Origin of the sequence: Mycobacteroides sp. H003 (assembly GCF_001440135.1) — a bacterium.
Classification (GTDB): Bacteria; Actinomycetota; Actinomycetes; order Mycobacteriales; family Mycobacteriaceae; genus Mycobacterium; species Mycobacterium gwanakae.
In genome coordinates this window covers 1-115,343 of record NZ_LJYL01000023.1, presented here as the reverse complement: position 1 = coordinate 115,343, position 115,343 = coordinate 1, and the positions used below count along the sequence as shown (strand labels likewise).

110 protein-coding genes and 2 tRNA genes (1 of these 112 running past the window's edge) are annotated in these 115,343 nt (G+C 64.5%); 75 read left to right on the top strand and 37 right to left on the bottom strand.

Annotation, left to right across the window (positions count from 1 at the left end; genetic code table 11):
• Together AOT87_RS16815 and mnmA are read left to right on the top strand one after the other, a co-directional pair.
• Positions 1-1,039 carry the 3' portion of a cysteine desulfurase family protein gene (locus AOT87_RS16815; RefSeq protein ID WP_057966948.1) on the top strand. Its footprint begins 173 nt before the window's first position, so 1,039 of the gene's 1,212 nt are visible here — the last part of the coding sequence; the start codon falls outside the window, past its left edge; its stop codon occupies positions 1,037-1,039.
• On the top strand, positions 1,036-2,103 hold the full coding sequence (gene mnmA / locus AOT87_RS16810) for a tRNA 2-thiouridine(34) synthase MnmA (protein ID WP_057966949.1): 1,068 nt from the start codon (positions 1,036-1,038) through the stop codon (positions 2,101-2,103). The genes AOT87_RS16815 and mnmA overlap by 4 nt, the downstream gene beginning before the upstream one ends.
• Before the next feature lies 1 nt (position 2,104).
• On the opposite strand, the gene AOT87_RS16805 is transcribed toward mnmA, so the two are convergent.
• Complete coding sequence (locus tag AOT87_RS16805) at positions 2,105-2,962, bottom strand: helix-turn-helix domain-containing protein (RefSeq protein ID WP_046254284.1); 858 nt, start codon at positions 2,960-2,962, stop codon at positions 2,105-2,107.
• A gap of 64 nt (positions 2,963-3,026) precedes the next feature.
• On the opposite strand from AOT87_RS16805, the gene AOT87_RS16800 reads away from it, so the two are divergent.
• Entirely contained in the window at positions 3,027-4,175 is a 1,149-nt protein-coding gene (locus AOT87_RS16800; RefSeq protein WP_198528416.1) for a dihydrodipicolinate reductase, read from the top strand.
• Positions 4,172-4,552 carry a limonene-1,2-epoxide hydrolase family protein gene (locus tag AOT87_RS16795; protein ID WP_057966950.1) on the top strand — a complete coding sequence of 127 codons (381 nt, stop codon included), beginning with the start codon at positions 4,172-4,174 and terminating at the stop codon, positions 4,550-4,552. The genes AOT87_RS16800 and AOT87_RS16795 overlap by 4 nt, the downstream gene beginning before the upstream one ends.
• Before the next feature lie 4 nt (positions 4,553-4,556).
• On the opposite strand, the gene AOT87_RS16790 is transcribed toward AOT87_RS16795, so the two are convergent.
• A complete protein-coding gene (locus AOT87_RS16790) occupies positions 4,557-5,420 on the bottom strand; it encodes an SGNH/GDSL hydrolase family protein (protein WP_057966951.1) in 864 nt (287 codons plus the stop codon).
• Between the two features lie 92 nt (positions 5,421-5,512).
• A complete protein-coding gene (locus tag AOT87_RS16785) occupies positions 5,513-6,499 on the bottom strand; it encodes an acyl-ACP desaturase (protein WP_057963737.1) in 987 nt (328 codons plus the stop codon).
• 232 nt (positions 6,500-6,731) lie between these two features.
• Between AOT87_RS16785 and AOT87_RS16780 the strand changes: the two genes are divergently transcribed.
• The 3 genes from AOT87_RS16780 to bluB are packed head-to-tail and all read left to right on the top strand — an operon-like array spanning position 6,732 to position 9,824.
• On the top strand, positions 6,732-8,180 hold the full coding sequence (locus tag AOT87_RS16780) for an NCS2 family permease (RefSeq protein WP_057966952.1): 1,449 nt from the start codon (positions 6,732-6,734) through the stop codon (positions 8,178-8,180).
• A 16-nt stretch (positions 8,181-8,196) separates the two neighbouring features.
• A complete protein-coding gene (locus AOT87_RS16775) occupies positions 8,197-9,201 on the top strand; it encodes a methionine synthase (protein WP_057966968.1) in 1,005 nt (334 codons plus the stop codon).
• Positions 9,201-9,824: a 5,6-dimethylbenzimidazole synthase gene (bluB, locus tag AOT87_RS16770; RefSeq protein ID WP_030094144.1), complete on the top strand. Its 624-nt coding sequence runs from the start codon at positions 9,201-9,203 to the stop codon at positions 9,822-9,824. Before AOT87_RS16775 ends, bluB begins: the two co-directional genes overlap by 1 nt.
• Here bluB and AOT87_RS16765 read toward each other — a convergent pair.
• The 5 genes from AOT87_RS16765 to AOT87_RS16745 form a co-directional block, all read right to left on the bottom strand.
• A complete protein-coding gene (locus AOT87_RS16765) occupies positions 9,821-10,642 on the bottom strand; it encodes a crotonase/enoyl-CoA hydratase family protein (RefSeq protein WP_030094143.1) in 822 nt (273 codons plus the stop codon). The two genes, bluB and AOT87_RS16765, sit on opposite strands and share 4 nt — an antisense overlap.
• 18 nt (positions 10,643-10,660) lie before the next feature.
• Positions 10,661-11,341, bottom strand: coding sequence for a hypothetical protein (locus tag AOT87_RS16760; RefSeq protein ID WP_057966953.1), 681 nt, complete (start codon positions 11,339-11,341; stop codon positions 10,661-10,663).
• Positions 11,342-11,346: 5 nt separating this feature from the next.
• Entirely contained in the window at positions 11,347-12,204 is an 858-nt protein-coding gene (locus AOT87_RS16755) for a hypothetical protein (RefSeq protein WP_057966954.1), read from the bottom strand.
• Positions 12,205-12,296: 92 nt separating this feature from the next.
• Positions 12,297-13,049, bottom strand: coding sequence for a hypothetical protein (locus tag AOT87_RS16750; RefSeq protein ID WP_057966955.1), 753 nt, complete (start codon positions 13,047-13,049; stop codon positions 12,297-12,299).
• A 70-nt stretch (positions 13,050-13,119) separates the two neighbouring features.
• Positions 13,120-13,527, bottom strand: coding sequence for an MmcQ/YjbR family DNA-binding protein (locus tag AOT87_RS16745; RefSeq protein ID WP_057966956.1), 408 nt, complete (start codon positions 13,525-13,527; stop codon positions 13,120-13,122).
• A gap of 51 nt (positions 13,528-13,578) precedes the next feature.
• Here AOT87_RS16745 and ligA point away from each other — a divergent pair, with 51 nt between their 5' ends.
• A complete protein-coding gene (gene ligA, locus AOT87_RS16740; RefSeq protein WP_057966957.1) occupies positions 13,579-15,633 on the top strand; it encodes an NAD-dependent DNA ligase LigA in 2,055 nt (684 codons plus the stop codon).
• Positions 15,634-15,641: 8 nt separating this feature from the next.
• Here the strand turns inward: ligA and AOT87_RS16735 are convergent, their stop codons facing one another.
• Positions 15,642-17,519 carry a glycosyltransferase family 39 protein gene (locus AOT87_RS16735; RefSeq protein ID WP_057966958.1) on the bottom strand — a complete coding sequence of 626 codons (1,878 nt, stop codon included), beginning with the start codon at positions 17,517-17,519 and terminating at the stop codon, positions 15,642-15,644.
• A gap of 80 nt (positions 17,520-17,599) precedes the next feature.
• A complete protein-coding gene (locus tag AOT87_RS16730) occupies positions 17,600-18,256 on the bottom strand; it encodes an amino acid-binding protein (RefSeq protein ID WP_101312511.1) in 657 nt (218 codons plus the stop codon).
• Between the two features lie 52 nt (positions 18,257-18,308).
• Between AOT87_RS16730 and gatC the strand changes: the two genes are divergently transcribed.
• The 7 genes from gatC to gatB all read left to right on the top strand — a co-directional run bounded on the left by gatC (position 18,309) and on the right by gatB (position 24,926).
• Positions 18,309-18,617 (top strand): Asp-tRNA(Asn)/Glu-tRNA(Gln) amidotransferase subunit GatC, encoded by a 309-nt coding sequence (gene gatC / locus AOT87_RS16725; RefSeq protein WP_030094135.1) that lies wholly within the window; start codon positions 18,309-18,311, stop codon positions 18,615-18,617.
• Positions 18,614-20,095 (top strand): Asp-tRNA(Asn)/Glu-tRNA(Gln) amidotransferase subunit GatA, encoded by a 1,482-nt coding sequence (gene gatA / locus AOT87_RS16720; protein ID WP_057966959.1) that lies wholly within the window; start codon positions 18,614-18,616, stop codon positions 20,093-20,095. Before gatC ends, gatA begins: the two co-directional genes overlap by 4 nt.
• A 96-nt stretch (positions 20,096-20,191) precedes the next feature.
• A complete protein-coding gene (locus AOT87_RS16715) occupies positions 20,192-20,419 on the top strand; it encodes a hypothetical protein (RefSeq protein WP_225421945.1) in 228 nt (75 codons plus the stop codon).
• A gap of 14 nt (positions 20,420-20,433) precedes the next feature.
• Positions 20,434-20,688 (top strand): hypothetical protein, encoded by a 255-nt coding sequence (locus tag AOT87_RS16710; RefSeq protein ID WP_131727285.1) that lies wholly within the window; start codon positions 20,434-20,436, stop codon positions 20,686-20,688.
• Between the two features lie 30 nt (positions 20,689-20,718).
• The gene (locus AOT87_RS16705) at positions 20,719-22,215 is read left to right on the top strand and encodes a carboxylesterase/lipase family protein (RefSeq protein ID WP_057966960.1); all 1,497 of its coding nucleotides are present in this window, start codon (positions 20,719-20,721) and stop codon (positions 22,213-22,215) included.
• A 38-nt stretch (positions 22,216-22,253) separates the two neighbouring features.
• Positions 22,254-23,285 carry an ATP-dependent 6-phosphofructokinase gene (locus tag AOT87_RS16700; RefSeq protein ID WP_030094131.1) on the top strand — a complete coding sequence of 344 codons (1,032 nt, stop codon included), beginning with the start codon at positions 22,254-22,256 and terminating at the stop codon, positions 23,283-23,285.
• A 141-nt stretch (positions 23,286-23,426) separates the two neighbouring features.
• Positions 23,427-24,926 (top strand): Asp-tRNA(Asn)/Glu-tRNA(Gln) amidotransferase subunit GatB, encoded by a 1,500-nt coding sequence (gene gatB / locus AOT87_RS16695; RefSeq protein WP_057963711.1) that lies wholly within the window; start codon positions 23,427-23,429, stop codon positions 24,924-24,926.
• A 73-nt stretch (positions 24,927-24,999) separates the two neighbouring features.
• Here the strand turns inward: gatB and AOT87_RS16690 are convergent, their stop codons facing one another.
• A complete protein-coding gene (locus AOT87_RS16690) occupies positions 25,000-26,193 on the bottom strand; it encodes a PQQ-dependent sugar dehydrogenase (protein WP_078322792.1) in 1,194 nt (397 codons plus the stop codon).
• Between the two features lie 70 nt (positions 26,194-26,263).
• On the opposite strand from AOT87_RS16690, the gene AOT87_RS16685 reads away from it, so the two are divergent.
• Together AOT87_RS16685 and AOT87_RS16680 are read left to right on the top strand one after the other, a co-directional pair.
• On the top strand, positions 26,264-27,070 hold the full coding sequence (locus tag AOT87_RS16685; protein WP_030094128.1) for a DoxX family protein: 807 nt from the start codon (positions 26,264-26,266) through the stop codon (positions 27,068-27,070).
• 215 nt (positions 27,071-27,285) lie between these two features.
• Positions 27,286-28,980 (top strand): APC family permease, encoded by a 1,695-nt coding sequence (locus tag AOT87_RS16680; RefSeq protein ID WP_057966961.1) that lies wholly within the window; start codon positions 27,286-27,288, stop codon positions 28,978-28,980.
• Here the strand turns inward: AOT87_RS16680 and AOT87_RS16675 are convergent.
• Positions 28,977-30,149 carry an FAD-dependent monooxygenase gene (locus AOT87_RS16675; RefSeq protein WP_057966962.1) on the bottom strand — a complete coding sequence of 391 codons (1,173 nt, stop codon included), beginning with the start codon at positions 30,147-30,149 and terminating at the stop codon, positions 28,977-28,979. The genes AOT87_RS16680 and AOT87_RS16675 overlap by 4 nt on opposite strands.
• Positions 30,150-30,225: 76 nt before the next feature.
• On the opposite strand from AOT87_RS16675, the gene AOT87_RS16670 reads away from it, so the two are divergent.
• Positions 30,226-30,696, top strand: a complete 471-nt coding sequence (locus AOT87_RS16670) for a MarR family transcriptional regulator (protein WP_070940320.1) — start codon at positions 30,226-30,228, stop codon at positions 30,694-30,696.
• Here the strand turns inward: AOT87_RS16670 and AOT87_RS16665 are convergent.
• Positions 30,693-32,168 (bottom strand): gamma-aminobutyraldehyde dehydrogenase, encoded by a 1,476-nt coding sequence (locus AOT87_RS16665; protein WP_057966963.1) that lies wholly within the window; start codon positions 32,166-32,168, stop codon positions 30,693-30,695. The two genes, AOT87_RS16670 and AOT87_RS16665, sit on opposite strands and share 4 nt — an antisense overlap.
• A 122-nt stretch (positions 32,169-32,290) precedes the next feature.
• On the opposite strand from AOT87_RS16665, the gene AOT87_RS16660 reads away from it, so the two are divergent.
• From AOT87_RS16660 to AOT87_RS16650, 3 genes are read left to right on the top strand one after another with little or no spacing between them, the layout of a single operon-like run.
• Positions 32,291-32,797 (top strand): Lrp/AsnC family transcriptional regulator, encoded by a 507-nt coding sequence (locus AOT87_RS16660; protein WP_030094123.1) that lies wholly within the window; start codon positions 32,291-32,293, stop codon positions 32,795-32,797.
• Complete coding sequence (locus tag AOT87_RS16655; protein WP_057966964.1) at positions 32,794-34,179, top strand: aspartate aminotransferase family protein; 1,386 nt, start codon at positions 32,794-32,796, stop codon at positions 34,177-34,179. Before AOT87_RS16660 ends, AOT87_RS16655 begins: the two co-directional genes overlap by 4 nt.
• Positions 34,180-34,181: 2 nt before the next feature.
• A complete protein-coding gene (locus AOT87_RS16650; RefSeq protein WP_046254265.1) occupies positions 34,182-35,408 on the top strand; it encodes a saccharopine dehydrogenase C-terminal domain-containing protein in 1,227 nt (408 codons plus the stop codon).
• Here the strand turns inward: AOT87_RS16650 and AOT87_RS16645 are convergent.
• Positions 35,405-35,794: a PH domain-containing protein gene (locus tag AOT87_RS16645; RefSeq protein WP_057966965.1), complete on the bottom strand. Its 390-nt coding sequence runs from the start codon at positions 35,792-35,794 to the stop codon at positions 35,405-35,407. The genes AOT87_RS16650 and AOT87_RS16645 overlap by 4 nt on opposite strands.
• 297 nt (positions 35,795-36,091) lie before the next feature.
• On the opposite strand from AOT87_RS16645, the gene AOT87_RS16640 reads away from it, so the two are divergent.
• From AOT87_RS16640 to AOT87_RS16620, 5 genes are all read left to right on the top strand, one after another.
• The gene (locus AOT87_RS16640) at positions 36,092-37,942 is read left to right on the top strand and encodes an acetolactate synthase large subunit (protein WP_057966966.1); all 1,851 of its coding nucleotides are present in this window, start codon (positions 36,092-36,094) and stop codon (positions 37,940-37,942) included.
• The gene (ilvN, locus tag AOT87_RS16635) at positions 37,939-38,442 is read left to right on the top strand and encodes an acetolactate synthase small subunit (RefSeq protein WP_030094118.1); all 504 of its coding nucleotides are present in this window, start codon (positions 37,939-37,941) and stop codon (positions 38,440-38,442) included. Before AOT87_RS16640 ends, ilvN begins: the two co-directional genes overlap by 4 nt.
• A 57-nt stretch (positions 38,443-38,499) precedes the next feature.
• Positions 38,500-39,501 (top strand): ketol-acid reductoisomerase, encoded by a 1,002-nt coding sequence (gene ilvC / locus AOT87_RS16630; protein WP_030094117.1) that lies wholly within the window; start codon positions 38,500-38,502, stop codon positions 39,499-39,501.
• Between the two features lie 178 nt (positions 39,502-39,679).
• Entirely contained in the window at positions 39,680-40,372 is a 693-nt protein-coding gene (locus AOT87_RS16625) for a hypothetical protein (RefSeq protein WP_057970150.1), read from the top strand.
• A gap of 1,232 nt (positions 40,373-41,604) precedes the next feature.
• A complete protein-coding gene (locus AOT87_RS16620) occupies positions 41,605-42,036 on the top strand; it encodes a DUF2752 domain-containing protein (protein WP_057967684.1) in 432 nt (143 codons plus the stop codon).
• A 4-nt stretch (positions 42,037-42,040) separates the two neighbouring features.
• Here AOT87_RS16620 and AOT87_RS16615 read toward each other — a convergent pair whose 3' ends face one another.
• The 4 genes from AOT87_RS16615 to AOT87_RS16600 form a co-directional block, all read right to left on the bottom strand.
• Positions 42,041-43,087: an oxygenase MpaB family protein gene (locus AOT87_RS16615; protein WP_057967683.1), complete on the bottom strand. Its 1,047-nt coding sequence runs from the start codon at positions 43,085-43,087 to the stop codon at positions 42,041-42,043.
• Positions 43,088-43,216: 129 nt separating this feature from the next.
• Complete coding sequence (locus tag AOT87_RS16610; RefSeq protein ID WP_046254261.1) at positions 43,217-44,182, bottom strand: ArsR family transcriptional regulator; 966 nt, start codon at positions 44,180-44,182, stop codon at positions 43,217-43,219.
• Between the two features lie 109 nt (positions 44,183-44,291).
• The gene (locus AOT87_RS16605; RefSeq protein ID WP_057967682.1) at positions 44,292-45,476 is read right to left on the bottom strand and encodes a cytochrome P450; all 1,185 of its coding nucleotides are present in this window, start codon (positions 45,474-45,476) and stop codon (positions 44,292-44,294) included.
• A complete protein-coding gene (locus AOT87_RS16600; RefSeq protein ID WP_057967681.1) occupies positions 45,463-46,866 on the bottom strand; it encodes an AarF/ABC1/UbiB kinase family protein in 1,404 nt (467 codons plus the stop codon). The genes AOT87_RS16605 and AOT87_RS16600 overlap by 14 nt, the downstream gene beginning before the upstream one ends.
• A 79-nt stretch (positions 46,867-46,945) precedes the next feature.
• Between AOT87_RS16600 and AOT87_RS16595 the strand changes: the two genes are divergently transcribed.
• Positions 46,946-47,542, top strand: coding sequence for a TetR/AcrR family transcriptional regulator (locus tag AOT87_RS16595; protein ID WP_057967680.1), 597 nt, complete (start codon positions 46,946-46,948; stop codon positions 47,540-47,542).
• 15 nt (positions 47,543-47,557) lie between these two features.
• Positions 47,558-48,910 (top strand): MFS transporter, encoded by a 1,353-nt coding sequence (locus AOT87_RS16590; protein ID WP_057967679.1) that lies wholly within the window; start codon positions 47,558-47,560, stop codon positions 48,908-48,910.
• A gap of 1 nt (position 48,911) precedes the next feature.
• Here the strand turns inward: AOT87_RS16590 and AOT87_RS16585 are convergent, their stop codons facing one another.
• The gene (locus tag AOT87_RS16585; protein WP_234795761.1) at positions 48,912-49,595 is read right to left on the bottom strand and encodes a LysM peptidoglycan-binding domain-containing protein; all 684 of its coding nucleotides are present in this window, start codon (positions 49,593-49,595) and stop codon (positions 48,912-48,914) included.
• A gap of 147 nt (positions 49,596-49,742) precedes the next feature.
• Between AOT87_RS16585 and serA the strand changes: the two genes are divergently transcribed.
• A complete protein-coding gene (serA, locus tag AOT87_RS16580; protein WP_234795763.1) occupies positions 49,743-51,314 on the top strand; it encodes a phosphoglycerate dehydrogenase in 1,572 nt (523 codons plus the stop codon).
• Positions 51,311-52,324 (top strand): 3-isopropylmalate dehydrogenase, encoded by a 1,014-nt coding sequence (locus AOT87_RS16575; RefSeq protein WP_057967677.1) that lies wholly within the window; start codon positions 51,311-51,313, stop codon positions 52,322-52,324. Before serA ends, AOT87_RS16575 begins: the two co-directional genes overlap by 4 nt.
• Positions 52,325-52,390: 66 nt before the next feature.
• Here the strand turns inward: AOT87_RS16575 and AOT87_RS16570 are convergent, their stop codons facing one another.
• Both AOT87_RS16570 and AOT87_RS16565 read right to left on the bottom strand, forming a co-directional pair.
• The gene (locus AOT87_RS16570; protein WP_057967676.1) at positions 52,391-53,593 is read right to left on the bottom strand and encodes an MFS transporter; all 1,203 of its coding nucleotides are present in this window, start codon (positions 53,591-53,593) and stop codon (positions 52,391-52,393) included.
• Positions 53,594-53,646: 53 nt separating this feature from the next.
• Positions 53,647-54,864, bottom strand: coding sequence for an oxygenase MpaB family protein (locus tag AOT87_RS16565; protein WP_046254251.1), 1,218 nt, complete (start codon positions 54,862-54,864; stop codon positions 53,647-53,649).
• Positions 54,865-54,978: 114 nt separating this feature from the next.
• On the opposite strand from AOT87_RS16565, the gene AOT87_RS16560 reads away from it, so the two are divergent.
• From AOT87_RS16560 to AOT87_RS16540, 5 genes are all read left to right on the top strand, one after another.
• Entirely contained in the window at positions 54,979-55,638 is a 660-nt protein-coding gene (locus AOT87_RS16560) for a TetR/AcrR family transcriptional regulator (protein ID WP_030094103.1), read from the top strand.
• A gap of 10 nt (positions 55,639-55,648) precedes the next feature.
• Positions 55,649-56,425: a fumarylacetoacetate hydrolase family protein gene (locus tag AOT87_RS16555; RefSeq protein WP_030094102.1), complete on the top strand. Its 777-nt coding sequence runs from the start codon at positions 55,649-55,651 to the stop codon at positions 56,423-56,425.
• Between the two features lie 2 nt (positions 56,426-56,427).
• Positions 56,428-57,930, top strand: coding sequence for a glutamate--tRNA ligase (gene gltX / locus AOT87_RS16550; protein ID WP_057967675.1), 1,503 nt, complete (start codon positions 56,428-56,430; stop codon positions 57,928-57,930).
• Positions 57,931-58,008: 78 nt separating this feature from the next.
• Positions 58,009-58,080, top strand: a tRNA-Gln gene (locus AOT87_RS16545).
• 97 nt (positions 58,081-58,177) lie between these two features.
• Positions 58,178-58,253: transfer RNA gene (locus AOT87_RS16540), tRNA-Glu, on the top strand.
• Positions 58,254-58,267: 14 nt separating this feature from the next.
• On the opposite strand, the gene AOT87_RS16535 is transcribed toward AOT87_RS16540, so the two are convergent.
• The 3 genes from AOT87_RS16535 to AOT87_RS16525 are packed head-to-tail and all read right to left on the bottom strand — an operon-like array spanning position 58,268 to position 59,787.
• Positions 58,268-58,570 (bottom strand): hypothetical protein, encoded by a 303-nt coding sequence (locus AOT87_RS16535; RefSeq protein WP_057967674.1) that lies wholly within the window; start codon positions 58,568-58,570, stop codon positions 58,268-58,270.
• An 8-nt stretch (positions 58,571-58,578) separates the two neighbouring features.
• A complete protein-coding gene (locus AOT87_RS16530) occupies positions 58,579-59,076 on the bottom strand; it encodes a PPOX class F420-dependent oxidoreductase (protein ID WP_030094099.1) in 498 nt (165 codons plus the stop codon).
• 9 nt (positions 59,077-59,085) lie between these two features.
• Positions 59,086-59,787 (bottom strand): IclR family transcriptional regulator, encoded by a 702-nt coding sequence (locus AOT87_RS16525; RefSeq protein ID WP_057967673.1) that lies wholly within the window; start codon positions 59,785-59,787, stop codon positions 59,086-59,088.
• A gap of 49 nt (positions 59,788-59,836) precedes the next feature.
• On the opposite strand from AOT87_RS16525, the gene leuC reads away from it, so the two are divergent.
• The 3 genes from leuC (at position 59,837) to AOT87_RS16510 (ending at position 62,699) form a co-directional block, all read left to right on the top strand.
• Positions 59,837-61,282, top strand: coding sequence for a 3-isopropylmalate dehydratase large subunit (gene leuC / locus AOT87_RS16520; RefSeq protein ID WP_030094097.1), 1,446 nt, complete (start codon positions 59,837-59,839; stop codon positions 61,280-61,282).
• Positions 61,283-61,302: 20 nt separating this feature from the next.
• Positions 61,303-61,902 carry a 3-isopropylmalate dehydratase small subunit gene (gene leuD, locus AOT87_RS16515; protein ID WP_046254246.1) on the top strand — a complete coding sequence of 200 codons (600 nt, stop codon included), beginning with the start codon at positions 61,303-61,305 and terminating at the stop codon, positions 61,900-61,902.
• Positions 61,903-62,063: 161 nt separating this feature from the next.
• On the top strand, positions 62,064-62,699 hold the full coding sequence (locus AOT87_RS16510) for an HU family DNA-binding protein (RefSeq protein ID WP_057967672.1): 636 nt from the start codon (positions 62,064-62,066) through the stop codon (positions 62,697-62,699).
• A gap of 68 nt (positions 62,700-62,767) precedes the next feature.
• Here the strand turns inward: AOT87_RS16510 and AOT87_RS16505 are convergent, their stop codons facing one another.
• The 3 genes from AOT87_RS16505 to cofC are packed head-to-tail and all read right to left on the bottom strand — an operon-like array spanning position 62,768 to position 66,514.
• Positions 62,768-63,688, bottom strand: a complete 921-nt coding sequence (locus AOT87_RS16505; protein WP_057967671.1) for an NUDIX hydrolase — start codon at positions 63,686-63,688, stop codon at positions 62,768-62,770.
• Positions 63,689-63,737: 49 nt separating this feature from the next.
• Complete coding sequence (locus tag AOT87_RS16500) at positions 63,738-65,894, bottom strand: RNA degradosome polyphosphate kinase (RefSeq protein WP_256364554.1); 2,157 nt, start codon at positions 65,892-65,894, stop codon at positions 63,738-63,740.
• Entirely contained in the window at positions 65,891-66,514 is a 624-nt protein-coding gene (gene cofC / locus AOT87_RS16495; RefSeq protein ID WP_057967691.1) for a 2-phospho-L-lactate guanylyltransferase, read from the bottom strand. Before cofC ends, AOT87_RS16500 begins: the two co-directional genes overlap by 4 nt.
• Before the next feature lie 46 nt (positions 66,515-66,560).
• Between cofC and AOT87_RS16490 the strand changes: the two genes are divergently transcribed.
• The 3 genes from AOT87_RS16490 to AOT87_RS16480 are packed head-to-tail and all read left to right on the top strand — an operon-like array spanning position 66,561 to position 69,772.
• Positions 66,561-67,541 (top strand): NAD(P)H-dependent glycerol-3-phosphate dehydrogenase, encoded by a 981-nt coding sequence (locus AOT87_RS16490; RefSeq protein WP_030094091.1) that lies wholly within the window; start codon positions 66,561-66,563, stop codon positions 67,539-67,541.
• Between the two features lie 4 nt (positions 67,542-67,545).
• The gene (locus AOT87_RS16485) at positions 67,546-68,658 is read left to right on the top strand and encodes a cystathionine gamma-lyase (protein ID WP_057967670.1); all 1,113 of its coding nucleotides are present in this window, start codon (positions 67,546-67,548) and stop codon (positions 68,656-68,658) included.
• Positions 68,659-68,662: 4 nt separating this feature from the next.
• Positions 68,663-69,772 carry a D-alanine--D-alanine ligase family protein gene (locus tag AOT87_RS16480; RefSeq protein ID WP_057963696.1) on the top strand — a complete coding sequence of 370 codons (1,110 nt, stop codon included), beginning with the start codon at positions 68,663-68,665 and terminating at the stop codon, positions 69,770-69,772.
• A gap of 1 nt (position 69,773) precedes the next feature.
• On the opposite strand, the gene AOT87_RS16475 is transcribed toward AOT87_RS16480, so the two are convergent.
• A complete protein-coding gene (locus AOT87_RS16475) occupies positions 69,774-70,316 on the bottom strand; it encodes a DUF3515 domain-containing protein (protein WP_057967669.1) in 543 nt (180 codons plus the stop codon).
• Positions 70,317-70,333: 17 nt separating this feature from the next.
• Here AOT87_RS16475 and AOT87_RS16470 point away from each other — a divergent pair, with 17 nt between their 5' ends.
• The 3 genes from AOT87_RS16470 to AOT87_RS16460 are packed head-to-tail and all read left to right on the top strand — an operon-like array spanning position 70,334 to position 73,218.
• On the top strand, positions 70,334-71,281 hold the full coding sequence (locus AOT87_RS16470; protein WP_057967668.1) for a thiamine-phosphate kinase: 948 nt from the start codon (positions 70,334-70,336) through the stop codon (positions 71,279-71,281).
• A 6-nt stretch (positions 71,282-71,287) separates the two neighbouring features.
• Positions 71,288-71,968: a uracil-DNA glycosylase gene (locus AOT87_RS16465; RefSeq protein WP_030094086.1), complete on the top strand. Its 681-nt coding sequence runs from the start codon at positions 71,288-71,290 to the stop codon at positions 71,966-71,968.
• Positions 71,968-73,218, top strand: a complete 1,251-nt coding sequence (locus AOT87_RS16460; protein WP_057967667.1) for a lipase family protein — start codon at positions 71,968-71,970, stop codon at positions 73,216-73,218. Before AOT87_RS16465 ends, AOT87_RS16460 begins: the two co-directional genes overlap by 1 nt.
• 90 nt (positions 73,219-73,308) lie before the next feature.
• Here the strand turns inward: AOT87_RS16460 and AOT87_RS16455 are convergent, their stop codons facing one another.
• Positions 73,309-74,076 (bottom strand): enoyl-CoA hydratase-related protein, encoded by a 768-nt coding sequence (locus AOT87_RS16455; RefSeq protein ID WP_057967666.1) that lies wholly within the window; start codon positions 74,074-74,076, stop codon positions 73,309-73,311.
• An 18-nt stretch (positions 74,077-74,094) separates the two neighbouring features.
• A complete protein-coding gene (gene rpmB / locus AOT87_RS16450) occupies positions 74,095-74,292 on the bottom strand; it encodes a 50S ribosomal protein L28 (RefSeq protein WP_005056915.1) in 198 nt (65 codons plus the stop codon).
• A gap of 169 nt (positions 74,293-74,461) precedes the next feature.
• Here rpmB and AOT87_RS16445 point away from each other — a divergent pair, with 169 nt between their 5' ends.
• From AOT87_RS16445 to AOT87_RS16425, 5 genes are all read left to right on the top strand, one after another.
• Positions 74,462-76,120 carry a DAK2 domain-containing protein gene (locus AOT87_RS16445; protein ID WP_057967665.1) on the top strand — a complete coding sequence of 553 codons (1,659 nt, stop codon included), beginning with the start codon at positions 74,462-74,464 and terminating at the stop codon, positions 76,118-76,120.
• A gap of 10 nt (positions 76,121-76,130) precedes the next feature.
• Positions 76,131-78,374, top strand: a complete 2,244-nt coding sequence (gene recG / locus AOT87_RS16440; protein ID WP_057967664.1) for an ATP-dependent DNA helicase RecG — start codon at positions 76,131-76,133, stop codon at positions 78,372-78,374.
• Positions 78,371-79,096 (top strand): HNH endonuclease family protein, encoded by a 726-nt coding sequence (locus AOT87_RS16435; RefSeq protein WP_057967663.1) that lies wholly within the window; start codon positions 78,371-78,373, stop codon positions 79,094-79,096. The genes recG and AOT87_RS16435 overlap by 4 nt, the downstream gene beginning before the upstream one ends.
• 35 nt (positions 79,097-79,131) lie before the next feature.
• On the top strand, positions 79,132-79,845 hold the full coding sequence (locus AOT87_RS16430; protein WP_057967662.1) for a cutinase family protein: 714 nt from the start codon (positions 79,132-79,134) through the stop codon (positions 79,843-79,845).
• 193 nt (positions 79,846-80,038) lie between these two features.
• Positions 80,039-80,581: a TetR/AcrR family transcriptional regulator gene (locus tag AOT87_RS16425; protein ID WP_057967661.1), complete on the top strand. Its 543-nt coding sequence runs from the start codon at positions 80,039-80,041 to the stop codon at positions 80,579-80,581.
• Between the two features lie 30 nt (positions 80,582-80,611).
• Here AOT87_RS16425 and AOT87_RS16420 read toward each other — a convergent pair whose 3' ends face one another.
• Both AOT87_RS16420 and AOT87_RS16415 read right to left on the bottom strand, forming a co-directional pair.
• A complete protein-coding gene (locus tag AOT87_RS16420) occupies positions 80,612-81,745 on the bottom strand; it encodes an alpha/beta hydrolase (RefSeq protein WP_057967660.1) in 1,134 nt (377 codons plus the stop codon).
• A gap of 327 nt (positions 81,746-82,072) precedes the next feature.
• Positions 82,073-82,957 carry an LLM class flavin-dependent oxidoreductase gene (locus AOT87_RS16415; RefSeq protein ID WP_057967659.1) on the bottom strand — a complete coding sequence of 295 codons (885 nt, stop codon included), beginning with the start codon at positions 82,955-82,957 and terminating at the stop codon, positions 82,073-82,075.
• Between the two features lie 35 nt (positions 82,958-82,992).
• On the opposite strand from AOT87_RS16415, the gene AOT87_RS16410 reads away from it, so the two are divergent.
• The 22 genes from AOT87_RS16410 to AOT87_RS16310 all read left to right on the top strand — a co-directional run bounded on the left by AOT87_RS16410 (position 82,993) and on the right by AOT87_RS16310 (position 105,578).
• Positions 82,993-84,039, top strand: a complete 1,047-nt coding sequence (locus AOT87_RS16410; protein WP_057967658.1) for an alpha/beta hydrolase — start codon at positions 82,993-82,995, stop codon at positions 84,037-84,039.
• 22 nt (positions 84,040-84,061) lie between these two features.
• On the top strand, positions 84,062-84,835 hold the full coding sequence (locus AOT87_RS16405) for a thioredoxin domain-containing protein (protein WP_057967657.1): 774 nt from the start codon (positions 84,062-84,064) through the stop codon (positions 84,833-84,835).
• Positions 84,832-85,401: a vitamin K epoxide reductase family protein gene (locus AOT87_RS16400; protein WP_057967656.1), complete on the top strand. Its 570-nt coding sequence runs from the start codon at positions 84,832-84,834 to the stop codon at positions 85,399-85,401. The genes AOT87_RS16405 and AOT87_RS16400 overlap by 4 nt, the downstream gene beginning before the upstream one ends.
• 61 nt (positions 85,402-85,462) lie before the next feature.
• Positions 85,463-88,849: a pyruvate carboxylase gene (locus AOT87_RS16395; RefSeq protein WP_057967655.1), complete on the top strand. Its 3,387-nt coding sequence runs from the start codon at positions 85,463-85,465 to the stop codon at positions 88,847-88,849.
• The gene (rsmD, locus tag AOT87_RS16390) at positions 88,846-89,391 is read left to right on the top strand and encodes a 16S rRNA (guanine(966)-N(2))-methyltransferase RsmD (protein WP_057967690.1); all 546 of its coding nucleotides are present in this window, start codon (positions 88,846-88,848) and stop codon (positions 89,389-89,391) included. Before AOT87_RS16395 ends, rsmD begins: the two co-directional genes overlap by 4 nt.
• Positions 89,392-89,444: 53 nt before the next feature.
• The gene (locus tag AOT87_RS16385) at positions 89,445-90,347 is read left to right on the top strand and encodes a dienelactone hydrolase family protein (protein ID WP_057967654.1); all 903 of its coding nucleotides are present in this window, start codon (positions 89,445-89,447) and stop codon (positions 90,345-90,347) included.
• A gap of 40 nt (positions 90,348-90,387) precedes the next feature.
• Positions 90,388-90,921 carry a hypothetical protein gene (locus AOT87_RS16380; protein WP_030094072.1) on the top strand — a complete coding sequence of 178 codons (534 nt, stop codon included), beginning with the start codon at positions 90,388-90,390 and terminating at the stop codon, positions 90,919-90,921.
• Positions 90,922-91,136: 215 nt separating this feature from the next.
• Complete coding sequence (locus tag AOT87_RS16375) at positions 91,137-92,210, top strand: oxygenase MpaB family protein (RefSeq protein ID WP_109398803.1); 1,074 nt, start codon at positions 91,137-91,139, stop codon at positions 92,208-92,210.
• A 61-nt stretch (positions 92,211-92,271) separates the two neighbouring features.
• On the top strand, positions 92,272-93,171 hold the full coding sequence (locus tag AOT87_RS16370; RefSeq protein WP_057967689.1) for a DUF4253 domain-containing protein: 900 nt from the start codon (positions 92,272-92,274) through the stop codon (positions 93,169-93,171).
• A 56-nt stretch (positions 93,172-93,227) separates the two neighbouring features.
• A complete protein-coding gene (locus AOT87_RS29610) occupies positions 93,228-93,698 on the top strand; it encodes a lipoprotein LpqH (protein WP_057967652.1) in 471 nt (156 codons plus the stop codon).
• 74 nt (positions 93,699-93,772) lie between these two features.
• The gene (locus tag AOT87_RS16360) at positions 93,773-94,333 is read left to right on the top strand and encodes an HdeD family acid-resistance protein (protein WP_030094068.1); all 561 of its coding nucleotides are present in this window, start codon (positions 93,773-93,775) and stop codon (positions 94,331-94,333) included.
• On the top strand, positions 94,330-94,815 hold the full coding sequence (gene coaD / locus AOT87_RS16355) for a pantetheine-phosphate adenylyltransferase (RefSeq protein ID WP_030094067.1): 486 nt from the start codon (positions 94,330-94,332) through the stop codon (positions 94,813-94,815). The genes AOT87_RS16360 and coaD overlap by 4 nt, the downstream gene beginning before the upstream one ends.
• Positions 94,816-94,921: 106 nt before the next feature.
• Positions 94,922-95,659: a cell division protein SepIVA gene (gene sepIVA / locus AOT87_RS16350; protein WP_030094066.1), complete on the top strand. Its 738-nt coding sequence runs from the start codon at positions 94,922-94,924 to the stop codon at positions 95,657-95,659.
• Positions 95,660-95,669: 10 nt separating this feature from the next.
• Positions 95,670-96,206, top strand: coding sequence for a YceD family protein (locus tag AOT87_RS16345; RefSeq protein WP_101312515.1), 537 nt, complete (start codon positions 95,670-95,672; stop codon positions 96,204-96,206).
• Positions 96,203-96,913: a ribonuclease III gene (rnc, locus tag AOT87_RS16340; protein WP_057967651.1), complete on the top strand. Its 711-nt coding sequence runs from the start codon at positions 96,203-96,205 to the stop codon at positions 96,911-96,913. The genes AOT87_RS16345 and rnc overlap by 4 nt, the downstream gene beginning before the upstream one ends.
• Positions 96,906-97,757 (top strand): bifunctional DNA-formamidopyrimidine glycosylase/DNA-(apurinic or apyrimidinic site) lyase, encoded by an 852-nt coding sequence (gene mutM, locus AOT87_RS16335; protein WP_057967650.1) that lies wholly within the window; start codon positions 96,906-96,908, stop codon positions 97,755-97,757. The genes rnc and mutM overlap by 8 nt, the downstream gene beginning before the upstream one ends.
• A gap of 163 nt (positions 97,758-97,920) precedes the next feature.
• Entirely contained in the window at positions 97,921-98,019 is a 99-nt protein-coding gene (gene kdpF, locus AOT87_RS27925; protein WP_070933331.1) for a K(+)-transporting ATPase subunit F, read from the top strand.
• Between the two features lie 2 nt (positions 98,020-98,021).
• Positions 98,022-99,740 (top strand): potassium-transporting ATPase subunit KdpA, encoded by a 1,719-nt coding sequence (gene kdpA, locus AOT87_RS16330; protein ID WP_057967649.1) that lies wholly within the window; start codon positions 98,022-98,024, stop codon positions 99,738-99,740.
• Positions 99,737-101,812 (top strand): potassium-transporting ATPase subunit KdpB, encoded by a 2,076-nt coding sequence (gene kdpB / locus AOT87_RS16325; RefSeq protein ID WP_078322833.1) that lies wholly within the window; start codon positions 99,737-99,739, stop codon positions 101,810-101,812. Before kdpA ends, kdpB begins: the two co-directional genes overlap by 4 nt.
• Before the next feature lie 7 nt (positions 101,813-101,819).
• Positions 101,820-102,413 (top strand): potassium-transporting ATPase subunit C, encoded by a 594-nt coding sequence (locus AOT87_RS16320; protein WP_057967648.1) that lies wholly within the window; start codon positions 101,820-101,822, stop codon positions 102,411-102,413.
• A gap of 13 nt (positions 102,414-102,426) precedes the next feature.
• The gene (locus tag AOT87_RS16315; RefSeq protein ID WP_078322835.1) at positions 102,427-104,907 is read left to right on the top strand and encodes a sensor histidine kinase KdpD; all 2,481 of its coding nucleotides are present in this window, start codon (positions 102,427-102,429) and stop codon (positions 104,905-104,907) included.
• Complete coding sequence (locus tag AOT87_RS16310; protein ID WP_030094058.1) at positions 104,904-105,578, top strand: response regulator; 675 nt, start codon at positions 104,904-104,906, stop codon at positions 105,576-105,578. Before AOT87_RS16315 ends, AOT87_RS16310 begins: the two co-directional genes overlap by 4 nt.
• Positions 105,579-105,582: 4 nt before the next feature.
• Here AOT87_RS16310 and AOT87_RS16305 read toward each other — a convergent pair whose 3' ends face one another.
• The gene (locus AOT87_RS16305) at positions 105,583-106,026 is read right to left on the bottom strand and encodes a hypothetical protein (protein ID WP_030094057.1); all 444 of its coding nucleotides are present in this window, start codon (positions 106,024-106,026) and stop codon (positions 105,583-105,585) included.
• On the opposite strand from AOT87_RS16305, the gene AOT87_RS16300 reads away from it, so the two are divergent.
• Genes AOT87_RS16300 through smc form a run of 3 tightly spaced genes read left to right on the top strand, consistent with a single transcriptional unit; the run spans position 106,017 to position 110,315 of the window.
• Complete coding sequence (locus AOT87_RS16300) at positions 106,017-106,421, top strand: OsmC family protein (RefSeq protein WP_044103998.1); 405 nt, start codon at positions 106,017-106,019, stop codon at positions 106,419-106,421. The genes AOT87_RS16305 and AOT87_RS16300 overlap by 10 nt on opposite strands.
• Positions 106,411-106,689, top strand: a complete 279-nt coding sequence (locus AOT87_RS27920) for an acylphosphatase (protein ID WP_081343369.1) — start codon at positions 106,411-106,413, stop codon at positions 106,687-106,689. The genes AOT87_RS16300 and AOT87_RS27920 overlap by 11 nt, the downstream gene beginning before the upstream one ends.
• Before the next feature lie 26 nt (positions 106,690-106,715).
• A complete protein-coding gene (smc, locus tag AOT87_RS16290) occupies positions 106,716-110,315 on the top strand; it encodes a chromosome segregation protein SMC (protein ID WP_057967646.1) in 3,600 nt (1,199 codons plus the stop codon).
• On the opposite strand, the gene AOT87_RS16285 is transcribed toward smc, so the two are convergent.
• The 4 genes from AOT87_RS16285 to fni all read right to left on the bottom strand — a co-directional run bounded on the left by AOT87_RS16285 (position 110,283) and on the right by fni (position 113,697).
• Positions 110,283-111,119, bottom strand: coding sequence for a TIGR03620 family F420-dependent LLM class oxidoreductase (locus AOT87_RS16285; protein WP_057967645.1), 837 nt, complete (start codon positions 111,117-111,119; stop codon positions 110,283-110,285). The genes smc and AOT87_RS16285 overlap by 33 nt on opposite strands.
• 180 nt (positions 111,120-111,299) lie before the next feature.
• Positions 111,300-112,136 (bottom strand): cytochrome c biogenesis CcdA family protein, encoded by an 837-nt coding sequence (locus AOT87_RS16280; protein ID WP_227457877.1) that lies wholly within the window; start codon positions 112,134-112,136, stop codon positions 111,300-111,302.
• Positions 112,133-112,654, bottom strand: coding sequence for a protein disulfide oxidoreductase (locus tag AOT87_RS16275; protein WP_030094051.1), 522 nt, complete (start codon positions 112,652-112,654; stop codon positions 112,133-112,135). The genes AOT87_RS16280 and AOT87_RS16275 overlap by 4 nt, the downstream gene beginning before the upstream one ends.
• A gap of 74 nt (positions 112,655-112,728) precedes the next feature.
• The gene (gene fni, locus AOT87_RS16270) at positions 112,729-113,697 is read right to left on the bottom strand and encodes a type 2 isopentenyl-diphosphate Delta-isomerase (RefSeq protein WP_057967644.1); all 969 of its coding nucleotides are present in this window, start codon (positions 113,695-113,697) and stop codon (positions 112,729-112,731) included.
• A gap of 22 nt (positions 113,698-113,719) precedes the next feature.
• Here fni and ftsY point away from each other — a divergent pair, with 22 nt between their 5' ends.
• Complete coding sequence (gene ftsY / locus AOT87_RS16265) at positions 113,720-115,123, top strand: signal recognition particle-docking protein FtsY (protein ID WP_078322841.1); 1,404 nt, start codon at positions 113,720-113,722, stop codon at positions 115,121-115,123.
• Positions 115,124-115,343 lie beyond the last annotated feature (220 nt).

The following is a 115,343-nucleotide window of genomic DNA, read 5'->3' as shown; positions in this document are numbered from 1 at the left end:
GGAGTCGATCGCCGCGGCCCTGGGCGCCCGACCGTCCGAGGTGATCTTCACCGCCGGCGGTACCGAAAGCGACAATCTCGCCATCAAGGGCATCTACTGGGCACGTCGCGATGCCGATGCGCGACGAACTCGCGTCATCGCCGGCGCCGTCGAGCATCATGCGGTCCTCGATGCGGTGCAGTGGCTCGCCGACCACGAGGGAGCTGACGTGACGTGGCTGCCGGTGGATGATGCCGGCACCGTCACGGCCGCGGCACTGCGCGCGGCCCTCGCCGACCACGACGACGTCGCACTCATCACGGTGATGTGGGCCAACAACGAGGTCGGCACCATCAACCCCATTTGCGAGTTGGCTTCCATCGCTGCCGAGTTCGATATTCCGATGCACAGCGATGCCATCGGTGCGGTCGGCCAGCTCGATATCGATTTCGCCCTCAGCGGACTGTCGGCAATGAGTGTGGCCGCACACAAGTTCGGCGGCCCGATGGGGGTCGGTGCACTGCTCCTGCGGCGTGAAACCGCTTGTGTTCCATTGCTTCACGGTGGTGGCCACGAACGTGACATCCGTTCGGGCACGCCCGACACGGCGGCGATCGTGGCGATGTCGACCGCGCTTGTCGAGGCCGTCTCCGAACGGTGTGAGGGTTCCGCGACACTGAAAAAGCTTCGGGACGAGCTGATCGATCAGGTGCTGACCCAGATCGAGGGTTCCGTGCTCAACGGTGCTGTCGGAAACGGCAGATTGCCCGGGAACGCGCATTTCACCTTTGCCGGATGCGAGGGCGATTCGCTGCTGATGTTGCTGGACGCCAACGGCATCGAGTGTTCCACCGGCTCGGCGTGCACGGCGGGCGTCGCGCGGCCTTCGCATGTGCTCATCGAGATGGGTATCGACCCCGAAGCCGCGCGTGGATCGCTGCGATTCAGCTTCGGCCACACCTCCGTGGCCTCGGATGTGACCCGTGCTGTCGAGGCGCTGCAGGTCGCTGTTCCGCGCGCCCGGGCCGCTGCCCTGGCCAGCGCCGGAGGCCGGTCATGAGGGTGCTGGCCGCCATGAGCGGGGGAGTGGACTCCTCGGTTGCGGCTGCGCGCATGGTGGATGCCGGACACGATGTTGTCGGCGTGCACCTGGCGCTGTCGGCGGCACCCGGCACACTGCGCACCGGATCGCGGGGATGCTGCTCGAAAGAGGACGCCGCCGATGCCCGCCGCGTTGCCGACATGCTCGGAATCCCCTTCTATGTATGGGATTTCGCCGATCGATTCAAAGAAGACGTCATCGACGACTTCGTCGAGGCCTACGCCGAGGGGCGCACCCCCAATCCGTGTGTGAAGTGCAACGAGAAGATCAAGTTCGCGGCGCTGGCCGACCGCGCCATCGCGCTGGGCTTCGATGCCGTGGCCACCGGTCACTACGCGCGGTTGCAGGACGGCAGGCTGCGCCGTGCGGTCGACGCGGACAAGGACCAGTCCTATGTGCTCGGGGTGCTCACGCCGCAGCAGCTGAGCCGCGCGCTGTTCCCCGTGGGCGATAGTCCCAAGCCCGATATCCGTGCCGAGGCCGAGCAGCGCGGACTGCTTGTCGCGAACAAGCCGGACAGCCATGACATCTGCTTCATTCCTTCCGGAGACACCCAGGCTTTCCTCGGTGCGCGCATCGGCGTGCGTCGCGGGAATGTGGTGGACGCCGACGGCAGCGTGTTGGCCACCCATGCGGGGGTACACGAGTTCACCATCGGGCAGCGCAAGGGGCTCGGGCTGGTAGGCCCTGCCGCCGACGGCCGTCCCCGATACGTCACATCGATCGATGCCGACACGGCCACCGTTCGAGTGGGAACCGTTGAGGATCTCGAGATTTGGGAATTCGGGGGAGAGCCGGTGGTGTGGACCTCGGGGCAGGTGCCCGCCGGGCCCATCGAGTGCCAGGTTCAGGTTCGGGCGCACGGTTCGGTGGTCGACGCGGTTGTCGAACCGGGAGCCGAGCGTATTCATGTCCGGCTGCGTACCGCCCTGCGCGGTGTGGCGCCCGGGCAGACGGTGGTGCTGTACCGGCCGGACGCCGAGGGTGACGAGGTGCTCGGCAGCGCGATCATCGCGCGGTGATTCACAGTGCGGGCACTAGTCGGGCCTGCACGCGCTCAAGTGTCTCGTTCAGGTGCTGGAGCGAGAGTGCATTGTTTTGCCCGAGATGGATCTGAATCTGATATTCAGGCTGGCGATCTCGCCCGAATATCGGCAGCACTACGAATTCCGTTGTCGAAAGCTCACTTTCAAGGGTCGCGGTTACCGACTGTAGGCTGACGATGGTCATGAGGGTGGTGAGCTGTCGAGCGAGCCGAGACGTTGAGTCGACGGACTCGAGCATCGCTGTCAACCGTTCATGCAGGCCGGGATGATTGTTGTCGAAGCGCCACGCGCCGTAGCCGCGCTCTCGGATGTCGGCGAGTACGTGCACGTGCTGGTCGATGTCCGCGCGTGTCAGCCGCGGTTCGACCTCGCGCAGCCACTGGTCTACGGCCGGTTGGTCGCGCCATGCCATGGCCACCAATCCGAATGGAGGGTCGATGGGAAAGCGCTGCCCGAGGTCGAGTTCGGCATCGCTGGGGTGCCCCACCGCATCGATCACTGAGATGTTCCGTGAACCGATCTTCGACAACGAACATGCCGCGCCGAGCATCTCGTGGAGGAACAGCAATGCGTCGCGGCCCTTGTCTAGCAGCGGGTGCTGCCGCCGTAGGCCGTGAACCACCGGGAGTAGTCCACTCCCTAGGGCGTAACGCCGGTCCTCGCGTCTATGCACCCACCCGCGCTGTTCCAGATCATGCAGTAGCAAAGAGCACGTCGACGTCGTGATCGCACAGGCGCGTGCCAATTCGGTCAGCGTACTAGCCGATGGTGAATCAGCCAGTGCGGTAATGACATCCACGACTCGTTGTGTGGGTGGCGATTTGACCGTTGACATCGTTTGGTCTCCTCCCTACGATCCCTCCGATTATTTCGAACCTACTCTAAATATTAGGAGGATCGTGATCAAGGTAGGCGTATGGGGGCCGGGATCGATGGGTGTCGTCGCGCTCCGGGCGGTGATTGACCATCGCGACCTGGATCTGGTTGGTGTGGTGGTGCACAGCAATGCGAAGGTCGGCCGGGATGCGGGGGAGCTGTGCGGGGCTGAGGTTGTCGGTGTCGTCGCCACAGCTGACCCGGATTCGCTGGTGAAGAGCGATGCGGATGTGGTGATCTATGCGGCGGCCGCCAATGTCCGCCCGCTGGAGGCCATCGCCGACATGGTCTCGCTTCTGCGTGCGGGCAAGAATGTGGTCTCATGCTCGGTGGTGCCTTTGGTCTATCCCGACGCTGTAGATGACGCACTGACCCAGCCTCTGGCTGACGCTGCGCTGGAAGGTGGATCGTCGTTCTTCACGACAGGAATTGACACAGGGTTCGCGAATGATGTTCTGCCCCTGTCGCTGTCTGGAATTTCGCGATCTATCAGCTCGGTTCGTGTGACCGAGATGTTCAACTACGCCACCTATCCCGATGAGGGCGCGGTCTACGAGATTCTCGGATTTGGAAAACCTCCCGAGTTTGAGGCCTTCGCGGCGGCGCCGGGCATCTTTACGTTCGGGTGGGGCCCGACGGTGCACCAGATTGCTCATGGACTCGGCTGCGAGATCGACAGAATCGAAGAAAGCGTGGAACGGCTCGTGGCCGAAGAATCGTTCGAAACGCCAACCGGCCGTGTAGAAGCGGGAACCGTAGGCGCGATGAGGTCGATCCTCACCGGCCATGTCGAGGGTGGCCGAACTATCGTCGTCGACCATGTCACCCGAATGCATGATGACTTGGCGCCGCATTGGCCGCAGCCACGGATATCCATGGCGCCAAGGGACCTCGGTTTCGGTGGTGCCAGTGGCCGCGGCGTCTATCGTGTCGAGATCACGGGGTCGCCAGACATTCTCTGCGAGCTCGAGCTGGCCGAAGACCACGACCATGACCTCGGTGCGCGTATTGCCGGTGCCGCGCGTATGGTCAATGCGATTCCGGCCGTCTATGCCGCGAAGCCAGGATTGTTGTCGGCCTTGGACCTTCCGATCATTACCGGTGTCGGGCTGATGGGTGTCGACCCCGGGCTTTCTCCGGACAGCCGTTGCGTGGGAAGTGAAACGAAATGACAACCAATGACGAGATCGTTCGTGAGTTCTGTGGCCTATGGGCATCGATGGACGTAGAGCAGATGATTGCGTTCTTTACCGATGACGCTGTCTACCACAATATTCCGATGGAGCCGGCGGTCGGTAGAGAAGCAATCGCGACCCTCCTGAATGGATGGGCCGCGGTGCTCGATGGCATAGATTTTCAGATCCATCAGCAGGTCTCTGTGGGGAAGGTGGTGATGAACGAACGTACCGACACGATGCGTGTCAACGGTGCGTCGGTGCCGCTACCGGTGATGGGAATCTTCGAGCTCGTCGACGGAAAGATCCGGGTATGGCGTGACTACTTCGACATGGGTGAGATGACGAAGGCGTTCCAGGCGGCGTCCGCCTGACGTCTCAGGAAGCCGACGGAATTCCCGCTGAACGCATGACGATCGCGATGCGTTCGGCAACATACTGCCGGCCCGGGGCGGTCGGGTGCATCGGAATTCCCTCATCGCCTACGCCGGTACCCGTCATCGACACGTAGCGCTGGAAATCGGATGCGCACACGCTGTGGTCGCTACTGGTCGCCGGGATGACAGGGGTGAACCCCGCCTTCGAGGATTCGGAGACGATCGTGTCGTTGAGCTGACGTTGCAGACCATTGAGGAAGGTGATGGTCTCTTGCGTGTTGATCAGGCCGACCAGACATCCCTTGGCGTCCGGCGGAAGGATGGGCAGGTAGCCCACAGTGAACACACGCGCGTTCGGGGCCGCCTGACGGATGGCGGCGTACGCGCCCGTGAGTTTCGGAGCCACCGAGGCGACGTTGGCGCTGAATTGCGCCTTCTTCTCCGGCGGGCAGCTCAGCGCGAACAGGCAGTCGGTGGCGATCTGCTCGAATCCGGCGTCGTTGCCGCCAATGGAGACGATCGCGACCTTGGTGGCCGGGGACAGTCCCGTGTTCTGCGGGCCGCGTGTGGAGGGTGTGTAGACGTCGGTGGAGAGCGCGCCGACACAGGAGTAGTCGGCGAATGTCATCTGCGGGAATGACGTGGCGACCAGATGCGCGACATTGTCGGTCGCCTGGTTGCAGGCGGTGCCGACCGGGCCGGTGATACCGGCGGCGTTAGAACCCGCCGCCAGGAACGAATCTCCGATCGCGACCAATTGGGCGCCTGCCACCGGTTCGGCCGACGCGATCGCAGGGCCGGTGACAGTCGCCGCGAACATCGTGGCGATGCCGAACACCGTCGAGAGCGTCTTGACCGCGCGCATGTATCCCTCTCATCCCCGTCGGCCGACAGACGGCCCCGTCCAATCGTACTGAACGGGATATCGCCGTTTGCCCATGTCGACGTTACCGAGGGTTACACCTTGGCGGCCATCCGCTCGGCGCGCCTTGCCTGACGCTCCAGGTACTTGGTCTTGACCTCTTCGAAATCGCTGGCGGTCTTCTTGAGGCCGGTGATGATGCGGTGCAGGTCTTCGCGGTACCACTCGCCCTCGCCGTTGATGTCGTCACGCTCGAAGATGCGCCACTTGCGCAGCACCGGCTGGACGACCTCGGCAAGGTGTGATTGCGGGTCGTACACGCCGCCGGTGGCGATGGTGACCGCGTTACGGCGGAAGCCGGGGATCGTGTAGCCGGGCATCGTGAAGTTGTCGAGAACCTTGTGAATCGATTTCACCGCCTGGTTGGGTGCGATCTCAAGACCGGCCTCGACCATGTTGCGGTAGAAGATCATGTGCAGGTTCTCGTCATTGGAGATGTGTTTGAGGAGTTCCTGCGCGATGGGTTCGGCACAGGCGACGCCGGTGTTGCGGTGCGAAACACGGGTGGCCAGCTCCTGAAATGACACATAGGCCACCGAGTCGAACAGGCTGTCGGCGAACATGTGGTCGCCGCCCTGGCGGTTCTGTCCGGGGGAGAACCCGCGGGTCATCTGCTCGACACGCAGCTTCTCCAGTTCCACCGGATCGACGGACCGCGTGACGACGAGATAGTCACGAATCGCGATGCTGTGACGCTGTTCTTCTGCCGTCCACCGGTTTACCCAGGTGCCCCACGGTCCGTCCATGGTGAAGTTCATGGCGATCTCGCGGTGATATGCGGGCAGGTTGTCCTCGGTGAGCAGGTTGGTGATCATGGCAACCTTGGCGAGCTCGGAGAGTTTGCATTGCTCGGGATCCCAGTCCTGCCCGCCCAATGCCTTGTAGTTCTTGCCCTCGGACCACGGGATGTAGTCGTGCGGGTTCCACTCTTTGAACACTCCGAGGTGGCGATGAGTGTTCTCCTCCACCACGGGTTCGAGCTCGTGGAGGAGCTCGAGGTCGGTGTATTCCTTCTGCGGCACGGTGCGTCCTCGGATTCGTCGAGTTATCTGTGTCTGAAAGTGACACTTATATTCGACCGGATGGCCGCGCACCGTCCTAGTGACGAAGGTCCTCTACCTGGGGTTGGAAAGTCCCTCCTGCCACTGGTTCCCGAACCGGACGCCGAGTGCGGCCCGACGCGGAAATCGCCGCGAAATCCCGCGTTCGATTGCGGCGGGCGACCGGCAACCGGGACCTGTACTTTCAACGGCTATGAATGGCCTAGTCGACCGGTTCTTCCGGATCTCCGAGCGGCAGTCGACGCTGGGGCGGGAAGTTCGCGGTGGGATCGTCACCTTTTTCGCGATGGCGTACATCGTGGTGCTCAACCCGCTCATCATCGGTGGCGAGCCGGGACGCGCGCACAACGCTGACGTGCTGGGCCATGTGCTGCCGGTGGGTCAGGTGGCGGCGGTGACGGCCCTGGCCGCCGGGGTGATGTCCATACTGTTCGGGTTCATCGCCAACTACCCGTTCGCGCTTGCCGCGGGGCTGGGCATCAACAGTCTGCTCGCGGTGTCCTTTGCGTCGCAGATGAGCTGGCCCGAGGCCATGGGGTTGGTGATTGTCGACGGCCTGGTCATTGTGGCGCTGGGTATCTCAGGTTTCCGCACCGCGGTGTTCCATGCCATTCCCGATGAGCTGAAGGCGGCGATCGCCGCCGGAATCGGATGCTTCATCGCATTCATCGGCTTCGTTGACGCCGGGTTTGTGCGACGCATCCCCGACGCGGCGAACACCACCGTGCCGGTTGGTTTGGGAATCGACAACTCGGTGGCCACCATCCCGACCCTGATCTTCGCCGCCGGCGTGCTGTTGATGGGAATTCTGGTGGTGCGCAAGGTTCGTGGCGGACTGCTCATCGGCATCGTCGTGATGACGGGGATCTCGATGCTCGCGCAGGCGCTGACCGAGCGCGGTGCGCAGCCCGCCGATACCAAGGGATGGAACCTCACCGTGCCCGCGTGGCCGTCCTCGGCGGGTGGCATGCCGGACCTGAGTCTGCTCGGTCAGGTGGACATGTTCGGCGCATTCACCCGGGTGGGTGTGCTGTCGGCGACGGTGCTGGTGTTCGCGCTGGTGCTCTCGAACTTCTTCGACGCGATGGGAACCATGACCGGTCTGGGTAAGGAGGCCGCTCTGACCGACGAGCACGGCACCCTGCCGGGAATCGGACGCGCGTTATCGGTGGAGGGTGTTGGTGCGGTTGTTGGAGGCGTCTCCTCCTCGTCCTCGAACACCGTGTTCGTGGAGTCTGCCTCCGGTATCGCCGAGGGCGCCCGGACCGGGCTGGCCAATGTGGTGACCGGCTTGCTGTTCCTGGCGGCGATGTTCTTCACCCCGCTGTATTCGGTGGTGCCGCTGGAGGCTGCGGCGCCGGCCCTGGTGGTGGTGGGCGCCATGATGATCGGCCAGCTGCGCAGCATCGACCTCACCCGCTTCGAGTACGCGTTGCCCTGTTTTCTGACCGTCGTGACCATGCCGTTTACCTATTCGATCGCCAATGGCATCGGTGTGGGGTTCATCAGCTGGGTGGTGCTGGCCGTCGTGTCAGGGGAGCGCGGGGCCCGGCTTCGGGCAGTGCATCCGCTGCTGTACATGGTGGCGGGATTGTTCGTCGTCTACTTCGCCAAGGGTCCGATCGAATCGATCATCACCTAACGTTCTCGGGGTGAACATGTGGGCGAAGGGAACTGGCCTCGGCTCGTGGCCGGGGTTACAGGTGCGAGCCGCGACGGAGATTGTGGTGGCCGAGCTTACGCTGCCTCACCTTGTGGAGCTGCCCGCGCGCGGTGTGGGCGCCGATCTGATCGGCCGGGCCGCGGCACTGCTGGTCGATATCGCCCTCGACGTCTCACCTACCGGTTACCGGACGACCGCCCGGCCCGGCGTGGTGGTCCGGCGCGCGCGCGGATTCCTGGACGAGGACATGGACGCACTCGAAGAGGAGTGGGAGCGTGGCGGGCATCGGGGGAGCGAACGCGCGGTGAAGGTGCAGGGTCCGGGGCCGGTGACGCTCGCCGCACAATTAGAACTCGCCAACGGCCATCGCGCGATCACCGACCCCGGAGCGGTGCGAGACCTGGCGGCATCTCTGGCGGAAGGGCTTGCGCAGCATCAAGCCACGCTTTCTCGTCGACTTGGTGTTCCCGTACTGGTACAGGTCGACGAACCCTCGCTGCCCGCCGCACTGGATGGCAGACTGTCGGGAACGAGCATGTTCTCACCGGTACATCCCGTCGACACGGCGACGGCGACGGCTCTGTTGGACCAGTGCGCTGCCGCGGTGGGTGGTGAACTGGTGGTGCATTGCTGTGCGGCCGACCCTCCTTGGGAACTCTTGCGGGGCGCAGATATTCGTGGGGTCGCGGTGGATGCCGCGTACTTGGCGGATGCGCAGGCACTCGATGGGCTGGCTTCGGTGCTGGACACGGGCAAGGTGGCGCTACTCGGTGTGATTCCCTCCCTTTCGCCGGCCGTGCCCATCTCATCGGACGTGCTGGCGACCAGTACCGCGGCGCTCGCCGACAAACTGGGCTTCGGGCGCGCGGTGCTGCGGGATCGCATCGGCATCAGTGCCGGGTGTGGCCTTGCCGGAGCCGATCTCCCATGGGCGCGCAAGGCAACCGAATTGACGCGCAAGGTCAGCGATCTGATCGATGCCGACCCGGACGCGCTGTGATGGACGTCTACCAGGCCATCGCTACCCGCCGGGACGTACGCGCGGAGTTCACCGGAGAGGTCATCGACGATACGACGTTGCTGAAGCTGCTGCAGGCCGCGCATCGCGCGCCCAGCGTGGGGAACAGCCAGCCATGGGATTTCGTGGTGGTGCGCGAGGTGGAGGTTCTGGAGAACTTCGCGGCCCATGTTGCCGAGCAGCGTGAGCGATTCGCGGACAGCCTCCCCTCGGAGCGGCGAAAGACCTTCGATCCCATCAAAATTGAGGGAATCTGCGAAAGCGGTACCGGGGTGGTGGTCACCTACGATCACGGCCGTGGTGGTCCGCATGTCTTGGGGCGGCACACCATTGCCGATGCGGGCCTGTTTTCGGCGGTGCTCGCGATCCAGAACCTGTGGCTCGCCGCGGTCACCGAAGGTATCGGCGTCGGCTGGGTGTCGTTCTATGAAGAACAGTTCCTGGCCGAATTAATCGGCGCGCCAACGCACATCAGACCGATCGCCTGGTTGTGCGTCGGGCCGGTGTGTGAGTTCGCCGAGCGGCCTGATCTGGAACGATTCGGCTGGCGCAGCGGGCGTCCGTTGGATGACGCCGTGCACTGGGGCCGGTACCGGGAGACCTAGCGTCCCTTGAAGTCGGGTTCCCGCTTCTCGAAGACCGCACCGATGGCTTCCTGCAAGTCCTCCGACGGCAAGAAGGCGGCGTTCCAGGTCGACACGTACTTGAGGCCGTCGGCAACCACACTTTCGCGCTCGCGGCCCAGCACGTCCTTGACGCCCTGCACCACCAGCGGGGGGTTGGCCGCGATCTCGGCAGCGGTGGCATGCGCGGCCGCCAGCGTTGCCTCGGGGGTGTCGAACACATCGTTGACGAGACCGATCTTCTCGGCCCGAGCGGCATCGATGTCCTTGCCGGTGAACGCCAGTTCACGCAGGTGGCCATCACCGATGATCGGTGGAAGACGATGCAGCGAGCCAATATCGGCGACAATCGCGACCTTGGCCTCGCGCACACTGAACTTCGCCTCGGCACTTGCATACCGGATATCGGCGGCCGCGATGAGGTCGACGCCGCCACCGATGCACCAGCCCTGCACCGCGGCGATCACGGGCTTGCGGCAGGCCGCGACGGCGGTCACCGAGGCCTGCAGCCTCCGAATCTCGTCGAGGAACTCGGTGCGCGGCTTGGCCAGCGCCTTATCGGCCAGCAGCGGCATGAAGGTGCCCGCCATCGCGGCCAGGTCCAGCCCATAACTGAAATGGGAGCCGGCGGCCGCGAGCACGATTGCCCGTATCTCCGGGTCGGCGTCGAGTTCGGTGAAGATCAGCGGCAGTTCCCGCCAGAAATCCGGTCCCATCGCATTGCCCTTACCGGGCCCGATGAGGGTGACCTGGGCGATGTGCCCTGTGGTCTCGACGGTGAAGGCTTTCCAGTCGCTCATGTGCGTGAGCCTACGGGTTCAGGCGGGCAGCAGGCCCTTGCGGTCCTCGCGGAGCTGCTTGATCACCGACTGCCAGGACATTGCCCAGGACTGCACGTCGTCTCCGGACTGGCTTGTCATGAAACCGCGAATGATGCCGACGAGCACGGTGCGGTCGCCAACATGGGTGTACACCGGGCCTCCCGAATCGCCCTTGGCGATCACCGGACCGTTAAACCTGAACCAGCCGTTGCCAAGTCGGGTTACCGATCCACACGCATCGCCCGTGGTGAAGCCGGTGCGGCAGACCGGCATTCCAATATCGGGAGTAACCGTGTCATCGCGTTCGAGCCGTTGACCGTTGGCCATGACATCGTTGACGGGCAATCCGTCATCGATCGAGATCGCCTCGTAGTCGATGGTGTACTCGTTCTCGTAGACCGGGCCCTCAGGGGGACGGTTGTCGTGGGCGAGGATCTTGTGTCCTATCGCAGCGAAGTCTCCATTGCGAACGATGCCGTCGCCGTTGACGCAATGCCCGGCCGTGATGCCCACCCGAAGCCCGGGGTCGACGAACCCGAGCGTGCAGCTCAGCGAGCCCTGGTAGATGAGCATGCCGGGATACACCAGCGGCGGGTCAGCATGAGCCGACGCGGGGTTGGCTACGGGAAGCGCGCACAACACGGCGACGATGGTCGTAATCCAGAAAAACGGGCGCATGAGGGCTAGGGGACAACCATTCTCGCGGGGCCGGACGGGCGGTCATCGGAGGGCGCGGGAGGCAGGACCATCGGCGGCGCCTGCGGATTGGGCGGTGCCTGCGGATTGATGGCCACGGGGCTCGCGATCTCGGGGCGGCTCGCGGCCGCCGCAATGTCATTTCGGATCTGCTGTTGCACCGTGGGCCAGGACAACGCCACGGTGGACTCCCGGCGGGTCTGATTGGCGGTGAAGCGCGCGCTCACGATGCCCACGATGGCGGCGTTGCCGGGAGAGGTGACGGTGTACACGGCACTACCGGAGTCGCCGTGGTCGGCGGGCAGGCCGTCGACGAGGAACCAGCCATTACCGAAACCGGCGATGGCGCCGCACGCCTCGCCGGTGGTGATTCCCACCCGGCACACCGCCAGGCCATCGCGGGGAACGACCGCCGGGTCGACCCCGAGCCGCAGTCCGTTGGGCAGCACGTTGTTAATCGGCACGCCCTCGTCGAAGGCGATGCCCTCGTAGTCGATTCGGTAGTCGTCGCGGGACAACGGTCCTTCGGGCTTGATGTTGGACTGGGCCACGGCGAGCTGACCGATGCGCACGCCGTCGCTAGTGAACACCGGTCCATTGCCGCCACAGTGACCCGCGGTGACGCCCACGCGCGCAGCAGGATCCACGAAGCCAAGGGTGCAGCTCAGTGATTCCTTACCGGGTGGGCGCTGGATGATCTCCATGCCTGGATAAATCAGCGGGTCCGCATGTGCGGCAGCCGGGTTCGCGAGGCCAAGGCCGCACAACACGATGACGGCCGCGGCCCACACCGTGAACCGTCCCCGCGGTTCGGTCCGTCGACCGTTGTCGCCGACACTGGTCACGCCGTAGCTCTCTGTCTGCCACGTTCACCGTCAATAAAGCCCCGACCAGTGTTAGGAGAGCACGCGGCACGACTCTCCGTGTCGCTACGAGCCTATGCGAACGTGGCGTCCTCTGGTGCAGGAAGCGTGGTGGGAGCAGGTGAATGCCCAGGTGGTGGGGGAGCGTCGGGTGCTTTTTCCAGGTCTTCTCGTAGTTGATTGACGACGGTCGACCAGGAAATCGCGGTGGTTTGCACCACACCGGTCTCGACGCTGCGGGTAGTTCCGCGGGCGATTCCGACAATGGCGCCGTGTCCCGGTGAGGTGATTGCGTACACCGGGCTGCCCGAGTCGCCGTGATCGGCGGGTAACCCGTCGATCTCGAACCAGCCGTTGTTGACCGTGGTGACGGTGCCGCAGGACTCACCGGTGGTGACGCCGTTACGGCAGACCGGCAGCCCGGTGTGCGGCTGGATCCCGCTGCCGCGCTCAAGCCGAATCCCGTTGGGCAGTATGTCGTTGATCGCTACGTCATTGCGGAATTTGATGGCCTCGTAGTCGATTACGTACTTGGTGCCATCGATCCGGTCGCCGTCACGCAGATTGGAACCGGCGATGACGAGGACGCCGATCACATTGCCGGCCGAGTCGTACACCGGGCCATCGGTATCCATGGCGCAATGACCCGCGGTGAGGCCGAAACGCGCGTCGGGATCCACGAACCCGAGCGTGCAGCTCTGAGTCCCCTGGATGATCTCCATCCCGGGAAACACCAGGGGGCCATCCGCCAGGGCCGAAGGGGCCAACGTCACCGCGGCCAACGCAGCCATGCCGAGGCCGCCGCACAATCTGCTAGCAACAGACAATTCGTACCCCAGCCTGTCTCTCCGAGTAATAGGCAAAGCTTTGAAACACAGTGTAGGGATAGGTGAGGGATCAGTCGCGCTGATCGAGCAACTTGATCAGCCGCTTGGTGGCGATCAGTCGGTAGGAAGCATCGAGCAGCTCGGCGACCTCATCCCAGTCCACATCGGCGGTGCTGAAGTCGAGCCCCAGCCAGCCGTAGGGCCCCATGTACGCCGGGTAGTAGAAGCGCTCGTCCTGGAGGAGTGCGGGGCGCTCGGAATCATCCACCTTGACCAGCACGGAATACGGGTAGGCGATCATCTCGCCCTTGGCGTCTCCCTTGGCATTACCGCCGAACATCGCGAAGATCTTGCCCGCTTTGAAGACGGGCCGGCCCCAGGAGATCTGTTCGGCAGCCTCGGGTAGGGCGAGTGCCAGCTGGCGAAGTTCTGCCAGGCCGGGATCGTCCTCGGTGAACATGATGGGATGCGTGCCCATGGGCCCATCGTAGGTTCGGGGACTGTCGGGCGGGTGGGTTAGCCTGCCGATGTGGATCCTGACGTGCAGCGCCAGTGGCGTGAGCTTGCCGACGAGGTGCGTGGGCACCAGTTCCGCTACTACGTCAAGGATGCCCCGGTCGTCTCCGACGGCGAGTTCGATCGCCTCTTGAAGGAGCTCGAGGCGCTGGAAGCGCAGTATCCCGAGTTGCAGACCCCGGACTCACCCACGCAGTTGGTGGGTGGAGCAGGGTTTGTCACCGAATTCGGATCGGCTGACCACCTGGAGCGAATGCTCAGTCTGGACAACGCATTCAGTTCAGAGGAGTTGACGGCCTGGGATGCCCGCGTGCGCGGCGATATCGGGGAAGAACCGGAATACCTGTGCGAGCTGAAGATCGACGGGGTCGCACTTTCGTTGGTGTATGAGAACGGCGTGCTGGTGCGCGGCGCGACGCGCGGAGATGGCCGCAGCGGCGAGGATGTCACCCTGAACGCCAGGACCATCGAGGATGTACCGGAAAGGCTCACGGCCTCAAAGGAATACCCGATACCCGCACTCCTGGAGGTACGTGGCGAGGTCTTCTTCCGGCTGGAGGATTTCGAGGCGTTGAATGCCTCGCTGGTGGAGGAGAGTAAGCCGCCGTTCGCCAATCCGCGCAACAGTGCCGCGGGCAGTCTGCGGCAGAAGAACCCGGCCATCACGGCCAGGCGGCGGCTGCGGATGATCTGCCACGGGCTTGGCCGCGCCGAGGGCTTCGCTCCGGAGAGCCTGCACGAGGCTTATTTGGCGTTGGGGCAGTGGGGTTTACCCGTCTCTACCCACACCACCAAGGTGCGGGGCATCGCGCAGGTTCAGGAACGCGTCAACCATTGGGCAGAGCATCGCCACGATGTGGAACACGAGATCGACGGTCTTGTCGTGAAGGTCGACACGGTGGCGCTGCAACGCCGCCTGGGCAGCACCTCGCGCGCACCGCGCTGGGCCATCGCCTACAAGTACCCGCCCGAGGAGGCGACCACCGAACTGCTCGACATCCGGGTGAGCGTGGGCCGAACGGGGCGGGTTACCCCCTTCGCCTACATGACCCCCGTCAAGGTGGCCGGATCCACGGTGTCGTTGGCGACCCTGCACAACGCATCCGAGGTCAAACGCAAGGGCGTGTTGATCGGCGACACGGTGGTGATCCGTAAGGCCGGGGACGTCATCCCGGAAGTTCTGGGTCCGGTTGCCGATCTGCGGAACGGGTCCGAACGCGAATTCGTCATGCCCACAAACTGTCCCGAATGCGGCACCGTACTGGCTCACGAGAAGGAGGGCGACGCCGATATTCGCTGCCCGAATTCGCGAAGCTGCCCGGCCCAGCTGCGTGAGCGGGTATTCCACGTGGCAGGGCGTGGTGCCTTCGATATCGAGGCACTCGGTTATGAGGCGGCCATTGCCCTGCTTTCGGCAGGGGTCATCGAGGATGAGGGAGATCTGTTCAGCCTCACCGCCGAGGACCTGCTGCGCACCGACCTGTTCAAGACCAAGAATGGGTCATTGTCCGCCAACGGAAGTCGGCTGCTGGAGAACCTGGACAAGGCGAAACAGCAACAGCTGTGGCGTGTCTTGGTGGCGCTGTCGATCCGCCACGTCGGTCCGACGGCGGCGCGCGCGCTGGCCACCGAGTTCGGTGAATTGGAAGCCATCGAGGGAGCCTCTGTCGAACAGCTGGCCGCCGTCGAGGGGGTGGGTGCCACGATTGCCGCGGCGGTGGTGGATTGGTTCACCGTCGACTGGCATCGCGCCATCGTCGACAAATGGCGCGCCGCGGGTGTTCGGATGGCCGATGAACGTGATGAGTCGATACCGCGCAATCTCGAAGGCTTGTCGATCGTCGTAACCGGTTCACTCCCAGGGTTTTCGCGTGATGAGGCGAAGGAGGCCATCATTGCCCGGGGCGGCAAGTCCGCGAGTTCGGTGTCCAAGAAGACGGCGTTCGTCGTCGTCGGTGATGCGCCGGGATCCAAGTACGACAAGGCCGTTGAGCTGGGCGTGACAATCCTCGACGAGGACGGCTTCCGGGCGTTGCTGGCCGACGGGCCTCCCGCCGACTCAGCGTGAAACTGCCCCTAAGGTTTCGGCGGAACCGACAGATCGAATACTCGTAGGTCGCCGTAATCCTTTGAGGAGAAGTGGGTTTCGACCCACTTCTGGACGTCATCGGCCACCCGCTTGGTGTCGCCGTCCTTCTGTGGTTGCGGTTTGTCCTGCTCCTTGTCTTTGTCCTTATCCTTGACGGATTCGGCATAGAACTGGACGGTGCCATCCTGCGTGTAATCGATGAACTGCTGCAGGGTGATGGGGTTGTCGCGGCCGGAGAATCCGCCGATCGCCATCACGGGTGCGTTGGTCTCCAACTGAATGGGAGCGGCGGTGCGGGTGTTGGTCGTCGCCACCGGCCATCTGGCGCCGGAATCCTTAATCAACGCCGCCAGTGCCGGATCCAGCGGCGTGGGTGCCTGGCCGCCGAACTTCTCCTCGTTGGCGATCGCCGGGCCGGACGTCGAGAGCCCCCCGACCTTCGGGGTGGTCACATTGGCGATGGTGAACGCGAGCGAGCCTCCCAATGAAACTGCAAGGGCCAGTGCGGCAATGGCATAGCGCAGGCGCGCGTTACGTTCGAGTGCGCCCAGGGCGAGGGCAACGGCCGCGACGATCCCGCCGATCAGCAGAAGCCAGCGCAGCCAGGGCAGCCAGGTCGGTATGCGCCGCAGTAGTACGAAGGCCGTGACGGTGGCACTGAGCGTGAGCGCGCTCAGCCCGAACTTGCCGATGCGCTCGGACCGATGCCGCCACAACAGCACCGTGCCGATGGCCAGCGAACCGGCGATAGCAGGGGCCATGGCCGAGGTGTAATAGGGGTGGAACTGTTTGGCCATGTAACTGAGGATCACGTAGTTGGACACCATCCAGGTGCCCCACAAAACCAGGCCTGCTCCCGCGGGATGGGTGGTGATGGTGCGCAGGCGGCCCAACAAGCCCGCGGTCTGCGGCGTCCTGCTGACGATGACAAGTCCGAGGATCAGCGCGATGAACGCAGTGGGAAGCAGCCATGCGATGTGATCGGCCTGGGTGTCCTGGAACAGTCGGAAGATGCCCGGGGTACCCGAGAACGAAGGACCACTTCCCCGGCCGCCGCCCATCCCGTTCGAGTTGTCACCGAGCAGGCGGTCCAGGCCGTTGTAACCCACCGCCAGCGTCCACTCACTGTTGTCGGTGGAGTTGTCGACGTAGGGGCGACTAGCTGCCGGGGTCAGCGCGACGGCGGCCATCCACCAACCCGATGCGGCCAAGAGGGCGCCGGCCGCACCCAGCAGGTGCATAAGCGTTGTCTTCCAAGACCATTTCGCGGATACCAGATAGGCCAGGAGCAGTGCCGGAGCCACGAGTAGACCTTCGAGTGTCTTGCACAGGAACGCGAACCCGATACCGACTCCGGCGAGCGCCAGCCAGCCGGCGGCACTGCGTGAGCGCTCGGAATCGATTGCACGCGTGGTGAAGTATGCGGCCACCACCATGCCAAACACCATGGGTGCGTCGGGATTGGAATGCCGGAACATCACCGAGACCACCGGGATGAGAGCGAACAGGGCCGCCGCGAGCAGGCCGGCACTCGGTCCGGCCTGCCGCCGTACCGTTGCGCGAATCAGTGCGGCGCTGACGATCGCGAGGATGGCCTGCGGGATCAGCATGCTGGCGCTGGAAAAGCCAAAGATCCTGGCGGACAATCCCATCAACCACAAACCGCCGGCGGGCTTGTCGACCGTCACGTAGTTCTGCGGATCGAAGCTGCCGAAGAACCAAGCCTTCCAGCTTTCACTGCCTGATTGCACGGCCGCCGCATAGAAGGTGTTGGACCACCCGTTGTGGCTGATGTCCCAGAGGTACACCACGGTGATCGTCAACAGAATGGCAGCGAAGATGAGCCGTTCACGAGTCTGGCTCATGGACGCGTCGATGTCAGTCACGCCAGTGAGTGTGCAGGGCGACTCAGGGAATTGGCTGTGCCGTTCCTGTGAACGGGCCGCTATCGCACCAAGGTGGCGACGATCCCCGCCAGATAGCCGAGGCGGGCCACCTCCGAGGGCCGAAACTCCGGACCGCCGGGACGCCCGAGGACCACGGCGGTGTCGCTGGACCCCAGTGGCGCGGCGGCAAGCGTGGTGTCCATGTCCTTCCACAGCTGCGGCACCCATTCGGCAGCGGTTTCCAGGACCTGAGCCCGGCTCAGCGGTAGCCACGGGGCGGCGGTGGCCTGTGTTTCCGGGGCACCGGCGCTGCCCGCCACCCGAATGAAGCCACTGCCTTCCTGCCGCACCACGGTGCACCAGTTCGCGCGCAGCACGTGTGGGGCCTCCTGGGCGAGCACTTCCAGGCGGGCGGATGACGCGGCGGCGGCCACTCTGTCGATCAGTTCCAGTTCGCGGTGTGCCTCCAGCAGCCCGGTGTGCGGGCGGATGGAATGCACATGCACCCCGTTCAAGGCCTCGGCGGCGGTGATCAACGAGTCGGGCATGGAACCGGGTGGCAGGTCGATGACCAGGTCATCGATGGCGTACCCGGGACCGCGCTCGACGACGTCGAGGGACAGGATGTCCGCACCCACCGTGCCGAGCGCGACGGCGACCGATCCCAGACTTCCGGGTCGGTCGGCAAGTTGTAAGCGCAGCAGATAGGACGGCACGTCCAACACTGTGGCACAGGTCAGGTACGGCCGCCCTCTAGGCTATCTAGCCGTGAGCGCCATATCCCGTGACGAGGTCGCGCACCTGGCCAGATTGGCCCGGCTTGCGCTGACCGACGCTGAGCTGGATGGATACGCGGGGCAACTCGACGCGATCCTCGGCCACGTCAGCCAGATCAGTGCCGTGTCCACCGATGAGCTCGACGAGGTCGATGCGACGAGTTCTCCGCTTGATGCGGTAAATGTCACACGCCCGGATGTGATCGCCGACTGCCTGACCCCTGATGAGGCGCTGGCGCAGGCTCCTCGGGTGGCCGAGGGACGTTTCGCGGTTCCGCAGATCCTGGGAGAAGAAGAGTGACCGACCTGATCAGGCAGGATGCAGCATCGCTGGCGACGCTGATTCATTCCGGCGAAGTGTCATCCGTTGAGGTGACGCGTGCGCATCTGGATCAGATCGCCAGTACCGACGAGACCTACCGCGCATTCCTGCACGTGGCGGGGGAGCAGGCCCTCGCCGCGGCCAAGGATGCCGACGACGCCATCGCGCGTGGCGATCAGCCCGCATCGGCCCTGGCCGGTGTTCCCCTGGCGCTCAAGGACGTCTTCACCACTCGGGACATGCCGACCACGTGTGGGTCGAAGATTCTGGAGAACTGGGTTCCGCCCTACGACGCGACGGTGACCGCTCGGCTGCGTGAGGCCGGGATACCGATCCTGGGCAAGACGAATATGGACGAGTTCGCGATGGGCTCCTCCACTGAGAACTCCGCCTACGGCCCCACCCGCAATCCGTGGGACACCGAGCGCGTGCCGGGTGGCTCGGGCGGCGGTAGCGCGGCCGCGCTGGCCGCCTTCCAGGCACCGCTGGCCATCGGTACCGACACCGGCGGCTCCATCCGTCAGCCCGCGGCTCTCACCGCCACCGTCGGGGTAAAGCCCACCTATGGCACCGTGTCGCGGTACGGCCTGGTGGCCTGCGCGTCATCGCTGGATCAGGGTGGACCTTGTGCACGTACGGTTTTGGATACCGCACTGCTGCACCAGGTGATCGCCGGACATGACCCGCGCGACTCCACCTCAGTCGACGAGCCGGTCCCCGATGTGGTGGCCGCTGCTCGTGCCGGGGCTGCCGGTGACCTCAAGGGCGTACGCGTCGGTGTCGTCTCACAGTTGCGTGGTGACGGGTACCAGCCGGGTGTGATGGCGTCTTTCGATGCGGCCGTCGAGCAGCTCACCGCGTTGGGTGCCGACGTGGTGGAGGTGTCCTGTCCGCACTTCGAATACGCACTTCCGGCGTACTACCTGATCCTGCCGTCGGAGGTGTCCTCCAATCTGGCTCGGTTCGATGCCATGCGGTACGGGATGCGCGTCGGCGACGACGGAACGCACAGCGCCGAGGAAGTCATGGCGCTCACCCGGGCCGCGGGCTTTGGCCCAGAGGTCAAGCGGCGCATCATGATCGGCACCTATGCGCTATCGGCCGGGTACTACGACGCCTATTACGGCCGGGCACAGAAGGTGCGCACCCTGATCAAGCGCGACCTGGAGCAGGCCTACGAACAGGTGGATGTGCTGGTCACCCCGGCGACGCCCACGACCGCGTTCCGGTTGGGGGAGAAGGTCGATGACCCGCTGGCCATGTACCAGTTCGACTTGTGCACCCTGCCGCTGAATTTGGCCGGGCATTGCGGAATGTCGGTGCCCTCGGGACTATCGGCCGACGACGGGCTGCCGGTGGGCCTGCAGATCATGGCGCCCGCCCTTGCCGACGACCGGCTGTATCGGGTCGGGGCGGCGTATGAGACGGCGCGTGGGCCGCTGCCGTCCGCGCTCTAGAGATTCACAGGCAATTAGTAGGCATCCGGCCCTTCCGAGGCAGCAAGAGCTGTCATATTTGCATATATGCATATGATGGCCAGGTGCAGTGGTGCAGTGATCGCCGTCAGCGTGGTGGCAGCGGTGCCGGCGGCGTTGGTGATTTCGCAATCGGTTCCCGCGACGCCGCAGACGAAGATCCAGTGCTCGGTGCAGACCGATACCACCTGCGATCACTCCGGCGATCCTCATCTGACGGCGCGACCGAACCCCGGCAACATGGTGCCGCGGGCGACCATCCCGCAGACAAAGACACGCCCCAGCACAGTCTTGCCGCGAGCGTGACCAGCATGACGAGGATGTCGATACGTCGGATGGCCGCGGCCGGTGCATGCGCGGCAATTCTGACTGGAGTGGTGGTGACGAGCCGCATCGAGGCCCCGCAGGCGGTAGTGCAGGTGAAACCGGCCGCGTGCAGCGGATCCACGGAGCCCGACTGTCTCGCTCCCGGCGACAATCACTTGTCGTCGGCGCCTGATCCGGGGAACGCGCCACCGCAGGCCACCATCGTGACAACCAGGCCAGGCCCCACGGCAGTGCGCCCGGGGCGGTGACCACCCGCGGCGGGAGCTAGGTTGGCATCCGTGGCAGCGGCGCCGAAGCGAGTGCAAGTCAACAGCGGCATTGTTGAAGGCTTTGTGCGGCGTGGAATGCGCCGTTTCCGGGGAATCCCCTATGCCGAACCGCCGGTAGGGCCGCTGCGGCTTAAGGCGCCGCGTCCCGTGCAGCCCTGGGAGGGCGTCCGGCGCTGCACGAGATTCGGTGCGGTGCCCTACCAGCCCAAGGTGTTCACCCCGCAGAAACGTCGCAGCGAGAACTGTCTGACACTCAACGTGGTGACGCCGGAGGAACTACCCGACGGTCCGTTACCGGTGATGTTCTACATCTACGGCGGTGGGTATTTCCTCGGTGCCAGTGCCTCGCCTCCCTACGAGGGATCGATACTGGCGCGTCGCGGATGCGTCTATGTATCGGCCAACTATCGCGTGGGGGCGCTGGGCGCCTTCGATCTGTCCTCGCTGTCTGATGCCGAGCACGTCATCGAAAGCAACGTGTACCTGCGTGATCTCGTGCTGGCCCTGCAGTGGGTTCGCGACAATGTCCGGGCCTTCGGCGGAGATCCGGACAATGTGACCATCTTCGGCGAGAGTGCCGGCGCCAGCGCCGTCGAGACGCTGATGACCACCCCCGCCGCCGCGGGGTTGTTCCACCGCGCGATCATCCAAAGCACCGCCAGTGGCCTGGCCGCCGGCGCCGATACGATCGCGCATGAGGCCCGGCGATTCGCTGAACTGCTTGGGGCTGGCCCTGATAACGCTGCCGAGACGGTCATGAACGCCTCGCCCCGGCGGCTCCTGCGTGCACAGCGCAAGTTGATCGCCGAGGGTGGATTTCCATTCGGGCCTTCGGTCGATGGCGACTACTTGCCAAGCGCTCCCGTCGATGCCATCGAACGCGGTGATGCGCAACGAGTTCCGCTGATCATCGGAAGTAACGCCGATGAAGCCAGGCTTTTCACCAAGGCCATCAAGGTGATGCCGCTATCTGAAGCCGAACAGCTGGAGATTCTTGCGCGTGGAGGCCCTGGGTATCTCGAGCGGATTGTTGGCGCTTACCCGGGATATCCATCGAAGGAAGCCCGGTTGCGGCTGGCTGGAGACATGTTCTTTACCTCTTCGGTGTGGCGGATCGCCCGGGCGCATCAGCAATTCGCACCGGTTTACGTGTACCAGTTCGACTATGCGCCCTGGCCCGTGCGGGCCGCCGGCCTGAACGGCTCGCATGCCACCGAGTTGCTCGCGGTCTTCGGCAATTACCGTGGTCCGGCCGGACCGCTCTTGGCGGGGAGCTTTACTCATCGTGATGCCTCGCGGGTGGTCGACGATGTGCAAGAGCGCTGGGTGGCGTTCGCGCGCAACGGTGTTCCGAGCGAGGACTGGCCGGCATACCGAGGACCGGACTGGCCGGTGATGGTCTTCGACCGTGTGACATGCGTCGAGAAGAACCTCGGCGTCGACCGCCGTGATGTGTGGGCGGGGTTCACGCTGAGCGCCCCGCAGCGTCCACCGAAGGCGTCGTAGCGCTGCCGCCCGGCCATGTCACGGGCATGATGGGGCCTATGCGTATCGGAGTGCTTACCGGTGGCGGCGACTGTCCCGGGCTGAACGCCGTCATCAGGGCGGTCGTACGGACCTGTGCCAACCGCTACGACTCGCAGGTCGTGGGATTTCAGGACGGCTGGCGGGGTCTGTTGGAGAACCGGCGCATCCAGCTGGCCAACGATGACCGCAACGATCGGCTGCTGACCAAGGGCGGCACGGTGCTGGGCACCGCCCGCACCAATCCCGACAAGCTGCGTGCCGGGCTGGACCAGATCAAGCAGACCCTCGACGACAACGGGATCGATGTGCTGATCCCGATCGGTGGGGAGGGCACGCTCACCGCGGCGAGCTGGCTCGCCGACGAGAATGTCCCCGTGGTCGGGGTGCCCAAGACGATCGACAACGACATCGATTGCACCGATGTCACTTTCGGGTTCGATACCGCGCTGACCATCGCCACCGACGCCATCGATCGGTTGCACAGCACGGCCGAATCGCATCAGCGCGTCATGCTGGTGGAAGTGATGGGCAGGCACGCGGGCTGGATCGCCCTGCACTCCGGACTGGCTTCCGGTGCGCACATGACATTGATCCCCGAAGTGCCGTACGACGTGGAAGAGGTGTGTCGACTCATCAAAGGCCGCTTCCAGCGTGGGGATTCGCATTTCATCTGTGTGGTGGCAGAGGGCGCCAAGCCGGCCGAGGGCTCAATGGAGTTACGCGACGGCGGAATTGACGAGTTCGGGCATCAGCGGTTTACCGGAGTGGCGCAGCAGCTGGGTGTGGAAATCGAGAAGCGCATCAACAAGGAGGTGCGCACCACCGTGCTGGGCCATGTGCAGCGCGGCGGCACCCCGACACCGTTCGACAGGGTGCTCGCCACCCGATTCGGAGTGAACGCCGCGGACGCCGCCCATGCCGGTGAGTATGGGGTGATGGTGTCGTTGCGGGGCCAGGACATCGGACGGGTGCCCTTGTCCGAGGCCACCCGTCATCTCAAGCTGGTCCCCAAGAACCGCTACGAGGACGCTGCGGCCTTCTTCGGCTGATCGGGCAGGTTCGCCGAGCGCATACCTGGTGTGGATGATGCACGCGATTCACCTCCGTGCGGTATGCGCTCGAGGGAGGGGCCTGTTGGGTAGGGCCAGCTCAGCCCTCGGGCGGCAAAGCCGACCTATTAGGATCGCGGCATGACAGAACTGCTGGACTACGACGATGTGCTGACCCGATACGAGCCGGTGCTCGGCATGGAGGTCCACGTCGAACTGTCCACGGCCACCAAGATGTTCTGCGGCTGCCCCACCACATTCGGCGCGGAGCCGAACACCCAGATCTGCCCCGTCTGTCTGGGGCTGCCGGGCTCGTTGCCGGTGGTCAACGAGAAGGCCGTCGAATCGGCCATCCGTATCGGGCTGGCGCTGAACTGTGAGATCGCCCCGTGGGGCCGGTTCGCCCGCAAGAACTACTTCTACCCGGACCAGCCGAAGAACTACCAGATCTCTCAATACGACGAGCCGATCGCGTTCAACGGGTACCTGGACGTCCCGCTCGAAGACGGCACCACCTGGCGGGTGCAGATCGAGCGCGCCCACATGGAGGAAGACACCGGCAAGCTGACGCATATCGGCAGCGAGACCGGCCGCATTTCCGGGGCCACCGAATCCCTGCTCGACTACAACCGGGCGGGTGTGCCGCTTGTCGAGATCGTCACCAAGCCCATCGAGGGCACCGGGGAGCGCGCTCCGGAGATCGCCCGCGCCTACGTCACGGCGCTGCGGGACCTGTTGCGCGCGTTGGACGTTTCCGATGTACGCATGGATCACGGGTCCATGCGCTGCGATGCGAATGTGTCGCTGATGCCCACCGGCGCCGACCAGTTCGGCACCCGCACCGAGACCAAGAACGTCAACTCACTCAAGAGCGTCGAAGTGGCGGTGCGCTACGAGATGCGCCGCCAGGCAGCTGTTCTGGATGCGGGCGAGGACGTCATTCAGGAAACCCGGCACTTCCTGGAGCAGGACGGCTCTACCAGTGCGGGGCGTCGCAAGGAGACGGCCGAGGACTACCGCTACTTCCCGGAGCCCGACCTGGAACCCGTCGCGCCCAGCGGCGAGCTGATCGAGCGGCTACGCGGCACCCTGCCCGAGCTGCCCTGGCTGCGGTTGGGGCGCATTCAGCAGGAATGGGGCGTCTCCGATGAGGTGATGCGCGACCTGGTGAACAACGGCGCCGTCGAACTCGTACAGGCCACCGTCGTCGAGGGGGCCAGCAGCGAGGAGGCGCGTTCGTGGTGGGGCAACTACCTCGTCCAGCAAGCCAATTCGCGCGAGGTCGAGCTGGCTGAGCTTCCCATTACGCCAAAGCAGGTGGCCGCTGTCGCCGCGTTGATCAACGACGGCAAGCTGTCCAACAAGTTGGCGCGCCAGGTGGTCGACGGCGTGCTGGCCGGAGAGGGTGAGCCCGAGCAGGTGATGACCGCCCGCGGGTTGACCGTGGTGCGCGACGATTCGGTGATCCAGGCCGCCGTCGATGAGGCATTGGCGGCCAACCCCGATGTCGCGCAGAAGATCCGCGACGGCAAGGTGGCGGCCGCGGGCGCCATCGTCGGTGCGGTGATGAAGGCCACCCGGGGGCAAGCGGATGCCGCGCTGGTCAAGGATCTGGTGCTGAAGGCCTGCGGCCAGGCGTAATCACACGCTGACTGGCGACTTCTCGCGACAAAGTGCGAGTGAGCACCGCGAGAAGTCGACAGTCGGCGAGGAATTAGTCCAGGTCGTCGTTGGCGCGGGGGAATCCGCCGCCCTTCGGGAACAGCGGGAACACCACGTCCTCGGTGGGGGTGGCGGTGCCGAAGTCCTTGTTGATGGAACCGCCCCAGACGTTCCCGTCGGCCGAGAGCTTGAGCGCGCGTACGTGACCGTGCTGCTCTTTCTGGCGGAGCACTTCGGGATCGCCGGTGACCGCGCCGGTCTCCGGGTTCTGGCGCACCACGACGGTGGTCTGGTTGAAGACCAGGTTGACCATCACCGAGCTGTCCAACGCGGCGCAGCCCGCCACCCCGGGTTTGTCGGGCCAGGTCCAGACTGTCGTGATCTTGCCGTCCTTGGTCAGCTTTTGTAGCCGGTCGCCGACGGGGGAGCGGTCGGTGACGTATAGCGCACCGTTGGCGGCGTCCACGCACATCGCTCCGCCGTCGCCGAGGCCGCTGATGGCGGTGGTCGGTGCGGCCTGGTCGATGGTGGTCGGCTGTTCGATGCGGATCACCTTGCCGGCCAGCGAGTTCGGATCATTGGCTGCGGCTGGATTACCGCCGGTGCCGGTCTGGACCACCAGCGTGGTGGGGCTGATGAACGCCAGCGATCCGGCATTACCGTTGGGGCCCTTTGGAATTCCAGTGAGAATGTCCTTGGGCACATCGCCGTCGGCGATGCGGATCACCCGGTTGTCGGTGGGGGTACTGATGTAGGCGTACATCAGCCGGTCCTGCTGGTACGAGGGGGAGAGCACGATATCGGACAATCCGCCGTCCCCGGAGGGGTCGACGGGGATGGTGGTCTTCACCTTCGGTTCGGCGCTCGTCGCGATCTCTTTGACGGCACCCGTTGCCCGCTCGGCGACCAAAGCGGTCTTGCCATCGCTGCCCATGATGAGGCCGCTGGTGGCTTCCAGGCATCCCTGCATCACGCCGTCGGCGGCGCACTGCTTGGGAAACGGTTTACCCGGCAACGGTGGCGGCGGGGTGGTCGTGGTCTGGGCAATCCCGCGGCTGGGGACCTCGGTGAACGGCTGATCCTGGGTGGGATCGAACCGCACGCAACCCGAGAGCAGGGTCACCGTCCCGGCCAACGCCGCCACCGAACCGACAATCAGTCTTCTCCCCGATGGCTCATTGGTCGGTCCCGTCGTGGGATTTGGCCGGATGTCGCCGGCCCTGCGGCTCCGGCAGCGAATGAGCATGCCCGCAAGATTACGGACCTTACGGCGTTGCTCGCCACATTCAGGCCTCCAATGGACTTACTCTTGGGCCGTGACCGGTCATTCGGACGATCCGCAGGTGTGGCGTAAGCCGCCCGAACTGGTCGACCCTGAAGACGATGTGCCGTCGGCCACCTATGGCGGCGATTTCGAGACCACGGCAATCCCGCATTACCAGGGGGAAAAGCTGACGAGCTCCCACGACGTGAAAGAGGTTGGACCGTTGTACGATCCAGCGCCGCTGCCCTATGCCGAACCTGCCACCACCCAGATATCTTCCGAGGCGGTGCAGGCGCGACATGCCGCGCCGTGGGGCACCCAAGACCCGACGGGCGACCGTCGCGGCACCCAAGATCTTGGACTGTTGTTGCTGCGTGTCGGCGTGGGCGCGGTGCTCATCGCGCACGGATTGCGCAAGGTTTTCGGCTGGTGGGGCGGCACCGGCCTCAATGGTTTCGAATCGACGCTGACTGATCGCGGCTTCAAGTACGCCGACATCCTTACTTATGTCGGTGTCACCGCAGAGCTCGGCGCCGGGGTACTGCTGATTCTCGGTCTGCTGACGCCGCTGGCGGGGGCGGCCGGGCTGGCCTTCATGGTCAATGTGCTGCTGTCTGACATGGTGTCCGACAAGGCGAACCGGTACGCGATCTTTTGGCCCGACGGGCACGAGTTCGAGCTGTTGATGATCGTCGCGCTCATCGCGGTGATCCTCGTAGGCCCTGGTCGGTACGGGTTTGACGCCGGAAGGGGCTGGGCCCGCAGGCCGTTTGTGGGCTCCTTCGCCGCGCTGCTGCTGGGCCTGGGTGCCGCGGCTGCCATCTGGGTGTTCCTCAACGGAACGAACCCACTCGCTTAGATCACCCACTCTCGCCGACACGTGATATTTGGTGTCGGCGACAGAAGTGCGGCGTAACCCCTGGTTTCGGCGGCGGTTCGGTGCGCCGATGAGGCGACGACATTGTTGCCGAATCCGGTGCGAAACCGATATTTCATGACGAATTCCGCTCTTGATGGGCGAAATGTCAACGGAAAACGTATTCTGCTCGCAGTCCGCCAAGCGAGGAGACGCGTATGAGCTCAGATAACCCCGTCGAGAGCAAGGGACTCAGGGGCGGCGCGATGGGGCTGCTGTCCAGCGTTGTCGTCGGGCTGGCGTCCACGGCACCGGCCTACAGCCTGGCCGCCACCCTGGGGCTGATCGTCGCCAGCGGCGGCGCCCTGCTCGCCGGCGTCAAGGCGCCCGCCATCGTGCTGATCTCGTTCATCCCGATCTATCTGATCGCGGTGGCCTATCAGGAACTGAACAAGGCCGAACCGGACTGCGGGACCACGTTCACCTGGGCGTCGCGCACCTTCGGGCCGATCGTCGGATGGCTGGGCGGCTGGGGGATCATCGCCGCGGACGTCATCGTGATGGCCAACCTGGCCCAGATCGCGGGCGCCTATTCGTTCACCTTCGTCGGCGACCTGGGCTGGTCGGCGGCAGCCAGTCTGGCTGACAGCACCCTGTGGTCCACAGTGGCGGGCGTTCTGTGGATCGTGATCATGACGTATATCTGCTACCGCGGTATCGAAGTCTCGGTGCGCTTGCAGTACGGACTCTTGCTGGTCGAGATGGTTGTTCTGGTCGTCGTCTCGATCATCGCGTTGATCAAGGTCTACACCCATAACGCCGAGGCCTACTCGCTGCTGCCGTCCTTGTCCTGGTTCTGGCCCGGGGGCTTGGACTTCGGCACCGTGATCGCACCGGCAGTACTGACGACGATCTTCATCTACTGGGGCTGGGATACCGCAGTGGCCTGCAATGAGGAGTCCGATGACCCCGGACGTACGCCCGGGCGCGCCGCGGTGCTGTCCACCTTCCTGTTGCTGGCCACCTACGCGCTGGTCAGTGTGGCCGCGGTGGCCTTCGCGGGAGTCGGCACGGAGGGGATAGGCCTGGGTAATCAGGAGAATGCGGCGGATGTGTTCGCGGCTATCGGTCCCGAACTGTTCGGTGACAGCTTCCTTGGACATGTGGGGATGCTCTTGCTCTCCGCCTCCATCCTGACGTCGGCCTCGGCCTGCACCCAGACCACGATCCTGCCGACGGCCCGCACGACCCTGTCGATGGGTGTCTACAAGGCCCTACCGGAATCGTTCGCCTCGATCCACCGCACGTACCTGACGCCGACCACCTCCACCGTGGCGATGGGTGCGGTCTCGATCGCGTGCTACGTGCTCTTTACGATCATCAGCACCAACCTGCTGACCGCGCTGATCGGATCGGTCGGCCTGATGATTGCTTTCTACTACGGGCTCACCGGCTTCGCGTGTGTGTGGTTTTACCGTCGGACACTCACACAGAGTGCTCGCAATTTCATGATGCGAGGTGCGATCCCGTTGCTCGGTGGCATCGCGCTGACGGTCATCTTCGCTTACGGACTGATTCAGTACGCCAAGCCCGACTGGCTCATCGATGACGCCGGTAACAACGTCACCGTCTTCGGATACGGAGCTGTGGCGGTGGTCGGTATCGGCGCGCTGGTGCTCGGCGTGGTTGTGATGCTGCTGTGGCGGGTGGCCGCACCGCCCTTCTTCCTGGGGGAGACGTTGCCGCGGCGCAGCGCCGATCTGGTGCTGGCTCCGGCCGGGGCCACCGCCCACTTCGGAGTGCCCGATGCGGTCGAGGCGCAACAGACCGTCATCGCCGGCGATCTGTCCAACCTCCCCGAGGGTGAGGTCGCGGTGAATCCGCAGACGGGTGAGGAGTTCACCAAGGATTAAAGCGAGGCCAATGCCGCCTCGGCTGCCGCGGCGGCGTCGTAGTCGGGTATCCAATCACCGGCCAGGATCGCGGTGAGTCCGGCGGCTTGCTCCTGGGCGCTGAGATCGGTGGCGCGGTAGATCGCGCCCGCTTGGCGTGCGTTCTGCTGAATACGGCTTGTGCGGTCGCGCCGCAGGGACTCGTACAAGGCCAGCCGCTGGGGGACATCGGCCACCGAAGCGCCCGCGAGAACGGTGGCGAGCACGACCGCGTCCTCGATCGCCATGTTCGCACCCTGGCCCAGATGCGGGGTTACCGGGTGCGCGGCGTCGCCGAGAAGGGTGATGCGGTCAGTTGACCATCGGCCCAACGACTTTCGATCGTAAAGTCCCCACCGGAAGGTTTCTGGAAGTGCGTCGATAATGGCCGGAACGGGGTGTGCCCAATCCGCGAACTCCGCCGCGAGGGCCCGCACATCACCCGGTGCCGTCCACGATTCCTCGGCATCGAGATCGGTGGCCGTGAAGGCCACGATGTTCAGCAACCGTCCTCGGGAGACCGGATAGATGAGGAAACTGCGCCCGGGGCCGAGCCACATCTGCATCCGCAGGAGGTCGACGGAGTCATCGAGGCGTTCGACGGGAATCAAACCGCGGTAGGCCATGATGCCCTCGCTGGACAGCTCGACGGGGCCCGCGACCACCTGCTGCACCGCCGAGTGGATGCCGTCGGCACCGACGACGATGTCGGCGTGCTCCACGGAGCCGTCGGCGAAGACGATGCGGGCTCCTTCGGCGGTTTCGATCACGTCCTGGCAGGGGCGCCCGAGGTGGACGGTCCCGGCGGGTAGTGCGCCCAGCAGCGCCTGCTGTAGTTCGCCGCGGTGTACGGGCAGAGAGGTCACCGGGCGTCCCGGGGTGACCGACGGCCACGCAGGCGGCACCGGGACATCTTCTCCGTGCCAGGTGCTCCACACGGTGCGTTCGATTCGCGTGCCGACCTCCCGTACCCGATCGCCAAGGCCCACGGCATCGAGTGCGCGCTGGCCGTTGTTCGCGACGACGACGCCCGCGCCCACCTCACGCAGTTCGTGCGCCTTCTCATAGACGATGACGTCGATACCGTTGGCGCGCAATGCCGCCGCTGCGGTGAGCCCACCGATTCCGGCGCCGATGACCGCTACACGCATGTTCGTGTCCTTCCGTTGGCTTCGACAATAACGTTAGCATGCTAACTATTATCAAGCTAACCATTAGACTGTCGGGGTGCCAGGACAACCGAGCGGAAACAGTGCCCGTGAGATCGAAGAGCTGGTGGCGGCTACGGACGCGCTGTACTTCGCGATGCGCCGGGGCCGAACGTCGCCCGCGGGGACGCAGGCCGGTATGAGTCGCTCGCAGCTCGAGCTGCTGGCGCCGCTACTGGACCGGGATTCGATGTCGGTGAGTCAGCTGGCCGGGACGGCGGGAGTGGCGGTGCCGACGGCCACGCGCGCGCTCAAGCAGTTAGAAGAACGGGGTGTGGTCGAACGCACCCGCTCGGCATCGGATGACCGGTTGGTCCTCGTGGGCTTGACCACCGCCGGGCGCACTCGGGTGGTCAACGCGCAGGTGGCCTTTCGGACACGGCAGCATGCGGTCTTCGCCGAATTGGCGGGTGCCGACCGCCGTGCGATGACCACGAGCCTTACCCGGCTCGCGGCGCTCATCAACGACAACTTGGACGCGCGGCCCTAACGTTTCGCGAAAATAGTTCGGTGCCAGTCCTTTTCGGCGGTACCGGTGATGTCGCTCATCACGTGCTTGATGGTCAGATACTCCTCAAGGGAGTAGGCGGACATGTCCTTGCCGAAGCCGGACGCGCCGAATCCGCCGTGCGGCATCTCGCTGACGATGGGGATGTGGTCGTTGATCCATACGCAACCCGCCTTGATCTGCCGCGAGGCCCGCTGCGCGCGGTAGACATCGCGCGTCCACGCCGAGGCCGCAAGGCCATAGGCGGTGTCGTTCGCCTGCCGTAGTGCGTCGTCGTCATCGGAGAATGCGCGCACGGTGAGCACCGGGCCGAAGATCTCGTCGCGGTAGGCCTCGGATGTCTCCGCGACGTCGGCGATTAGGGTGGGCCGGTAGAAGAATCCCGGCAGATCGGGTGAGCTTGCGCCGCTGACGATTCGGCCGCCCTGAGCGGGGGCGCGGTCCACGATGCTCGCCACCCTGGCGCGATGGGGGGCCGAAATCAGCGGTCCGATATCGGTGTTCGGATCCAAGGGATCGCCGACGACGATCTTGTTCATCACCTCGCCGACTCCGGCGACGAAGTCGTCGTACAGATCGCGGGCGACGATCGCCCGGGTCGCGGCCGTGCAGTCCTGGCCGGAGTTGATGATCGCGCCGGCGACCGCGCCCTGAATGGCGGCGTCCAGGTCGGCGTCGTCGAACACGACGAAGGGTGCCTTGCCGCCGAGCTCCAGCTGTGTTCGATGCCCATGAACGGCGGCCGCGGCCATCACCTTTCGGCCGACAGCGGTGGACCCGGTGAAGGTCACCAAATCCACATCGGGGTGGCCCGCGAGGGTGCTGCCCACGTCATCGCCGCGTCCGGTGACAACGTTGAGCACACCATCGGGCAGCCCGGCCTCGGTGGCCAGGCGTGCCAGCGTCAGTGTGGTCAGCGGTGTCAGCTCGCTGGGCTTGATCACCACTGTGCACCCCGCCGCCAGTGCGGGCAGCACCTTCCACACCGCCATCTGCAGCGGGTAGTTCCACGGGGTGATGGTGGCGACCACCCCGGCGGCCTCGCGCCGGATGCTGGAGGTGTGGTCGGGCGAGTATTCGGCCGTGGCCTTACCGTCCAGATGTCTTGCGGCACCAGCGAAAAAGTCGACATTGTCGATGCTGCCGGGCACATCGAACTCCGATGCCAGGCGCACCGGTTTACCCGTCTGGGAGACCTCCTCGGCCACCAGCGTGTCGGCGTTGGCCGCCATGGCGGCGGCCAGTTTGGCCAGGACAGCGGCACGGTCGGCGGGGGTTGAGCAGGCCCAGCCGGGCCCCGCGGCCCTGGCTGCCGCCACTGCCGCATCGGCGTCGTCGGGGGTCGCCAGGCTTAGTTCGGCGACGGTTGTCCCGGTCGCGGGGTTGATCACGCGATGCGTATCGCCGCGGGTTGTGACGAGGCGGCCATTGATCCAGCTGCTTGGTGCGCTCACCTGGCCACGGTATCGAAAATCGGTGCTTTAAGCCACGGATTCCATCGTCAATAGTCCGCTCTTAACGGTAATTCGTCGTAAAACATTGCAATGGATGACGGAATCCGTGCACAATCGAGCTCGTGACCAACACGAAACGGCGTCTGTTGCGGGTCGCCGATCCGGGTAACGGCTCGGCAGCATTCCAGCTCGATGAGGCTTCCAAAGCGATTGTCGAGGAGCTTCAGCAGGATGGGCGGCGCCCATACGCGACCATCGGTAAGTCGGTGGGCCTCTCGGAGGCGGCGGTGCGTCAACGAGTGCAACGCATGATCGACGCCGGTGTCATGCAGATCGTGGCGGTCACCGATCCCATGCAGCTGGGGTTCGCGCGCCAGGCCATGATCGGCATCAAATGCTCCGGTGACACCACCGAGGTGGCCGACCGGCTCGCAGAGCTGGAGGCGGTCGACTACGTGGTGCTCACTGCCGGAACCTTCGACGCGATCGTCGAGGTGGTCTGCGAGGACGACGACGACCTGTTGGTTCTGCTGAACAAGCAGATTCGTGCCGTGCCCGGGGTGACCTCCACGGAAACCCTGGTTTATCTGAAACTAGTGAAACAACAATACAATTGGGGTACACGGTGACAACCGTCGATGTAGCACACGAGATCTCCGCCGACCTGCAGGAAAAGGCGTCCCGCCATCTGTGGGGCCACTTCGCCCGCCACGGTGAGGGCATATCCCCGCCCATCATCACGCGCGGTGAGGGCGTGCGGATCTGGGATGACCGCGGTAAGAGTTATCTCGACGGTCTTTCGGGATTGTTCGTCGTGCAGGCCGGGCACGGCCGCACCGAACTGGCGGAGGCCGCCGCCCGGCAAGCCGAGAAGCTCGCGTTCTTCCCGCTGTGGTCCTACGCCACCCCGACCGCGATCGAGCTGGCCGATCGGATCGCCGGGTACGCCCCGGGCGACCTGAACCGCGTCTTCTTCACCACGGGCGGGGGAGAAGCGGTGGAAAGCGCGTGGAAGCTGGCCAAACAGTTCTTCAAGCTGACCGGTAAACCTGGTAAGCACAAGGTGATTTCGCGCGCCATCGCGTATCACGGAACCCCGCAGGGCGCTCTTGCCATCACCGGTCTGCCGGCGTTCAAGGCACCCTTCGAACCGCTGACCCCGGGCGGGTTCCGCGCACCGAACACCAACTTCTATCGGGCCCCGGAGGCATACGCCCACGATCCCAAGGCGTTCGGGCGCTACTGTGCCGACCGGATCGCCGAGGCGATCGAATTCGAGGGACCCGACACGGTCGCGGCGGTCTTCCTCGAACCTGTGCAGAACGCGGGCGGTTGCTTCCCGCCCCCGCCCGGCTACTTCGAGCGGGTGCGGGAAATCTGCGACGAGTACGACGTGCTGCTGGTGTCCGACGAGGTGATCTGCGCCTTCGGCCGTATCGGATCGATGTTCGCCTGCGAGGATTTCGGATACCAGCCGGACATCATCACCTGCGCCAAGGGTATGACCTCCGGGTACTCGCCGATCGGGGCGATGATCGCCACGGACCGTCTGTTCGAGCCGTTCAACGACGGTAAGACCACCTTCCCGCACGGATATACCTTTGGCGGACATCCTGTTTCGGCGGCGGTGGCTCTTGCCAACCTCGATATCTTCGAACGGGAGGGCCTCAACGATCGGGTGCATGAGAACGCCCCGGTGTTCCGGGCCACCCTGGAGAAGCTCCACGACCTGCCGATCGTCGGTGACGTGCGCGGTGAGGGGTACTTCTATGGAATCGAATTGGTCAAGGACAAGACGACCAAGGAGACGTTCAGCGGCGAGGAGAGCGAGCGGCTGCTGCGCGGCTTCCTGTCTGCCGCGCTCTGGGATGCCGGCCTGTACTGTCGCGCCGACGACCGCGGTGACCCGGTGATTCAGCTTGCACCGCCGCTGATTTCGGGGAAGCAGGAGTTCGATGCGATCGAGCAGATCCTGCGCGGGGTGCTCACCGAGGCGTGGGCGCGGTTATAGACATGCGAATTCTCATCGTGGGTGCGGGGGGAGTGGGCAGCGCGGCCGCGTTCATCGCGGCCCGTCGCGAGTTCTTCGAGGCGCTGGTGATCGCGGACTATGACATGGCCCGGGCGCAGGCGGTGGTGGATCGACTCGGTGATCCCCGATTCACGGCGGCCCGCATCGACGCCTCCTCGGCTGACGATGTCGCGGCGCTGTGCCGGGAGCATCGAATCACCCACGCGCTCAACGCGGTCGACCCTCGATTCGTGATGAGTGTGTTCGACGGGTGCTTCGCGGCAGGCGTGACCTACCTCGACATGGCGATGAGTCTGTCGCATCGCCATCCGGAAAGACCGTACGAACTGCCCGGGGTGATGCTGGGCGATGAGCAGTTCGCCGCGGCCGAAAAATGGGAAGCCGCAGGGCTGTTGGCCCTGGTTGGTATCGGGGTCGAGCCGGGCCTGAGCGACGTGTTCGCGCGGTACGCCGCCGACCATCTGTTCTCCGAGATCGACGAGCTGGGCACTCGCGACGGATCCAATCTCGAAGTGCAGGGATACCGATTCGCGCCGTCCTTCTCGATCTGGACGACCATCGAGGAATGCCTGAATCCGCCCCTGATCTGGGAACGCAACAAGGGGTTCTTCACCACCGAACCGTTCAGCGAACCGGAGGTTTTCGACTTCCCCGGAGGCATCGGCCCCGTCGAATGCGTCAACGTCGAGCACGAGGAAGTGGTGCTCATGCCGCGCTGGGTGAATGCCCGGCGGGTGACATTCAAATACGGCCTCGGCGCCGAATTCATCAACGTGCTGCGCACCCTGCGTCTGGTCGGGCTGGACAGCACCGACCCGGTCAGCGTGCACGCCGACGGCCGCGCCGCCGCGGTCAGTCCTCGTGATGTGGTGGCGGCGTGCCTACCGGACCCGGCCGGGCTGGGGCATCTGATGCGCGGGGCCACCTGTGCGGGTCTGTGGGTGACTGGGACCGGTAAGGACGGCAAGCCCCGCGAGGTCTACCTGCATCACGTCGTCGACAACGAGTGGACGATGGCACGCGACGGTGCGCAATGTGTCGTGTGGCAGACCGCCGTGAACCCGGTGGTGGCCCTGGAACTGCTCGCCGAGGGTGCGTGGAGCGGCACCGGTGTGCTGGGGCCGGAGGCCTTCGACAGCCTCCCGTTCCTGGACCGGCTCAATACCTTCGGTGCGCCGTGGGGCATGCAGGACCGTTTGGCCGCCTAGCGCTGAACCCCTTGGTACGGATTCGGCACCCGGCCATTGCTGGCCGCCGACAGGATCGGCAGCGTCGAGAAGGTGACCGCCGGGAGACGCAGCGAGGTGCCGTCGACGAGTTCGGCGCGTGCCCAGGCGTGCCTGTCGAATCCGAGGCCCTTGACGTCGGTCCACGGCAGCGTCCGGGTGCTTGCCAGCGTTCGTACCTGCACTGATTCGGTGTCGACTGCGGTCCGATACCGGAAGATGGCATAGGACATGGCGGCGGGGATCAGCAGCAGCGGCGCGAGGACCGGGAGGTACAGGACGAACGTCAGGATGCCGAGCGCCAGGAACCCGGACATGAAATGCGCCATCGGCGACGTCCTGATGACTGTGCGCTTCTCCTCGGTCATCCATCCATTGTCCCCGACGGTGAGGCCAGGGCGAGAATTCGGCCCGGAACTCAGTGGCTTCACGCTCGGCGAAGCGGCTCCTAGCAGGGATTTGACTCGGACCTCCAGAAACGACTACCGTACGCGGTGTGAACAACCCCGCCTTGCTCGTAGTAATCGGTATGCGCGTCGACGCGTAGCCCGAGTCCAAGGCAACTCGCGCACACTCGACGCGCAACCCTCGTACAGCAGACCGCTGGCGGGGGTTTTTTGTTGCCATAGGTTTTCAGTACGGACACAACAAGAGGACAGACCACCATGAGTGCACCTGCAAAGCCCAAGCCGGCTTCTGCTTCTGGGCCGGCCCCAGCAGCAGCTCCGGAAGCGAACACCGTCGCACCCCAGCGCGTCACCGGCGCGCAGTCGGTAGTGCGCTCGCTTGAGGAGCTCGGTGTCGAGGTCATCTTCGGTATTCCCGGCGGTGCGGTGCTGCCCGTGTACGACCCGCTGTACGACTCGGTGAAGGTCCGGCATGTCCTGGTGCGGCACGAGCAGGGTGGCGGGCACGCCGCCAGCGGGTACGCCCACGCCAGCGGCAAGGTCGGCGTCATGATGGCCACTTCTGGCCCGGGTGCCACCAACCTGGTCACCCCGTTGGCCGACGCGCAGATGGATTCCATCCCGGTGGTCGCGATCACCGGGCAGGTGGGGCGGGGCCTCATCGGCACCGACGCCTTCCAGGAAGCCGACATCTCCGGCATCACCATGCCGATCACCAAGCACAACTTCCTGGTGAACAACGCCGAGGACATCCCGCGGGTCATCGCCGAGGCTTTCTACATCGCCCAGAGCGGCCGTCCTGGTGCGGTGCTCGTCGATATCCCCAAGGACGTGCTGCAGGCGCAGACCACGTTCAGCTGGCCGCCGCAGATCTACCTGCCCGGCTATAAGCCCGTCACCAAGCCGCACGGCAAGCAGGTCCGTGAGGCGGTTCGGCTCATCGCCGCCGCCAAGCGCCCGGTGCTGTACGTCGGTGGCGGTGTCATCCGCGCGGACGCATCCCCGGAACTCAAGGAATTGGCCGAACTGACCGGCATCCCCGTCGTCACCACCCTTATGGCGCGCGGTGCATTCCCCGACAGCCACGAGCTGCACATGGGTATGCCCGGGATGCACGGCACCGTCGGCGCGGTGGCAGCACTGCAGCGCAGCGATCTGCTGATCACCCTGGGCGCGCGTTTCGACGACCGCGTCACCGGGCAGCTGGACTCGTTCGCACCGGACGCCAAGGTGATTCACGCCGATATCGACCCCGCCGAGATCGGTAAGAACCGCCACGCGGATGTGCCGATCGTCGGCGACGTGAAGAACGTCATCTCCGAGCTGACCGAAGCCATCCGGAACGACCGTGCGACCGGTGCGACCACCGACCTGTCCGAGTGGTGGGAGTACCTCTCGGGTATCCGCGCGACCTACCCGCTGGGATACGACGCACAGCACGACGGCAGCCTGGGCCCGGAGTTCGTCATCGAGACGTTGGGCAAGATCGCCGGACCCGACGCGGTCTACGTGGCGGGCGTTGGGCAGCACCAGATGTGGGCCGCGCAGTTCGTCAAGTACGAGAACCCGCGTACCTGGCTCAATTCCGGTGGCCTGGGCACCATGGGCTTCGCGGTGCCCGCGGCCATGGGTGCCAAGATGGCGCGCCCCGAGGCCGAGGTGTGGGCCATCGACGGTGACGGCTGCTTCCAGATGACCAACCAGGAGCTGGCCACCTGCGCCATCGAGGGCGTGCCCATCAAGGTGGCGCTCATCAACAACGGCAACCTGGGCATGGTGCGTCAGTGGCAGACGCTGTTCTACGAGCAGCGCTACTCGCAGACTGACTTGGCCACACACTCGCGCCGCATCCCCGATTTCGTGAAGCTGGCGGAGGCGCTTGGCTGTGTCGGATTGCGTTGCGAGCGTGAAGAGGACGTCGCCAAGGTGATCGAAGAGGCACGGGCCATCAACGATCGTCCGGTGGTGATCGACTTCATCGTCGGTGCCGACGCCCAGGTGTGGCCGATGGTCGCGGCGGGCACCAGCAATGACGAGATCCAGGCGGCCCGGGGCATCCGGCCGCTGTTCGACGATGATGAAACTGCGGAGCAGGAAGGGTCACGATGACCAGCACCCACACTCTGAGCGTTCTGGTCGAGGACCGTCCCGGTGTGCTCGCCCGTGTCGCCGCACTGTTCTCCCGTCGTGGCTTCAACATCGCATCGTTGGCGGTGGGCCCGACGGAGCTCAAAGGTATTTCGCGCATGACAATCGTCGTCACCGTCGACGATTTTCCGCTCGAACAGGTCACCAAGCAGCTCAACAAGCTCATCAACGTGATCAAGATCGTCGAACAGGACGAGGAGAATTCGGTGGCCCGCGAGCTCATGCTCGTCAAAGTGCGCGCCGATGCGACGGTGCGGGCGCAGGTCATCGAGGTGGTGAACCTGTTCCGTGCCAAGGTCGTGGATGTATCGCCGGAGTCGGTGACCATCGAGGCGACGGGCACCCAGTCCAAGCTGGATGCACTGCTGCGGATGCTCGACCCGTACGGTATTCGGGAGATCGTGCAATCCGGCGTGGTCGCGCTGTCGCGCGGCCCGCGGTCCATCGCCGCCGCCAAGTAAAAGTCATAAAGACGTTAAGAGAAGAAGTAAGAAGGGAAAAGCACTGTGGCAGTTGAGATGTTCTATGACGATGATGCGGACCTCACCCTGATTCAGGGCCGCAAGGTCGGCGTTATCGGGTACGGCAGTCAGGGACACGCGCACTCGCTGAGCCTGCGCGACTCCGGCGTTCAGGTGAAGGTCGGTCTGCGCGAGGGTTCGAAGTCGCGCGACAAGGTCACCGAGCAGGGTCTTGAGGTCGACACTCCCGAAGAGGTCGCCAAGTGGGCCGACGTCATCATGATTCTGGCGCCCGACACCGCGCAGGCCGAGATTTTCTCCAAGGAGATCGAGCCGCACCTCAAGGACGGCGACGCGCTGTTCTTCGGTCACGGCCTGAACATCCACTTCGGTCTGATCAAGCCCCCGGCCAACGTCACCGTTGCCATGGTCGCCCCCAAGGGCCCCGGCCACCTGGTGCGTCGTCAGTTCGTCGATGGCAAGGGTGTGCCCGCGCTCATCGCCGTGCACCAGGACCCCAAGGGTGAGGGCCAGGCCCTTGCGCTGTCCTACGCCAAGGGCATTGGTGGCACCCGCGCCGGCGTCATCAAGACCGACTTCAAGGAAGAGACCGAGACCGACCTGTTCGGTGAGCAGGCCGTGCTCTGCGGTGGCACCGAAGAACTGGTCAAGACTGGATTCGACGTCATGGTCGAGGCCGGATACGCCCCCGAGATGGCGTACTTCGAGGTGCTGCACGAGCTCAAGCTGATCGTCGACCTGATGTACGAGGGCGGCATCGCCCGCATGAACTACTCGGTGTCCGACACCGCGGAGTTCGGTGGATACCTGTCGGGCCCGCGCGTCATCGACGCCGGCACCAAGCAGCGGATGAAGGACATCCTCACGGACATCCAGGACGGCACCTTCGTCAAGCGCCTCGTCGCCAACGTCGAGGGCGGCAACAAGGAGCTTGAGGGCCTGCGCAAGGAGAACGCCGAGCACCCGATCGAGGTCACCGGCAAGAAGCTGCGCGACCTGATGAGCTGGGTTGACCGGCCCATCACCGAGACCGCTTAGTCTCTGTTGATCTGAACGCAAGGCCCCCGCACTCTTCGGAGTGACGGGGGCTTTTGCGTTTTCCACGGTCGGCGTTCAATGGGAATGGTGTCAATCGAATACTCCATTAGCAGGATTACATCCTCACCAATGGGGCAAAGACGTGCGCGTTGGTCGGGGACTCTGATAACCCTGCGTCATGTCCTGCAAGAAGGTGATCCGCCTAGCAGTCGGTGAGGTTGGCAACCAGCTGTCTCCTACGTACCGAATCTGGAACAACCGAAATGACGTCTATCTCGGTGACCGAACGACGGCTCATTTCTTCAAGGTGAGTTTGCATGAGTCCGGGGTATGGACGGTGGCTGCAACCTCTGATTCCGGGTTGGAGTTGCAGCCGGGCAACCGGCGGCTCAAGAGGTGGTATCGCCCGCAACCGGAACCCGGCCAGACCTGGGTGTCGGGAACGAACATCGCAGTCCCGAGGATTCCAGAGGTTGATCACATCAAGATCACTGACAGCCACACCGGCAAGGGCAAGGATGTGGACTGGATTCCAGCGCCCGAGATCGGTACCAAGGCGGTGATTTCCCTGATACTCCCCGCGCCGGGCCAGTCTTTGGCTGACGCGATGGGTATCGAAACCGACTGCAACTACTTGGAATTAGACAACGCTCAGCGCGTTTACCCGATCTGCCAATACTCCCTTCTTGACCGTGTCGACCACGGGAACATCGCTGGCATCTTGGCCGATTCACAAGCGCCGGAGTGGATCAGCGCCAACAATAACGACGTGTTTGGGTTCCTAAGCTCCTGGATGCGAGGCGGATTGGTGCCATGCATCTACGTGGTCAAGTGGGGTGCCACACCAAATCCACTATTCGTCCGGCGGTGACCAGCGGGCGGTCCTGACGCCGTCCGGTTGTCTCGTTGTACCGCCATGGTCAATCCCTAACCTTGGTAAGACGGGAGTGGGTAATGTGCTCAATCGAGCGAAGGGAAGTTTAGGAATCCCGGAGTCTCGGCACCTACCAAAAGGCAAGGGCCACAATTAAATATTGTCAGGAGATCGAAATCGATGAGTAACAAATACCGTATAACCACACTGGTGCTTCAATTCTGCAACCTGGTTGCACGAATAGTGCGGATTGTCATCGAGCTGGACCTTTAGCGGGCCAGTGTGGGCCAGGTACGGCTGGCCCACCCCCCCTTCAGTTACGGATCACTCCCCGTTCGGCGCCCACGCGTCGTGGATTTCCGCGCTGTAACACTCCGCTTGGCGGGCACTTCCTTGAGGGAGCCGACAGCGCGCCGCAAGTTCAGGTTTAGTCGCACGAGCCACAGAACCCTCGCCGATAGCTCCACGCTCTCCAGACCGAATAGCTTCGGTGTGGCGCAGATCGCGAATACTCCAGCGACGACCACCGCGACAGACGCGAGTAGCCATATGAGGGTCGACGCGTTCATGGGAATTACTCTGACAACTGACGCTGACAACCATGGACACCTCGTTCTACCTGCATATTCGGTGTTTGCTACTGGGATTATGCGGAATTGAGGTCGATCGTTTAGGAAAAGTGATCTCCATCACATTGATGGAAGATGCAGGTCAGAATGTTGAGTTGCCAAAAGGAAGATGCACGATCTGCATGTCGGTGGCGATACTGTGGTGTGAAAGGGGCCCAGCAAACCAATTTTTGAACGCGTCTTCTGGCCTCTATCGACTTGGAAACCCGTACACGACCTCTCGGGCGCATTCACCACCGATCTAGCGTCCCGGGGGCAGGGGTGTCCCCGGTGGGTGCCTGCCGCTGCGGCGTGGCCTGCTCTAGGGCTCTGTACTCGGTAAGTGCGTCTGACACGGCCACTGCGGAGGCCCACAGGTCAGGTGCTCCCGGCTACCTGGCACACACGCTGTGCGCGTGCCAGTTCCCCACCCACCACCTGCACAGCGGGGCGCAGTAGCGCCTGCCCTCTCCGCGTGCACGTGGTGACTCGCATCCTTCGCGTTCACAGACTGGGATCGGTTTGCGAATCTGGTTCGGCGTCAAAGGTGTTCGTGGGTTCCGGTTCCTTCATTGCATACTCGACTATGGCCATACCCGGAACGGTGGATACTGGAACTCGATGACCACCTCCCGTCCGTCCACATTCGCTTCCCGACTCGCCGCACCCGCCGCTGTGGGTGCGGCAGCGGTCGCGGGTTGTGCGGCGATCTGGCTCGGAGACCCGACAACGCCTGGGGGAGTGCTTCCGGTGTGTCCGTTCAAGGCGCTCACCGGACTTGACTGTCCCGCGTGCGGTGGCCTGCGGATGGTCTACTCATTGATGCACGGTGACGTGCTGGCGGCACTGCGCTACAACGCGGTTGCCTTGGTGGCATTAGGTTTCCTCGCGGTCTGTTTCGTCGCGTGGACGCGCAGCCGCTGGCGGGGAGCCACTGATTGGAGTCCGCCGTGGCTGCGCGGATGGGTGGCGTCGATCATCCTGGTGGTGTTCGCGGCCTGGTTCGTCATCAGGCTGATTCCGATCGCGCCGTTCACCGCGCTCCGCGTGTGAGGGCCTAGGCGGACTGCTCCATAAGCTCGCGGGCGTTCTCTCCCAACGTAATACCGTCATCACCGATGAACAGTCTCGAGATCTCGCGCGCCATCGGCTCGAGTGTGAACGGCACAAAGGCAGGCTGCGCCACCCGTAGCAGCAGGGCCAGCACCGGGTCGGCGATGCGGGGAATCCCCAAATGACGCCGCACCTTTGGGGGCACCACCGCAACAGACGGCACGGCGGTGACCAGGGTGATCGCGGCAACCGCAGCCGCCGTCAGTCCGCCGAAGCCTCGTGCGTTTCTGATCACCGACAAAGCGAATCGCATGCCGCCCGGCACAAAACCTTTGACCATCCGGTATTCGGATTCGATCGAGTCGTAATAGGCCTCCACCTCATCGGAGGTCACCGGTACCGTGTCCGGGTCGGCTCCCATGAGTTCGGCGAATGTCTTGACTTCCAAGAAGAATTGGTCGCGTTCGGCTTTAGGGAGGCGCCGGGGGATAAGACGCCCCGGCGCGGGAGTGTTCTCGTAGATCCGTAGCGCCGCATGCATGATCGTCACATGCGCGAAGAGCACCAGGGCCGGGCCCTGCGCATCGTAGGGCCGGTCGGTGCCGGGAATGACACCCTTCATGTTGCGGTGATAGTGACGCAGGTGCGCGGCGAGCGCGTCGGCACTTGCGGTGTCGCCGAAGATGATCGGTATCGGGACGCCGGCAGTGCGCTGGATGCGCTTGACGGTGTCGTCGAAGTCGACCTGATTGCGCTTGCTCTTGGTGAACACCGGATCGTGGTTGATCTCGACGGCCTGCAGCCCCTCATGGCTGCCCTCCAGGAGGGCGGTCACCAGCACGATCATCGGTGCCACCGAGGGATGCAGAAACACCTTCCAGGTCACTGAGCCGGGGCCGAAGTAGCCGTAATCCGGGTGTCCGTCGGGGCCGGTGCGTTGACCGGCGGGAGTGGCACCGTCTCCGCGGCGCCAGATTCGGGCTTTGGCATCACCGCGTGGCGGCATGCCCGCCGAGCGTGATGTTGCGGCGTGTGCAGCTGTGCTTGGCATCGTTGCCTCCCAGGGAGCGGTTCGCTTCCTCCTCATTGGAGACGTTAACAACATCAGTTGTCAACAGTGGCGCGCACATCTGTTATCGGAGTGGCTCTCGTGTTGTGATCTCTGCCGATGAAACGCCAGCTACAGGCGGTTTGCATCGATCAAGTCAAGGCCCAGGGCGGTGGCGTCGTGGATGACCGCTTTACCGTCACGGCGGCTGCGCACCAAGCGTGCTTGCCGCAGCGCCGAGGTGTGTTCGGACGCTGATGCGGGGCTGATCCCGAGGTTGCGGGCGATATCACCGGTGGTGTGCTCCGCGGTCAGCACGCGCAGTACCGCAGCTCGGGTCGATCCGAGTATTGCCGCGAGTGGGTCGGATTCAGCACCGACACTGAGGGTCAAATCGATGGGGGCGGGGTACGCCAGGACGACCGGCTGCTCGCCGAGCTCACCGACCAGGGGTGGTCCCGCCCAGAAAACGCTGGGCGTCAACACGATGCCGCGGCCACGCAGCGCGATGGTGGTGCGTTGCGGACTGTCGATCTCAAGGCAGTCGCCATTCCATCGTGCGCCGGGGACAATCTTGCCGAGGGCGGCCCGCACACCGTGGCGCGCCATCACGCGTCCCTGCCGCACGAGTTCAATCTGATGGTTCGCCTGGATGTCGGGCCAGTACGGTTCCAGCACCGCTTTGTAGGCGCCTTTCGTCATGCGCCCCAATGCCACAGTGGCTTCGCGATCACCGGCGATGGCATGCCGGAGATACGGTGGCGCCCCGGCACCTTCGGTGGGGCCGCGCCCGAAGACGGCCAACTCTGCCAGCGCCTGCTGGCGATTCAGCTTTTCGATGGACCGCATACCCTCATCGAAGCTGTCGCCCAGCACGGTGGGCGACAGTGACCATGAAAAGTGGCTCACCACTGTACGTCCCGGTGCTGCCGCGATGGGAAATGCTGCCAGTGCGCGACAACGCCACCGCTCGCCCCACGGTGTGCGAATACCTTGCCGTAGTGCTCGTGTGGCGAACTTCATCTCCAACAATGGCGCAGGCATAGGCAGAAACCTCGTCAAAGCAAGGTCATTCGCCGTGAAGATGAGTCGCAACACGCTGGCCTACAACCCGCTGCGGACCGCTTTGACGAGCATTTCCACACAATATGCCCATACCTGCCCGCACACCCATGAAATGTCTGCGTGGAACTGTCGGGAACGCGAACTATGTGTGAAACCGCATGGGGATGCTGCGCGGTCCCCGGATGGCGGGGGCGTCCCGCCAGCTGACGGGGCCAATCACCTCGGGCCCGCGCGCCAGGATTTCACCGATGGCCACCGTGGTCTCCAGCTTGGCCAACGCCGAGCCCAGGCAATGGTGTGCGCCATATCCGAAGGCCAGCGGTGGGGTGCTCTTGCGGCCCAGCCGGAACTCCGCGGGATCGACGAACACCTGCGGATCGCGGTTTGCGGCGGCAATCGCGATGAGCACCGTCTGGCCCTCCCGGATCATGTGCCCGGCCAGATTGTGGTCCTCGGTCGCAACGCGCGCGGTGCCCTGCACCGGACCGTCGAGCCGGAGCAGTTCAGTAACGACCGCCGGGTCGTCGGGGTCGATCTCGTCGGCTAGCCGAAGGCCGTGGGGGCGTGGGGCAAGCAGTCGAAGCATGCTCGCGCCCAGTAGGTTTGCCGTCGTCTCATGACCCGCGATGGCGATCATCAACGCCATGGTGACCACGTCTTCCAGCGACAGGTTGATATCGGATGCGATCAGGCTGAGAAGGTCGTCTCCGGGGTGTACGCGGCGGTCCGCGGCCAGCGGCAGAAGTTCGGTAGCGAGGGTCGCGCCCGCAGAGGTGCCGGCCAGGACAGTCTCGACGTCGGCGAAGGCCCCGAGCATCTGGATGATGACCGGGGACTCCTGGCGAAGGACGGCTGAGGCGGCATCGTCCAGGCCGAGCCACTCGCCGATGATCGCGATCGGCAACGGCAGGGCGATATCGGTCATGAAGTCGAAAGCTTCTCCAGCTTGCGGATATTCGACGACCTGAGCCGTGATGGATTGCACGCCTTCGCGCAGGCCGGCGATGAACCCCGGGGTGAATACGTCGCGGACGGCGCCCCTGAGCTCGGTGTGGTCGGGTCCGTCGACGAAGAGCATGTTTCTGCCGAAGTTGGACAGGTCGAGGTACTCGGGGGCGGCGTCCCGCATCTGCGGGCTGGCGAGGGGATCGCTCGACCATCCGGTGCCACCCAGTACCTCGCGCGCAGGATGGTAGCCCAGAACGACCCAGGTTCCGGCATTGTCGTCCCAGACCACGTCGCCGCGGGCCCGCAGGTTTTCGTAGTAGCGGTAGGGATCCCGTGAGTCCCAGGGAATCCGGGGTGCGATGGGGTTAGCAGTGGTCATGGTGATCCAATCCGAAGGGCAGACCTCGCTCGCGGACCCACCCGACATGCTGTTTACCTAGTGGGGAAACGGGTTCGGCCACGCCGTCGAGATCATCGAGCAGTGCGTGCGTGTGCACCGTCGCGTGGAGCGTTGCCGACAGCGCGCTGATGTTCAGATTGATCCGGGCCAGGAATATCAGATCGCTGGGTATCGACATCTGATGCAGCGTCTGGAAGTTCAGCAGGGAACGGGTCGCGCTGTTCGATATCTCTCGGGTAAATGTCACCGGCTGAGCGCCTCGGATGTCCTGCACGGTCGCCCCGAGCCACTGAAAGACGTCGTCAGCAGACAGTGGGGCGTCGGCGGCGAAGTATCCGGCGTCGACCATCAGCTGGCGTAGGTCTTCGCGCCGTTCCTCGGCGGCCGCGCGAATCATCTGCACGAGCCGATAGCGCAAGGACTCGGGCACCACCTTGATGCAACCGAAGTCGACAAAGCCGACGGACCCGTCCATCCCGAATCGATAGTTGCCCGGATGCGGGTCGGCATGAAACAGATTCGCATGCCGAAACGATCCGGTGCTGAAACGCCAGATCGTCTCCACCCAAGCATCTTTGAGGTCCTGGTCGGCCTGTTGTGCGGCCATCCAATCCAGGCCGTCCAGATAGGTCATGGTGAGCACACGATTGCCGGACGCTTCAGATATCACCTCGGGTATCCGGATAAAGGGATGGTCCGCGTAGAGCGCCGCGAAGGCCCTGATATTCGCCGCTTCGTGCCGATAGTCCAACTCCTCGGATATGCGTGCGGCCACCTCATCGGCCATGAGTCGATGGTCCAGTTGTGGCCGCGGCCCGGCAATACCTGTTGCGAAGCGCAGGAAAGTGGCCATCAGCTCCGCGTTCGATAGATCGTGCTCGATGGCTTGTGCCACACCGGGGTACTGGACCTTGACGGCGACCGGGCGGCCGTCGTGGAGGGTCGCTCGATGCACCTGGCCGATCGACGCCGCGGCGATCGGATCATCGCTGAATTCGGAGAAGAGTTCTTCGACGGATCTCCCAAGATCTTCTTCGAGGGCCTGGCGTGCCAACAAGGGATGCATGGGCGGTGCGTCAGCCTGCAGGCGCGTCAAGGCGTTTTGATATGGGGAAAGCTGGTTGTAGCCGTGGGATGCGATATCGGCGACCGAGAAGATTTGGCCGGCCTTCATCAGGACGCCCTTGGAGTGTCCGAGTAGTTCGGTGTAGCGCTCGGCGGTGCGTTCGTGGAACCGTTCGACGGCGCCGGTGTCTCCGGCCTTTTCGCGCAAGCCTGCGACCAGTCGGCCGCCCGCGGCCCGGGCGGTGAATCCCGCCAGCGGCATCGTGCGCCGGATGCGGCCCCGGGGAACCAGGTCCTCTGTCATGACTACCTCCTACCGGTGAGCCAGAGCAGCTGTTAAAGTACTCACTGAGTGACACTAAGTGATTACTTGGGAGACGTCAATGGTTGAGATTTCTACCAAAGAACGCCTGGTCGCCGAGGCCATGAGGCTCTTTGGCGAGCAGGGGTACAAGGCGACGAGCGTCGCCCAGATTGAGAAGGCGGCCGGTCTTACTCCCGGATCGGGCGGGCTTTATCACCACTTCAAGTCCAAAGAAGCGCTGCTGGAGGCGGGCGTCGATCGTCAGCTCGATCGCCGTCGCGCCATGCGTGACATCCGCGCGCTCTTCGGTGGACTGGGCGATCTGCGCAACGAACTCACGATGATGGGTCGCTACCTGCTGACCGTGCTCGATGAGGAGTCGCAGCTGCTGCAGATCGCATCGAGCGTTCCGGCCGGTCACCTAGCCCGGCTCGACAACGCCTATGCCGCACTCTTCGATGGCCTCTACGCCGAGCTCACCGACTGGGTACATGGCTGGGCCCCGGACATCGGCAAGGCGCAAGCGGAATCGATTGGGGCGCTGGGCGTCAACGCCCTCTTGGGCAAGCGTGCGACCAGTACGGTTTTTCGGGCGCCGACCGCCACCATTGCCGACGAGGACTACATCGCGGAATGGACGGCTGTACTGGCTACCAGGATCGAATCGCTGCGCTAGTCTCCGCCGGTGGCGATGACACCGGAGACCGTGCCCGTTGAGTCTGCGGTACCGCGCAGTCGGATCGTCGTCGCCTCCATGGTGGGTACAAGTATCGAGTTCTTCGACTTCTACATCTATGCCACCGCGGCGGTGCTGGTGTTCCCAACGTTGTTCTTTCCCAAGGGGGATGACACCGCGGCGCTGCTGTCGTCGTTCGCGACGTTCGGGTTGGCCTTCGTCGCCCGCCCCGTCGGCTCCATGGTGTTCGGGCATTTCGGCGATCGGATCGGCCGTAAGGCCACCCTCGTCGGATCGCTGATGACCATGGGGGTGGCGACCTTCGCGATCGGGCTGCTGCCCACCTTCGACGCCGTTGGCTACTGGGCGCCCGCGCTGCTCTCGCTGTTGCGCTTTTGTCAGGGTCTGGGATTGGGCGGGGAGTGGTCGGGGGCTGCGCTGCTGGCGACCGAAACCGCCGAGGAGGGGAAGCGGGGCTGGGCGGCGATGTGGCCACAGTTGGGCGCCCCGATCGGATTCTTCTTCGCCAACGGCACTTTCCTGTTGCTGATGCTCGTCATGGGCTTCGACGCCAAGACGGCTGCGGCTAACCATGCGTTCCTGTCCTGGGGCTGGCGAGTCCCGTTTTTGGCCAGTGCGGTCATTGTGGTTGTCGGCCTTTATGTCCGGCTCAAACTCACCGAGACGCCCGTCTTCACCCAGGCAGTCGCCGAGGGCAAGAAGGTGCGCGCGCCGCTGGCCGAGGTGGCTAAGACTTCCTGGCGCCAGCTGGTGATCGGCACGTTCGTCATGCTGGCCACGTACACGATCTTCTACGTCGTGACGACCTGGGCGACGTCGTACGGAACGGGGAAGGTGGTCGACAAGTCCGGGGTCAAGCTCGCGATCAGTTACGTCGATTTCCTACAGATGCAGCTGATTTCGGTGCTGTTCCTGGCGGCGTGCGTGCCGATATCCGGACGGCTGGCCGACAGGTACGGCCGCAGACCGGTGCTGCTGACGTTCACGGCCGGGATCATCGTGTTCGGGCTGTCGTTCGGCTGGTTCCTCGACCCCTCGACGGTGAACAAGCCGATGATGTTGGTGTTCTTGAGTGTTGGAATGGCATTGATGGGCCTGTCCTTTGGCCCGATGAGCGCCCTGCTGCCCGAGCTGTTCCCCACGAACGTGCGTTACACCGGGTCGGGGATCGCGTACAACTTCGCCTCCATCATCGGAGCCGCCGTCGCGCCGTTCATCGCCACCTGGCTGGTGCACGACTTCGGCGTCGCATGGGTAGGGGTCTACCTGTCGATCGCCGGTGTGTTGACATTCGTCGCATTGCTCGCCGCGCGCGAGACCCGTGGAGTGGATCTCGCCGAGGTCTGATTCAGCTGCCCAGGTCGATCGAGGGGAAGTAGATGACCTGCCCCACGGAAAGGTGATCGGGGTTTTCGATGAGGTTGGCCGCCGCCACCATCTGGACCGCGATCTGTGTCCGTGCGGTGTTGTAGTCGCCGTAGTTCTGCTGCGCCAGCTTCCAGAGTGTGTCGCCGGAGACGACGGTGTGGCGCCGGTTGAGCCGAGGCTGGATCAGCACGGAGCCGGGTTCCGGATCATCACCGCTGAGCTGATTCGCGATGGCAATCACGATCCAGAGCGTCCAATCGCCGTACCAGCGGTCCGCGAGCACCTGCAGCGTCTCGCCCGGCATCACGGTGTGATGTCCCACGTTGGCGAGGTCCGGCATCAGCAGCCATTCGCCGACAATCAAATCGCGCTGCGATACACCGCTGGGGCTTTCGAACACCCCACTCACCGAGAAGCTGCCGTAGAAATGTTCGGCGATTGAGCCCTTGGTGTCACCCGCCTTGACCTGGTAGCGATAGGTGACGTACGGAATCTCAAGTTCCTGCCCCACCTCGATGAGATCAGGATCGGACAGGTCGTTGACCACCGCGATCACCCGGTAGCGGCGTCCGTCGCCGTAGAACATTTCGGACAGTTTCCACAGGGTGTCACCACTGCGGACCGTGTATGGGCCACTGACAGGTAGTACATGTGTTTCGGTCATGCGCATAGCGTCATCCGGGTGTGCGTCCTGGGTCGCGAGTAGTGCGCTACTCGATATGGCGGGCCACGACCACGGTTGTCGGCGACTGTGATGTCCGCCGCTTACGGCGGCACACTAGGCTATGGCGACGTGAGCGAACGTCCAGTCGTGCTGATTGCCGACAAACTTGCCCAGTCGACCGTCGAAGCACTTGGTGATGGTGTGGAGGTGCGCTGGGTCGACGGCCCGGATCGTCCCGCACTGCTGGCCGCGGTACCCGATGCTGACGCGCTGTTGGTGCGGTCGGCGACCACCGTGGACGCCGAGGTACTGGCAGCCGGCACCAAGCTCAAAATCGTCGCGCGTGCCGGCGTCGGACTCGACAACGTCGACGTCAAGGCCGCAACCGCCCGCGGTGTCCTGGTGGTCAACGCACCCACCTCGAACATCCACAGCGCTGCCGAGCATGCCGTCACCCTGCTGCTGTCCACCGCGCGGCAGATCCCGGCCGCCGACGCCTCGCTCAAGGCGCACACCTGGAAGCGTTCGTCGTTCAACGGCACAGAGATCTTCGGCAAGACGGTCGGTGTGGTGGGCCTGGGCCGCATCGGCCAGCTGTTCGCGCAGCGCCTTGCCGCGTTCGGGACCCACATCGTCGCCTACGACCCCTACGTCTCGGCCGCTCGCGCCGCCCAGCTCGGCATCGAGCTGCTGACCCTCGACGAACTTTTGGGTCGGGCAGATTTCATCTCGGTGCACCTGCCCAAGACCCCGGAGACCGCGGGTCTGATCGGCAAGGAAGCCCTCGCCAAGACCAAGCCGGGCGTCATCATCGTCAACGCCGCACGCGGTGGGCTTATCGACGAGGCCGCCCTGGCTGACGCGATCCGCAGCGGTCACGTCCGCGGCGCCGGGCTTGACGTGTTCTCCACCGAGCCGTGCACCGACAGCCCGCTTTTCGAGCTCGACCAGGTTGTGGTGACCCCGCACCTGGGCGCCTCCACCAGCGAGGCCCAGGACCGCGCCGGTACCGATGTGGCGGCAAGCGTGAAGTTGGCCCTGGCAGGCGAATTCGTGCCCGACGCCGTCAACGTCGGCGGGGGAGTCGTCAGCGAAGAAGTCGCGCCGTGGCTTGAGGTTGTCCGCAAGCTTGGTGTGCTCATCGGGGCCGTCTCCGAGCAGCTGCCCACCTCGCTGTCGGTCGACGTCCGCGGCGAACTGGCCTCCGAAGACGTTGCGGTGCTGAAGCTTTCCGCGCTGCGCGGACTCTTCTCTTCGGTAATCGAGGATCAGGTGACCTTCGTGAACGCTCCGTCGATCGCCGAGGAGCGTGGCGTGAGTGCGGAGATCAGCACGGCCACCGAGAGCCCCAACCACCGCAGCGTTGTCGACGTACGCGCCGTGTACGCCGATGGTTCGGTCATCAATGTGGCGGGCACTCTGTCCGGCCCGCAGCAGGTGCAGAAGATCGTCCAGATCAACGGACGCAACTTCGACCTGCGTGCCGAGGGCGAGAACCTGGTCATCAACTACGCCGACGTGCCCGGTGCCCTCGGCAAGATCGGCACCGTGCTGGGTTCGGCAGACGTCAACATCCAGGCCGCGCAGCTGAGCCAGGACGCTTCGGGCGAGGCGGCCACCATCATCCTGCGTATCGACCGCAGCGCCCCGGACGCCGTACTCGAGGAGATCCGCGCTGCTGTCGGTGCGACAACCCTTGAGCTGGTGGATCTTTCATGACAAAGCTTGCGATCATCGCCGGCGACGGTATTGGCCCCGAGGTCATCGGCGAGGCGGTGAAGGTGCTCGACGCCGTACTGCCCGGTGTCGAGAAGACCGAATACGACCTGGGTGCCCGTAGGTACCTGGCCACCGGTGAGCTCATGCCCGATTCGGTGCTCGACGAGCTGCGCGGGCACGACGCCATTCTGCTTGGTGCCATTGGTGATCCCTCGGTGCAGAGCGGAGTGCTGGAACGCGGTCTGCTGCTGCACACCCGATTCGCACTCGATCACCACATCAACCTGCGCCCCGCCAAGCTGTACCCGGGCGTGACGGGTCCGCTGGCGGGTAACCCGGCCATCGACCTGGTCGTGGTGCGCGAGGGCACCGAGGGGCCATACACCGGCAACGGCGGCGCCATCCGCGTAGAGACCCCGCACGAGGTCGCCACCGAGGTCAGTCTCAACACCCGCTTCGGAGTCGAGCGTGTGGTGCGCAACGCCTTCCAGCGCGCCGAGGCCCGTAGCAAGAACCTGACGCTCGTGCACAAGAACAACGTGCTCAAGTACGCCGGTTCGCTGTGGACGCGGACCGTCGACGAAGTCGCCGCCGAGCACCCGGACGTGCAGGTGTCTTACCAGCACATCGACGCCGCCACCATCCACATGGTGACCGACCCGGGCCGGTTCGACGTCATCGTCACCGACAACCTTTTCGGCGACATCATCACCGACCTGACGGCCGCCGTCACCGGTGGAATCGGTTTGGCTGCAAGCGGAAACATCGACGGTTCGGGCAAGAACCCCTCGATGTTCGAGCCGGTGCACGGCAGTGCGCCCGATATCGCGGGGCAGGGGATCGCCGATCCCACCGCCGCTGTGGTGTCGGTGGCTCTGCTGCTGGATCACCTTGGCGAGAAGGAAGCCTCGGCGCGTGTGGAGAAGGCTGTCGAACAGCACCTGGCCACCCGGGGCACAGAGAAGCTGTCCACCTCGGCCACCGGCGATCGGATCGCCAGCTTCCTGTAGTCCTGATCGAGTGCGAGCCTCACGCGGAAATCCAGCCGGAAAATCGCGTCAGGCTCGCATTCGGCGTTATTGGGCGGGTTTCTCCAGCTTCACCGGCACCAAACCGACAGCGGCCAAAGGGAACAACGCACACACGGCGAAGGCTGCGGAGAATCCCACCGCCGTGGCGATCGCCCCGAAAACCGGCGGTGCCACCGCGGCGGCCAGCAGCTGGCCGGTGTTCTGTGCGCCCAGGGCGCGGCCGCTCCAGAACGGTCCCGCGATTTCCGCGATCGATGTGTACGCCAGACCGTTGTCGGACACCGTGATCACCGACGCCACCAGCATGACGACGACGCTGATGGACCAGTCCAGTTGATTGGTGAGAGCCAATAGCGCCATGGCGGCTGACGCGGCCACCGCGATGGCCCGGATCGGGCGCATACGTGAACCCCAACGATCAGACCACATTCCGGCGGCAACCCGGCCGAGCGCGCCGGCCAGCTGCGCCACCGTCACCGTGATGCTGGCCGCGCCGATACTCCACCCTCTGTCGGTCACCAGCCACACCAGGGTGAAGGTCCACACGACCACCTGGGGAACCACCAGCAGCACCGACACCGCGTGGATCAGCCACAGCACCCGCGAACCGCGATAGGGGTTGGACAGGTGTTCCTCGGGTGCTTCCGAGCGCGGTGGTCGCGGCGGGTCGATGATGCCCACCAGGCAGACCGCCGAGGACACCGCGCACACGGCCGCCGGGAAGATCAATGCCGTTGCCAAACTGTGGCTTTCCGCGATGCGGGGGATCACCAGGGCGCCCAGCGCAACTCCGAGTGGCTGTGCCATCTGGCGGATGCCCATCACCGTGCCCCGCTGGCTCGGAGGGAACCACCCCACCACCACGCGCCCGCTGGCCGAGTTGCACGCTGCCGCAGACGCCCCGCCCAACAGTAGGAAGACGCCCGTGAGCACCAACGACGGTGCCTCGGCTGCGGCGAACGCCGCCAGGGCGGTCAGCGCCAGACCGCTTACCAACGCGATCCGCTCACCGAATCTGTCGATGAGCGCGCCCCATGCGATGAGTGTCAGCACCATCCCGAAGCTGGGCATCGCCGACAGCAGCCCCGCGTTGGCGAGATCCAGGCCGCGTTCGGTGTGTAAGGCGGGGATGAGAAATGCCACACCGTTGATGAAGACATTGGCGGCGGCGGTGGACCCCAGGGAGATGGCCAGCATTGCCCAACGGCGTGCTGTACCAACCTCATCAACGCGAACCATGAGTGCCATGGTTCCACATCTATCTCAAATTGTTGAACTAGTATCCTAATATATGGGATTTGCTAGCTGGCCGTCGCGAGCTTGTCGTGCTGCCGGTAGGTGCGATCGCCCCCGGTCTGCGCCATGCCGCGCGAGACGATCTGACGCCGCGCAAAGTGACCGAATTCCTCACTGATGCGGGTCATGCCGGGCAGCACGTTGCGGCGCTCGAAGAACCAGTTGACCACCGACGTCCCCAGGACCGCGGCCTGCATCGACTTGCTGTCGATAAGCCCCAGGTGATCGGCATGTGTCTTGCCGAGGATGAGGCGGCTGTAGGACGAAAGATAGGCGCGGGAAAGCCGCATGAACGCGGGCTCGTCCGGCATGGACCGGTGTAGAGCCTGCGTCAGCGAGTACGAGTCCTCGTCGGGCAGGAACTCGGTATCGGCCTCCAGCCAGAACAACCGCCAGGTGTCCTCCTCGCTGGTGGGTACGAGTTCGGGGTGAATTCCCATGAGCTGCCCGACATATCGCCAGAAATGGAAGACTGCCTCGCGCTCAGTGTCCGAGAAACTCATGCCCATGGCCTGGCATCCCGCCAGATTGGCCAGCGAGAAGAGCATCAGCGTCCCCGCCAGCTGGATCTGATTGATCGGGGTGTCCCAGTTCTCGTAATCCCAGTCATCGCGCCGATTCATGGCGCCGCGAACCAGCGCATGCATGAGACGGACTCGAGACACTCCCTTGAAACCGGTGGCGAATCGCTCGAGTCCACCGGGAGAGGTGACATCGATGAGCCATTGCGCCGTCTCGTGCAGCCGGCGCGGGGCCGCGGCCTGCAGATTCAGATTGCCGGTACCGACCAGGGGTTTGTCGGCGCGGGACGAGAGATAGCCCCCGGTGAGGGCAAGGCCGGGCAGTGCCAGGCCCAGGCCCACCACTCCGGTGCGCATGCTGACCCGCGCGGCCAGCTCAAGCTTCGCGTCGTCGAGCCAATACGGCCGGGCATCGACCTGTGTGAAAAACGCAACGAGTTCCTCGGGGGGATTGTCGACCGATTCGATGCCGGACTCCAATGCCATCTCGAACATCCGTCGCCCCTGGCCCGCCGGGAAACGCGCGAACATCGCGACCACGGCATCGGCGAGCGGGTCGCCGACGTGCGCGTACTGACGGAAGGTCTCCCGCTGCTCGGCGGTCGCGCGGATGTCCCGTCCGGCCAGGAAGCGCGTGAACACGTTGAACGGGAACTCGCGAAGTTGCGGCGGGTTGGGGAGCTTCTGCCAGCTCGAAGCCATGAATGAGGTCCTTTCCTCGTTGAACGGGCCATCTGGTGACACGTCTCACCATCTGGTGAGAATCATCACCAGAAAATGCCGTGAGGTCAAGAACCAAAGTGCGACAATCGGCGGATGCCATCCCGGACCTATGGCGGTGCCACCTCCGGCGAGCGACGCGCACGACGACGCGCGGCGCTCCTGGACGCCGCGCTGGACCTGGTCGCCGGTGGCGGCGTGAAGGGGCTGACGGTGCGCGGCGTATGTGCCGAGGCCCGGCTCAACGATCGGTACTTCTACGAGAGCTTCCGCAGCACCGATGAGTTGGTGCTCGCGATGCTCGATGAACAGATGCTGGCGGGATCGGCAGCCATCATCGAGGCCATCGCGAAGAGCTCGACGTCGAAGGATCCGGTGGTACGTACCCGTGCGGCCATCGGTAGCGGCTTGCGATTTCTCACCGCCGACCCGCGTCGGGGCAGGCTGCTGGTGGAATCGCAGGCCACCGAGGGGCTGGCGGCCCGCCGCCGCGATCTGGTCAAGACGCTGGCACAGGTGATGGCCGATCAGGGCCGCGTGCTGCTTCCCGCCGACGATGCGCTGGACCCCGATCTGGACCTGGCCACCTTCACGTTGGTTTCCGGTGGACTGGACCTGGTGACCACGTGGTTTCGTGGGGAACTCGATATCACCCACGACCGGTTGGAGGACTTTCTGGTGGCGTTGGTCACTCGCGCCAACATCCGGGAGGACCAACGTGAGGATGCCGAGGAAGGTGCAAAGCCCGGCAACTAGGCTCATGTAAATGCGCCTAGGACGTATTGCCAGCCCAGATGGTGTCGCCTTCGTCAGTATCGAGGGAGATGACGGCACCGAGACCGCCAGGGAGATCGCCGAGCATCCCTTCGGGACGCCCACTTTCACCGGGCGCCAGTGGCCGCTCGCCGACGTCAGGCTGCTGGCGCCGATTCTGGCCAGCAAGGTGGTGGCCATGGGTAAGAACTACGCCGCCCATGCCGCCGAGATGGGTGGTGCCCCACCGGAGTCGCCGGTGATCTTCATCAAGCCCAACACCTCGATCATTGGTCCGGGTCTGCCGATTCAGCTGCCGCCCAGCGCATCCGAGGTCCACCACGAGGGCGAGTTGGCGATCGTGATCGGCCGGCCGTGCAAGGACGTCCCCGCCTCCCGGGCGGCCGAGGTCATTCTGGGGTACACGATCGGCAACGACGTCTCCGCGCGCGATCACCAGCGTGCCGACGGGCAGTGGACACGAGCCAAGGGGCACGACACGTTCTGCCCGCTGGGGCCGTGGATTGTCACTGATCTTGATCCCTCGGATCTGGCCATCCGCACCGAGGTCAATGGCGAAGTCCGGCAGAGCAGCCGAACCTCGTTGCTGTTGCACGATGTCGGCGCGATCGTGGAGTGGGTGTCGGCAGTGATGACCCTGCTGCCCGGCGACGTGATCCTTACCGGAACACCCGAGGGCGTCGGCCCCATCGTCGACGGAGATACCGTGAGCGTCACCATCGAAGGTATCGGCACCTTGTCCAATCCTGTTGTGCGGAAGGCGAAGTAACAATGAGTGACACCACTGGATCTGGCAAGGTCCGGGTACGTTTCTGCCCTTCGCCGACCGGTACTCCGCATGTCGGATTGATTCGGACCGCGCTGTTCAACTGGGCCTATGCGCGACACTGCGGAGGCGACTTCGTATTCCGTATCGAGGACACCGATGCGGGCCGCGACAGTGAGGAGAGCTATCTGGCGATCCTGGACGCCCTGCGGTGGCTGGGCCTGGACTGGGACGAGGGGCCCGAGGTCGGTGGGCCGTACGCGCCGTACCGGCAGTCGCAGCGCAAGGAGCTGCACCTCGGGGTGGTGCGCAAGCTGCTGGCGGCGGGGGAGGCCTATGAGTCGTTCTCCACGCCGGAGGAGGTGGAGGCGCGTCACCTGGCCGCGGGACGCAATCCAAAGCTCGGATACGACAATTACGACCGCGACCTCACCGATGAGCAGCGTGCGGCGTTCCACGCGGAAGGGCGCAACCCTGTTGTCCGACTGCGGATGCCCGATCACGACATCACCTGGAACGACCTGGTGCGTGGGGAGACCACGTTCGCCGCGGGTGTGGTGCCCGACTTCGCGCTGACCCGCGGTAACGGAGATCCGTTGTACACGTTGGTGAACCCGGTCGACGACGCGTTGATGAAGATCACCCACGTGCTGCGCGGTGAGGATCTGCTGCCGTCGACACCGCGCCAGATCGCCCTGTATGAGGCCATGATCCGGATCGGAGTCGCCGACTCGATACCGGTGTTCGCGCACCTGCCGTCGGTGCTCGGCGAGGGCACCAAGAAGCTGTCCAAGCGCGATCCGCAGTCCAACCTGTTCCTGCACCGCGACCGCGGGTTCATCCCCGAGGGGCTGCTGAATTACCTTGCCCTGCTGGGATGGTCGATAGCCGACGATCACGACATCTTCAGCCTGTCGGAGATGGTCGCCGCCTTCGACGTCGCCAACGTCAACTCGAATCCGGCGCGGTTCGATCAGAAGAAGGCCGACGCCATCAACGCCGAGCACATCCGGCTGTTGGCCCCGGAGGAGTTCGTGGCGCGGCTACAGACCTTCTTCGCCGCCCACAGGTACGAGCTCGGACTTGAGGACAGCGCCTTCGCGGTGGCGGCGGATCTGGTGCAGACGCGGGTTGTGGTGCTGGGCGACGCCTGGGGGCTGCTGAAGTTCCTCAACGACGATGTCTATGCCATCGATCCGGGATCGGCCCGCAAGGAACTGGGGGAGGCCTCGCTGCCGGTGCTGGATGCGGCGATCGGTGCGCTGGAGTCCGTCGATGCCTGGACCACACCTGCGATCGAGGAGGCGCTCAAGGGCGCGCTCATCGAGGGACTCGAACTCAAACCCCGGAAGGCGTTCGGGCCGCTGCGTGTCGCCGTCACCGGTGCGACGGTGAGCCCGCCGCTGTTCGAATCTATGGAACTGCTGGGCTCCGAACGCACCCTGCAGCGGCTGAGAAACGCTCGGACCTGGGAAAATGAGGTAGAGGGTCAAACCGATTCGGGTTAATCGCCCTTGGTTTGGTAGTCTGCTCGTCGGCTCCAAAGTCCGCTGTCAGCGCGCTGACCTGCGGTTCTGCGAGGCCAATGGGGTATGGTGTAATTGGCAACACAGCGGTTTCTGGTACCGCCATTCTAGGTTCGAGTCCTGGTACCCCAGCGCAAATCATTTGCACGACAAGTGATTTGGTGTGATGCATACCGGTGAGCTAGACTGTCAAGTCTGCGCGCCACGCGCGTTGCACGGAAATGTTCTAGCCCCCGTCGTCTAGCGGCCTAGGACGCCGCCCTCTCACGGCGGTAGCGTGGGTTCGAATCCCATCGGGGGTACCAGCTCTTCTTCGAAGCTAGCGCCAACTCTCGGCGCGGTAGTCACCTAACATCCGCAGTGCTTCCTCGGTCAGCTCGGGATGGCGGTTACGCAGGGTCCAGATCACAAATTTGCGTGCTTGATGCGCGCCGGCCTTTGCGACGTCCACCTCGATGTCGAGGGTCTCGGCGCACAATTCACGGATCCGGTCGCCCTGTTCTCCGGCCACCTCGCCAGAACTGAGGTGGTGGACCAGCGCATCGCTCAATGGCCGCTTGATCTTCTTATGGCGTAGACCCTCACGGAAGGAGTCGAACGCATCGCGCGCGAGCCGGCCCACCGCCGTGCCTACTGCTGCGGCGCCGTTGACCCGCCCACGGGCATCGCGGGCATGCCGAGCTTGCGGTGATCCCAGGACCGAATGCGGGTAGGGCGCACCCGGACCGCGATGCGCTTGTTGAGCATCGTCTCGACAAATGGCTTCATTTCTTCGGTGTACGGGGCGGTGTACCGCTCGAAGACGCTGACGCCCACCTGGAACAGCTTGTCCGGATCCTCGACGATTTCTGCCTGGCCCTCGATCGCCACGCCGCGCAGGGTGTCGTAGGTGAGTCCGTCCTCGATGAGGCATGTGATGGTGGGGTTGCGCTTGAGGTTGACCACCTTCTGCGACTTGGCCTTGGTCTCGAACCACAGCTCGCCGTCGATCACCGCGTACCACATGGCGACCAGGTGCGGCTGCCCGTCGGCGCCGATGGTCGCCATGGTGGTGTTGCGTGAGTTGTTGATGAACGCGGTGATCTCTTCGTCAGACATGACGATCTGCGAGCGCTGGTTGGTTCCCATCTTCGGAGCTTAAAGCCGGGCTGTTATCGCCTCTGATGCGGCCACGAGATCGGCGGCCCAGCGAGCGCCCGGCCGCCGGCCCATCCGATCGATGGGGCCGGAAACCGATATCGCCGCAACGACATTGCCGTGCCGGTCGCGAACGGGCGCCGACACACTGGCGACCCCCGCCTCCCGTTCGGCGGCGCTTTGCGCCCAACCGCGCTTGCGTACGTCGGCCAGAGCGCGCTCGGTGAATGTCGCTTCGGGCAGCACCACGGCCTGGGTGGCGGTGTCGCTGTGGGCTAGCAGAACTTTGGCACCTGATCCGGCGGACATGGGCAGGCGTGATCCGACCGGCACGGTATCGCGAAGCCCCGCTGGTGGTTCGAGTGCCGCCACGCAGATGCGGACGGTGCCTTCGCGGCGGTAGAGCTGCACGCTCTCGCCGGTGATCTCACGCAGTTTCGGCAGCACCTGGGTGCTGGCGCTGAGCAGCGGATCGTTCACATGTGCGGCGAGTTCGGTCAGCCCGGCGCCGAGCTGCCATTGCCCGTCACCGTCACGGGAGAGGAGTCGGTGGACTTCCAGCCCCGCCGCCAGCCGGTGAGCGGTGGCCCGGGGGAGCCCGGTGCGTTCGCACAATTCCGCCAGCCCGCAGGGGGAGTCGCCGATGGCCGTCAGGACCTGCACCGCTTTGTCGAGGACGCCGATACCGCTATGCTGTCTCACGGAACGATACTAGCGTTCCAAATAATGAGACGCAATGAGCACGGAGCCAATGATGACTAGTGTCCAACAGCCCCGGACCCTGGCAGAGAAGGTCTGGGACTCCCACGTAGTGGTACGCGGAACCGGTGAGGGTGAGGCCCGAGAGCCAGACCTCATCTATATCGATCTCCATTTGGTCCACGAGGTGACCAGCCCGCAGGCCTTCGACGGCCTGCGGCTCGCCGGGCGGCAGGTGCGCCGGCCGGATCTGACGATCGCGACCGAAGACCACAATGTGCCGACGATCGACATCGACAAGCCGATCGCTGATCCGGTGTCGCGCACTCAGGTGGAAACGCTACGGCGCAACTGCCAAGAATTCGGCATCCGCCTGCACCCGATGGGCGACGCCGAACAGGGCATCGTGCACGTGGTCGGACCGCAGCTGGGCCTGACCCAGCCGGGCACCACAGTCGTGTGCGGCGACAGCCATACCTCTACACATGGGGCATTTGGGGCACTGGCGATGGGCATCGGGACCTCCGAGGTCGAGCACGTGATGGCCACGCAGACCTTGCCACTGAGGCCCTTTCGGACGATGGCCATCAACATCGACGGCCCCCTGCCGACGGGCGTCACCAGCAAGGACGTCATTTTGGCGGTGATCGCCAAGATTGGCACCGGCGGCGGCCAGGGCTATGTCCTGGAGTACCGCGGGCAGGCCGTCGAAGAGATGTCGATGGAGGCCCGAATGACTATGTGCAATATGTCCATTGAGGCGGGTGCGCGGGCAGGCATGGTCGCCCCCGACGAGACGACATATGCGTATCTGAAGGGTCGTCCGCACGCCCCCGAGGGGGAGCTGTGGGATGCCGCTGTGGCCGAATGGGACTCGTTGCGCACCGACGAGGGCGCTCAGTTCGACGCCGAAGTGCACATCGATGCCAGTACTTTGACGCCCTTTGTCACCTGGGGCACCAATCCGGGGCAGGGAGTGCCCCTGAGCGCGGATGTGCCTGATCCGGAGCTGATGGCCGATGAGGAGGAGCGGCTGGCGGCCGAGAAGGCGCTGACCTATATGGATCTCACCCCGGGTACCCCGATGCGTGAGATCCCGGTGGACACCGTGTTCGTGGGGTCCTGCACCAACGGGCGGATCGAGGATCTGCGCGCGGTGGCCGACGTACTAAGAGACCAGAAGGTGGCCGAGGGGGTCACCATGCTCATTGTTCCCGGCTCGATGCGGGTGCGTGCGCAGGCCGAATCCGAGGGACTGGGTGAGATTTTCACGGCCGCGGGCGCTCAATGGCGCCAGGCGGGATGTTCCATGTGTCTGGGGATGAACCCTGACCAGCTGTCTCCCGGGCAGCGGTGCGCGTCGACCTCGAACCGGAATTTCGAGGGCCGCCAGGGTAAGGGCGGTCGTACCCACTTGGTGTCACCGGCCGTCGCCGCGGCCACGGCGGTGCGGGGAAAGCTCTCATCGCCAGCTGATTTGGCAAAATCCGCGCTCTAGACCAGCAGGGAGAGGAAATAGTGGAGGCATTCGACACTCACACCGGAATTGGTGTGCCGCTGCGTCGTTCCAACGTCGATACCGATCAGATCATCCCGGCGGTGTACCTCAAGCGTGTCACCCGAACGGGTTTCGAGGACGGTCTCTTCGCCGGTTGGCGTGCCGATCCCTCGTTCATTCTCAATCAGGAGCCGTTCAACCGGGGCAGCGTGCTCGTCGCCGGGCCCGATTTCGGCACCGGATCGTCCCGCGAGCACGCCGTGTGGGCCTTGATGGACTACGGATTTCGAGTAGTACTGTCGTCCCGTTTCGGAGACATCTTCCGGGGCAACGCCGGTAAGGCCGGTCTGGTCGCCGGATTGGTGGATCAGTCCAACATCGAGCTGCTGTGGAAACTGATCGAGCAGAATCCTGGTTTGGAACTCACTGTGAATCTTGACGATCGGACAGTGACCGCCGGAACGGCGGTGGTGCCGTTTGAGATTGACGACTACACCAGGTGGCGGCTGCTCGAAGGACTGGACGATATAGGCCTTACGCTGCGAAAAGTCGACGAAATCGAAGCTTTCGAGGCCTCTCGGCCGGAGTTCAAACCCCGCACTTTGGAGCCCTCCGAGTAGCTGATTGGGCGCCCTTGGGGGCCAAGGGCATTCCTTTTAGGTCGGCAAAAGGCTTAGAGAATTTTGCCGAAATTACGCGTGGCACTTGGAAATCAGGTGCAGTTGGGTTTACCGTGTTCGAAGTCGGTTCAAAGTGGACCACTGGCTTCGGAGGGTTTTACATGAACAAAGCAGAGCTCATCGACGTTCTGACACAGAAATTGGGCTCGGATCGCCGGCAAGCCACCGCCGCGGTGGAGCACGTCGTCGACACCATCGTTCGCACCGTGCATAAGGGTGAGAGCGTGACCATCACCGGTTTTGGCGTTTTCGAGCAGCGTCGCCGCGCCGCACGTGTCGCCCGCAACCCGCGTACCGGTGAGACCGTCAAGGTGAAGCCGACGTCGGTTCCGACGTTCCGTCCCGGTGCACAGTTCAAGGCGGTTGTCTCTGGCTCGCAGAAGCTTCCGGCCGACGGTCCCGCTGTGAAGCGTGGCTCCACCGCCGCCCCGGCGAAGCGTGCCGCCGCCAAGAAGGCAGCCCCGGCCAAGAAGGCTCCCGCCAAGAAGGCCGCCCCGGTCAAGAAGGCAGTCGCCGTCAAGAAGGCTGCTCCCGCCAAGAAGGCGCCCGTGAAGAAGGCAGTGGTCAAGAAGGCCGCTCCCGCCAAGAAGGCGCCCGTGAAGAAGGCAGTTGCCGTTAAGAAGGCTGCTCCCGTCAAGAAGGCCGTGACCAAGGCTCCTGCCAAGAAGGCTGCGACCAAGGCTCCCGCCAAGAAGGCTCCGGCCAAGAAGGCTCCGGCCAAGAAGGGCCGCAAGTAGTTTCAAGACAACATCGGGTCCCACCTCAGGGTGGGGCCCGATGTTGCTTTTGGGGGCAGTGTAGGCGGCTAGCCGCCAGTAGGCAGCGGGCTGTCCAGATGGTCTGCGGCCAGCAGTTTCTGGCCGTGCATCGACAGCACCCACATGCTGCCCTTGCGGTTACGTGACTTATCGGGGCGGACACCGTCGCGATCTGCCCACCATTGGATGAGGTCTGGGATGACCCGTCCCTGAGTGCATACCACCCGGATGCCGTCCGACCCGGCGATTTCGAGAATTCGGCGATGTGCACGCTTTCGATCAGCCCAGTAGGCCTCTTCACTGAGTGCGGGCTCGCTATAGATCACCGTGTTCAGTTCCTCGGCAAGCGGTTCGACGGTCTGCCGGCAGCGCAATCGATCGGCAGCGTGAATGGCACTGGCGCCGAATGCGAGTAATTGACTGGTAAGCGCTTCGGCCTGGGCGCGGCCTTTCTTGTCCAACGGACGCAGCGTGTCATCGCCGGAATAGCGTTCCTTTCGCCCCGCTTTTCCGTGGCGCACAATGATCAATGTCCGAGTGTCAATTTCGTGCTTTGCGAGATTTCGCAGCACTTTCCGATCAACGGCGTAGCTGACCGTCTTGATCGCCCGCGCCACCGGCAGCCACTGAATCTCATCGACTTCATTGTTGGCTTCAAACTTCCCGTCCAAAGCTTGTGCTGCCCAATATCTGACGCGTTTGGTTCCCTGGGCCACCGGGTAACTCACCGATGGCAATCGTCTGCCGAGCCGGGCGCTGAATCCGGTCTCCTCGGCGATCTCGCGGACGGCGGCGATGGCCGCTGTCTCACCGGGATCGAGCTTGCCTTTCGGTAATGACCAATCGTCGTACCGTGGCCTGTGCACCAGCGCCACTTCGATGGCTCCGGCAGTGTCTTCCTTGTACCGCCAGAGTGCGGCTCCGGCAGCAAGGACCGCAGCACCGGTCCGCGTCGTCGGATCGGGCACGAAAGCTCCTTCGGGGGAGAGTTGTTCAGCCAGAAGAACCTGGGCTAGCTCAGGTATGTGAGCGGTGCCGTTTCATCATTTCGACCTGATGGTCGCGCACCTCCTCGCCGTCCGCAGGCGAGGCCAACCACTGACCGTCGGACTGCAGCTCCCAGCAGCGGGTCCGGGAGTCCAACGCGGAGGTGAACATATCGTCGAGCTGTGCGGTGAGCTTCGGATCGGTGACGCGTGCAAGCACCTCGACCCGTCGGTCCAGATTACGATGCATCATGTCGGCGCTGCCGATCCAGAATTCATCGATGGCATTGAAGTGAATGATGCGCGAATGTTCAAGGAACCGGCCGAGAATGGATCGCACCGTGACGTTGCCGGAGAACTCCGGAACGCCAGGTCGCAACGCGCAGATCCCGCGCACCACCACCTCGACGGGAACACCGGCCTGCGATGCCCGGTACAGCGCATCGATGACCTGCTCGTCCACCAACGCGTTCATTTTCATTCGGATGCGGGCATCCTGCCCGGCCCGATGAGCTGCGATCTCCTGGTCGATGCGGTCGATGATCCCCGCGCGAATTCCGTGCGGTGCCACTAACAGGTTGCGGTAGGACACCTTCCGTGAATACCCGGTGAGCGAGTTGAACAGGTCGGTGAGGTCCGCGCCGATCTCCGGGGCGCTGGTCAGCAGGCCGACGTCCTCATAGAGCCGGGCGGTTTTCGGGTTGTAGTTTCCGGTACCGATATGGCAGTACCGACGGATGGCGGACCCCTCGCGGCGCACGACCAGTGCGGTCTTGCAATGCGTCTTCAGGCCGATCAAGCCGTAGACCACGTGCACGCCGGCATCTTCCAGGGCTCGGGCCCACTTGATATTGGCCTGCTCGTCGAAGCGCGCCTTGATCTCGACGAGGGCGACCACCTGCTTACCGGCCTCGGCGGCGTCGATGAGCGAATTGACGATGGGCGAGTCGCCGGAGGTGCGGTACAGCGTCTGCTTGATGGCCAGCACTTGCGGGTCGGCCGCCGCCTGCTCGATAAACCGTTGCACGCTGGTGGAAAACGAGTCGTAGGGATGATGAACAAGCACATCACCGTCGCGCAGGGTGGAGAAGATGCTCTTCGGGGTCTCGCCCTGACCGAACGCGGGGTGGGTTGCCGGGACGAACGTGGGGTCCTTGAGTGCGGGACGGTCCACGCCATAGACCTGCCACAAGCAGGACAAGTCGAGCAAGCCCGGTACCTGCACCACATCGCCGGGATTCACATCCAGCTCACGCAAGAGCAGCTCGAGCATGTGCTCGGTCATATCGTCGGCGACCTCGAGCCGAACCGGTGAGCCGAACCGGCGACGAGCCAATTCACGTTCCAGTGCCTGCAGAAGATCTTCGTCCCGGTCTTCCTCGACCTCGAAATCCGCGTTCCGTGTGATGCGGAATGCATGGTGTTCCACGACTTCCAGACCTGGGAACAGTGCCGACAGATGCGCGGCGATGAGTTCTTCCATGGGAAGGAAACGGGCGGTGTGGGCCGCCTGCGCGGCTTCGGCGCCTTCCGGACTGCGCAGCCTGACGAATCGATCGACGTTGTCAGGCACCTTGATTCGGGCGAAGTGCTGGCCACCTGTCTCGGGAACCTGGACGGTGATCGCGAGATTCAGGCTCAGGCCCGATATATAAGGGAACGGATGCGCCGGGTCGACGGCCAAGGGGGTCAGCACCGGAAAGACCTGGTCGGTGAAATACGACGAGAGGTAACTGCGCTCGTTCTCCGACAGGTCCGCCCAGGTGACGACGAAAATGCCGTTCTCGGCGAGTTCGGGCCGTACCGACTCGCTGAACACGCGGGCGTGCTGGACCGAGATCTCCTGCGTGCGCTCACCAATCAGTTTCAACTGCTCACGCGGCGACAGGCCGTCGGCCGAACGCACCGAGAGCCCCGTCTCGTCGCGGCGTTTCAGGCCGGCCACGCGGACCATGTAGAACTCGTCCAGATTGGAGGCGAAGATCGCCAGGAACTTGGCGCGCTCCAGGATGGGCAGTGATTCGTCGGCGGCCAGAGCGAGCACGCGCGCGTTGAAATCCAGCCACGAGAGCTCCCGGTTGAGGTACCGGTCTTCGGGCAGCTCCTCACCCGACGCGATCGTGGTTGCGGCCGGGGGAACGCTGGGTGTGGTCACCCTTGTGATCATAGAGTTATCGGCCCGACTCAGAGCGGCAGCGCTGCTCCCAGTTCACGGGCCGCGCTCAGATCTTCCGGGGTGTCCACATCACAGCGCAAACCGGGCCAATCGCCGGTGAGCTCGATGGCCCCCGAATCCCGGTGTCGCCGTGCCGAATCGATTCCGAACAGCGGATTCAGCTCGCCGTCGGTGCTGAACAGCGCCGCCGTGCCGGTGCCGTGCCGGTCGGCGACGAAGCTGCGCGCGTGGCTGCGGGCAGCCTGCATCGCGGCCGCGAATTCCTTGGCCGTCACCGCGGGAAGGTCGGCCTGCAACACAACAAGATTCGGCGATGCCGCCCGCAGCTGGGTAGCGGCGCTGCGCAACGCGTTGTTCAGCGGGTCGGGGTGGCCCTCAGGTGTGTCATCGAAGATGAACCGGGCCCCGGCCTCGCCGGCCGCCGCCTTGGCCGCGGGATCAGGGCTGATCACCGCCACGGTTCGGGCGGCGGAGAAGGCCACCGACATGGCGTGCGTCAGCATGCCCAGCACCAGCCGTTCCCGCTCAGGTGCGGGCAGGGACGGCGCCAGGCGGCTCTTCGCGGTCGCCAAGTTCTTGACCGCGATGATCACGCCGAAGTCTGTGCCAGCCTGTCTGCCCACGTACTCCATGGTGCCAGCCCCGGCTAGGGTGTCTGCCATGGCCACGGCTGCGGTGATGGGTGCTGGTTCCTGGGGGACCGCGTTGGGCAAGGTGCTTGCCGACGCCGGACACGATGTGCGGTTGTGGGCACGCCGATCCGAACTAGCCGATGAGATCAATGCGACGCACCGGAACTCGGTGTACCTCAGCGATGTGGATCTGCCCGCGTCGATAGTCGCCACGGGAGTGGCCGAAGAGGCCCTGCAGGGCGCCGACCTGGTGCTGTTGGCGGTGCCGTCGCAGTCTCTGCGCGCCAACCTGACCCCCTGGGCCGACCTCATCGAACCCGGGTCCTCGGTGGTGAGCCTGGCCAAGGGCATCGAGGTCGGCACGCTCATGCGGATGAGTCAGGTCGTCACTCAGGTGCTGGGCACCGATCCCAGCCGGGTTGCGGTGCTGACCGGCCCGAATCTGGCCAGTGAGATCGCGGCGGGCCAGCCCGCGGCCACCGTCATCGGGTGCACAGACTCGACCAGGGCCGTCGCCCTGCAGCGCGCCTTCTCCACGCGTTACTTCCGCCCGTACACCAACGCAGACGTGGTCGGCTGCGAGGTGGGGGGCGCGTGCAAGAACGTGATCGCCCTGAGCTGCGGCATGGCCGCCGGAGTCGGGTTGGGGGAGAACACGATAGCCACCATCATCACGCGCGGGCTGGCCGAGATCACCCGGCTGGGGCTGGCGCTGGGCGCCAGCCACACCACGCTTGCGGGTCTGGCGGGGGTCGGCGACCTGGTGGCCACCTGCACCTCGACGCACTCGCGAAACCGGACCTTCGGCATGCGGCTGGGCAGCGGTGAGACGCTGCAGGAGGCACGTAACGCCGCCGGCGGTAGGGTCGCGGAGGGAGTCACCTCCTGTGAGTCCATCCTGGCGTTGGCATCGAGCTATGACGTCGAGATGCCGCTCACCGAAGCTGTTCATGGCGTCTGTCATCGCGGACTGAGCGTCACCGATGCCGTCGCGCAGTTGTTAGGGCGCAGTACCAAACCGGAGTAAGCACATGCCAGAGCCAGGGATATCGACCCGGGCCGTTGTGGCCGCCACCGCCGAACCTGTTGCCGGGCAGCCTTTTCTCGCGGGGCCGGTATTCGCCTCTGCCTACCATCTGCCGGTGCCCGAGGACGACTCTCTGGACACATACGGGCGCGCATCCAATCCCAGTTGGAGACAATGGGAATCGGGTCTGGCGGCGCTGGAGCGCGCCGATAGCGCGCTGGTGTTCGGCTCGGGTATGGGTGCGATTGCCTCGACGTTACGTGCGCTGGTCCGCCCCGGACAGACGCTGGTGGTTCCGGAGGACGGTTACTATCAGACGCGGCGCTATGCCACGGAAAACCTTGCAGCGCTGGGTATTAATGTGATCGCTGCCAAGTCGGATGAGATCGTGGCCGCCGCCGCGCAGGCCGATGTGGTGGTGGCGGAGACTCCCTCCAATCCGCGCCTGGATGTGGTGGACCTGGCCCTGCTGGCCCGTGAGACGCACGCTCGCGGTGGCGTGCTGGTGGTGGACAACACCACGGCCACCCCGATGGGTCAGCTGCCGCTGGAGTTGGGTGCCGACCTGGTGGTCGCGAGCGCGACGAAGGCGCTTTCCGGTCACAGTGACCTGATCGCCGGGTACGTCGCGGGGTCGCGCGAGGATCTACTGTCGGCCGTCTTACAGGAACGATCGCGCGCCGGGGCGATCCTGGGTCCGTTCGAGGCCTGGCTGGGGGCGCGCAGCCTCGCCACCGCCGGGCTGCGATTCGAACGTCAGTGTCAGAACGCGCTCGCACTCGCGACGATGCTGGGTGAGCACCCCAGTGTGGTGTCGGTGCGATACCCCGGGCTTGCGGGCGATCCCTCCCATCCCGTGGCGTCCGCCCAGATGAGCAGGTTCGGTTCCCTCGTATCGATCGAACTGGCCAGTGCCGACGCCGTGCATGCGCTGGTGCGTGCCAGCGAGCTATTGGCCGCTTCGACGAGTTTTGGTGGCGTGCACACCTCGGTGGATCGCCGGGCGCGCTGGGGTGACGCGGTTCCGGAAGGATTCGCGCGGATCTCCCTGGGTATCGAGGACACCGACGATCTGCTGGCCGACATTGAGACCGCGCTCGCAGCCGGTACGGTCTGACACTGTGAACGACTCCCGGATCAAGGTCGCGCTCGTGTTCGGCGGACGTAGTAGTGAGCACGCGATTTCCTGCGTGTCCGCCGGCAGCGTTCTGCGCAACCTCGACCAGGATGCGTACGAGGTGGTGGCGGTCGGTGTTACCCCAGAGGGTGGCTGGGTGCTGACCGATGGCGACCCGGCGCAGCTGGCGATCAGCGACCGCACGCTGCCGCAGGTCACCGACGCCTCCGGTACCGAGCTGTTGCTCGCCACCGATCCGCGTCGCGCGGGCCAATTGGTCAACGTTGATTCGAGCGCCGCGGGGCAGGTGCTGGCCTCCGTGGACGTGGTGTTCCCGGTGTTGCACGGGCCCTACGGCGAGGACGGCACCATTCAGGGTCTGCTGGAGCTGGCCGGAGTGCCCTATGTGGGCGCGGGCGTGCTGGCGAGCGCGGCCGGTATGGACAAGGAATTCACCAAGAAACTGCTGGCCGCTGAGGGGCTGCCCGTCGGCAAGTACGTCGTGATCCGTCCGCGTGATGCCACGCTGACCGCGGAGCAGCGCGAGGATCTGGGACTGCCGGTGTTCGTCAAGCCTGCCCGGGCGGGCTCGTCATTCGGTGTCTCGCGCGTCACCGCGTGGGAGGAACTGCCTGCCGCGATTGCCCATGCGCGCCAGTTCGACCCCAAGGTGATCGTCGAGGCCGCCATCGTCGGACGCGAACTCGAGTGCGGAGTGCTGGAGTTCCCCGACGGTGATATCCGTGGCAGCGTGCTCGGTGAGATTCGGGTCGAGGGTGTACGTGGTCGCGAAGACGGGTTCTACGACTTCGAGACCAAGTACCTCGATGACACCGCCGAATTGGACGTGCCCGCCAAGGTTGACGACGAGGTGAGCGATCAGATCCGCGAGCTCGCGGTGGCGGCGTTCCGGGCGATCGATTGTCAGGGTCTGGCCCGGGTGGACTTCTTCCTCACCGAAGACGGCCCGCTGATCAACGAGATCAACACCATGCCCGGATTCACCACGATTTCGATGTACCCCCGGATGTGGGCGGCCACCGGTGTCGACTATCCGGCGCTGCTGGATGCGATGGTGCGCACCGCGCTGGCGCGGGGTACTGGCCTGCGCTGATTCAGCGGGGTAGTGGCAGCGGATCGGGTTTGACGGCCGGCAGCGCCTTGCCGATGGCGTCGGACATCTCGACCAATGGCTCGGTACCCGAACCGTCGGGCATGGTCACGGCGATGTAGACGCCGCGATCCACGGCAAACCAGGTGGTGATCCCGACCGCGGCATCGGTGACCCGAAACCATTGCACCCCGTTGATCTGCTCGACTGACGTGCCGACTGCGAACTCGGCCGGTCGGTCCACACCGCAGCGTGCGACCACCGAATCTTGGCCCCGGCGCCACGCGGCCGCCGCGGGTGGTTTGGGCTCGACGATCTGCGCCCGCTTCCAGCCGCCCGCCATGTTGTCCGGGTATGCCTTGGTCATATCCACGCACAGTGGTGAATTGGCCTGAGGTGCAGGGATATTGGTGATGGCCATGGGTTTCTTATCGTCCTGGAACTGTGCGAATTTCAGGACGCCGAAGAGAACAGCCAACGCTGCGACCGCGCCGAAAATGGCGATACCGATGAGGAGCTTGCGGGGCGGGCCGTCTTCGGATTGCACGGGCCTACACTAACCGAGTGCCAAATCTGGGCGATACCGGCGAGTTCGGCGTGATCAGCCGGCTCACAGCGGGTCGTGTGCCCGGTGCCGACGTCCAGCTCGGCCCGGGCGACGATGCCGCAGTGGTCCGCGCGCCGGACAGCAGAGTTCTGGTGTCAACGGATATGTTGGTGCAGGACAGACATTTTCGCCTCGACTGGTCATCGCCGTCGGATATTGGCCGAAAAGCGGTGGCGCAGAACGCTGCAGATATCGAGGCCATGGGGGGACGGGTCACGGCCTTTGTGGTCGCGGTGGGTGCGCCCGCCGAAACCGACATCGCGTTTCTCGACCAGCTCAATGACGGAATCTGGGCCGAAGCGGCGCGGGTGCAAGCATCGGTCGCGGGCGGAGATCTGGTGGCTGCGCGCGAGCTGGTGATCTCGGTGACCGCGCTCGGCGACCTGCAGGGGCGTGCACCGGTGACCCGCGGCGGGGCCACCGTGGGAGACACGGTTGCCCTCTGCGGTGCGCTGGGTACCTCGGCGGCAGGACTCCGCCTGTGGCAGGACGGTATTGACGAGTTCCCGCAGCTCCGCGCGGTTCACCTGGTGCCGTCACCACCGTATGGGCAGGGTGCGGTGGCCGCACGGGCCGGAGCGACGGCCATGACGGATGTCTCAGACGGCCTGGTGGCCGATCTGGGACATATCGCGGAGTCCAGCGCGGTCCGCATCGACCTGAGCTCGTCGAACATGGAGCCGTATCTGGTGCCGCTGGCGGGCGCCGCGGGGCTACTCGGTGCCGACCCGTGGGAGTGGATCTTCACCGGCGGCGAGGAGCATGCCCTGGTCGCGACCTTTCCCGATGAAGTCCCCGCGGGCTGGATACCTATCGGCCAGGTGACGGCGGGGCAAACGGGTATGACGGTTGACGGCGCACCCTGGACTCGGGCGACCGGGTGGGATTCTTTTCGGCTAAGTTGACTCTCCGTGACCGCCCGACCTCTCACCGAGCTGGTTGACCCCGGCTGGGCCGATGCACTGGGACCCGTTGCCGATCAGGTGACCAAGATGGGGGAGTTCCTGCGCGACGAGAACTCCTCGGGCCGCGGATACCTCCCCGCCGGGGCAAACGTGCTGCGCGCGTTCACCTATCCGTTGGCCGATGTCCGGGTACTCATCGTCGGACAGGACCCCTACCCGACGCCCGGGCATGCGATGGGTCTGAGTTTCTCGGTGGCCGCCGACGTGCGACCGGTGCCGCGCAGCCTGGCCAACATCTTCGATGAGTACCAGAGCGATCTCGGTCTGCCCAAGCCCGCCAACGGCGACCTGACGCCATGGTCACAGCAGGGGGTGATGCTGCTGAACAGGGTGCTGACGGTGCAGCCGAGCACCCCGGCCTCCCATCGCGGCAAGGGCTGGGAGACGGTGACCGAATGTGCGATCAGGGCGCTGGTCGCGCGGAACACGCCGTTGGTCGCCATTCTGTGGGGGCGTGACGCGGCGACACTCAAGCCGATGCTGGGCGCCAGCGTGCCCACCATCGAATCGGTGCATCCCTCACCGCTGTCCGCCTCGCGCGGATTCTTCGGCTCCAAACCGTTCAGCCGGGCCAACGAGCTGCTCGCCGGATTGGGTGCCCAACCGATCGATTGGCGGCTGCCGTAATGCGTTGGTCTACAGGTGCATTGACCGCCTTGGGTGGCCTGACAGCGGCCCTGGCGACCGGCGGAACCGCGCTGCGTACTCCGGCGGTGGTCGACCGGCTCAATGCCTGGGCGGTGCGCAACCTCACCGACGAGCAACGGGCGGACCCGTACTCGGCGATCCTGCCGACACCGATCGACGGTGACGACTTCTACGGCGACCCGGGCGATCTGAGCCTGCTGGCACCCGGCGAGGTCATTCGCGCCGATAGGGTCTCGCCCCGGCTTCCGTTGCGCAAGGCCACCATGCAGCGGATCATGGTGCGCTCCACCGATACCGCGGGTAATGCCGTCCCCGTGACCGCGGCATTGATCGAGCCGGACCGCCCGTGGCATGGTCCCGGTTCACGTCCGGTGGTGGTACGCAACCAGGCGATCAACTCCCTGGGGCTCAAGTTCACGCCGTCGTATCGTTTGGCGCACCTTTGGTATCGGGACAATCCGCCGATGTTCCCTTTCCTGTCCGCGCAGAACTACGCCGTGCTGTTTCCGGATCATGAAGGCCCCCGGATGTCGTATGCGGCCGGGAAGATGGCGGGGCACGCGGTACTGGACTCGGTACGCGGAATGCTCTCGGAACGGCCCGATCTCGCCGATTCGCCGATCGTGATGCACGGATACAGCGGTGGGGCCATCGCCACAGTGTGGGCCGCACAGCTGCAGCCGTCCTATGCACCCGAGCTGCGCATCGCGGCCGCGGCGGCGGGAGGGACCCCCACCGATTACGCGCTGTTGCACGGCAGCATGAATCGAGGCGTCGGCGCGGGGCTCTTCGCCGCCGCCACCATTGGCCAGGCTCGCGAATTCCCGGAATTGGCGACCATCTTCGGGGATTTCGCGCTCTACTGTGCGATCCGGGCCAAGAATTTGCCGCAGCCACCGCTGGCCGCTGCGGGTCTGCTGCGATTCGACCTGGACCTGCTCTCGGCGATCGAGGCACCGTTCGAATCGGAACTGGGGCAACACGTTATCCGCGCCAACCGGCCCGGTGACCTGACCCCGACGATGCCGGTGCTGCTGTATCACGGCTCGCGCAGTAAGGCGGTCGGCGATCTGTTCATCCCTGAAGAGGGAGCTCTGGCGTTGCGCGATACCTGGCGCGCCAACGGTGCCGACGTGGACTACTGGGCTCTGCCCGGTGAGCACATCACCGCGGACATGCTTGCGATCCCGTGGGTTGTGAACTGGATTCGTAAGAAACTGCAGGGCTGAGAACGCGGCTCGCCGAGTGCATACCTGGCGTATGCGATCGGAGAGAAACCCATGCGCCTGGTATGCGCTCGGGGTGATGGGCTCGCTAGGTCAGGGCCAGACTGGCTTGCGCTTGCCCACGAAGGCGTTGACACCCTCGATACCCGTCGGACTGACCGAGGCCTCGGCGATGCTGGCCTGCTCCAGGTCCAGCTGTGCGTCCAGGGTGTTGTTCGCGCTCAGGCGCAGAAGACGACGGATGCGGTTCTGTGCCTCACGAGGACCGGCTGCCAGCTTCTCGGCGGCGGCCACGGCAGTGTTCTGCACCTCGTCGTCGGCGACGACGCGGCTCAGCAGCCCGATGGAGAGCGCCTCGGGCGCCTCGACAACGCGATCGGTCAGCAGAATGTCGGCGGCGCGGGCCTTGCCGACGACGCGGGGCAGCGCCCAGGACATGCCACCGTCAGAGGAGTATCCGATGCCCGGGTACGCGGCACGCAGCTTGGTCGACTCGCCACCGATGGCGATGTCGGCCAGCAGCACCAGGCTCAGCCCGCCACCGGCAGCCCACCCGTGCACGGAGGCCACCACCGGACGATCGGCGGCGTCTACCGCGCGCACGAAGGCATGCAACCGGCCGGCTAGATCGTTGAGCTTGGCCGCCCGGTCTTCGGCACCGGCGAAATCGCGCACGTTACCGCCGGCACAGAAATTGGGTCCGCTACTGGTCAGCAGGATGGCGCCGACCTCGGCGGGCAGATTCTGCAAGACCGGAACCGCAGCGTCTACTCCCGCGAAGTCCAGCGAGGTACCAGCCGCCGCAGTGGCGATGGTGATGTGCAGAACGCCGTTGTGAACGGCGACGTAATCAGACGACACGGCAGGTTCCGGACGCGATCAGGCGCCGCGGACGACCTTGCCGGCCTTGATGCAGGAGGTGCAGGCGTTGACGCGCTGCTTGTTGCCACCGGGGGAGGTGACGGCGTGAACCGTCTGGATGTTCGGGTTCCAGCGACGGTTGGTACGCCGGTGCGAGTGCGAAACCGACTTGCCGAAGCCGGGTCCCTTGCCGCACACGTCGCAGACGGCAGCCATAGTGAAACTCCTCAAACTCGCGATTCCGGCCAACGACCTGTTCAGTCAGGGTGGCCCACAACCCTGCAAGAATAGCTTGACCGGCCCGTGAACACCAAAATGGCCGTAGATGAGCTCTTCGGGGGAAGACCGTCAGACACTGTCAGCATCGGTAGATAGGCTTTCTCACATGCAGCTCTCGGTATTGGACAGCGCTGCGCTGCTCAATTGGGCGCGCGCCTCCGTCGAGGGGTTGATCACCCGCAGTGACGAGATCAACCGGCTGAATGTGTTTCCGGTCGCCGATGCGGACACCGGCACGAACATGCTGTTCACCATGCGTTCGGCGGTGAACGCCGCCGAGGCGCTGGGGGATGGCGCCACGGTCGCACAGGTTGCCGCGGCGCTGGCCCGGGGCGCAGTCCACGGTGCCCGCGGCAACTCGGGGGTCATCCTGTCGCAGATTGTGCGGGGGATCGCCGATGCCGCCGCCGATCAGGACGCCATCGGCGCCGAGGTGGTGCGCCGGGCGCTGCGGCAGGCCTCGCAGTTCGTGATCGCCTCGATGAGCACTCCCGTCGAGGGCACCATCGTGTCGGTCCTGGCCGCCGCCGCCGAGGCCGCGGACCGCGTTGCCGATGGCACGCCTACTGATGATCTCGCCGGCCTTGTCAGCACCGCCGCCGACGCCGCGGTGGCGGCCCTGGAGAAGACGCCCAAGCAGCTCGACATCCTCGCCGATAACGGTGTGGTCGATGCCGGCGCGCGCGGTCTTGTCGTCATTCTCGACGCCCTGGTGTCAGTGGTGGCCGGAGAACTGCCCACTCGCCGCGAGTACAGCCCATCACCACCGAAGAACGCGGCTTCACAGGTGTGGGTGGCCGGGCCCGGCCGTGGCTCGGGCGGACTGAACCTGGACCCTCCACGGGAACTGCCGCCCGAGTTCGAGGTGATGTACCTGCTATCCGGCTGTGATGAGCTGCAGATCGCAGACCTGCGAACGCAGCTCGACGGGATGGGCGATTCCATCGCCATCGCCGGAGACGGCGACATGGGGTATTCGGTGCACGCGCACGTGAATGACGCGGGGGCCGCCATCGAGGCCGGGATGAAATTCGGCACTCCGCAATCGATCCAGATCTCATCGCTGCGCGGTGATGTGGGCGGGGGACATCACGATGGACGGCACCGGCATCGCCGGGTACTGGCGCTGGCCGAGGGCGACGGCGCGGCCACACTCTTCTCCAGTGAGGGTGCGCAGGTCCTGCGCGTCGACGAACCTCCGGCGAGTGCCAAACGTCTCCTCGACGCGGTCGTCGACAGCGGCGCGCATCAGATCATGGTGCTGCCCAACGGATTGATGGCCGCCGAGGAATTGGTGGCGGTCTGTGCCGCGGCCCGTGGATGGGGGATCACGGTCATCCCGTTGCCCTCGGCTTCTATGGCGCAGGGGTTGGCGGCGTTGGCGGTGCACGATCCTGAGCGGATGGCCGTCGACGACAGCTACACCATGGCGCGTGCGGCCGGGGCCACCCGATTCGGACTGGTGCGGGTGGCCACCGAGCGTGCTCTCACCTGGTCGGGAACCTGCGAGCCGGGAGATGCGATGGGCATCATCGGCGATGAGGTGCTGGTTCTGAACCATGAAGTTGCCAATGCCACAAAGGCTTTGGTGAGCATCATGTTGTCCTCTGGTGGAGAGCTGGTGACGATCCTGCTGTCGGACCAGGTGGATGAATCTCTTGCCGAGGCGCTGATCGAGCACACCCGATCGCACCATGGCGGTGTCGAGGTGATGATCTATCGCACCGGGCAACACACCGATGTCGTGCACATCGGCGTGGAGTGACAGGGTATAGATGGCGCAACTTTCCGATCGTCTCGATCATGTATTGGGACACAAGGCATCCGATGTTCTCGAGGCCGAATTCGGCCTACTGACAGTCGAGGATCTACTCCATCACTACCCGCGCCGGTACAGCACCGATTTCAGCCTGCGCGACGAGCAGGACGGCGAGCGGGCCAAACCCGGTGAACACACCACGTTGGTGGGGTTCATCACCTCGGCAGAGCTGAAGAGCATGCGCAACCGCAAGGGGCAGTTTCTCTCGGTCATGCTGGGGAGCGCCCCACATGCCGTGCAGGCCACCTTTTTTCATCCGCACAAGGTGAAACGTGATCTTGAGGTGGGCAACCGGGTGATGCTTTCCGGAGCGGTCGGGGAGTTCCGGGGTAAACCCCAGCTGACTCATCCCGACTACCTGGTGCTGGAAACCGCGCTCGGTGAGAGCACCACCACGACGCGGGGGAGTACGGCGCTACGCGGTATCGCCGGAAGCGCGCGGGACGCGTCCACTGCCATTTCGGCATTCCAGCGCAACGTATTTCCCATCTATCCCGCGACGAAGAATCTGGAAAGCTGGGACATCTACCGCTGTATCGACCAGGTGCTGGCGCAGCTCGATCCGGTGCCCGAGGCGCTCCCGGACGCTGTTCTGGCAGAGCACAACCTGATGTCTCTCGACGAAGCCCTGCGCAAGATCCACATGTCGGAGGACGCCACCGAACAGAAGCAGGCGCGGAGGCGTCTGGCATTCGATGAAGCGCTGGGTCTGCAGCTGGCGCTGGCCATCCGGCGCGGCAGTGATGTCGGGTCGGCGGGTCCGCCGATGCCGCCCGCCGACGGCAAGCTGCGCGATGACCTACTGAGCCAATTGCCTTTCGAGCTCACCGAGGGTCAACAGCAGGTTGTCGCCGAGATCGGTGCCGATCTCGCCGGGGTCAAGCCGATGAATCGGCTGCTGCAGGGTGAGGTGGGCTCGGGTAAGACGGTCGTCGCGCTGCTCGCGATGATGCAGGCGATCGACGCCGGGTACCAGTGCGCGCTCTTGGCGCCCACCGAGGTGCTCGCGGTTCAGCACGCCCGATCGCTGCGTGCGATGCTCGGATCGTTGGCCACCGCAGGCGAGTTGGGGGCTCCCGACGACGCGACCAGCATCGCGCTGTTGACCGGTTCGATGTCACCGGCGCTCAAGAAGCAGATCAAGGCCGACGTGGCGACCGGACTGGCCGGCATTGTCATCGGAACCCACGCGTTGTTGCAGGACTCGGTGGATTTCCGCAATCTGGGTCTGGTGGTCGTCGACGAGCAGCACCGGTTTGGTGTTGAGCAGCGGGATCGATTGCGAGCCAAGGCTCCCGAGGGCATTGTGCCGCACCTGCTGGTGATGACCGCCACCCCGATTCCGCGCACGGTGGCGCTTACCGTGTTCGGCGATCTGGAGACTTCGACACTGCGGGAGCTGCCGCGCGGGCGCCAGCCAATCACCACCACCGCGGTGTTCACCCGCGAGAAGCCGGGCTGGCTGGCGCGCGGCTGGGAACGGATCGCCGAGGAAGTGGCTGCCGGACGGCAGGCCTACGTGGTGGCCTCCCGGATCGATGCCGATGACAAGGACAGTGGTCCCGACGAGGCCGAGGAGAAACGCCCACCGCCCGTACCCGTCACGGAGTTGTACGAGACCATTCGTGGCTCGCTGCTTCCGGGGCTGCGCATCGGGCTGCTGCACGGCCGGCTCCCGTCGGAGCAGAAGGACGCCGTCATGACGGCATTCAACGCGGGCGAGATCGATGTTCTGGTCTGTACCACCGTGATCGAGGTCGGTGTGGACGTCCCCAATGCCACCGTGATGCTGATCATGGATGCGGATCGGTTCGGTATCAGCCAGCTGCACCAGTTGCGCGGCCGTGTGGGCCGCGGCGGCAACAAGGGCCTGTGCCTCTTGGTAAGCCCCTGCAGCCCAGCGGGTTCGGCAGGACGGCGGCTACGCGCGGTACAGGACACTCTCGATGGATTCACCCTGGCCGAACTCGACCTGGAGGAGCGCCGCGAGGGCGATGTGCTGGGGCGTGACCAGTCTGGCCGCGCGGTGAATCTGCGGTTGCTTTCGCTGATGGATCATCGCGACATGATCGAGACCGCCCGGGATATGGCGGTGCGGGCGTGCGCCGAGGATCCCGAACTGACGAGCCAACCGGCACTGGCGGGTATGGCGCGGCGCTTCCTGATCGCCGACCAGATCGAGTACCTGGACAAGTCGTGAGGAATCGCACCATTCTCGTCGTCGCCATCGCGGCGGCGATCGCAGTGGTGGTGGCGTATCAGGTATCGGCCCGGTATCGGCTGCAGCGTGCCAATGCTGTTGCCGGGCAATCGAATATCCCGACTCTGGCTCCGGGTGTCGATCCACTGGCCGGGGTAACGGTGGTGCCCAAGAGGGTGCGCGGCAAGGACTATCAGCGCCTTGAGTTCGGCGAAGCGTGGTCCGATGACACCGATGCTCCGGGCGGTCACAACGGCTGCGACACGCGCAACGACATCCTGAACCGCGACCTGGCCGACAAGAGCTTCGTGTACACCAGCAGATGCCCCAATGCAGTGGGGGCTGGGATGCTGCACGATCCGTACACGGGAGCAATGGTGGGCTTCGCCCGTGGCCCGAAGAGCGGTGAAGCCGTCCAGATCGATCACATTGTTCCCTTGGCGTATGCATGGGACATGGGTGCACGTGAGTGGCAACCCTCCATGCGTTGGCGTTTTGCCAATGACCCGGCCAATCTCATCGCCGTGCAGGGCCAGGCGAACAAGGACAAGGGAGATCAGCCGCCCGCGAGCTGGATGCCGCCAAACAAAGCATTCTGGTGCCAGTACTCCATGCAATTCGCGGAAGTAGTTCGTGGATACCATCTTTCGCTCGATGAGCGTTCGGCCAAGGCCATCCGTGAGGCGGCGCAGACCTGTCCACAACCGTTGAATCTGTGGTAGACAGGGACTGAAGCCCGAACAGGTGGTGGTCGTTAATGAAGAGAGTTCGGTGGGGCTGGTTACTTGCCATTGTGGTCATGTGCGCCCTGATTGGTTCGCCCGTCGGTATGCCGTCTGCGGCAGCTGCTGCGTGTCCCGACGTCGAGATCGTGTTCGCACGAGGCACTTTTGAGCCGCCGGGTGTCGGTGGAACCGGCGAGGCATTCGTGTCCGCGCTGCGCGCACGGACCAAGGGCAAGTCGGTGGAGGTCTATCCCGTCGAGTACCCGGCGTCCCTGGCCTTTGCGACTGCGGCCGACGGTGTGATCGACGCCAGCAACCGGGTCAAAGATGTTGCCGCGCGGTGCCCCAACACCAAGATCGTGATGGGCGGATTCTCGCAGGGTGCAGCGGTTGTCGCCTACACCACGGCCGACGCGGTGCCCCCGGGGTTCGAATTGCCGGAGGGGATCACCGGGCCGATGCCGCCCGAGGTCGCCGACCACGTCGCGGCGGTAGCGCTGTTTGGTAAGCCCTCCACGGGATTCCTGCAGCGCATCGACAACACGGCTCCGCCGATCAACATCGGGCACCTGTACGCGGACAAAACGGTCGACATGTGCGTCCCCGAGGACCCGATCTGCTCCGCGGATGGCAGCGACAACGCCGCCCACGGTTCGTACGGAGACAACGGGATGACCAACCAGGCTGCCGACTTCGCAGCCCGGCAGATCGCCTCGACGGCGGAGTCGGCTAGCGCTTCTCGATGAGTTCGATCGTCGCCTCGATCACGGCGATATCGGATGCCCCCGGCATCAGGATGAATTCGTCAAGTCAGTGATACTGCGGCTCTGTTGCCGTTCGGTCTGGTCCAGCGTCAGCGCACCAGGTCAACTCTGTCGAATATGAGATGATTATGTCGCATATGCGATACCGCTAGTCGCGGAGCAATCGGGAGGGCCGATGGCTGTAAGTCGAGACAGCTTGTTACATGCGGCGGCTGTCTTCTTGGGGAGGCAGCCCGCGGCGACTATGGATGAGATCGCGGCGGCAGTGGGGGTGAGCCGCGCGACGCTTCATCGACATTTCGTAGGCCGAGCCGCATTAATAGAAGCACTGACCGTGCTGGCGATGACCAATATGGAGTCGGCGTTGACCGGAGCGCGTTTGACCGAGGATTCGGCGACCGATGCCTTGGAGCGGCTGGTCCGCGCCTGTGAGCCGGTAGCAGACCAGCTGGTTCTCATATATGCCCAGTATCAGAATCTTGACCTTCCTCAGACTCTGGAAGGCTTTTCGGGTGTTGAAGGTCAGATCACTGCGTTGTTTGTGCGAGGGCAAAAAAGCGGCCAGTTCCGTACCGATTTGACGGCGGTGTGGCTTACCGAAGTCTTCTTCAGCTTGGTCGCCGGGGCGGCCTGGGCGATCCAGAGCGGAAGGGTCGCTCGCCGCGACTTCTCCCACATGATTACCAGTTTAATTCTGCAGGGCGTGCACACTCCCTGAGGCTTCCGCAACCTTTCTGAGGGGCCTGCATTAGCGTTTAGGGCAGGTTTGTGGTGCTGGTGGGCCGCTATGGGCTGCTAGGAATCGTTGTTGTTCACAGAAGGAATCGTAGAGGGGTTGTATGTGGCCCTGTCCGGGTAAGACAAGGTCGTCGATCTCTGACCCTTGCCGGCGGAGATTATCGATAAGTTTTAGCGTGCCAGCGGTAGGGACGATAGTGTCGGCGTCCCCGGTAATGATTAATACAGGGCCATTGGTAGGCCCGTTATCCGGGTTTCCATATATTCTCAGGCGTTGGCTTAGTTCTGCAATTGTTCGAGAATCATGGAGAAAGATGTCAGCTCCAGGCAGACTTCTTGTGTTATTCAGCAGGTCCGCCAGGCACGTATTGTTTCGCACCTCGTCCACGATTTTCTGTCCTTGTGGCGACAAAATCTCTTCCAGATGTATGTTTTGATCCGCAGCGGCAGCGCCGATTAAAACAAAGAGATCCAGGGCTGGAGCGAATGGGTCAGTGTCCGTCCCATCGATCACCGCCTGAAGCGCACTCTCCGCCGAGTTGCCTGGACCGATCGCGATGACGGCCTTAAGACCGCTGGGGCGCTGGCCCTTGGCGCCTGCACGTGTGGCAGACAGTGCTGCCGCCCCACCTTGCGAATGTCCGATGACGAACCAATTCTCGGATAACTGGGGGTTAATTTGGCGGACGGCCGGGACGATATCGGCCACCGCATTACCTTGGTCGATGGCACCCATGTACGTGTGATCTCCAGGGGTGCCTAAACCGATATAGTCGGTGGCCGCGACCGCGTAGCCCGCATTCAATAGTGACTTCACGTACTCCCCGTTAAATTCGCCACCCATTGTCGGCGAGTGGGAGGGGGCGCAGCGGTCCGCGATACCCACTGTTCCGTGCGCCCAGGAAATCAGCGGCCAGCCTCCGTCGGGTGCTTCTCCCTGTGGTATTAGCAAAACTCCACTTACAACAACGTCCTGCCCGCGTGAGTTCACCGAGCGATAGAGAAGGGTTACCCGATTCGACGCCCCCAAGCCCACATCGACTCCCTGGCTGGCCGACGCAATCACATCGCCGCGATTGCCGTCGGGCAGGTGGGGCGGTACGTCGTAAGTGCCCTGAGAATCCGTACTCACCTGAAAATTCATCTGCACCCTGTCCGGTGGCGATTGCGGTGAGGAACACCCGACCAGGGCTCCGGCCAAGATCGCTACCCCGGCAACCGCGCCCCATCGCCGTTCAATATTCCTGGACACCACCACTACTCCTTCAGCGGACGCAAACCGCCCGCACTGCGTCATTATCGACTCAAATGATACATTAATGTCTCACGTATGGCGGTCTTAGTGGAGCCGCAACCGCTGATACGAGGTCATTTCCTCGCGGACGAGTTCCTCGGATGACATCTGGATCACACGCTCCCCGAGTAACTTTCGCGCCTCTAGCCCGGCAGATCGCCTCGACGCCGAAGTTGGCTAGCGCTTCTCGATGAGTTCGATCGTCGCCTCGATCACCGCGATATCGGACGCCCCTGGTACGAGGATGAATTCATCGAGCCCGGCCTCCTCGGCTCCATCGAGGGTCCGGTGCAGCGCGTCGGCATCGAAGTTGGTCAACGTCTTCGGGACGTTCTCGGCTATCTGAGGTCCGAAGATCGCAAGGTAGTCGCTGGTGAACTGCTTGAGTTCGGACTCGGCGTCGGGGATGCCCAGCGTGTAGAAGCACCCGCTCGAGAGCGGCGGCGGTTCGGCGTGTCCGGCTTCCTGCCATGCCGCCCGCGCCGCCCCTGCCGAGTAAGCAAGCTCTGCCGGCGAGCCGGAGACACTGAACCCGGTGATGCCGTCGGCCCATTGTGCCGCGCGGGCCAATGATTTCGGGCCGATCGCGGCGGCAACGATGGGCGGACCACCGGGTTGAACAGGTGCCGGTCCCACCGGGTCGGCACCCTCGAACGGGGGCTCGCCCCGCCACAGCCGCCGCAGCTCGGCCACCTGGTCATCGAGGCGCTGGTGGCGTCGGTCAAAGGATGCGTCCAGCGAGCGGTAGTCGTGTTCTCGGCCACCGACCCCTACCCCCAAGGTGAACCTGCCCGCGGACAATACATCCAGCGTCGCCGCCTGTTTGGCGACCAGCGGCACCGGATGTGCCGGCAGCACAGACACATTCGCGAGTATCCGGATTCGCTCGGTGACCGCCGCCGCGGCCGCGAGTGTCACCCACATGTCTTGGTTGTGATACGAGATTCGTTCACCCGAGGAAATCGTGGAGAACGGCCCCTCGTCGGCGAGGCGCGCCCAGGTGATCGTCGACTCACGGGTGTACTCCCGGCACATAAAGGGCAGGGCAATGCCGATATCCATACCGGCAGCCTAGGAGCACTCGCTACGGTTACGTCGTGAGCCTGTTACGTGACCTCGCCCTGCGTGTCAGCACCGCCGCGACACCGCATATCCCGATCCCCGTTCGAAGGGCGGCAGCAGGCCGCCAGGTGATCATCGACGGCAACATTCTCGACCCGTCGACCCAGCTGCTGCTGCGCGGCATGGCGCTGCTGGGAGAGGGGGAGATCACCAAGGGTGAGGACGTCGAAGACAGTCGCGCCAACATTCGCAAGCAGTCGGCGCTGCTGTCCTTCAGTACCCCCGTCGGGCAGGTGCGCAACTTCTCCATTCCGGGCCCGGCCGGGCCTATCCCGGTCCGGCATTACCGGCCGGTCGTCGAGGACACGGGTGCGGTGCTGGTGTTCTTCCACGGCGGCGGCTGGGTGATCGGCGACCTGGAGACACACGACCAGGCGTGCCGGCAGACCTGTCGCGACGCGGGCGTCTCGGTGCTGTCAGTGGACTATCGGCTGGCTCCCGAACATCCGGCACCCGCGGCGGCCCAGGACTGCCTGGCGGCCTATCTGTGGGCTGTCGAACATGCCGATGAACTCGGTGCCACCCCGGACAGGGTTGCGGTGGGCGGCGACAGCGCCGGCGGCAACCTGGCCGCCGTCGTTTCGCAACAGGCACGCGACACTGGGGCGCAACTGCCGCTGCTGCAATTCCTGATCTATCCAGCCGTCGACTTCACCGTGCGCAGGCCATCACGTGATCTCTTCGCCGAGGGCTTCTTCCTCACCAAGGCGGCCATGGACATGTTCGAAGGTCACTATCTGGACGGGTCCGACGTCGAGAAGACCGACCCCCAAGTGTCACCGATTCTGGCCGCGGACCTTTCCGGACTGCCCCCGGCGCTCATCACGACGGCGGGCTTCGACCCATTGCGCGATGAGGGCAACGAGTACGCGGCGAAGCTTCGGGCCGCCGGAGTGCCGGTGGACCTGCGGGTACAGGGTTCGCTGATACACGGTTTCTACAACATGGCCCGGCTGCGCGGCGCGCCTGCGGCTGCGGTGGACGAGCTGACGTCGGCCTTGCGCGCACACCTGTCTCGCTAATTCTGCCCGGTAGGCTGTTCGCGTGGCCAAACCGAAGCAACCTCCTAGCTACGACCTCAAGAAGGCGGAGCAGCGCCGAAGCCAGCTGATTCAAATCGCACTCACGGCGATCGTCGTGCTGTTCGCCGCGGGGCTGGTCGGTTTCATCGTCGTCAAGAACAAGAAGGACCCGGGTCCGCCCGCTCCGCCCGCGGGTGAGGTGAAGGCAGTCGAGGTGGTCACCCCCGGCCCCGCCAAGCTCGTCACCAAGGAGGGAACCACCGAGCCCAAGGTGGTCCTGACTCTGATCGAGGATCCGATCTGCCCGGCCTGCGCCATGTTCGAGCAGGAGTTCGGGCCTACCGTCAAGAAGCTCATCGACACCGGTGCGGTGCGCGCGGACTTCGACATGGTCGGGATCCTGGACGTGCCCCGGCTCAAGCGCGACTACTCGTCGCGGGCGTCGGCGGCGGCCTACTGCGTGGCCGACCAGTCCCCGGAGTTGTTCCTCAAGTTCCACTCAGCGCTCTATGACCCGAACAATCAGCCCGATGAGGTCAACGCCAAGACCTGGCACGACGACAAGTGGCTGACCGACCTCGCCAAGAGCGTGGGTGCGTCGGACTCGGTCTCCAAGTGCATCAAGGACAAGAAGTACATCAACATGGTCAAGGAGCTGGGCCCGAAGCTCAACATCCAGGCCACCCCCACCATTCGGATCAACGGCAAGGACTGGGAAATCGGGAAGGGCACGACCCCCGCTGACCTGATCAAGGCCGTCACGGACATCACCGGACCCGTTCCGGGCCTGCCGTGACCCTTCGTCCCGCGACCGCCTGGTACGTCCTCGTCGCCGGGGTGGCCGGACTGGCCGCCGCGCTGGCGCTGACCGTTGAGAAGATCGAGATCCTCATCGATCCGACGTACGTCCCGTCCTGCAGCCTGAATCCGATCATTTCCTGTGGTTCGGTGATGACGACCGAACAGGCCTCGGCCTTCGGCTTCCCCAACTCGCTCATCGGCATCGTGGCGTTCACGGTGGTGCTGGTGACGGGAGTCCTGTCGGTCGCCAAGGTGGAGCTACCGCGCTGGTACTGGGGCGGTCTGGCCATCGGCACGTTCCTCGGGGCGATCTTCGTCCACTGGTTGATATTCCAGAGCCTGTACCGGATCGGCGCGCTGTGCCCGTACTGCATGGTGGTCTGGTCGGTGACGATTCCGCTGTTTGTCGTGAGTACTTCGATTGCCTTGCGGCCCTTGGGATCTCAGCGCTGGGCCAGAATTCTGCATCAGTGGCGATGGTCGCTGGTGGCGTTCTGGTTCGCCGCGGTGATCCTGGCGATCCTCGAGCGATTCTGGGATTACTGGATCACACTCGTCTGAACCGATTTGTGAAGTTCAGCGGACGCGCGTTCGCTGAATCCTCACGGTACGGTCTGTGACTATGTTCTCGAAGGTTCTTGTCGCCAACCGCGGTGAGATTGCGATCCGGGCATTTCGTGCCGCCTACGAACTAGGTGCCGAAACCGTCGCTGTCTACCCATATGAAGACCGCAACTCGGGTCATCGGCTGAAGGCCGATGAGGCCTATCAGATCGGCGAGAAGGGCCATCCGGTCCGCGCATATCTGTCGGTTTCCGAAGTGGTCAAGGCCGCCAAGAATGCTGGCGCTGACGCGATCTACCCCGGTTACGGTTTCCTCTCCGAGAATCCCGATCTCGCCGCGGCATGCGCCAAGGCCGGTATCACCTTCGTCGGACCGCCCGCGGACGTGCTGGAGCTGACGGGTAACAAGGCCCGGGCGATCGCGGCCGCGCGGGAGGCCGGTCTGCCGGTGCTGTCCTCTTCAGAGCCCTCGGCCTCGGTCGACGAGCTGCTGACGGCCTCCGAGTCGATGGAATTCCCGGTGTTCGTCAAAGCGGTCGCCGGTGGCGGCGGCCGAGGCATGCGCCGTGTCGCCGAACGCGAGCAGCTGCGTGAGGCGATCGAGGCGGCCAGCCGGGAGGCGGAGTCGGCCTTCGGGGACCCGACGGTGTTCCTGGAGCAGGCCGTCATCAATCCCCGGCATATCGAGGTGCAGATCCTCGCGGACACCGCGGGCAATGTCATCCACCTCTACGAGCGCGACTGTAGTGTGCAGCGGCGTCACCAGAAGGTCATCGAGCTGGCACCCGCGCCCAACCTGCCCGCAGAGCTGCGCGAGAAGATCTGTTCGGACGCTGTCGCTTTCGCGCGACACATTGGGTACAGCTGCGCCGGCACCGTCGAGTTCCTGCTCGATGAGCGTGGTCGTCACGTCTTCATCGAGATGAATCCCCGGATTCAGGTGGAGCACACTGTGACCGAGGAGATCACCGATGTGGACCTGGTGGCGAGCCAGCTGCGCATCGCCTCCGGCGAGACCCTCGACGATCTTGGTCTGCACCAGGAGACATTGCCGGCGCCACGGGGATTCGCCCTGCAGTGCCGCATCACCACCGAAGACCCGGCCAACGGTTTCCGTCCCGACACCGGCCGCATCACGGCCTACCGCAGCCCGGGCGGTGCGGGTATCCGCCTCGACGGTGGCACAACGCTTGGCGCCGAGGTGGGCGCACACTTCGATTCGATGCTGGTGAAGCTGACCTGCCGTGGGCGGGACTTTCAGACTGCGGTGGCACGTGCGCGCCGCGCCGTCGCGGAATTCCGCATCCGCGGTGTCGCCACGAATATCCCATTCCTGCAGGCAGTTCTCGACGATCCGGACTTCCGGGCGGGGCATGTCACCACCTCATTCATCGAGGAGCGCCCGCAGCTGCTGACGGCCCGATCCTCGGCCGACCGCGGCACGAAGATCCTGAATTACCTGGCCGATATCACCGTCAACAAGCCTCATGGGGCCAAGCCCTCGAAGGTGTACCCGCATGACAAGTTGCCGGCGATCGATCTGTCGGTGCCACCACCGGACGGGTCGCGCCAGCGGCTGTTGGCCCTGGGCCCCGAGGGGTTCGCGAAGGCGCTGCGGGAGCAGAAGGCGGTTGGTCTGACCGACACCACCTTCCGTGATGCGCATCAGTCGCTGCTGGCCACCCGGGTGCGCACCACCGGTCTGCTGGCGGTCGCGCCGTACGTGGCGCGGCTTACCCCCGAGCTGCTTTCGATTGAGGCCTGGGGTGGCGCGACTTACGATGTGGCGCTTCGCTTCTTGAAGGAGGATCCGTGGGAGCGGCTTGCCGAACTGCGTGAGGCCGTCCCCAACATCTGCCTGCAGATGTTGTTGCGCGGCCGGAACACCGTGGGGTACACGCCGTATCCGGAGACCGTGACCAAGGCGTTCATTCGTGAAGCGACTGCCACCGGCGTCGACATCTACCGAATCTTCGATGCGCTCAACAACATCGAGGCCATGCGCCCGGCGATCGACGCCGTGCGCGAGGTCGGCGGCTCGATCGCGGAGGTGGCCATGTGTTACACCGGCGACCTGTCCAACCCCGGTGAAAACCTCTACACACTCGACTACTACCTCAAGCTCGCCGAGCAGATCGTCGACGCGGGCGCGCATGTGCTCGCGATCAAGGACATGGCGGGCCTGCTGCGTCCGCCCGCGGCCGCCACCCTGGTGACGGCGCTGCGGTCGCGGTTCGACCTGCCGGTGCATGTGCACACGCATGACACCGCGGGTGGGCAGCTGGCCACCTATCTGGCGGCATGGCAGGCGGGCGCCGATGCGGTGGACGGCGCCGCGGCACCCATGGCCGGAACCACCAGCCAGCCGTCGTTGTCGGCGATCGTGGCCGCGGCCGCACACAGCGAGTACGACACCGGAGTGTCCCTGACCGCGGTGTGTGATCTGGAACCGTATTGGGAGGCGTTGCGAAAGGTCTACGCCCCCTTCGAATCAGGGCTCCCTTCACCGACCGGACGGGTGTACACGCACGAGATTCCCGGTGGGCAGCTCTCGAACCTGCGCCAGCAGGCCATCGCCCTGGGGCTGGGCGACCAGTTCGAGGAGATCGAGGCACGATACGCCGCCGCCGACCGGATGCTCGGGCGTCTGGTCAAGGTGACCCCGTCCTCGAAGGTGGTCGGCGACCTGGCGCTGGCGTTGGTGGGTACCGGCGTGAGTGCTGATGAATTCGCTTCGGATCCTGGTCGTTTCGATATTCCCGAGTCGGTCATCGGGTTCCTGCGCGGCGAACTCGGCGATCCGCCGGGTGGCTGGCCCGAGCCGTTCCGGACACGTGCGCTCGAAGGTCGCGGTGCGGCTCGCGCGGAGGTCGAGCTCACGGCCGATGACGAGGCTGCGCTCGATGGTGACAGTGCGACCCGGCGGGCGGCGTTGAATCGCCTGCTGTTCCCCGGTCCGACCAAGGAGTTCCTGGCCCACCGCGAGCAGTACGGCGACACGTCGCGGCTTTCGGCGAACCAGTTCTTCTATGGCCTGCGGTACGGCGAGGAGCACCGCGTCAAGCTTGAGAAGGGCGTCGAGCTGCTGATAGGCATCGAGGCAATTTCGGATGCCGACGAGCGCGGTATGCGCACCGTCATGTGCATCCTCAACGGTCAGCTACGTCCCGTGCAGGTGCGCGACCGGAGCATCGACAGCGCGGTGGCCAGTGCGGAGAAGGCCGATCGGTCCAATGCCGACCATGTGCCTGCGCCCTTCGCGGGTGTGGTGACTCTCAGCGTAGTGTCGGGCCAGGAGGTCGCGGCGGGCGAGACCATCGGCACCATCGAGGCCATGAAGATGGAGGCCTCCATCACCGCGCCCAAGGCGGGAACCGTTGCGCGGGTGGCGTTGACCGAGACCTCTCAGGTCGAGGGTGGGGACCTGCTGGTGGTGATCAGCTGACCCGGATCATCGCCGGTGCCGCGGGCGGACGCCGGATCGCGGTGCCGCCGAAGGGAACCCGGCCCACGACGGATCGGGTGCGGGAGGCGCTGTTCAGCATGCTGGAGGCGCGCCTGGACTTCGACGGAATCGCGGTCCTTGATCTGTTCGCGGGCTCCGGTGCGCTGGGCCTGGAGGCGCTGTCGCGCGGTGCCGAACATGTGACGTTCGTGGAGTCGAGCGCTGCCGCGTCGAAGGTGATCTCGGCCAATATCGCGGCGGTGAACCTGCCCGGTACCGAGCTACGGCAGGCTGCGGTATCGACGTTCCTGTCGACATCACCTGGCCGCGCCTACGATCTGGTTCTCGCCGATCCGCCGTATTCGGTTTCTGCCGAGGAGGTTTCGGCTCTGTTGTCACGCCTGACGGATCACTGGGTGAGCGACGATGCCCTGGTGGTGCTCGAGCGCGACGCCTCGGGGCCCGAAGCGGTGTGGCCGGACGGCTGGGAGGTGTCTTCACGCAAGTATGGAGGGACACGGCTCGAGCTGGGATCTCTGTAACTGTCCAGGTAATCCACAGCGCACGTTTACCTATCGAGCGCACACTTCTGGCCATGACCCCGCTGCAGCGATACATCGCCGAGGAGATCGCCACGGACCATGTCGAGGGACTGCTGACGCGGCGGGAGGCCATCCGACGGCTGGCGCTCCTGGGTGTCGGTGCCACCGCTGCCAGTGCGCTGATCGCGGCCTGCGGCAGCGAGAACAAACCGGACAACACTTCCGCCGCCACGGCGACGCCGGTCGCCACGTCGCCGCCGCCCGGTGCGGACAAGGTGGTCGCCACCGAGCCGATCACCTGGAGCGGACCCAACGGCACGCTGCAGGGGGCGTGGGCGCCGGCGGCGCAGTCGCGTGGCTCGGTACTGGTGATTCACGAGAACAAGGGCCTCAACGACTGGGTTGGTTCGGTCGCGGGACGTCTTGCGGGCGTGGGCTATTCGTCCCTGGCGATCGACCTGCTGTCGGAGGAGGGCGGCACCTCGACGTTCAAGGACCCGGCCGAGGCAACGGCGGCGCTGGGCAAGGTTCCCTCGGAGCGCTTCGTCGCGGACCTCAAGTCCGGTGTGGACGAGATTCTGCGCCGGGTTCCCGACAAACCTTCCGGTGTGGCCGGATTCTGCTTCGGCGGCGGCCTGGTGTGGCAACTTCTGGCAGCGGGGGAGCCACGGCTGGTCGCGGCTGCCCCGTTCTACGGACCGCTTCCGGACAACCCGGACTTTTCGCGGTCTAAAGCGGCGGTCCTCGCGTTTTACGGTGAACTCGACAAGCGGGTCACCTCGTCGAAGGATGAGGCCGCGGCGGCGTTGCAGCGGGCAGGGCTGGTTCACGACATCGTCGTCGAGCCCGGTGCGGACCATGCCTTCTTCAACGACAGCGGCCCCCGCTACAACCCTGGCGCGGCGGCAGATGCCTGGCAGCGTCTGACCACCTGGTTCGGTCAGCACATTGGCTGATGGGCGCTTAGTCTTGCTCACCATGTGGTGTAGAGCGGTAGTGGTGGCGGTGGCATCCGGTGCGATATCGATCGCCGCCGCCGGTGTCGCGCTGGCCGACGACGGAGACGCGCCGGCACCGCCTGCGCCAGAGCCTTCCGCGTCGTCGCCTGTCGCGAACCTGCTGCCCGGAGGTGCGAAGGCTCCGGTCGGCCCATCAGTTGCTAACGACGCCTTGTCCGCTGGCCTCCCGGCTCCGGTCGCGGGCCTGGGAGCGCCGGGCGGTCCGTTGTCGGCCGAAGGCCCGCTGTTGTCTCCCAGCGGCCCGTTGTCGGCCAACGGTCCGCTGACAGCGTCGGGCGGTCCGCTGGCGACCGATGGTCCTGTGCTGTCACCGACCAGTCCGGTGTCACCGCTCAACGAGATTTGCGGATCCGGCAGCCTGCTGAAGTCGGTGACCGACAGATTCGCCGGAGTCATTCCGGACAGCACATTGGCGTCGATGCAGAATCAGCACCCCGTCGGCACTGGCAAGTGCCCCGCGACTCCGCCCGCGGACGATCAGGCCCCGGTCGTTGATCAACCCGGAAATTAGCCGCTCAGGTATTGCCAATCAAGCCGCTTAACAATTACCCGTACGTTCCTGGATTCGGTCTGCTCCGAAACCATCCGTACCTCCCTTGATTTTAGGTGGTACCGGGAGCATCATCACTTCTTAATGTGAGGTGAGTCACAGCGAAGACGGTGGGTATTGCCTAACGCGAGGAGTTTGACGTGGTGGTGCGGGGTATCAAGGCATTCAAGAAAATCATGCAAACGACATTCGACCCGGAGCGGGTAATCCCGGAAGAAATTAGGGTGACGGAATTTACCGGCGATAACAGTCTACGACGGAAAGATCTTTGTCAGCATCCGATTCCTGCCGATTCCCTGATATGGAAGTATTGGGGGCGCCTTGACGTGATGTATTTCGGTAGCGGCGTGTTGGGTCCTATCGCGGGTGCATGGCCGCAGATGGCCAGGGGGACCGCGGGTTCCGTTCTTTTCACTGGTGACAGTTCTTTCCGTGCGCGTGCCGCAATATACAAGAAACGGCGTCAGCAATCCCGTGAGTACATTTACGGGTCGGTGTATGACGCTCCGGAAGATGCGAAGAAATACGGGCTGAAGACCCGTAACATGCACAAGTCTGTGAAAGGCACACTGCAGGACGGCACGTTTCATGCTTTGAATGCGGAAACCTTCTATTTCGCGCATGTCACCTTCTTTTATCACCACATGCTCCTGGTAATCGAGCGGCTGCATTTCGGCGGGGCCATGCCGCGCGCGATAAAGGAGCAGATATTCGAGGAATCCAAGGAGTGGTACAGCATTTGGGGGGTCGACGATAGTTCTCAGCCGGACGCGTACGAAGATTTCGAACGGTATCTGGGAAACATCGAGCGCAACTATTTGGTGAACTCGCAGGTAACTCAGGCCATGCTGGAACAGTTCATGGAGCGCCGGATGGCGCCGCGGTGGTGGCCGCCGGTAATGAAGAAATTTGTGTGGCCCTGGCTGGTGGGCCGGCGACAAGTCGTTGTCGGTAGTTATCCGCCCCATGTGCGGGAGCTGTTCAATGTGGAGTGGACTCCCGAGGATGAGGAGATGCTGCGCCGCTTTACGGCGATGTTCAGGCGGCTCTACGCCGTTCTCGAGCGTGTCCTTCCGCTGAAGTTCTTCTACTTGCCGATTGCCGTGGGAGGCTTTGAGCGGGAAGGGATCGATCCACGCAACATCACCCTGGAGTCTGCGCGGCAAGCACTCCGGGAGAATCGCGCCCGCCGCACTGCAACGGAAAATGCACCAGCAGATGAGGCGAAGGGGATGGTGGCCTCCAGCTGAAGCCCGGCCGCTCAGCTAATCTGCGAGGGTGGGGTCAAAAGGGTGGACATCGCTGAGCGCAATCGTCGCCGTCCTCGTGCTCGGGCTGTCGTTTCTGTTCGGTCAGGCCTACCGGAGTACGCGCGTGATTATGGGAAATCCCGAACCCGCGCATGATCTGCCCGCCTACGCCGAACTTCTGGTGCCGGTGCATGCCGAACGTGCGGGTCAGCTGCCGCGTCCCGAGAATGCTGCCAAGTGGAGCGTGGACGGTATCAAGCTGCCCGAAGGGCATCTGATCATCAGTCCGGCGGGCCGTTCGCTGGCGTGGGTGAGCAATGCCGCGGTGGTTGACATCCAATCGCTCTGGTTGCGGTTGGCGGCCCGTTTCGATCGAACGGGGCTGTGGCCCTTGGCCTCCCGTGGGCTCAGCGGGGATTTGCGTCGGCCATGGTCAGACGCCGAAGACCTTCGGCACCTTGTCGAGCCCGCCGATGTTGACGCCTTTGACGCGAAATCTTTTCTCGTGAAAGAGGTTTCGTCTGCAAATGCTGCGGCCGTCGACGTGCCGGTTGTGCCCATCACGCTCGAGCAGCGCACTCAGCCGCCCCAGCGTGCACTCCCGTTGACCGCGGATCATCTGGAGCAGGGCTCGCTGCTGATTCTGGTGCCCACGGCACGTCCGGCCGACGCGCTCAATGCCCTGGGATGGACACACGGCGTGAACTACGACCTCTCCGAGGCTGCGCTGGCGGCGGTTCTCCGGTCCTGGGAAGACCGGTTCGGTGCGGTGCTCACGAGCGTGGACTTCGACGCCATCGACGTGGAAGTGACGCGGCCGCCGGGCGCCGATCTTTCGGTAGCGGTCGGCTACGAGCACTACGGGTTCTGTCCCGACAACATCGATCAGGGCGCGGGTACCTTGAGCACCTATGCCCGCCAGATCAGTGGTGCGCGAACCTGGAAGTTTTGGTGGGACTAGCGCAATGGCCGCACTAGTCTGAATCGGATCTTCGGCTGGGTAAACGGGAGGCGCACTTGCGTTACGGCGGCGTAGTAATGGTGAGTGGTGCGTTGTCGGCCGTCGTGTGGCTTGCCGGCTGTTCGTCGGGCGGAGGCTTGCGACACGACTCGCCGGTAAGCAATCCGGCGTCGAGCGCGGCAAGTGGTGGCCCGGCGGCCGGTCCACGTGTAGTTGTCGACGGTGTCGTGAGATCGGTTGAGAATCGGGTCGAGTGCGTTACCGCAGCCGATATGACCTTCGTGAACATCGGTAGCGAGAATGACGCGATCGCCGCCACGCTGGCAGCGGGCGATAACCCGACCCTGAAGAGTTTGACCCTGGGAATCATCGATGGCCACCCGGTGATGTACAACTCGGGGCATGGTGCGACTGAGCCGACGGTGACCAAGTCCGGGCAGTCCTACAAGATTTCCGGCACCGCCACCGCCGGTTTGAGTACACCCGCGACCTTCGAACTTGAGTTCACCTGCCCAGCCAGGAGATAACAGAATCATGGTGAGTCTGTAACGCACCGCACGAATCGCCCCGCCACCGTTGCCGAGGAAATACCCTTAGGTCCATGACTACAAGTGTCGGGCAGGACCTCGTCAAGCACCTCTGGAAGACAGCGGTGGTATCAGGAGTTTTGGCGGTAATCGTTGGCGCCGTGGTGCTGATATGGCCTCAAATCACCGTGCTGGTCGCCGCATACGCTTTCGGCGCGTACCTATTGATATCCGGTATTGCTCAGGTCGTTTTCGCCTTCACGCTGCCGGTGTCGTCGGCCGGGATGAGGGTTCTGTTGTTCCTCACCGGCGTGATTTCGTTCGTCCTCGGTGTGTTGTGCTTCAAGGACGAGCTGAATTCGATTCTGCTGCTGGCCATCTGGATTGGTGTCGGCTGGATCGCCCAGGGCATTGCGGGCACCATCACGGCCGTCGGTGACAAGGAACTTCCCGGACGGGGCTGGCAGATCTTCAGCGGAATCATCTCGACAATCGCGGGCATCGTGCTCATCGTCTACCCGATCAGCTCGATCTTGACCCTCACGCTGGTCGTCGGTATCTGGCTCATCGTGATCGGCGTACTGCAAATCGGTAGCGGTATCGGCATTCGCTCGGCCACTAAATCGTCCGCATGACGGGAGCTGTCTGCCCCGGCTCGTTCGATCCGGTAACCCTCGGGCATCTGGATGTTTTCGAACGAGCCGCGGCGCAGTTCGATGAGGTCGTCGTCGCGGTGTTGATCAACCCCAACAAAGCGGGCATGTTCACCATCGACGAGCGCATCGAGATGATCCGCGAGGCCACCGCCGATCTGCCCAATCTGCGCGTCGAATCGGGGCAGGGGCTGCTGGTCGACTTCGTGAGAGCGCGGGGTCTGGGTGCGATCGTCAAGGGACTACGCACCGGCACCGACTTCGAATACGAACTCCAGATGGCTCAGATGAACAAACACATCGCTGGTGTGGACACCTTCTTCGTCGCTACCGCCCCGGCGTATTCGTTCGTGTCGTCCTCACTTGCCAAGGAGGTGGCGACGTACGGGGGAGATGTCTCGGCGTTGCTGCCACCTTCTGTTCATCAACGACTTCTCGGGAAACTGCGTGGCCAGGCACAATAGAAAACAGGCCGCGCAGAAATAGCCGACACACCGGTCAGCTAGCACGGTCACAGCAGTCACACCAGGCACACTGGTAACAGTGGAAACTCGCGTGAAGGGTGTAGCCGTGTACCGAGTATTTGAAGCGCTCGACGAGCTGGGCGCCATTGTTGAAGAAGCGCGCGGCGTTCCGATGACCGCCGGATGCGTCGTGCCCCGCGGCGATGTCCTTGAGCTGATCGACGACATCAAGGACGCCATTCCCGGCGAGCTCGATGACGCCCAGGATGTTCTGGATGCCCGCGATGCGTTGCTGCGTGAGGCCAAGGAGCATCACGAGACGGTGATCGGCCAGTCGAATGCCGATGCTGAGCAGACACTCAGCCATGCCCGCAACGAGGCCGACCGGCTACTGGCCGACGCCAAGTCGCAGGCCGATCGCATGGTTGCCGAGGCGCGTAACCACGCTGAGCAGACCGTCGGTGAGGCCCGTGAAGAAGCGGCCCGCACGCTGGCCAACGCCAAGCGTGAGCAGGAGAGCACCGTTGCCCGGGCCAAGGCGGAGGCAGATCGCCTGGTCGATTCGGGTAACGCGTCCTATGACAAGGCCGTGCAGGAAGGCATCAAGGAGCAGCAGCGCCTGGTGGCCCAGACGGAAGTCGTGCAAGCGGCCAACGCCGAGTCCACTCGACTGATCGATGCGGCCCACGCCGAAGCCGACCGACTGCGTGGCGAATGCGACATCTACGTGGACAACAAGCTGGCCGAGTTCGAGGACTACCTCAACGGCACGCTGCGCTCGGTGGGCCGTGGCCGTCACCAGCTGCGCACCGGCGCTGGTACCCACGACTACGTGCAGCGTTAAGATTGGGTTCATGCCGGGACCTTTCGTTCTTGATGTCCTGGCCCTCGGGCTCGGGCGGCGTCCCGGGTCGATGCAGGAGATCGAGCGCACCATCGCCAGCCCGGTGCGCATCGGCAACGACCTGATCGCGATCCCCGAGGGCGCGGACGTGGATATGGATCTACGTGTCGAAGCGGTTTCGGAGGGCGTTCTCGTCACCGGAACCATCGCCGGAGACCTCGCGGGGGAATGCTCACGCTGCCTGGAGCCGATCACGGGCCATGCGGATGCCTACCTCACCGAGCTCTTCGCGTACCCGGATAGCGAGACCGAGGCGACCACCGAGGAAGACGAGATACACCGGGTTGTGGACGGCCTCGTCGACCTTGAACAGACCATCGTCGATGCCATCGTGCCCGACCTGGAATTGGCGCCGCTGTGCCGGCCAGATTGCCCGGGCCTCTGCCCCGACTGCGGCATCGTGATGGCGACCGCCGAAGCCGGTCACCACCACGACAAGATCGATCCGCGGTGGGCCAAACTCGCCAATTTCGGTGACGACCAGTGAGCCCTGCCTCAGAGAATCGGTACGACGATCTGCGCGCGGCGATTGGGGTGAGGGTCGGTGACGATCTGCTGACGCTGGCGCTCACACACCGCAGCTATGCGTACGAGAACGGTGGCCTGCCCACGAACGAGCGGCTCGAGTTTCTCGGGGATGCCGTGCTTGGCCTGACGATCACCGAGACGCTGTACCACAGTCATCCCGACCGCTCGGAGGGCGATTTGGCGAAACTGCGTGCCAGCATCGTCAATACCCAGGCCCTCGCCGGAGTGGCACGCGGCCTGACCGGCAACGGTTTGGGCGCGCACCTGTTTCTCGGCAAGGGTGAGGAGAACACGGGCGGCCGCAACAAGTCCAGCATTCTTGCCGACGGCATGGAGTCGATTTTGGGTGCGGTCTACGTGGAGCATGGGCTCGAGGTCGCGCGCGCGGTCGTGCTGCGATTGTTCGGCCAGCTCCTGGAGACCGCGCCCAAGCTCGGCGCGGGTCTGGACTGGAAGACCAGCCTGCAGGAACTGACCGCCGAAAAGGGTTGGGGCGCACCGTCGTATACGGTCACCTCGACCGGACCCGATCATGACAAGGAATTCACCGCCACCGTGATGGTCAACGACGCCGCGCACGGCGTGGGCGTCGGCCGGTCCAAGAAGGAAGCCGAACAGCGGGCGGCCTCGGAGGCCTGGAACGGCATCAACGGGTCAAGTGCCTGAGCTTCCCGAGGTGGAGGTGGTCCGCCGTGGGCTGCACCATCACCTCGTCGGAAAGACCATCGCATCGGCGTCTGTGCACCATGACCGGGCCGTGCGCAGGCAGCCCGGAGGCGCCGTCGAGCTGGCGGGACTGCTTGCCGGACAACAGATCAGCGGAACCGGTCGCCGGGGCAAGTATCTGTGGTTGACGCTGGGCGAGGGACAGGCGCTGGTGGTTCATCTCGGGATGAGCGGCCAGATGCTCATCGGACCCATTTCCCGGCCGCAGCATTTGCGTATTGCCGCGACACTCGATGACGGATCGGTGTTGAGCTTCGTCGATCAGCGCACCTTTGGCGGCTGGATGGTGACCGATGTCGTCACCGTCGATGGCAGCGAGCTCCCGGAGCCGGTCGCCCATATCGCGCGAGATCCGCTCGATGAACGATTCGACGCGTCGGCCGTGGTGACGCGGCTGCGCGGTAAGCACACCGAGATCAAACGGGCGCTGCTCGATCAGACCGTAGTGTCCGGTGTCGGCAACATCTACGCCGACGAGGCCCTCTGGCAGGCGAAGGTGCACGGACGTCGACTCACCGACAGCATGAGCCGTGCCAAGCTCACCGAGGTGCTCGACAGTGCGGCCCGTGTCATGCGTCTGGCGCTCGCACAGGGCGGCACCTCATTCGACGATCTGTATGTGAATGTGAACGGAGAATCCGGCTACTTCGACCGCTCTCTGGAGGCGTACGGACGCGAGGGTGAGCCATGCAGCCGCTGCGGACGCGCCATGCGCCGGGAGGCTTTCATGAACCGGTCGTCGTACTTCTGCCCGGGCTGTCAACGGCTGGTTGAACCCCGTTAATAGCGCGTCAAGAGGCCCGATGCACCCGTCAGGGACGCGTAAAGAACGCAGGTAGTGCCCCTGGCCGGGATCATGATTCCTGCGTGGTTGATTTCTGGTACCTGGTCCTGATCGTCGTGGGCTTCGCCTTGTGCGTCGCCGTCGTACGCGGATTGCAGGCGCGATGACCGTCGACGTCATCACCAATATTGTGCTGATTCTCGTGTCGGCCGCGCTCGTCGTGTATCTGGTGGTCGCACTGCTCGACCCGGAAAGGTTCTAACGGTGAATTCCGCTCTGGCGGCCGGTCTTCAGATCGGCTTCGTCATTCTGGTGCTCGCTATTGCGTACGTCCCCTTGGGGGACTACATGGCGCGCGTTTTCACGGGCTCACATTCTCTGCGCGCAAGCAGCTTGCCGACGATTAAGCACTCGGTCGTCGAGCGTGCCATTTACCGGGTCGGGCGGGTGAATCCGGAGACCGAGCAGACATGGGTGGGATACACGCTCTCGCTGCTGGGTTTCTCGTTCGTCAGTGTGCTGTTCCTGTACGTGCTTCAGCGGATACAGGGCGTGCTGCCACTGTCGGGTGATCTTGGTGCGGTAAGCCCCGCGGTGGCCTTCAACACCGCGGTGTCCTTTGTGACGAACACCAACTGGCAGTCGTACACACCCGAGACCACCATGACCAATCTGACACAGATGGTCGGATTGGCGGTGCAGAACTTCGTGTCGGCCGCAGTGGGTATCGCGGTGGCCGTTGCGCTCATCCGGGGTATCGCACGGTCGACTGCCGGGGGTGAACTCGGCAATTTCTGGGTTGATCTGGTGCGGGGAAGTTTGAGGATTCTCCTACCCATATCATTTGTGGTCGCACTGATTCTGTTGTCACAGGGAGCCATTCAGTCGCTATACACCCACTTCGTTGCGACGGGACTGGACGGTGCGGCACAACACATTGCGCTGGCTCCGGTCGCCTCGCAGGAGGCCATCAAGGAAGTCGGCACCAATGGCGGTGGCATCTTGGCCGCGAACTCGGCGCACCCCTTCGAGAACCCGACGCCCCTATCCAACATCGTCGAGATCCTTGCGATCCTGCTCATCCCGGTGGCACTGACACGCACCTACTCGACCATGGTGGGCGACAAGCGTCAGGGCTTGACCGTGCTGTCGGTCATGGCTGTTCTGTGGGGTGGCATGTTGGCCTTTGTCACGTGGGCTGAATCGACTCCGCGCGGCATCGCCGCGCAGGCGGCCGGTGCCATGATGGAAGGCAAGGAAGTCAGATTCGGCATTCCCGCTTCGACACTGTTTGCGGTGAGTACTACCGGAACATCCACGGGTGCTGTTGATTCCGCACATGACAGCTTCACCGCCGCAGGCGGTGGAGCACTGATACTAAACATGCTGTTCGGCGAGATCGCGCCGGGCGGTGTCGGCACGGGCCTGTACGGGATTCTGGTGCTGGCCATCATCGCGGTGTTCGTCGGTGGGCTGCTGGTGGGCCGCACACCGGAATTCCTGGGCAAGAAGATCGGGCGACGCGAGATCACCATGGCCGCGCTGTCCGTGCTCGTGATGCCCGCACTCGTACTCATCGGCACCGGAATCTCGGTGGCCCTGTCGACAACTCCCGGATATCAAGGCAACAGTGGAGATCCGGGGACCGCGCAGTCCATCCACGGGTTCTCCGAGGTGTTGTATGCCTACGCCTCGGCCGCCAACAACAACGGCAGCGCCTTTGGTGGGCTCACGGTGACCAGCCACTGGTTCGAGGCATCCCTTGGCGTGGCGATGTTGTTGGGCCGCTTCCTGCCCATCATCTTCACGCTGGCGCTGGCCGGATCGCTTGCCGCTCAGCAGAAGACACCGGTGTCGGCCGGAACTCTGCATACCCACGGCCCCATGTTCGCCGGATTGCATACCGGCACCGTGCTCTTGGTGGCCGCACTCACCTTCTTCCCGGCCCTGGCGCTGGGACCGATCGCCGAGGCTGTCCTGTGAGCAAGACCGTAGTAAGTACCGGAGTCTTTGACCCCACCCAGTTGGTCAAGGCGCTACCGCTTGCGGTGCGCAAGCTAGATCCGCGGCATATGGCCCGCAACCCGGTGATGTTTGTGGTCACTGTGGGATCGGTGGCCACCACGGTGCTTGCGGTATTGCATCCGTCGATATTCGCGTGGTCCATCACCGCCTGGCTGTGGTTCACGGTGGTCTTCGCGAACCTGGCCGAAGCTGTCGCCGAAGGGCGTGGCAAGGCGCAGGCGGCGAGCCTGCGAGAGGTCAAGCGTGACACCGTCGCCCGCAAGCTGGTGGGGGACGGTCACGGGAACGAGACCGAGGAAGAGGTCGCAGGGAGTGCGTTGCGGCCAGGTGATCGCGTGGTCGTCGAAGCCGGACAGGTGATCCCGGGCGACGGTGACGTAGTGGAGGGCATCGCGACGGTCGACGAGTCGGCCATCACCGGTGAATCAGCGCCTGTGGTCAGAGAATCCGGTGGTGACCGGTGCGCCGTGACCGGCGGCACCACCGTGTTGTCGGACCGAATCGTCGTACAGATCACCGCAGCGCCTGGCGAGTCCTTCGTTGACCGGATGATCGCACTGGTGGAGGGTGCCGCGAGGCAGAAGACTCCTAACGAGATCGCGCTCAACATCCTGTTGGCCTCGCTCACCATCATCTTCCTGTTGGCCGTCGTCGCACTCGGTCCTATGGGCAATTATGGTGGTGAGCAACAGGATCCGATCAAGCTCATCGCATTGCTCGTGTGCCTGATCCCCACCACCATCGGTGCTCTGATGTCGGCCATCGGTATCGCGGGCATGGATCGTCTGGTGCAGCACAACGTGCTGGCCAAGTCGGGGCGCGCGGTGGAGGCGGCCGGTGACATCGACGTCCTGCTGATGGACAAGACCGGCACTATTACCTTCGGTAATCGGCAGGCCACCGAATTCATTGTGGCGCCGGGTATCACGCACGAAACCCTCGCCCAGGCTGCGCGGGCCTCGAGCCTTGCCGATGAGACCCCCGAGGGTCGCAGCATTGTGGAACTGGCCACTGGCGGGAGCGAATCGACCGGGGAAAGAAGCGATGAGGGCTCGCGTGAAGGCGAGTTTGTAGCCTTCACCGCGGCCACCCGGATGAGCGGTTTGGATACCGCCGACGGCAAGCAGATCCGCAAGGGCGCCGCTGATGCGGTGTTCACCTGGGTGGCAAGCCTTTCTGGTGTTCAGGAGGATGACCCCGCAGTGGTCGCGGTCCGCAAGGTCGCAGATCAGGTGGCCAGCGAGGGCGGCACCCCGTTGGTGGTGGCCGACCACGACGGCGCCGAGACGCGGCTGCTGGGCGTGATTCGGCTCTCTGACGTCGTCAAACCGGGTATGGCTGAACGCTTCGCCCAGATGCGAGCCATGGGGATACGCACCGTCATGGTGACCGGTGATAACCCGTTGACCGCCAAGCAGATCGCCTCCGAGGCCGGTGTGGACGACTACGTCGCGGAGGCCACCCCGGAGGACAAGCTGGAGCTGCTGCGCAGGGAGCAGAAGGCCGGTCGGCTTGTCGCGATGACCGGTGACGGCACCAACGACGCCCCGGCGCTGGCGCAGGCGGACGTGGGTGTTGCCATGAACACCGGGACTTCGGCCGCCAAGGAGGCCGGGAACATGGTGGACCTGGACTCCGATCCCACCAAGCTCATCGACGTGGTGGCCATCGGCAAGCAGCTGCTGATCACCCGGGGCGCACTGACCACTTTCTCGCTGGCCAATGACCTCGCGAAGTACTTCGCGATCCTGCCCGCGCTGTTCAGCGGCATCTACCCGCAGCTGGGTGAGCTCAACATCATGCGACTGGCTACTCCGCAGTCGGCGATCCTCTCTGCCGTCATCTTCAACGCCCTGGTGATCATCGCGCTGGTGCCGTTGGCGCTCAAGGGCGTTCGTTACCGGCCGGTGGGCGCGGGGGAGTTGTTGAGGCGAAATCTGTTGATCTACGGGCTCGGCGGCGTGATCGTTCCGTTCGTGGGGATCTGGCTGATCGATCTGGTTGTGCGTTTCATACCGGGAATTGGGTGAGTTGGTAATGACGAAGATCTCAATCGCATGGCTGCGTCAGTGTGTGGCAGGCCTGATAGTGCTATTGGCCCTGACCGTGGTGCTGGGCATTGCATATCCGGCTGCGGTGTGGGTGTTCGGACGCATCGACTCGAACTCCGCCGAGGGCTCTCCGCTCAAGGATAAGAACGGCTGCGTGGTCGGATCGTCCATCATCGGTGTGGACCCGCAGGCTTCCAGTACGGACCCTTACTTCCACACGAGGGCCAGTGGTGACCCCGCCGCCGGGCTTCCCTCCAACCAGGGGCCCAACAGCGAGAAGCTGAAGGCTGACATCGAAACGCGTCGCGCCACCATCGCGCAGCGCGAGAGCGTTAATCCCACGGGGATTCCCGCCGATGCGGTGACCGGATCGGGCTCCAGCTTGGACCCTGATATCAGTCCGGAGTACGCGGCGCTGCAAGTACCGCGGGTCGCGGCGGCGACAGGACTAAGCCAGGCTCGGGTAAAAGAGCTCGTGGATGCTCACACCTCGCCGCGCCAATGGGGCATTCTGGGACAGCCGCGCGTCAACGTTCCGACGTTGAACGTGGCGTTGGGCCTCACTGGCCCTGCATGCTGATGAAGGAGAAACTTTGCCGCGCGGGACACTGCGGATCTACCTGGGGGCCGCGCCCGGAGTAGGGAAGACCTACGCCATGCTCAACGAGGCGCACCGGCGCGCTGGGCGTGGCACCGATGTCGTCGCGGCGACCGTCGAGACGCACGGTCGTACCAAGACCGCTGAGATGCTTGACGGGCTGGAGATCATCCCGCCCAAGGAGATGGTGTACCGCGGAACCGTCATGTACGAACTGGATGTCGATGCGGTGATCGCCCGGGATCCGGCGCTGGTGCTCATCGACGAGATGGCGCACACCAACGTGCCCGGCAGCCGGAATCCCAAGCGTTGGCAGGATATCGACGAGATCCTGGACGCCGGGATCGATGTGCTGACCACCATCAATGTGCAGCACCTGGAAAGCCTGAACGACGTTGTCGAACAGATCACCGGAATCGTGCAGCGCGAGACCGTCCCCGATGCGGTCGTGCGACGTGCCGAGCAGGTTGAGCTCGTGGACATCACGCCGGAGGCACTGCGGCGCAGGATGGTTCACGGCAACGTTTATGCGCCCGAGAAGGTGGGCTCGGCGCTGAGTAACTACTTCCGGACAGGCAATCTGACGGCGCTGCGCGAGCTGGCGCTGCTGTGGCTCGCCGACCAGGTGGACGCCGCGCTTGCCAAATACCGTTCGGATAACAGGATCACCAAAACCTGGGAGGCACGTGAGCGTGTAGTCGTCGCGGTCACGGGGGGGCCTGAATCGGAGACCCTGGTACGCCGGGCAAGCCGTATCGCCGCCAAGTCGAGCGCCGAACTCCTGGTAGTCCACGTGGTGCGGGGCGACGGACTGGTCGGGGCATCCACCGCGGTCATGGCGCGGGTACGCCGACTGGCCAACGATATTGGGGCGTCGGTGCAGACCGTCACCGGAGACGACGTACCGCAGACGCTGTTGGAATTTGCGCGCGGAGTCAACGCCACCCAGCTGGTGCTGGGCACGTCTCGGCGCTCCCGATGGGCTCGGATCTTCGACGAAGGGGTAGGTACCGCCGTCATCCGAGAATCCGGCCCCATTGACGTACACATGGTGACGCACGGTGACGGGACACCTGCACGGTTCCGCAACCTGGCGGTGCCGTCGCAGGGTCGCAAGCGGCTCGTCATCAACTGGCTGGCGGCCATCCTGGTGCCGCCGGCAGCGGCGTTGGGCATGTACTTCCTCGACGAGTACTTGGGTGTGGCCAGTAAGAGCGCGCTGTTTCTCATTGCGGTGCTGGGGGTTTCCCTGCTCGGTGGCGTGTCGACCGCGCTGGTGTCGGCCATCATCTCCGGGTTGTTGCTCAACTTCTTCTTTGTCTCACCGCGGTACAGCTTCACCATCGGCGAGACCGACAACGCACTGACCATCCTGGTGCTCATGGTCACCGCCGTCGCGGTCGCGGCATTGGTCGACGCCGCGGCCACCCGGGCACGGCAGGCTCGGCGAGCCTCCCGTGAAGCGGAGTTGTTGGCACTCTTCGCCGGTGGTGTCCTGGTGAATTCGGATCTCTCGGCCCTTCTGGAGCGGGTGCGTACGACTTATAACCAGACTGCGGTGAGTCTGCTGTGTGCGGAGGGACCGGCCGTGGCTAGCGTGGGAGAGCACGCGCCCACGCGGGAGTCCGAGGCCGACTCGGTGTTCCGGGTTGACGATGGTGCGTACGCATTGGCGCTCAATGGGCCACCGGTGCCCTCCGCCGACGCACGGGTGCTGCAGGTGGTCGCCGGAACGGCGGTCGGTTTGGTTCGTTCGGCACGGCTGGCCGAGGAAGCGTCGCAGGCCTCTGCCCTTGCCGAGGCAGACCGGCTGCGGCGGGCCCTGTTATCTGCGGTGAGCCATGATTTGCGGACCCCGCTCGCCGCCGTGAAGGCCGCTGTGTCGAGCCTGCGCAGTCCGGACATCGAGTTCTCGCCAGAGGACACCGCCGAACTACTTGCCACCGTGGAGGAGTCGACCGACCAACTCACCGCACTGGTAGGTAATCTACTGGACTCGTCGCGGCTGGCTGCGGGGGTAGTCAAGCCCAGTGCCGTGCCGGTGTATGTCGAGGAAATCGCCCATCGCGCGCTACTCGGCGCCACCGAGAATGATCGCAAGCGGGTGCGGCTGGACCTGAATGGTGCGGTGGTCCGGGCCGATCCGGGTCTTCTCGAACGCGTGTTGGCCAACCTTGTCGACAATGCGCTGCGATACTCGCAGTCGGAAGTGACGGTTAGTTCCGAGGAAGTGGAAGACCGCACACTGGTGATTGTCGCCGACCACGGAAAGGGGCTGGAGGCATCCAAACGCGGTGCGGCCTTCGAAGCCTTCCAGCGGCTCGGCGATCGTGACAACACAGTGGGTGTGGGGCTGGGTCTCTCGGTAGTCAAGGGTTTTGTGGAAGCAATGGAGGGCACGGTGAACGCGACCGACACGGCAGGCGGCGGTTTGACCATGATCGTCGATCTACCGAGTGTCGGGGTGCTGCGATGACTCGGGTGCTGGTGGTTGACGACGAGCCGCAGATCCTGCGCGCCTTGCGGATCAACCTGTCGGCGCGCGGTTATGAGGTGGTGACGGCCTCGTCCGGGGCGGGTGCTCTGCGTGCGGCTGCCGAGACCCAGCCCGAGGTGGTCATTCTGGATCTCGGGTTGCCGGATATGGACGGCACCGAGGTACTCGCCGGGCTGCGCGGCTGGACCGAAGTTCCGGTGATCGTGCTATCGGCGCGCACCGATTCGGCGGACAAGGTGGAGGCACTCGATGCGGGTGCCGACGACTATGTGACCAAACCTTTTGGCATGGACGAATTCCTGGCCCGGCTGCGGGCGGCGGTGCGCCGCGGCACACCGGACAGCGCCGAACCGGTGGTCCGCACCGAAACATTCGACGTGGATCTTTCGTCGCACAAGGTGATTCGCGATGGCAGGGAAGTGCATCTGACGCCTACCGAATGGTCGATGCTGGCGGTGCTGGTGCGTAACCGCGGAAAACTCGTCGGGCAGAAGGAGCTGCTCCACGAGGTCTGGGGCCCGGCGTACAGCTCCGAAACTCACTATCTACGTGTGTATCTGGCGCAGCTACGACGCAAACTGGAGATCGATCCGGCTCATCCGAAACACCTGCTCACCGAGGCGGGGATGGGGTACCGCTTCCAGGAGTGATAGGTCAGAAGGGCGGGCGGCCCAGGTCGATCTGTTGGACGTCGGGATCGCAACCCGGGCGGTACTTGGGCACCAACTGACCGTAGGTGGCCCGGAAATTGTCGGCGCCGACCTTCTCAACAGTTTCCGGTGAGGCCAGCAGAAGGTAGATACCCATCGGAGTGATCCGTTTGGTGAAGCAGGTATCGACCACCGTGAAGGTCTGCCGCATGGCGGACGTCGGCACGATCTTGGGATCGCCGGGCGGGATGTACACCAGCTCCTCGATGCGAGGCGCCCACGAACCAGACAACAACTGCGCCCGTACCTCGCTGTACGGACGCAGCAAGAGTGACTCTAGCGCCACTATGGGCTCCGCCGCGGCAGTTGGCGCCGAGAAAAATGAGGCGCAGAAAGCCATCGCGGCCGTGATGGCGGCGATTACATAGCATTGCGGGCGTGACGTCATTATGGGTAGAGCGTACGGGCAATCGGCGCTACACGGGACATAGCTCCCGGGGTGCCGAAGTGCTGATCGGATCAGAGACTGTCGACGGGGTGTTCACCCCCGGTGAGCTGCTCAAGATCGCGCTTGCGGCCTGTAGCGGGATGTCTAGCGACCAGCCCCTGGCCCGCCGCCTGGGCGAGGACTACCAGGTGCGCATCGACGTCAGCGGCCCGGCCGATCGGGAGCAGGAGCGCTACCCGGTGCTCGACGAGAAGATGGTCATCGATCTCAGCGCGCTCACACCCGAGGAACGCGCGCGGGTCCTGACCGTCGTGGAACGTGCCGTCGACCAGGTCTGCACGGTGGGGCGCACCCTGAAAGCCGGAGCCGAGGTGAACTTCAGTATTGAGTCCTGAGGTCCGCCTTGACGCCTGGGTGCACGGACATGTCCAGGGAGTCGGGTTCCGCTGGTGGGTGCGATCCCGCGCCCTTGAACTCGGCCTGACCGGATATGCCGCGAACGCACGCGACGGCCGGGTACACGTCGTCGCGCAAGGGGGCAAGGTCGAGTGTGAACAGCTGCTTGCCAAGTTGAACAGCGGTGAAACGCCAGGTCGCGTAGATCTTGTGGTGGATAGCTGGCAGCAGCCCGGCGAGCCTGTTTCCGGGTTTAGCGAGCGTTAGCGCCAAGACCGGTATTCTGGCCCGCTGTGCACCTCAAGAGTCTGACGCTGAAGGGCTTCAAGTCCTTTGCTTCGCCGACGACTCTGCGTCTGGAGCCGGGTATCACCTGCGTCGTCGGCCCCAATGGTTCGGGTAAGTCCAATGTTGTGGATGCCCTGTCCTGGGTGATGGGCGAACAGGGCGCCAAGGCCCTGCGCGGCGGCAAGATGGAAGACGTCATTTTCGCGGGGACGTCGACCCGCGCTCCGTTGGGGCGTGCCGAAGTGACCCTGACGATCGACAACTCCGACCATGCGCTGCCGATCGAATACTCCGAGGTGTCGATCACCCGTCGGATGTTCCGGGACGGCGCCGGTGAGTACGAAATCAACGGCCAGAGCTGCCGGCTGATGGACGTCCAGGAGCTGCTGTCTGACTCGGGTATCGGCCGGGAAATGCACGTCATCGTTGGGCAGGGGCGCCTGTCGCAGATCCTGGAATCGCGGCCGGAGGATCGTCGCGCCTTCATCGAGGAAGCGGCCGGTGTGCTCAAGCACCGTAAGCGCAAGGAAAAAGCGGTTCGCAAGCTTGAGTCGATGGCCGCCAACTTGGCCCGGCTCACCGACCTCACCACCGAGTTACGTCGTCAACTCAAACCTCTTGGCCGCCAAGCGGAAGTTGCGCGCCGCGCCGCCACAGTGCAGGCCGATCTGCGCGATGCACGACTGCGTCTGGCCGCCGATGACCTGGTGACTCGCCGGGCGGACTTCGACGGAACCAACGATGCCGAGACGGCGCTGCGCAAGCAACACGCGGAGATCAGCGAGAAGCTCGACGTGGCCACCGCCCTGCTGACCGAGCACGAGACGGCACTGAGCGAGCTCATGCCGCAGGCCGAGTTGGCCCAGCAGACCTGGTTCCGGCTCTCGGCGCTCGCCGAACGGGTCAGCGCCACGGTCCGGATCGCCGGCGAGCGGGCCAGCCACCTCGATGAAGTGGTGGCCGCGCCGACCGGACCGGATCCCGAAGAGCTGGAGGCGCAGGCGGAGCGCGTGGCCGAGCAGGAACGACTGCTGATCGCGCAGCTGGAAACGGTCACCGAGCAGCTGACCATGGCGAAGGCCGAGTTGTCGGCCAAGGAGGCTGCCGTCGCCCAGGCGCAGCGCCAGCACCTGGCCGCTGTCGCCGCCGAGGCGGACCGCCGTGAGGGCCTGGCCCGGCTTACCGGTCAGGTCGACACGATGCGCACGCGACTGGAATCGATTGACGGTCAGGCGCAGCGACTCACCGATGCGATCGGGGAGGCGACGGTGCGCGGCGAGGTCGCACAGACCGAGTTCGACACGGTCAAGGCGCGGGTGGCCGAGCTGGACCAGGGCGAGGTCGGACTGGACGAGCACCACGAGCGCTCGGTCTCGGCGTTGTCGATCGCCAATGAACGCGTGGCAGAGCTGCAGTCGGCCGAAAGGCAGGCCGAACGGCAGATCGCCTCGCTCAAGGCTCGTATCGACGCGCTGGCCATTGGCCTGGAACGCAAGGACGGCTCGGCCTGGCTCGCTGAGAATCGCAGTGGTGCAGGAATTTTCGGATCTATCGCGCAGCTGGTCAAGGTGCGGCCCGGTTATCAGGGCGCCATAGCGACCGCGATGGGCCCGGCCGCGGACGCGGTGGCTGCCGAGAATCCCGCCGCGGCGCAGGCGGCGGTGGCCGCACTGAAGGCTTCCGACGGCGGTCGAGCAGCGATTGTGTTCGGCGACTGGCCCGCACACACGCACACACGTCCGGCGATCGCTCTGCCGCCCGGGGCGCACTGGGCGGCCGATCTGGTGGAGGCGCCCGAACGGTTGGCCACGGCGGTGTCGGCGATGCTGGCCTCGGTGGTGGTCGTCGATGAGCTGGGCGCCGCCATCGAAGTGGTGCTGGCCAACCCATTGCTGCGGGCCGTGACCATCGACGGCGACCGGGTGGGCGCCGGGTGGGTTGCCGGCGGCTCCGACAAAAAGCAGAGCACGCTGGAGGTCCAGGCCGCCATCGAGGCTGCGGGGGAAGAACTGCGGGCCACCGAGACTCAGGTGGGCGAGATTTCCGCCGCGCTGGCCGGCGCGCTGGCAGAGCAGACCGCCCGTCAGGACACCGCCGAGCAGGCACTGGCCGCTCTCAATGAATCCGATGCGGCCATCTCCGCGGTGTATGAGCAGCTGGGCCGGGTCGGCCAAGACGTCCGTGTTGCCTCCGACGAGGTGAAAAAGCTCACCCTGCAACGTGATCAGCTCGAACTGGGCCGCGCCAAGACGATGGAGGAGCTGGCTGAGGTCGAGTCGCGGCTGCGCAATGCCGAAGAGGCGCCCAACCTGTTCGATGACGAGCCGATTGACCGCGACGACATGGCCATCGAACTGGAAGAGGCGCGTTCGGTTGAGATCGAGGCGCGCCTGGCGGTACGTACCTCCGAGGAACGGGTGAATTCCGTTCGCGGTAAATCTGATTCGTTGCGCCGTGCCGCGACGGCCGAGCGCGAGGCGCGTGTGCGGGCTGAGCGAGCGGCGGCCAGCCGGATGCGGGCGGCCGCGGTGGCGGCCGCGGTGGCCGAGTCGGGACGGTTGGTTGCGGCTCGCCTTGAACACGTGGTCGCCGCGGCGTCCGCGCGTCGGGACTTGCTCGGCGCGACCCGCGCGCAACACACCGCCGCGATGGGTGCGGTGCGTGAGGAAGTCCGCGAACACACGCAAAGCCTGGCGCGTCTGACCGATGCGCTGCATCGCGATGAAGTTGCCAAAGCCCAAGCGGCCCTGCGCATCGAGCAGCTCTCCGAGCAGGTACTCGAACAGTTCGGTATGGCCGCCGACGACCTCATCGCCGAGTACGGTCCGCATGTCGAGTTGCCGCCCTCGCAGCAGGAACTAGACGAATACGAGCAGGCCCGCGAGCGTGGTGAGCAGGTGAGCGCGCCGCAGCCCATGCCGTTCGACCGGGACACTCAGGAGCGCCGCGCCAAGCGCGCCGAGAAGGACCTACGCGAGCTCGGCAAGGTGAATCCTCTTGCCCTGGAAGAGTTCGCGGCTCTGGAGGAGCGCTACAACTTCCTGTCCACGCAGCTCGAGGATGTCAAGGCGGCCCGCAAGGATCTGCTCGATGTCGTCGCCGACGTCGACGCGCGCATTCTGCAGGTCTTCACCGAGGCGTATGCCGATGTGGAACACGAGTTCAAGGGCGTGTTCTCGTCGTTGTTCCCCGGTGGTGAAGGCCGGTTGGTACTCACCGACCCCAACGACATGCTCACCACCGGTATCGAAGTGGAGGCGCGCCCCCCGGGTAAGAAGGTCAAGCGCCTGTCACTGCTCTCCGGTGGCGAGAAGTCACTGACCGCGGTCGCCATGCTGGTGGCGATCTTCCGCGCGCGGCCCTCACCCTTCTATGTGATGGACGAGGTCGAAGCCGCGCTCGACGACGTCAACCTGCAGCGCCTGATCGGACTGTTCGAGCAACTGCGGGAGAAGTCGCAGCTCATCGTGATCACGCACCAGAAGCCGACGATGGAGGTCGCGGACGCGCTCTACGGCGTCAGCATGCGCGATGACGGCATCACGCAGGTGGTCTCGCAGCGTATGCGCGGCCTAGAGACTCAGCTCGCGAGCCAAAACACCTAGCGCCTCAGCGCGTTTGGCGGGATCACCCAATACCTGGATGGCCACCTGGGTGGCACCGGCATCCCGGTGCTCCTGCAGCCGGCCCGCGATCTGTTCCGGAGTGCCGTAGGCGACGAGGGCATCGACCAGTTTGTCGCTACCGGGCTTGACCAGATCCTCCTTGCTGCCCGCGAAACGCTCCAGCATGGTCAGGTAGTTGGTCAGGCCGAGGTACACGTCCAGGGCCTGGCGGCCGAGCGCGCGGGCCTCGTCGGCATCGGTGGTGAGTACCACTTTCTGCTCCGGCACGATGATCGCGTCGGGTCCCAGAAGTTCACGTGCCCAACGGGTATGCGCGGGGGTTGTGAGATATGGGTGGGCCAGCGCGGAGCGGTCTACGGCAAGTTTGAGCGACTTCTCGGCCAGCGCGGCGAGTGCCCGGCCCTCCTGGGGCACACCGACTTCGTCGAGAACATTGAGGTAGTCGACGAGTCCGGTGTACGGCTTGTAGGCGACGCCGCTGTCGATTTCCGGGTGGCCGGCGCCAATGCCCAGAATGAACCGTCCGGGATGGGCGGCCTCGATGCGCTGCCACGATGCGCCGGCCTCGCGAGCGGGCGCGGACCAGATGTTCACGATCGCCGTCACGATCCGGATCCGCTCGGTCGCGGACAGCAACGGATCGACCCACGGTAAATCGGCGGGAGGCGAACCACCCAGCCACGCTGTGTCGAATCCCAGATCCTCGACAGCGCGCAAGAGATCTGCGTCCACCGCCGAGTAGAGGGTGAAGAAGCCGTACGGTGCGAACTCTGGTGTGGTCACCTCACGGCGAACGCGCGTGTGCGCCGTGAGTATTCCCAGAAGCTACTTATCGGAGCCGCAGGAGCAATTGGCCCCACACTGACAGTTGGTGCAGGTGCAGTTCGGGTTGTCGCAGCTCGCAGAGGTCTCGGGCGCGACGGTCTCATTGCTAGTCATGCATATGATGCTACGCCCGATGAGCTATTCCTTCGCGGTATTACGCCACCAAATGGCCGCGCCGACCGCCACCAACCCGAGGATGAACAACCACGGCCAGGCGCCGTGCAGATACACCCAGCCTGAGATTGTGCGCTGAATCTTCCCGGCCGCGTTGATGATCGGGTCGTCGGGGTTGCCGTTGGCGTGGAACAGCCTGACCTCGTAGCTGCCGTAATAGCCCACGTAGGCGCCGACCACCAGAAGGATGGCGCCGCTGATCCGATTCAGATAGGGCAATGCGCGCCGCATGGCGTTCAGCAGGACCGTGCTTGCCAATGCGGTGGACACGGCCAGCGTGCCTACCACCAGGGTGATACCGGAGGCGTACGCCAGATAGACCATGACACCGTCGAACAGGGAGCCGCTTTCAAAGGTGGTACTGGTGACTGCCAGGAAGGGGCCGATGGTGCAGGACAACGAGGCCACCGCGTATCCCACGCCGTAGCCGAACATGGAGCCCAGCCGGGTGGTGGGGGCATTGGCATCCAGCACCTTGGGCATGAGCGCGATGATGTCGCGGCCGGACAACAGCCACAGGCCGAGGATCACCAGGCCGATTCCGAAGACCACCGTCACAAACGGCAGATACCGCTGCACCACGGACGCCACCGACACCGTCAACAACCCGAAAACGGTGAAGACCGCGACGAATCCGGCTGCCATCACCACGGTGGCGATGACCGCGCGAGCCAAAGCCCGCGACTTGCCGATTTCGGCACCGGGTCCGCGCACCACAAGGGCGAGATAGACCGGCAATAAGGCGAATCCGCACGGGTTGAGCGCGGCGATCAGCCCGGCTGCAAAGGCAAGTGAGGTCAGGTCAGTGCCTTCACCCGGTCGCTGAGCTCCTGTTCGGACATCGACGATGTCGGGTTGTTCACAAAGTCCGAGGTGCCGTTGGAGTTGATGAACAGGTAGGCCGGCTGCCAGGGCACACCGAACTGCCGCCACAACGAACCGTCGGCGTCGTTGAGGTTGGTGAAGTGAAGGTTGTAGCGCGAAATGAATCCCTCCATTTCTCCCACCGAACCGCGGCCGGAGATGCCGACGAAGGTGACGCGGGGATTAGCCGCCGATACCGCACTCACATGCGGTCCCTCGCCGTTGCAGAACGGGCAATAGGCGGCCCAGAACCACAGCACGACCGGCTTGCCCTTGAGGCTGGCACCGTTGAAGGGCGCGCCCGAGACGGTGGTTCCGGTGAAATCGAGCAGGGAATCGGCTCGCGCCACAGGCGCCCGGACGATGCCGGCCGATATCAACAACACTGCGACGGTGACCGCAAGGGTCCGCGCCACGGCCCGAAATTTATTACGTCCCCCGAATTGGATATTCATGCCAAGAACCTCCTGGGACCCAAAACACAGCCAACACGGTGTGACTCCCGCAGTGTATGACGGGTCTGGCCTGTTTAGCGGGGGCTTGAGCGCGGACGCAGTGAAACTCGCCGCAGCTGGGCGATCGTATTGACATCGGCACAGTGCATGGCGATGCGCAGCTCGTCGAGGAATTGTTCGAGCCAGGCGATCACTGCCTGCGGCGACTGCACCGCCGGTGCCAAGAGAGGGAGCGCGACCGACACGACGCTGGCGCCCAGTGCGATCGCCTTGGCAGCGTCCATCCCGGTGCGTATGCCGCCCGAGCCGACGAGAGGCAGGTGCGGCAGCTCGGCATGCACCTCGGCGAGCGCATCGGCTGTCGGGATACCCCATTCGGCGAGCTCGGGAGAGGTGATGGCGCCGAACCTGACGAACTGCTCCACCCGGGCCCAGGACGTGCCGCCCGCGCCGGCGACATCAATGGCCGCAAGACGGCATCCGCTGAGGCGGCGCGCTGCGGCGCCACTGATGCCATGGCCGACCTCCTTGAGGAGCACCGGAAATTGGACCGCGTGGGTCAGCTCGGCGAGCCGATACACCTGACCGGTGAAATCGGTGTCGCCGCCGGGCTGTACCGCCTCCTGCAGCGGATTGGTGTGCACCGCCAGCGCATCCGCCCCCACCCGCTGCACCAGGTCGTTGAGCTGCGCGGCGGCCGCGGTGTTGCCGAGCTGTGCCAGCCCGATGTTGCCGATCAGCAGGATGTCGGGTGCTACCTCGCGCACCGCGAACGTCGCCGCGCTGTCAGGGTCGACCAGCATCACCCGTTGCGAACCCAGCATCATGCCGATGCCCAGCTCTTGGGCGGCGGCCGCGAGATTGCGATTGATGGTGGCCGAAAGTTTCGCGCCGCCGGTCATCGCTCCGATGAGAACAGGAGCGGCCAATCGCTTGCCCAGAAACTCGGTGGACAGGTCAACCCCGGCGAGGCTGGAATTGGGCAACGCCATATAAGGCAGGTCGAGTCGTTCCAGTCCCGTGGTTCGGGTGACGTACTGCACTGGATCGCTCAGGCAGGCGTCAATGTGGCGCTTCTTGCGTTCCTGTAACAATGCCCTGGTGCCTTTTGAAGTGTGGATCGCCATCGCGATCGTCGCCGTCGTGGTTTTTGCTGCATTGGTCTTCGGACTGGTGCGTTACCGCTCCCGTCGTATCAGCCTGACACGTTCCGACACAAACACGGGGATCACCGAGGGCGCCACACCGGCCGACCGTTCCGGCGGATACAGCGCCGGGTCCACCATCACCTTCAGTGAGGGCGGAGCGCAGGCAACTCCCGTGCCCAGTGTGGGCGATGACGCCGAAGTTCCGCGGGACGCGCCGCGGCGCACCATCTCCAATGTCCAGCTGCCTGAACCCGCAGCTGAACCGAAACCGCAGCCTGAACCCGCCGCGACACCCAAACCAGAGCCCGAGGCGGTCGCCGAACCCGAACCGGCGCCCGAACCAGAGCCCGAGGCAGTCGCCGAACCAGAGCCGCAACACGCGGCGGTGCTCGATGAGATCGCGCCGGTGGCAGGACGCCTCGACCGATTGCGGGGACGGCTGGCCAGTTCGCAGAATGCCGTGGGCCGGGGCCTGCTGGGCCTGCTGGGTGCGGGTGACCTCGACGAGGAATCGTGGGAGGAGGTCGAGGACACCCTGCTCATCGCCGACCTCGGCACCGCGGTCACCACGTCGATCGTGGACAGGCTGCGCAGCGAGATGGCCGCCCGCAGCGTGCGCACCGAGGCACAGGCGCGGGCTCTGCTGCGCGAGGTACTCATCGATGAGCTGCAGCCCGACCTCGACCGGTCGATCAAGGCGCTGCCGCACAACGACAAACCCTCGGTGCTGCTTATCGTCGGGGTGAACGGCACGGGCAAGACCACCACGGTCGGCAAGCTGGCCCGGGTGCTGGTCGCCGACGGACGCCGGGTGGTGCTCGGGGCCGCGGACACCTTCCGTGCCGCAGCGGCCGACCAGTTGCAGGCATGGGGGCAGCGCGTGGGTGCTCAGGTGGTGCGGGGTGCCGAGGGTGCCGACCCCGCCTCGGTCGCCTTCGACGCCGTCGACGCCGGGATCCGCGAAGGTGCCGATGTGGTGGTGATCGACACCGCCGGGCGACTGCACACAAAGACCGGACTCATGGACGAGCTGGGCAAGATCAAACGTGTCGTGGAACGGCGCGCCGAGGTCGATGAGGTGCTGCTGGTTCTCGACTCCACGATTGGGCAGAACGGTTTAGCGCAGGCCCGAGTGTTCGCTGACGTGGTAGACATCACCGGGGTGGCGCTCACTAAACTTGACGGAACAGCCAAGGGCGGCATTGTTTTTCACGTGCAGCGTGAACTTGGCGTGCCGGTGAAGCTAGTTGGCCTGGGGGAGGGCCCCGACGATCTGGCCCCATTCGAGCCCCCGGCCTTCGTCGACGCCTTGTTGGGGTAAGGGCGCCGCCTATCCCGGGTCGCTTCGCTCCTGCCCGCCGAAACCGGTAACAGACGCGAAACACACACGCGCTCTCTCGGAAACATCCGCTGCGCACTCTGCATGGGCAGAGTTCAAGCTTCAAGATCCCCGAGAGGAATGCCGCTAGTGGATGGTTTCCCGTCAATGGGTGTCCCGAATACCGGAGACACTGCGTGGATGCTGGCCAGTGCCGCGTTGG

Bases quoted from the DNA above. Each gene is read 5' to 3' on its own strand.
- AOT87_RS16640 (WP_057966966.1), top strand. From the start codon at position 36,092: ATGAGTGCACCTGCAAAGCCCAAGCCGGCTTCTGCTTCTGGGCCGGCC.
- gltX (WP_057967675.1), top strand. From the start codon at position 56,428: ATGAGTGACACCACTGGATCTGGCAAGGTCCGGGTACGTTTCTGCCCT.
- AOT87_RS16275 (WP_030094051.1), bottom strand. From the start codon at position 112,654: ATGAATATCCAATTCGGGGGACGTAATAAATTTCGGGCCGTGGCGCGG.
- AOT87_RS16595 (WP_057967680.1), top strand. From the start codon at position 46,946: ATGGTTGAGATTTCTACCAAAGAACGCCTGGTCGCCGAGGCCATGAGG.
- AOT87_RS16385 (WP_057967654.1), top strand. From the start codon at position 89,445: ATGACCCCGCTGCAGCGATACATCGCCGAGGAGATCGCCACGGACCAT.
- AOT87_RS16575 (WP_057967677.1), top strand. From the start codon at position 51,311: ATGACAAAGCTTGCGATCATCGCCGGCGACGGTATTGGCCCCGAGGTC.
- mnmA (WP_057966949.1), top strand. From the start codon at position 1,036: ATGAGGGTGCTGGCCGCCATGAGCGGGGGAGTGGACTCCTCGGTTGCG.
- AOT87_RS16790 (WP_057966951.1), bottom strand. From the start codon at position 5,420: ATGCGCGCGGTCAAGACGCTCTCGACGGTGTTCGGCATCGCCACGATG.
- AOT87_RS16765 (WP_030094143.1), bottom strand. From the start codon at position 10,642: ATGAGCGACTGGAAAGCCTTCACCGTCGAGACCACAGGGCACATCGCC.
- AOT87_RS16690 (WP_078322792.1), bottom strand. From the start codon at position 26,193: ATGCTCATTCGCTGCCGGAGCCGCAGGGCCGGCGACATCCGGCCAAAT.
- AOT87_RS16795 (WP_057966950.1), top strand. From the start codon at position 4,172: ATGACAACCAATGACGAGATCGTTCGTGAGTTCTGTGGCCTATGGGCA.
- AOT87_RS16530 (WP_030094099.1), bottom strand. From the start codon at position 59,076: ATGGGAACCAACCAGCGCTCGCAGATCGTCATGTCTGACGAAGAGATC.
- AOT87_RS16645 (WP_057966965.1), bottom strand. From the start codon at position 35,794: ATGACCGAGGAGAAGCGCACAGTCATCAGGACGTCGCCGATGGCGCAT.
- AOT87_RS16585 (WP_234795761.1), bottom strand. From the start codon at position 49,595: ATGACCGAAACACATGTACTACCTGTCAGTGGCCCATACACGGTCCGC.
- AOT87_RS16565 (WP_046254251.1), bottom strand. From the start codon at position 54,864: ATGGCTTCGAGCTGGCAGAAGCTCCCCAACCCGCCGCAACTTCGCGAG.
- AOT87_RS16620 (WP_057967684.1), top strand. From the start codon at position 41,605: ATGACCACCTCCCGTCCGTCCACATTCGCTTCCCGACTCGCCGCACCC.
- AOT87_RS16805 (WP_046254284.1), bottom strand. From the start codon at position 2,962: ATGTCAACGGTCAAATCGCCACCCACACAACGAGTCGTGGATGTCATT.
- AOT87_RS16420 (WP_057967660.1), bottom strand. From the start codon at position 81,745: ATGAATTTTCAGGTGAGTACGGATTCTCAGGGCACTTACGACGTACCG.
- AOT87_RS16735 (WP_057966958.1), bottom strand. From the start codon at position 17,519: ATGAGCCAGACTCGTGAACGGCTCATCTTCGCTGCCATTCTGTTGACG.
- AOT87_RS16555 (WP_030094102.1), top strand. From the start codon at position 55,649: ATGCGCCTAGGACGTATTGCCAGCCCAGATGGTGTCGCCTTCGTCAGT.
- AOT87_RS16625 (WP_057970150.1), top strand. From the start codon at position 39,680: ATGTCCTGCAAGAAGGTGATCCGCCTAGCAGTCGGTGAGGTTGGCAAC.
- AOT87_RS16745 (WP_057966956.1), bottom strand. From the start codon at position 13,527: ATGGGCACGCATCCCATCATGTTCACCGAGGACGATCCCGGCCTGGCA.
- AOT87_RS16320 (WP_057967648.1), top strand. From the start codon at position 101,820: ATGACGAAGATCTCAATCGCATGGCTGCGTCAGTGTGTGGCAGGCCTG.
- AOT87_RS16675 (WP_057966962.1), bottom strand. From the start codon at position 30,149: ATGCGTGTAGCGGTCATCGGCGCCGGAATCGGTGGGCTCACCGCAGCG.
- coaD (WP_030094067.1), top strand. From the start codon at position 94,330: ATGACGGGAGCTGTCTGCCCCGGCTCGTTCGATCCGGTAACCCTCGGG.
- AOT87_RS16760 (WP_057966953.1), bottom strand. From the start codon at position 11,341: ATGCGCCCGTTTTTCTGGATTACGACCATCGTCGCCGTGTTGTGCGCG.
- leuC (WP_030094097.1), top strand. From the start codon at position 59,837: ATGATGACTAGTGTCCAACAGCCCCGGACCCTGGCAGAGAAGGTCTGG.
- AOT87_RS16510 (WP_057967672.1), top strand. From the start codon at position 62,064: ATGAACAAAGCAGAGCTCATCGACGTTCTGACACAGAAATTGGGCTCG.
- AOT87_RS16780 (WP_057966952.1), top strand. From the start codon at position 6,732: ATGAATGGCCTAGTCGACCGGTTCTTCCGGATCTCCGAGCGGCAGTCG.
- AOT87_RS16615 (WP_057967683.1), bottom strand. From the start codon at position 43,087: ATGCCAAGCACAGCTGCACACGCCGCAACATCACGCTCGGCGGGCATG.
- AOT87_RS16485 (WP_057967670.1), top strand. From the start codon at position 67,546: ATGCCAGAGCCAGGGATATCGACCCGGGCCGTTGTGGCCGCCACCGCC.
- AOT87_RS16680 (WP_057966961.1), top strand. From the start codon at position 27,286: ATGAGCTCAGATAACCCCGTCGAGAGCAAGGGACTCAGGGGCGGCGCG.
- ilvC (WP_030094117.1), top strand. From the start codon at position 38,500: ATGTTCTATGACGATGATGCGGACCTCACCCTGATTCAGGGCCGCAAG.
- AOT87_RS16305 (WP_030094057.1), bottom strand. From the start codon at position 106,026: ATGACGTCACGCCCGCAATGCTATGTAATCGCCGCCATCACGGCCGCG.
- AOT87_RS16775 (WP_057966968.1), top strand. From the start codon at position 8,197: ATGTGGGCGAAGGGAACTGGCCTCGGCTCGTGGCCGGGGTTACAGGTG.
- rpmB (WP_005056915.1), bottom strand. From the start codon at position 74,292: ATGGCTGCCGTCTGCGACGTGTGCGGCAAGGGACCCGGCTTCGGCAAG.
- AOT87_RS16345 (WP_101312515.1), top strand. From the start codon at position 95,670: ATGCCGGGACCTTTCGTTCTTGATGTCCTGGCCCTCGGGCTCGGGCGG.
- AOT87_RS16700 (WP_030094131.1), top strand. From the start codon at position 22,254: ATGCGTATCGGAGTGCTTACCGGTGGCGGCGACTGTCCCGGGCTGAAC.
- AOT87_RS16415 (WP_057967659.1), bottom strand. From the start codon at position 82,957: ATGGATATCGGCATTGCCCTGCCCTTTATGTGCCGGGAGTACACCCGT.
- AOT87_RS16605 (WP_057967682.1), bottom strand. From the start codon at position 45,476: ATGACCACTGCTAACCCCATCGCACCCCGGATTCCCTGGGACTCACGG.
- AOT87_RS16360 (WP_030094068.1), top strand. From the start codon at position 93,773: ATGACTACAAGTGTCGGGCAGGACCTCGTCAAGCACCTCTGGAAGACA.
- kdpF (WP_070933331.1), top strand. From the start codon at position 97,921: ATGACCGTCGACGTCATCACCAATATTGTGCTGATTCTCGTGTCGGCC.
- AOT87_RS16425 (WP_057967661.1), top strand. From the start codon at position 80,039: ATGGCTGTAAGTCGAGACAGCTTGTTACATGCGGCGGCTGTCTTCTTG.
- AOT87_RS16375 (WP_109398803.1), top strand. From the start codon at position 91,137: ATGCAAACGACATTCGACCCGGAGCGGGTAATCCCGGAAGAAATTAGG.
- AOT87_RS16650 (WP_046254265.1), top strand. From the start codon at position 34,182: ATGCGAATTCTCATCGTGGGTGCGGGGGGAGTGGGCAGCGCGGCCGCG.
- bluB (WP_030094144.1), top strand. From the start codon at position 9,201: ATGGACGTCTACCAGGCCATCGCTACCCGCCGGGACGTACGCGCGGAG.
- recG (WP_057967664.1), top strand. From the start codon at position 76,131: ATGGCGCAACTTTCCGATCGTCTCGATCATGTATTGGGACACAAGGCA.
- AOT87_RS16570 (WP_057967676.1), bottom strand. From the start codon at position 53,593: ATGGCACTCATGGTTCGCGTTGATGAGGTTGGTACAGCACGCCGTTGG.
- ilvN (WP_030094118.1), top strand. From the start codon at position 37,939: ATGACCAGCACCCACACTCTGAGCGTTCTGGTCGAGGACCGTCCCGGT.
- AOT87_RS16460 (WP_057967667.1), top strand. From the start codon at position 71,968: ATGCGTTGGTCTACAGGTGCATTGACCGCCTTGGGTGGCCTGACAGCG.
- AOT87_RS16590 (WP_057967679.1), top strand. From the start codon at position 47,558: ATGACACCGGAGACCGTGCCCGTTGAGTCTGCGGTACCGCGCAGTCGG.
- cofC (WP_057967691.1), bottom strand. From the start codon at position 66,514: ATGGAGTACGTGGGCAGACAGGCTGGCACAGACTTCGGCGTGATCATC.
- AOT87_RS16430 (WP_057967662.1), top strand. From the start codon at position 79,132: ATGAAGAGAGTTCGGTGGGGCTGGTTACTTGCCATTGTGGTCATGTGC.
- AOT87_RS16395 (WP_057967655.1), top strand. From the start codon at position 85,463: ATGTTCTCGAAGGTTCTTGTCGCCAACCGCGGTGAGATTGCGATCCGG.
- AOT87_RS16490 (WP_030094091.1), top strand. From the start codon at position 66,561: ATGGGTGCTGGTTCCTGGGGGACCGCGTTGGGCAAGGTGCTTGCCGAC.
- AOT87_RS16600 (WP_057967681.1), bottom strand. From the start codon at position 46,866: ATGACAGAGGACCTGGTTCCCCGGGGCCGCATCCGGCGCACGATGCCG.
- AOT87_RS16445 (WP_057967665.1), top strand. From the start codon at position 74,462: ATGCAGCTCTCGGTATTGGACAGCGCTGCGCTGCTCAATTGGGCGCGC.
- AOT87_RS16560 (WP_030094103.1), top strand. From the start codon at position 54,979: ATGCCATCCCGGACCTATGGCGGTGCCACCTCCGGCGAGCGACGCGCA.
- gatB (WP_057963711.1), top strand. From the start codon at position 23,427: ATGACAGAACTGCTGGACTACGACGATGTGCTGACCCGATACGAGCCG.
- ftsY (WP_078322841.1), top strand. From the start codon at position 113,720: ATGTGGCGCTTCTTGCGTTCCTGTAACAATGCCCTGGTGCCTTTTGAA.
- AOT87_RS16310 (WP_030094058.1), top strand. From the start codon at position 104,904: ATGACTCGGGTGCTGGTGGTTGACGACGAGCCGCAGATCCTGCGCGCC.
- AOT87_RS16710 (WP_131727285.1), top strand. From the start codon at position 20,434: ATGTCGATACGTCGGATGGCCGCGGCCGGTGCATGCGCGGCAATTCTG.